Below are 115,343 nucleotides of genomic sequence, written 5' to 3'. Positions count from 1 at the left end.
GTCCCAGCATATTGACACCCATAGAAATTCTCAACAAAATGTAAGCGATATTTTGTAATGATAAATCTTTCATAGTATCTGATATTTATTTTTAATGATGTGTTTCTTCTGTCCTGAAAAATGGATAATCGATATAACCTTTGGCTCCGCCGCCGCCAAACAGGGTATGGGGATCTGAGATTTCATTCAGCGGTGCATTCACTTTTACGCGTTCCGGATAATCAGGATTGGTGAGGAATTTTCGTCCAAAACCGATAAGGTCTACCAGATTGTTTTCCAGGAGCTTTTCACCTTCTTCCGGGGTTTTATTTCCGGTTGCAATGATGGTATTTTTAAATTTTTTCCTCAATTCTGTACGGAAGTGCCCGGGAATTGCCGGGGCATCGTCCCAATCTGCCTCACACAGGTGAATATAAGCAATATCAAGACGGTTCAGCTGTTCTGCGGCCAGCATAATGGTGTCCAGGATCTCAGGATCATCCATGTCTTTAAATTTAATAAAAGGGGAGAGGCGTACTCCGGTTTTCTCTTTGCCTACCGCCTGGATGACAGCTTCCGTAAGTTCCAGTAAAAAGCGGATGCGGTTTTCCTTATTTCCACCGTATTCATCTGTCCGGATATTTGAATTGCTGCGAAGAAACTGATCAATCAGATAACCATTCGCTCCATGGATTTCAACACCGTCGAATCTTGCAGCAACAGCATTTTTAGCCCCTTCAGCAAATTCCCTGATCGCCTGTTTGATATCTGAAATGTCCATTGCTCTCGGCGTTTCTACCGGAACAAAGGTAGCATCCCCGTTAGCTGCTCCGTCAAAAATATAAACACTGGTATTGTTTGCAGTGAGAGCGGAGGGAGCCAGAGGCTGTAAACCATTTACTTTTGATGAAGAAACCCGGCCTACATGCCAAAGCTGCAAAAATATTTTTCCCTTTTTTTCATGAACTGCTTCTGTGACAAGCCGCCAGCCCTGAATCTGTTCCTCTGAATAAATTCCGGGCGTTCTTGCATAGCCCATACCCTGTAAAGATACCTGTGTAGCTTCAGTGATGATAAGTCCTGCGGAGGCACGCTGTCCATAGTATTCTGCCATTAAAGTATTGGGAATATCGCCCGGTTGTGAAGCCCGGCTTCGGGTCATAGGAGCCATTACGAAACGGTTTTTTAAATGATTTCCGGCTAATGTCCAAGTTTCAAAAAGTTTTTTCATTGGATTAATTCTAAAATTTTATAAATATTGTGATTATTGATTATACTGTTCTTCGCTGTTATCTACAGGTGTTTTGGGATCGTAGAGTACCATTTTGGCAATATCATCTTTCCGCATATACATCACATCGCTTTTCTTTTGGGTGTAATGGATAAACTCTTCCATAGCGTGTACCATCGCAGGTGTTCCGCCGATACGGTCGTGAAAGCTGATGCTCATCATTCTTCTTTTGGTGGCTCCTTCGGCATACAGCTGGTCGAATTCATGTTTTAACTGGGACAGGAACTGGTCCGGGCTCCAGTGGTTTCCGGCTACCTGTACAATATCATTATTTCGCAGCGTATAAGGCATGACCACGAATTTTTTTCCGTTGACATTGGTGACGAATGGTTCATCACGGCTCAGATCATCAATGTGATAAAGAAAACCCAGCTCCTGAAGTACTTTTAAAGTATTCGGGCTGCGTCTCAGCCAGTTGCAGTTGTAACCTATTGCTCTTTGTCCGGTAATTTTTTCAACCACATCCACGCCGTCTTTCACAAACGCCAGTTCATCAGCATAATTTTTATTCCATTGGTTATCCCAGGCAATGCCATGGGCCGCTATTTCGTGCCCGCCGTTCGCAATAGCTCTGGCTACTTCGGGGTATTTTTGAGCTGCAGTTCCTACGACATGAGAGGTCACTTTGATGTCATATTTTCTCCACAGGTCCAGCATTCTGTAAACGCCTTCATTGGCTCCATAGCGGTACCAGCTTTCCGCGGGAAGGTCAGGTTGTCCTTTAGGGAGAGGGCTGCTACTGAACGGGCTTTCGGCTCCTTCCGGCTGTCCCCCGGTTTCAAACTGCATGGAAACCGAAATCAACAGCTGTGCACCATTGGGCCAATGACTTTTAGTGGCTGCTTTTGTGGTATTGATATTTTTGCTTTCTTCTTTTGCAATAGAGTTGTTGCAGGAAAGTATCATCATTGCAAGGGAGAATATCGGTAATAAAGTGATGAATTTTTTCATATGATTGATAATTTAATAATGCAAAGTTTCTCCAATTTAGCCGGATAATTATTGTATGTAATTATGATATATTTGTAAAAATCAATTAAAATGAAACGTATTGTCAATTTCAGGGATTTTAACGTGTTCACCATTGAAAAGGAAATCTGGGACGTAGAGTATCACAACCACAATTTTTATGAACTGATTGTTATAGAATCCGGTAAAGGAAAGCACCGCCTGAATGACGTTACGTTCCCCTATAGAAAAGGAGATGTATTCCTGCTTCAGCCCAGTGACCATCATGAATTTATCATCAGTAAAAAGACCAGATTCATTTACATCAAATTTTCAGATCACTATATATCAACCTACCTGCTGCCCGGCAAAAGTAAAAATATAAAGGAAGCCATTCAGCTGTTGCTTACCGGCAGATCGGTACAGTATGAATCGGCAGTTCTCAACAGCGAAGACAGAAAACATTTTATCCGCCTGGCTCATCATATGCTGTACGAATTTTCAGCAAAAAAAATACATAGTGAAGACCTTGTTACCGGATTGTTTTCTGCTATGATCACTTTATTGTGCAGGAATTTAATCAATGATCCTGTTGCCAGGACCTGGAAGAACACGGAACTGAGTAAAATCGACAGGATTCTAGCCTACATCAGCATTTACGCACTGGATGAAACCAAAATGAGAATAGAGAATATGGCAGAAGAATTTTTACTCTCTCCCAATTACATCAGTATTTATGTAAAAAACAAGACCGGATTTTCTATCCAGCAGCATGTGATTCAGTATAAAATGAAAACAGCAGAAAAACTGCTCTCCCACAGTGATTATACCATTAGTGAAATTGCAGAAAAACTCAATTTTACAGATGCGAGCCACTTTAATAAACTGTTTACGAAATATAAAAACACATCACCTTCAAAATATAAAGCAGAACAGAAGGAATAGACAGCTTATAAAAACAAAAAAATTCCCCCGGATCTATCTGACAGGGGGGTAAAAATAAAAGAGCTGTTCCCAATCATTGAAACAGCTCTTCTGTACTTTAATTTTAAAAATTATTGAATTACAATACTTCTTTTTTGGACTGTATGTGCCGAAAAATAGCCTAATGCCCCATTATTGATATTACTCGGAGGATTCGTAGGCGTAAGGCCTCCGCCAGGTCCGCCGTCTCCTGAAATCTGCAGCAGAGCGGAATAATAGGTGAATATATTATTGTCAATGGACTGCATTTCCACATAAATAGTATCTCCAGGTGCTACCTTATGGTCCGTAGGATCATCCTCGTCATCCTCATTAGGAAGAAACAGAGGTCTTTGATTGACCAATCCATTGTTCACATTGTCCGAAAATACCTCAAAGGTTTTCTTAGTCATATTATTGACCGTGAAATTGAAAAGATAACGGTTTCCTAATACGGAAGGATCGGTGAAGACAGGTAAAAGAGTATACGTAGTCTCACCCCCGAAAGAAAAGGAATCCTGTGTAAGACCATCAAACGGGACTGCTTCAGGCATGGTGCTTTGAGCTGTGTACTGCTGTCCTTCCGCCTGTATTTTCAGCGTGTAGGTTCTGCCTGCAACACCCGTAAAAGTATTAGTCACGTATTTTCCGTCTCCCAGATATTGTAAAGTTTCTGTCTGGCCGGTGTTATCGCTTACAATCACCTGGGCGCCGGTAACGGCCGGATATTGATTGCTTGCTGTAAACGCCACAGATTTCGTGATTCTTACAACATAGGGTCCCGGCTGGTTTGTGATATTGCCTTCTATGACGATGGTTCCGCTTTTGTCATCCAGATCCAGATCGATTTCCTTTTCACAGGACATTACGGTAAACAGGGTTAATATGATAAAAATAATATTCTTCATGATCTAAAATTTGAAATTATACGTGATGTTCGGTACCCATCTGAACAGGGAAGTCTGCATGGCACGGGTTGTTCCCGGATTATTCGGATTGTCTTCAAACGTAATGGTGTAGGCATTTTCACGTCCGTAGATATTGTAAATACCAAATGACCATGAGCCTTTGAAGCGTCTGTTGGATTCCGGTTCGTAGGTGGCACTCAGATCCATTCTGTGGTATGCGGGCATACGGTCTGCATTCCGGCTGCTGTACTGGAATATGGTCTGCCCGTTCAGCTCGTATTTTCCGGTAGGGAAGGTTACCGCATTTCCTGTACTGTACAGGAATAATCCGGATAAAGACCATTTCTTATTCAGCTCGTAGGTCGCAACAATGGAAAGATCATGGGTCTTGTCCATTCTGGCATTGTACCAGTCATTATCATTGATGCCGTTTATTTTTCTTTCAGTTTTAGACAGGGTATAGGAGATCCATCCGGTCAGCCTTCCGCTTTTCTTTTTTGCGATCAGTTCAAGTCCGTACGCTCTTCCTTTACCGAAAAGCAGCTCGCTTTCAACATCTGCGGCCGTATCAAACGTGATCTGTGCCCCGTTTTTATAGTCGATCTGGTTTTTCATGGATTTGTAATAGATCTCAGCATTCAGCTCATAATTATTGTTGTTGAAATTCCTGCTGTATCCTGCGCTCACCTGGTCTGCAATTTCAGGTTTTATGCTGTAGCTGCTTCCGATCCACTGGTCCGTAGGATTTCCGCTGCTGCTGTTGCTCAGAAGATGGAGATTCTGTGTATTGCGGGAATATCCTGCCTTGATGCTGCTTACCTCATTGATACGATAGTTGGCGGTGATTCTCGGTTCCAGATTCACATAAGTCTTCCCGAATTCACCCTTTTCCAGAAAGCGGCTGTCTGTTAGAACACCATTTTCATAAGTATTATACGTATCACCTCCTAAAACGCTGAAAGAGGAAAGCCTCAAACCGTAATTCACGGTAAGCTTATCAGTCGCTTTGAAATCATCATTGATGTATACTGCATTTTCCCATGATTTCCTTGGATTTCTCGGAAAGCTGCTCACACTCGTGCCGGAAGCACTGCTCGGCGTAATCGTATGGTAAATAGACTGTAACCCGAAACGTACCGAATGTTTATTTCCTGCAAACCATGTAAAATCCTGCTTAAGATTCCAGTCCTCAATCTGTGAATCCAGACCAAAAGTGTTGTCATTGCTCTCAAGTTTGATCTTGTAATTATAATTGCTGTAAATTAAGGAAGTATTGGAGAATAATTTACTGCTGATAATGCTGTTCCATCGTAACGTAGCCGTTGTGTTTCCCCAGTCTGTAGAGAACGTATCACCCAGTCCCAGAACGTCTCTTCCGAAATATCCGGACAGGTAAAGACGGTTGCTTTCGTTAATCTGGTAATTGGCTTTTAAATTCAGGTCATAGAAGTAGAGCTTGCTGTCTTTAAAATCATCGCTTCCTTTCAGAAAAAGATCGGCGTAGGTTCTTCTTCCGGAAACTATAAATGATGATTTTTCCTTTTGGATAGGACCCTCCACGCTCAGCCTGCTGCTGATCAGCCCGATGCCTCCGTTTACATTGTAATCCTTGTTGTTCCCGTCTTTCATTTTTACATCCATTACCGAAGAAAGTCTTCCTCCGTATTGGGCCGGACTGTTTCCCTTGATAATGCTGGCATCTTTCAGGGCATCACTGTTGAAGGTACTGAAAAAGCCAAGAAGGTGAGAGGCGTTGTACACCGGAGCCTCATCCAGTAAGATCAGGTTCTGGTCGGTAGCACCACCTCTTACACTGAATCCGCTGCTTCCTTCACCGTTGCTTTTAATTCCGGGAAGAAGCTGGATGGTTTTCATCACATCCTTTTCCCCGAAAAGTACCGGAAGCTTTTCTATATTTTTAATGCTCAGGGTTTCAGTTCCCATCTGGGCAGTGGTAAGGTTTTTATCCTTTTTAACCCCTGAAATAACCACTTCATCTATTTTTCCTATTTTTTCATCCCCTTTTTCCTCCTGGTTCAGCGGCAGATCCAGCTTTGTATTCTGTTCCACTTTGATGGGATACTCAAAATCCTTGTAACCGGGATAGGAAACAATCAGCGTGTAATTTCCCTCAGGAAGTGACAGCGAGTAGAATCCGTATTCATTGGCAACGACAGCAATGGACGGGTCTTCGCTTACTTTTACGGTAACCCCGATCAGCAGTTCGCCGTTTTTGTGATCCTTCACAGTACCGCTTACCGAGTACTTTTGCTGCGCCAGGGCCATAGAGCTGAAACAGAGTACAGCAGCTGTGGCGGCAGCCTTAAAAAACAATTTTTGCATTCAGTTTAAATTTTAATGGAGTAGAAGTCTCTCAAATAGTCTATTGAATTGGATGGATGTTACAGGAAATTAGAAGAATGAAACTTTTCTTGTTAGATAAATGGTTTTTAGTTTACTGTGAAACGTAAAAAATCAAATGATATTACGGGATTGTAAAAAAATATTTTTAATATCCATTTAAAGAGTGACATAATTATTCAATCTCTGTAACCATGAAAGTTTCCTGGGTTTTTAATAGTTTGCATCCGGTGTTCTGGTTTATAGTTTAGTTTTGTTTATCCTGAAAAAGTAAAAAACTCCCTCATCAGGGATACAAAAGTAGCAAAATACTACAACCGGCATCAGGATTTAATGTAATCTTAACGTTAAATACCTAAAATCCGGTAGAAGATCGGTCTGTTTTTGTAACAAATAAGAAACATCGAGGTCATGAAGTTGGAAAAAGTATTCCAAAAATCAATTATATTTGTTTAATTATTCGTTCGTACGTACTGTACAATGATTTTCCGGTATATGTGTAAATAAATGACGAGCTAAAAAATGATTCCACTTCACGAACTCCTGTTTTTTGTTCTTGCTGCTCTTATTCTGGTAATAAGTCCGGGTCCCAATATGATTTATCTTATTTCAAAATCTATCACCCAGGGGAAAAAATCAGGCTTAATCTCGCTGGCAGGCGTAGTGTGCGGATTCATGTTTCATATTGTGATGGTATCCTTCGGTCTGACTGCCGTATTACTGGCGGTTCCGGTAGCTTACACTGTTCTGAAAACACTGGGAACGGTTTATCTTTTATATCTGGCCTATCAGGCGGTTAAACCTAAGAGCAGGAACCTGTTTGATGTAGATAAAAACAGTCCGCATGACGGACCGAGAAAGCTTTTCACTGTGGGTTTCTTAACGAATGTACTGAATCCAAAAGTGGCCGTGTTTTACCTGTCCTTTTTTCCACAATTCATTAAACCTGAGTACGGTTCTGTTTTGATCCAGAGTTTTGAATTGGGAATTATCCAGGTTTTGGTAAGCTTCAGTGTCAATTTTATCATAGTCCTTACGGCTGCAAAGGTCGCAGCATTTTTCGCAGGTAATCCGTTTTGGGTAAAGATCCAGAAATGGTTTATGGCAGGCGTACTCACGTATCTGGCTGTAAAAATGGCTTTTTCAAAAGCTAAGTAAATGAACTGCTAAAGGCTTCTTTATCCCGGTTTTTATGCTTCATTTAAAGGATAATGTTTTGGTTTGCGTCTGTTCTTATGAATATTTCTAATTTTACGCTACTATTTAAAGATGAAACAAAGCATTCCGACATATGATTTAAGCAGCATCACGCACCACGGCATTCTGATTGAAAGAATTGAAAAACGGACGATGAGCACGGAAGACAACCTTTTTGATAAAGGCGTTCACCGGGACAGTCATTATATTTTTACCTACCTGGAAAGCGGACATGCCAAAATGATGGTGGATTTTAAGACCATTGAAGCCCGGGATGCGGCGGTTTTCTTTCTGCTGCCCGGTCAGGTTCATGAAGGAATTTTAATGGATGAGGTAAGCGGATGGTTTATCGCGGTTAAGGCAGATCTGCTGCCGGATACGGTAAGAGCTGTGTTTGAGGAATCTTTGGTGGATATCCAGCCCATTTCTATTGATAAAATCCGTGCAGAAAGGCTCAGCGCCTGTGCAAAAATGCTCCAGATGGCCTATACGGAAGAGATGCTGGAAACGAACGACGGCTTTTTTGTGGTTCAGTCTTTGATGAATGCTTTTGCCGGTCTGTATGCCCTGATCTTTCTGGAGGAAAATAATCCTGAAATTGTCAGTGAAAGCCGTGCCGTTCAGCTGGCCCGGAAATTCAGGATTCTTGTAAGGAAAGAATTCAGAACGCTGAAAAATCCGTCAGGCTATGCAGCACTCCTGAATATTTCCCGGGGATATCTCACAGAAGTCATCCGGGAGGTGACCGGAAAACCAGCCCAGCACTGGATTCAGCAGGAGGTTTTAATAGAGGCCAAAAGACTCCTTTCCTTCACGCAGCTTACCGTAAAGGAAATTGCCTATGAACTGGGTTACAGCGATCACACCTATTTTTCACGGTTATTCTCCAAAACAGAAGGCTATCCACCGTCTGAGTTCCGGGACAAAAACCGGAAGAGATCCTAACCGCGAATAGTCCAATCATTTCCCTGAAACGGCTATCGACCGGTCTTTATTTTGAAGCTTCCTTTGTATTAAAATTTTTTATGCCAAGCTTACCAAAATGGATCAATGACACGTTAGAAAATGTCATGTCCTCCAAATTTCAGGAATGCACCGTTATCCATACCGAAACTGTTTCAGATGATCTTCGCCTTATCCGTTTTGCTGCCGATCTGCGGGATGTTCACTTTGAACCTGCCTATGCCATCGGGATCAGGGTTAATGAAAGGGATTACCGCAATTATTCTCCATTTAATTTCAATAAATATAAGGGAACTTTTGATGTAATGTTCCATCTGCATGATACCCGGGCCGTAGGAAGCAGCTTTGCAGAAAGCCTCACCGAAGGTGAATCTACCAAAGTTTTAATGCCGCGGGGAAAGCGCTTTTTTGAACCCAATGCGGAAATCCATTTCTCCATTGGTGATGAAACCTCACTGGGAACCTCCCTGTCCATCAAAGAAGAAGCAGAAGATGCGGACGCTTCATTTGTATGCCTTCATGAGCTGGAAGAGCCGGCAGTCCTGAAAAAACTGGAACTGTACGGCTATCATGCCCCCAAAAACGACATTCAGAACATTATGGAAGCCCTCAACGATTTTTTAAAAGAGGAAAAAGAAGCGGTTTACAACAATCAGGTGGTTTTCTACCTTACGGGAAACGGAAATACCATGTCGGTGATCCGGAAATTCCTTAAAGCAAAAGGAGTGGATGCGAAGTGTGTAAGGTCGCAGGCATATTGGATAGAGGGCAAAAAGGGACTTTAAAAGCTGTTTGTTAGTTCTTCATAGAGTAAGGTTTCCACCAAATAGGACCGTCATCATTTTATGTGACGGTTTTTTTATGCACTTAGTCTTCCTGTAGTGCTTTAGTAGAAGGTTTTTCCGAATCTAAATGGTTGAAAGCGAGATTTGGTCGCTTGTTTTTCACGAAAAAGGGAAATACCCTAATTTCTAAAAATCAGTACATTCCCTTAATCTGAATTTGTTTTTCTTTTGGAAATTTGTATCAGAAGAAAGAGGGAAACAGAAAATGAAGAGGAGGGAAGGCGTAGAACAGTAAACCGGGAGAAAAGTTCTTTAAAGATAATAAAAATGAACGGCGCTCCGAAATTGAATAACCATTAAAACCAAGTATATGTCAGATACAGTAAATAACAAGGTCACCGATGCGGTAACGCAGACCAATGTTACAGTGCTCGGCGAATCGCCGGCTCAGGCAATGAGTATGTTGTACCAGATGGCAATGCATGCCAGCGGGATTTCAATACAGAACTCAGTAACTAACCAGCAGAATCTTAACCAGCTGAATCCTGCCATTGTAGCGGATGCCATTAAGATTTTGAAAGGATAATCTAAAACTTTACAACCATGGGAACGCAAAATTCAGAAGGAGCCCAGCCTGCCAATGCGGCAGAGGAAGCGGTGGTTTTCATTAACAAAGAAGTATTGTCTCCACCGGCAGCTTCCCCAATGACCGGTGCGGGAAAAGTAATGATCGACCAGTCCACGGGGATGATGGTTCAGGATCTCCAGTCTTTTTTAAAAGGATTTGAACAGGTAGGTCTCATCGCATTAAGCAGATTGGCCAATAATTTTCTCACCTACGGAACACCCAGCGAAAATAAACCGCCTCCAAAGAAAAAACTGACGGAAGGAGCAGCTGAAGAAACAGGAAGTGATACGGGAAATGAAATGATGCGGGATCTTTTTAAAATGGTGAGCGATTATGCCGAAGTGAAAACGAAAATCTCTACTGCAATCTATGCTATTAACAGCAATCTGAATCCGCCAGCGGCTGCCATGCCGGTCCAGGATCTTCCCAAAGAAGATGCTGAAAAAAAAAACAATTGACATCAGCGCCTACCAATGACAAACCAGAAGAACAGGACAGCATGGGAAATAAAACTTTTGAAGCTGGAGGCGGAGACGGGAAATTGGTGCTGAAATCTATTAAGCTGGCCCAGCCACTCGTAAAACCTAAGATTGAAGAAGCGGTAATTCCTTCAGAAAAACCTGAGAGCGATAAGCCCGCAAAGACCATAACAATGCAAATCACAGACAAACTTAAAAAAATAGGAAATGGATTATTCAAAAGATCATAATCTCAAAAAAATAGATCCCGCAGTCTACGAGGAGGTGTCAGTTGATGATAGGGAAAATACAGGGGCAGATCAGGAACAGGAGGAAAATATTCCTGTTGTGGAAACGGAAAATAATGCTGTGGGAATTGATATCAGTGCCATGCCCGTTGTGCTGAGTCATGAAGACGAAATCATCAATTATATCAAAGATAAAGCGACTAAAGCAACGCTGAAATCGTTAGCACCACTGTTGGAAAAGCTGGAAGAAGCCGTAAAACAGCAGGAGGCATATCAATCACCCGCTACAGCCGCTCCTGTAACCATGAACTATGAAGACCAGCTAAAAAAACTGCAGGAAACTTCAGCAATGAAGATTAAAGAGAAAGAACTGAAGATTGCAGAAAGAATGAATAAGCTGCAGGTGAGGTTTGCAAATATGAAGAAGTAGGTGAGGGAAGAGGGAGGTTCCTGAAGCCAAAATCTGAGCTGCAGAGCAATCATATTAAATCTTTAAATCTTAAAATCTATTCTGTCTGCTGGAAGTCAGCCGGCTAACTTCCCTCTTCCAGCTTCCATCCCTCCTGACTCCTCACATTAAAATAACACATAACCAAAACAACAGATCATTATGAATGAAATCAATACAGCCGTTATGGGAATGTCCGCCTCTGTGCCCGCCGCTATTTCTGCGCAGGTCAGTGCCCATTCCACAGGATTAATGCATATCAATTCTGCACTGAATCAGCAACGGGATGCTATGGTCGGAATGAGTAATTACGTGATGGGACTCAGAAAAATGAGTTCCGGGACATTCAGGCTCAAAAGTTCAAAAATATCTGGGAGAAGACGCTTTTAACAAAACTACGGATGCGGTATATTCCTCTGTAAAAATAGAAAACGGTGCCCTCAGCATATACAATCCGTCCATATTTATTCCACACCGTTTTTCTGATGCTCAGCGTGCAAAACAGTTAAGTCATCCATCCCCGGAACAGTCCACGTTCAGTGTACACAGCAGGAATACATGATCAGGAAAAGCTCAGCCGCATCCTTTTATCAGTCAATAAGGGTCAGGAATGACCTAAGAGTACAGCATAAAATTTAACTCCTGCACATGGTACAGATCAGATATCAGCCATTGTATTGAGAATCATCCATACAGCGAAACCGACCACAGTCTGCAACAATGCCTTGAAAATCTGCTTCATGCTATTATTTGCGGGAGTTTAAATAACACGAAAACTAGTTTAAATCAAAATAATTATTAACAGAGATCAGATCTCAAAAAAAACAATTACAACTATGGCAACAGTAAACGAACAAATCACAGACGCAGTAACGCAGTCGAATGTAAAAGTAGTAGGTGAATCTCCTGCAATGGCTTTAAGTAACGTGTATCAGTCAGCCGCACACTCTACAGGAATCATGTTTGAAAATGCGGTGAATACGCAGAACCAGCAGAACATTTTAGGGCAGGCAGCCACTACTCAGGGTATTATGCAGATTTACAGCATGGATACCATAGCAGATGCGGTTTCTATTGCGAAGATTCTGAAGCCTTAATTTTCCGGCACCTTAACATCCGGGCTTTACAGATCCGGCAGATCCGGGCTTTTTAATCCAACCAAACAATCATCATTATTATGGCAACAGTAAACGAACAAATTACAGACGCAGTAACGCAGTCGAACGTAAAGGTTGTGGGAGAGTCTCCTGCAATGGCTTTAAGCAATGTGTATCAGACAGCCGCACATTCCACAGGAATTATGTTTGAAAACGCAGTGAATACGCAGAATCAGCAGAATCTTGTGACTCAGGCGGCCACTACACACGGCATTGGTCAGATTTACAGTAAAGATACCATTGCAGATGCAATTTCTATTGCGAACATCCTGAAACCTTAAACGTTTCATTTCATTTTACAATAATCACAGGCCGGAAGTCCCGGTTGCTTTTTAACCCAATAAACAATAATCATTATGGCAACAGTAAACCAACAAATCACAGACGCGGTAACGCAGTCGAACGTAAAAGTAGTGGCAGAATCTCCTGCAATGGCTTTAAGCAACGTGTATCAGACAGCAGCACATTCCACAGGAATCATGTTTGAAAATGCGGTAAATACCCAAAACCAACAAAACATCGTAACCCAGGCAGCCACTACACAGGGTGTTACACAGATTTACAGCCTGGATACCGTAGCAGATGCGGTTTCCATTGCTAAAATCCTGAATCCTTAAAAAGTTTCAGCGGACGGCAAACAATAATCCTGATAACCGGATGATCCGGTTGTCTTTTAACTCCAATAAACAATAACCATTATGGCAACAGTAAACGAACAAATCACAGACGCGGTAACGCAGTCGAACGTAAAAGTGGTGGCAGAATCTCCTGCAATGGCTTTAAGCAACGTGTATCAGACAGCAGCACATTCCACAGGAATCATGTTTGAAAATGCGGTAAATACCCAAAACCAGCAAAACATCGTAACCCAGGCAGCCACTACACAGGGTGTAACGCAGATCTACAGCCTTGACACCATTGCAGATGCTGTGTCAATTGCTAAGATCCTGAATCCCTAAGAGGTTCCGGTAACGGCAGAAAACCTTTACAGCCGGATCATCCGGCTGTTTTAAACCCCAATAAACAATAATTATCATGGCAACAGTAAACGAACAAATCACAGACGCAGTAACGCAGTCGAACGTGAAAGTAGTAGCAGAATCTCCTGCAGTGGCTTTAAGCAACGTCTATCAGTCCGCTGCCCATTCTACAGGTATTATGTTTGAGAATGCAGTGAATGCACAGAACCAGCAGAATATCCTCGGCCAGGCAGCCACCACACAGGGTGTGATCCAGATTTACAGCTTGGATACCATAGCAGATGCAGTGTCTATTGCTAAAATCTTAAATCCATAAGTAAAGCGTGTTTTTTAGATTCCAGTCAGGGAGTGCATATGGTGTACTTCCTGATTTTTTGTTTTAGGGAATAGGGAATAGGGAATAGGGAATAGGGAATAGGGCCGGAAGGATAACTTCTGACCTTTATATTAAATTTTGAACCAATTTATAATCCCAAAACCCAAAAACCAAGGCTCTCTGACCCTCAAACTCTCCCTAAAAGCTTCCACCCTCTAACTCTCAAACCTGTAACTACTTATCCAGCAAAACAATCTCATCTGCATTAATGATCCGGTTCTGTACGGCATAAATTACGAGACCGGCCATATTTTTTACGCAGGTTTTGATCATCAGGTTGGTTTTGTGGGTTTCCACGGTTTTGGGGGAGATAAACAGGGCATCTGCAATTTCTTTGGTGCTCATCTGCTGGCACACCAGCCTCAGCACGTCAATTTCCCTTTCTGTGAGGTCATCTTTGGAGAAGGCGTGAAATTCAGGAAGCTTATTGGAAAGCTGGTGCCTCATCACGTCTACCTGATCATTTGAAAAATAATGGCCGTTTTCATACACGGCATTAATTACAAAGGGAAGCTCACTCAGCTCAATTTCTTTGGAAAGAAAAGCATGGGCTCCCATTTTCAGCATCTGCCCCATAAAGGAGCGCCTGTAAAAGCTGGAAAGGACAATGATTTTCATTTCCGTATCCGTTTGGGATAATGCTGAAAGTACGTCCAGGCCGCTGCCGTCGGTCATTCTCAGGTCCAGGATCAGAATATCGGGGCTGTGGGTTTCTATTTCTGTCAGGAAGGCAGTGCCACCCGTGCAGGTGAGTATGGTCTGGTAGCGGTCATCTCGGTTGATGTACTCCTGTAAAAGCTGGACAAAAAGAAGATCGTCATCTACGATCCCGATTTTTATTTTCTTAGATTCTTTCATGGTTTAATTTGATTTAAATGCCGTAAGGATCATCCATTGCGTTCCTTTTTCCGGCCTGGTTTTTAGTTTATATACTGCGTTGATCTGTTGTGTCCTTGACTGGATATTCCTGAGGCCGATACCTCCGTACCGGGTTCCTGTTTTAAAGCCGCAGCCATTGTCTTTCACGGTCAGAACAAGATATTGTGTTGAGATTCTGAGCCGGATTTCGACTTTTGAAGCCCCGGCATGCTTAAGTACATTGCTGATGAGTTCCTGAACAATTCTGAATAGATTTAATTTTACCGAACTGCTGATTCCATATCCGCTTCCGGAATGATGAAAAATAACAGGAATATCTTCAATCTGCTCAAGATAATCTGCAATGAGATCCGGAAGCTCAATATCATTCAGATCCGGCGGCGTAAGGTTGTGGGAAAGCTCACGGATCAGCTGCATGGAAACCCTGATGTCCTGGCTGAGCTCATTCGCACTTTTACCGGCTCTGTTCAGACGGATGAGGTTCAGTCTGGAGATAATATTGTCATGAAGTTCCTCTGCCAGGCGTTCCCGGTCTTTTTCCTGGATGTAAAGGGTGTTTTCCCAGCATTCCGTCTGGGTATTTCTGACCATCTGCATTACTTTTCTTTTATTTTTTTTTATACTTTTCAGATACGTGGAGGTGAGTACGGTTATAAACAGAGTCATTAAAAAGAGCAGCCCGATCCCGATCCATATCCACAGGACTACTGCCAGATTCTGATTTTCACGGTACGGCATCCCAGATTAACAATAGCAAGATAAAAGCAGAGCAAAAGGACTCCTCTGAAGAGCCATACCGGCGCCACCCATTCCATATGATTGTTGATCAGGAAATTGAAAGTGGTGGAGATCACCGTTTCGATCGAAAAGAACAGGAATACAGCAACGTTTACCGTAAACAGGGTTTTATCTGTCTGGCCTCTTCTGATCACCTGAAGAAAATAAAATCCTCCAAAACTGCAGATCACCAGGTTCGGGATCATGGTTGAGTAAAAAGTAAGGGTTTCAATGCTCTGATGGTACGCCATATTAAAGGCCAGCAGGATCAATGCGGAAAGATAGATAGGAATCCTCACAAAAGGGGAAATCTTAAAGAAATAGGCATTGTAAATTTCCGTCAGCGCAATCAGGCTCAAAAACTGGCTTAAGGAATAGTTGTATACGTTGTAGGAAGTAAGCTTCATCAGTCTGCCGATAAGGTCGGAGAGCTCCAAAGCTGCTTCACCCAGGAAAAAAAGAAGCAGCACGAACTTTTCTTTTATTCCGGTTGTTAAAAACAGGATCAGGCCGGTGAGCAGCGTCACGTTGATCAGCACCTGAAGAAAAAGCGACAGACTGTTATAAAATGCCATCACTTTTGATCAGAAGTTGGAAATTTTGCGGATCAGATGCGGAGAACGGCGGCCTTGGCGTAGAGAAATCTTCAGCTTCCCTGCTCATTTCATTCACTTCAAGATGCTTTACGGTAATGAATTCGATATGATAATCTGAAAGGGAACTTTGGTCTTTTAGAAGCGTCGTCAGCCCAAGGAAGCTGATGCAAGACCGGTCATCCTCAAGCCCCAGTTTTTCGTAATCTGAAAAAGGAATGGAGATGAGCCTGAAAAACGGTTTTTCCCTGTTGAGTTCCAGCCATGTACTGCCGAACATATTCCATCGGAAATTCCGGTTGATGGCCGATTCCCAATCGATGGACGGAGCCACCAAAGCCTCACTGAAATACGGCTGCCACGGATCCACGGAATCGCGGGTGAATTCTTTCACCAGAATATGGCTGAAATCTGCTGCTGCATCACTTTTGGAATCAATCAGGAAAAACTTCAGACGGCCTTCATCCATACCCGCATAGGCATGAATGGCCTTGTCTTCTTCATGCTCCAGATTGGCTTTCCAGTCCTGAATTTCCTTTCCTGTCACACTGAAATGCGTCCCCTGGTTAAGCGCATTAAGGATCTCCTGTTCACTTGCTTTATTCCCGATCTGATACAGTTCCGCTAAAGTATTCCATTTCCGGATGGCATGGCAGATGTTCTCAATTTCCATAATGTTGAATATTTGTGAATGATATTTCTTTATGGTTGAAATTTACGAAAAAATTGGATTTAAATCACATAAGCTAGAGATAGCTGTGGTTGATATTTATAATATGTAGTTTGTTTACGCTGAGCCTGAAAAAAGAATCTACTTCCGTAAAGGTTTAGAAGCTCATTTGATTTTTTATTTATTAGAGAATTGATTTTCTATCCTGAAGTGAAAAGATACTATGTCTGTATCTGGAGAGTTCAAATTTTTATTTCTGATTTTAATGTCATTTGGATTAAAAATTACGTTTTCCCGTAAGTGAGAATTAAAGATTTTTCTTATTATTGAGAAAACTTATCCATGATCAAAATTCATTCTGCTCAGTATGGCAGAAACAATATGATTTTATCATTAGATAAAAATAATTATTCAAAATTTTAGCAATGAACACAGGTGTGAAACTGGAAGCTGTTGCGGAGCTTCTGGACAGGCAGTTTTTTATTCGGTCTTATCAGAGAGGTTACCGCTGGGACGAAGATCAGGTTAATGATCTTCTTAATGATTTTAACGGCTTTGTCGAACAGGAGAATAAGCATGAAGATGAATTTTACTGTCTGCAGCCGGTAGTAGTGCGAAAAATATCTTTACAGGAAAAAATAAAGCTGGAAAGGTTAAACTTTTCAGAAGAACCTGTTTATGAAGTAATAGATGGTCAGCAGAGGATCACTACTATTGTAATTCTTTTGCACTATCTTCTCTTTGAGTTGTCGGGAAGTATACGTCTCGGACTACCTTCTATTACCTATGAAGTCAGACCTAAAAGCAAAGAAATACTAATGGATTTTAATGCCTATATGAAGGATCAAACAAAGGAAAAAGAGCTTGAAGATGATATAGATTTTTTTCACATGAAAATAGTTTATGATACTATTGTAAAATGGTTTGATGGAAAGAAAGACAAGCATATGTCTTTTTTAAAACTCCTTACTTCCTATAAAATTAATAATGTAAAAGTGATCTGGTATGAGGTTGAGGAAAATGAAAATAGTATAGCGGTATTCAGAAGATTTAATATAGGTAAGATTCCCTTGTCTAATGCAGAACTTATCAAAGCACTGTTTCTTAAGGAAAATGCGAATATAAATATTTCAGTTATATATTCTATTGCAAAAGAATGGCAGAATATAGAAAATCAGCTCCAAGATCCTTATTTGTGGGGATTTCTGAATCCAGATAAAAATTATACCTCCAGAATAGAGTATATTTTCGACTTGCTTTTCAAAAAAGAAAGATTTAAGTATGAAGGGGTTTATCTTCAGAGGTTTGACGATAATTTTGGAACTGATAAAAGCGCAGTATTCAGATTTTTTCAAGAAAGGATCACAGAAGCAGGAAATGATATCCAATCAGTATGGGATGATATTGTTCTTATCTTTGAACAGATTGTTCAGTGGTATAATAGTCCGGAGCATTACCATTATATAGGTTACCTGAAGAACTGTGAAAGACAAAAGAAAACTGGAGATGTGGTTTTTGATATTATAAAACTTACCGGAAAGAATAACGAAGCCGCTTTTGAAACTAAAGATGATCTTACGGATTATCTTATCAATAGCATTAAAAATATAACAAAAACATGGTTTGCAGATCAGCGGATCATATTGAAGTATGATCCGAAAAACCTGGAGAAATTAAGAAACCTTTTTTTTCTGTTCAATGTGGAAACCTGTATTAAAATTTCTTTATCCGGAAATGGCGAAGAGATCTACAGACTGCCATTTAAACTTAATAAAGATAACAGCTACGATATAGAACACATAGATTCTAAAACTGAAAGAGAGATTTCAGAAATGAATGAAAATGAAAGAGTACAGTACTTGAAAGATCTTTATCTTGATTTTGAAGCTGAGCTTTATTACAAAATACAGGAATTACATCCGGAAGCTTTTGAAGACGCAAAATTTTCACATCAATGGCTTGAGGAAAATATTGTTCCGGAAATGCCAGGGTTGGAAGCTATATTAGAACAGATTCTAGTTGAATTAGATAGTAAGTTGGCGGGGGATGGTGATCAGCTGCTCGATAAAAATATAATTGGTAATTTGACTGCTTTGAATAGCACTATTAACCGGAGCTATGGTAACTCTTTTTACAAAACTAAAAGAAGACGTATCATAGAAGAAGATCAGGCTGGAACTTACATTCCGATTATCTCAAAAAATATTTTCCTGAAATATTATTCCAAATATCCACAAAAGCAATCAAGATGGACTGCATCAGACGCCAGGGAATACACAAGAGAACTGGAAAATTGCCTTAAAAAATTTATGTAAACATGAGAACATACAATTTAAAGAGCTTCCTCACAGGATCTGTTACATCAGTAATACATAATGAAAATGATTACTGTTATGAGGCTGTCTATAATACCACTCAAACAGATGGTGATAATGAAACTGGCGATATTCTTTCTGTGCTGAAAATTCCTTTAATACAAAGAGATTATGCTCAGGGAAGAGTTGCTAATAAAGATTTACGGGAAGAATTTATCATTAAATTATTTCAACATCTTGAGAGCGGAGAAATATTGAAGTTAGATTTTATATATGGCTCCTTAAATCGGAAAAACGGAACCGTATTTCTTCCTTTAGACGGGCAGCAAAGGCTTACAACATTGTTTCTTCTCCACTGGTATATAATAAAAAAAGAATGTGGTCCAGATTCTGATTATGATGAAATGCTTACAAAATTCTCTTACGAAACAAGAGATACATCAAGGAGATTCTTTGAGAAACTCGCTGGATTTACGCTTACAGATAACCCAAAAGAAGATATAAAAAATGCATATTGGTTCAGTGATTACTTTCGGCTTGATCCTACTATCGATGCTGTGCTGAACACTCTGGAGACTATTCATACAATATATACCGGTATTCAACCAGAAAATTTACTGCATGTTAATCTGGATAAAATTGTTTTTTATGTACTTCCCATGGATCAGTTTAAGCTAACGGATGACTTGTATATAAAATTGAATGCAAGAGGAAAACTGCTTTCTTCCTTTGAAAATTTTAAAGCAGATTTAATAGGTTGGGTTAAAAACTGTGGAGAATTTGATGATGAAATACAAAATGAAAACGGAGATATTCTTCTACACTGTGATAATATTGCCGTAAAATTTGACAACAAATGGTCCCGTTTCTTCTGGAAAAAAGCTAAAAACGAGCCCAAAGAAAAAAAGACGATAGATCCTTATTTTTTTAGGTTTATACATCGCATTTTGATTAATGACTACATTTTATCATATAAAGGGACTGCCTCGGATCTTTTGAATGACGCAGTTTACACATCACTCCTTTTCAGGGAAAAAGAAATGTATTTTTCTAATTTTGAATTTTACAGAGCACTCATTTCAAAGAAATTCATTTTGAAGCTGGAGAAACTTCTTGATTTCTATTCCAAACACGGCTTCGAAGTATTTGAAAATGTTCAGCCTACCTGGGAAATAGGATATTCATGGGATGTCTTTAAAAAAGATAAAGACAATAGATTTACAATGGATGACAGGATGCTTTTCGATGCTGTAAATGTTTACGCAGAAAATAATGAATTTTTTGAACTTATTGCATTTAAAGACTGGATCAGAATTGTATGGAATCTTATTGTTGATCCAGATATCAGAAGTATAGGAGCGAATAAAGCAGCGATGCAATTCATAAGAGAGATTGCAGGCTATTCTTCTGATATAATGGTGAAACTTGCAGGTGGCAACCTTGATTATTTACTAAACGATAACAGGAATATTCATAGCATACAGCTCAAAGAGGAAAAGCAGAAAGCTATACTTTTATCTGACGAAAAGAATAATTGGAAAGAAATTATCCTGAGCGCAGAAAGCTTTGGCATGTTACAGGGGAACATCTCAGTTCTTATGAACGAAGCTGATTCTCCTTCTATTCTGGAGGAAAGATTCATAAAATTTAAATACCTTTTTTCTGCAAACAGACCCAATGAAATTCTTAAAGATGAACATCATGGTATAATGAGGTACATTTTAGCATCTTTTACAGATTGGAATAAATTATTGACATTCAATTTTTCCAGTACAATAATTAACTGGAAGACCTATCTCCGAAGAAATACTGAAGTGATGGAAGCAATTCGTGGATTATTAAATCTGGACGAAAATTTAATAGCTGCACATATTCTTGATACAATAAAAAAGTGGTCAAAACTGGATACAGATGATGAAAAGCTTAGGGTTGCCCATACTAATCTTTATAAAGATAATCATTTTCATATCTGGATGCAGAATGATGGAGTTAATAAAGTCAAATGGTTATGGAAACACTTTTTTGTCATAAGACCGAGTGCATGGTACAGTAAGGTTATGATTGATAATTATCGTAATGAACTTATTGAGCAGTTGATACAGGAGTTTGGAATTAATTTGCTTCATAATCACAAATGTCAGGATTCAGCATATTTCTGGGGTGAAAACCTTGAAATAAATAAAGAAGCAGATGGTTATAATATTAGCTTTTATTTTGATAGTGAAAAGACACTTTATATAGGATTAAAAAAAGAGTTTAATAATAATCTGGCACTTACCGAAGAAGGAGATGAGGTCTGGATAGATAAATTGATTTTCGATTATTCCGAAATAAATAAAGTTTCGGAGGTAAAACCTTTCATCGAAAAAATCAAAGCAAGCGTAATCGAAAAGGACAGTACATTTTTCAAGATATTAGATGTATCTTACATATCTCCGAATCACAGAGAAATCGATTAAGATCTTTATGATCTTTGGAGATACAAGATTATTAACAAAAAACAGCCAAAGAGCTCCCTCTTCAGCCGTTTTTTGAAAAATATATATATCAAGAATCTAATCCTTAATAACCATTTTTTTAGAACCGGTTACCTTTCCGTCCGTAGTCATTTTGTAAATATAATGACCGGATGGCAGGTCGGAGCCGGACAGTGAGATGGTGCCGTTTCCTTTTTCACGAAGCGGAAGGGATTTTACCAGCTGGCCGGAAATATTGTAGACTTCAATACTTGCTGTTTTTGTATGGTTGGGAACGTAATAGCTGATGCTGGTTCCGTTTTGGGTAGGATTGGGAACATTCTGCGATAACCTTGCAACGTCTGATGAAGACAGTTCCGCAGACGCACCATTTTTATTCAGTAGCAGCTGCTTGAGTTCTTCTACTGTATTTTCCAGGTTTTTAATACGGTCTTCCAGTTCCTGAATGGTTTCATCGGCAGATCCCATTTTGCTGAGTGGAGTGGTGGAAACCATTACATTTCCGCTGGCGTCTACTACCAGGGCATTTCCGCTTCCTGTAGGCAGATTTTCGTGTCTTACTGTTCCTACCGTGTGGAAATTGGCTGTTGGTGCCAGAGTGAGGATTCCTACGCTTTTGTCTTTGATCAGCATGGTGGAAGTGGAAGACAGACCGAACATGATGGACAGTGGAATATTATTCGTCAGTTTTGCGCTTCCTATTCCGGCCCCGATTACGAAAGAGCGGTTTCCCGTTGCCATCAGATCAATCCCGAATCCTCCGGAATACACATCTTTAAGGTCGATCCCTACACCCAAAGCAAACTGGTTGTGGTTTCTGATAATGTTTTTCCAGCCCAGGGCAACAGACTTGCTTGAGCCATTCAGCACGGCATTGGCCTGTCCGCCTACCACATTAGCACCTCCGCCATTGCTTAGGTCGTTTTCCCAGCCGCTCACCAGCGAGCTTCCGGCCCCTCCGCCAAGAATATTCCCACTTCCGGTCACAATGCTTCCTTTTACTTTGGCGACATTGGAATTGTTTACGGCATCTACAATGAAAGAACCGGCTTCATTAAGGATAGCCTGTCCCGGATTCGCCGATGCTCCGTTAGTTCTAAGGAAAAAAGCCCGCGCATCTACGGTTCCGGCGTAATTGGCAGGGGTGATTCCTGCGTTTCCGGTAATTTGCCACTGCTGGGCACTTACGATGCCTGTTAAAAGGACCATAGCAGCTGCCAGGCCACTTTTCATGGATAATAATGGTGTTCTCATAAATTTTGAATTTGATGGTTTTAGTTGTCACTAATGTATGAAATATTATTATTGAAAATTGTTTTTAATCACGTTTATGTGATTTTATTTTGGCTATTGTAGTGTGTAATTCAATGATAAAGCTGTTTTGTTGAATTATTTTTAATTTCTATGGACTTTATTGTTTTAATCTAATAATTTGTAAACCCTTTTCAATAGGGGATTTTAAAGGAAAATGGTTTTTGATATATTTTTTTACAGTTCAGATAAAAAAATGCTTTACGGCTTCCCGTAATGTTTCCTTTAAGGTTGTTTGTAGTTTCGAACCATAAAAAAACGAAAAACAACAACTCAAACATTATGAATAAAAAAACGACTCCTGCAGATCTCTTTTTGGGGATTCTTGCACTCCTGCTAATCAGCGTAAGCTTCTATCAGACCTGGTTGGGGCTGCAGCAGATCTTTGGACCTGCCTCACTGGTTATTGCCCTGGTTTTATCCCTCCTGCTTCTGTTCCTTTGCTGGATGCTCCGCAATGCCAAGCTGGAAGGAAGACCTACCGGAAGCCTGGTGGGAATTTATGTATTTATAGCCTCCTTTTGCTTTATTGCCAACTTTAATGCCCTGTACACCCGATTTATGAAAACGGATATCTATACCGATGAACTCAGGGAAATCAATAAAAGCTTCATGGCTCTTGAAAATAATGTGGAATCAAAGCTGAGCTACAAATACAACAAGATCACCACCCAGAATATTGAGATCAAGAAAAAACAGCTGATGGAGCAAATCAAAGATCCCGGGAATAAAGGAATCGGAACCCGTGCCCAGGCGCTTATCAAGGACATTGAGAAACTTACGGATCAGAAAGTGGATCTTCTGACTCCTGTAGGAAACGACTATGCAGATCTTTCAGAAAGAATGGGCCACCAGATTGATAATATGATCTCTGACCTCTCACCGGAAGAAAGAGCCCTGAAAACAGACCTGAATAATGCAGCCCTGAAATGGAACAAAAAGATCCAGGATCTGTTACTGCTGTCCAAAAGAGAAAAAGATGAGCTATCACAGGGTGTTATAGATGAATCCCTTGCGGAATATAACAAATTGGGAAGCAGGGCCCAGAATGTTCTGGGAAATGATAAAATCCATTTTGAGCCTCTGGTTTCTCAGACCCAGGAAGTGGGCAAGATCGGTTTTGCCTTTGAACATGCCATTAAAAACTTCGGGATGTACCAGTTTGTGGTGCTGGCCGGATGTATTTTACTTGATTTTGTGATCGTGATTATCATTTTGCTGGTCACTAACCCGGACAATAACAGAAATAACCGGGGCAGTGTTTTTACGACTAAAAGAAGCGGTAATACTTTAATTCCGAATAAATAAAACATGGAAAATAACAGCGAAAAATTCAAACCCCTGTCCTTTGAAAATGAGGGGACCGGGGAAATGTTCAGGCCTTTGTCCTTCGAAAACGACCAGGAAAACCCTGAAGATTTTGTTCCCATTGCAAGAACCATTTCAAACGATATCAAAAATAAGGAAAGTAATTTCGTGTTTTTCTTCGGAACTGCGGATTCGGGGAAATCGGTGATTCTTTCTTCCATGCTTTATTATCTCAAATCCCATGCAGGTGTACTGAGACCAAAGCTTGGAACGCCCAATACCAAAGAAGCCAACGTTCTTCTGTCGGATTTTTTTGAAAACATCAGGCAGGGAATTTTGCCCAACCGTACCACACGGGATCAGGTGACGCGTCTTGACCTGGTTTTTGAGCCGAATAATAAATCAAAAAAGGTGGTTCCCATTGATCTTACATTCCTGGAAACCTCAGGGGAAAATCATAACCAGATCAGAAGGGGAGGCAGCTATCACAGCAGTATCGAGTCGTTTTTAAATGCCAATGTTCCGCTTACCTTTATCATTGTAACAAGCTATGATTCGGCCCACAAAGAAGACAGCCTGATCAATGAATTCCTTGATGAGCTCGAAAGAAAAGGGAAAAACCTGAAATCAGTCAATGCAGTCCTGGTGATTTCCAAATGGGACAAATCCGGAAGAATGGATGTGGAAAGTGCAGAAGAACTGGAAGGTTTTATTTCAGACCGGCTGCCAATGACCGCCCAGAGAATCAATACCTACGGGCTGAGCAAATCCTATTACACCATCGGGAGCGTCCAGAATTCCGTAGGGCAGGAAAGAGTAAACCTGCTCAACCTGTCTACCGCTGAAGTTTTGTCAAAGTGGCTCTACAGAAGCATTACCGGGTATGATCTGGATTATGAGGGAACATTTTGGGAACGGTTAAAATTTAGTTTCAGCAATTGATGGATACTACTTACTTTTTTTCCGCATTCGGGACCTTCGGAAATCCGAACGGGTTCCGCCAGTCTTACTTCCTGGGAGGAAATGCAGACATCGTGAGACACATCAGAACTTACGATTTAAAAACAGATGCCATCAAGCTTTTTCCCGGCAGCCGGATCTATGGAATGCGTAAGGAGGCGGCCGGAGCATCGTCTCTTATTTCCTATTCCGTGTATACCTTTGCCAAAGAACAGAATTCCCAGCGGGGAGGAACGTTTATCGGTTCAAGTCTTATTTTTGTCGATAAAACCGCTTCAGAAAGCATTATTGTAGATGTTTTGGATGAATTCCACCAATACCTGGAAAAGCATAATGTGACGGACGGAACTATTGCCATTAACCATTCCGATAAATTTTCCATCGATAAGCCCAAAGATTATGATAAAATAAGTCTGAACGCCCGCGAACCGGAAGATGGCGGAACCGCGCAAATGGGAAATAATTTTCTGGTGGTATACAGCGAAATCAATGCATCCCAGCTGCAGCAGCTTTTTACCAAAGGGATGGGACTGCTGAATTCGTACGATATGATCTATTTTACGGGAAACCATGAAGTGGCCGAATTTGTTCAGCAGAAAGGGATCTTTAAAATTGTAGACCTCGATGGTTTTGAACGTGAGATCCGGAAATCCGATGAAGAAAAATCAAGGCTGCTCAATGCTTACATCCAGGATCTGGAACAGGAAAAAAACAACCTGGAAGCAGACCGGAAAAAGATTCTCGATCAGCTCCATCATCAGATCGGCCAGAATGAAAGAAAGCATCAGGAAAATGAAGAGAAGATTCGGGAATCCAAAGAAGGAATCAATATCGTTAATAAGGAATTTGACGGCTATCATAAGCATATTGAAAACCTGATCAGTACATTAAAATCCGATGGGAAAGTGGAATCTGTCAAGAGGCAGCATCTGGAGAACAGGAAAGTATTTTCAGATACAATCAAACGGAGTAAAGAGGTGGTAACGATTAGTGCGGTGAGCACTTCATCTCCGTTAAATCAGAGGAATACAGCACCGGTTTTAAGAAACAGCATTGAAGGATTTAGTGGCGGAAGAAACCATGAGAAGAAAGAAGTCCAACTCAACGGTTATAAAATAGCTTTCTGGAGTCTTCTCCTTCTATTGACGGCGGGCGCTGCATCTTACATTATATTTTTTGACGGCGGTAAAATAATGGTGTTCCCCACAGAAGCACCTGTAGTCATTGAAAACAGCAATACAGATATGGTGGATGCTGCCAATACGGTTTCAGAAACTCCGGCAGCAGTTCAAACGGTCGGTTTAAATCCTTTCCCGAATGCAGAACTGAATGAAAACGACTGGCGGCTCGTCTCAAAAAAAACATCTCCCGGTGTAAAGATAGACAGCCTGATCAATGTGATTTATAAGGAAAATCCTTCAACCATCAAAGACTATTACAAGCATCAAAAAAAAGACTATAAAGCCCATCTTTATTTTTTAAATGAAAAAAACTTTACAATCAATGGCAGCGATACCATCCTGACTGATACCTTGAAGAAAATCCCCAATTACATAAAACAAGCATTAATACAGTAGCCGGTTTAATGTAAAAATATTAAGATAGAAGGTCACCCTGCTTAAAAAAATCTGCAGATTTTTTCTTAATGATTCTTAGCTCCTTAATCAAATCTTAATGTTTCAAAAAAAATACATTATCTAAATCAGGCTGCCCTTTAGGGCAGCCTGATTCTATTTTTTTCTCCCATACATAAGGATTCTTTTAAAAGCATAAATAGCCGGCAGTTTTGGAAAATGCACCGCAATCCGCCTTTTAAATTCTGCGGTGAATGATTTCTGCTGTTCCTCATCAAGTCTCTCCAGATACGGGATCAGTGCTGATCCGGAAATAAAGTTGAATAAAGTGTCATGATCCTCAGCGATAATAGGATATACTTTTTGTGAAAGATTCAGATCTTCAAGTCCGTTATCAAACAGGATTTGTGCATATTCATCAATGGTAAGAACGGAGGAAGGGCGGTTCCAGCCATTAAGCTGTGTGCGGAAAGGTTCAGCATCAGCCAGTTCAAAAAGTATTTTATTCAGTGTATTACCCGGCTGGTAGGGCATTTGCACAGCAAATTGGCCGCCGGACTTAAGTTTGGAAATGAGTTTGGGAAACAGCTCGTGATGGTGGTCAGACCATTGTAAAGCGGCATTGCTGAAGATCAGATCCCAGTTTTCGTCGCTATCCAGCATTTCTTCCGTGGTTGCCATTTTGAAATGTAAACGCTCGTTTTCCAGAGCTTTGGATTTTTCAAGCATTTCAGGAGAAGAGTCTATTCCGGTAAATTCAGCATTCTGAAATTTTTCCGTCAGGATGGCGGTTTGTTCACCTGTTCCGCAGCCAAGATCTACCGCTTTCATCTCTTTTTCTTCGGTAATCAGTTCCGCAAGATCATAAAATGGTTTGAAACGTATATTTTTAAATTGATTGTAGACTTCAGGATTCCAGGGCATAATCTGTAATTTTAAATGGGAATTCAATTTACTCAATCCCGAACAGAATGAAAAAAAATAAGTATTAAAAGATTCTTAAAAGAAGGGAAGAGGGAAGCTGGAAGATTGAAGTTACTGAAAGGAGAAAAAACAATTAATGCCCTTTTTAATGGAATTTCAAGGCTTTATGAAATTAGAAAGTTTATATAAACACACTGCCGGTAATTAACAGACGGGGATTAGCTCCCATCTTCCAGCTTCCCTCTTCCCATCTCTCTTTTCCTCTTCACAAAATCTGCCCGCTCTCCTTAATACTGTTCATCACGAAGATGCTTTTCGTCTGCCCGATTCCTTCAATTTCGGACAGCTTATTCACGAAAAATTCATGGAACTCATCCATATTCGGGGCCAGAATTTTCAGCATAAAGTCGAAATCCCCGCTTATATTGTAAAACTCAACCACCTCTTTCAGTTTCCCGACCTCTTCAATGAATCTCCCTGCTGTTTTTTTATTGTGTACATTCAGAGCGATCATACAGATCACCATCATGCCTTTATTCACTTTTTTGCGGTCCAGTACCGTAGTGTATTCCTTGATGATTCCCAGCTTTTCCATCCGTTTGATCCGTTCATGGGTAGGTGTTGGGCTTAAATTGATCCTTGCCGAAATATCACGCACACTCATTTTGGCATCTCTCTGAAGCAGGCGGAGGATGGAAAGGTCCTTTTCATCGGGGGTGTATTGTTCTGTGGTCATTTGTTCTGTTTTTAAAGCGGTAATTACTCGTATTAGTGTATTTGTTCTTTGTATTTTGTTTAAATAATTAATTTGTTCCAAATTTAGCACATAATTTTCACATATGTTCTTTTAAACTTAATTTTGCAGGAAATTTGAACAGATGGATACAAGGAAAAACTTAATATTAATTTTAGCATCGGTAGGAACTTTTGTAGAGGCTTTGGATATTGCCATCATTAATTTAACGATTCCTTCCATTCAGGAGCAGTTCCATATCGGAGCGGAGACCGTACAGTGGCTGCAGACTTTATATGTACTGTTTTTTGGAGGATTTCTTATTATTGGCGGAAAACTTTCGGACCAGATAGGAAGAAAAAAGATTTTCCTTATCGGAGCTTTGATTTTTATGCTGACTTCGTTAGGGGCCGGACTTTCACAAAGTTTTGAAGTGCTGGCCATCTTCCGCGCCCTGCAGGGATTGGGAGCAGCCCTGATTATGCCTTCCGCATTATCCATTGTAACGAATACCTTCAGAGGTGAGCAGGAACGTAACCGGGCCATCGGAATTTTCAGCTCGTTTGCTGCCATCGGTTCGGGAAGCGGGCTTTCGGTAGGAGGAATTATCAGTACTTATCTGAGCTGGCATTGGGTATTCCTGATCAACGTGCCTATTCTTCTCATCACCTTGGTTTTTGCATACCAATATCTGCCTGCTGATGAAAAAAGTGAAGCCGGGCAAAAAACAGATCTTGTTTCAGGAATGCTGCTGGTTTTAGGTCTTTTAAGTCTTACCTACGGAACACACGAATTGGTACATATCAAAGAAAATCCTCTGTTAATTGTGGGTTCTCTGGTACTTTCGGTATTGTTTTTAACGGTAGTATTCAGAAGATTAAAATCAATCTCCCAGCCACTGATTGACCTGAACTTGTTCAGACATCGTTCATTGATGATTTCCAATGCGGTGTTTTTCACTTTGGGAGCATTTTTCATAGGATTTTTGTTTTTGATTTCACTAATGCTTCAGAAAGATATGGGCCACACGGCGGCTTCAGCTGGGCTGATGCTGGTTCCTTTCAGTATCATGTCTGCACTGGCTGCCAAATTTGTACTGCCCCATGTCTCCAAAAGATTAAGTTCTTCCCAAATGGGTGTTTTCGGATGGAGTTTTATGCTTGCCGGTGCTTTATCATTACTGATTGCCGTTTATACAGGACATCCGGTAACGATGGTATTACTGGGCGCCGCCTGCATTTCAGGTATAGGAATGACATTCTGCTTTACGGCACTTTCCGTTATGGGAATCCAGGATGTAGAACCTTCCCACTATGGCGTGGCATCCAGTTTAAGTTCTACCAGTTATTTCCTGGGTGCAGGAATCGGATTATCATTCATGACGTTAATGGGCCAGATCTTTCCGTCAAAATATGCCGTTGGAGATTTAAGCATAATAATCCTGGTTGGATACGCGCTGATCGCTATCGGAATGCTCTTGTACTTTATTTTCAGAAGTTTAAAGAGCGGGCAGGTGGAAATAGTAGTTTCATAAGCTAATTGAGCAAAGAAAGCAAAGAAGGCTAAAGGGCAAAGAGGCAAAATCGCTAAAGGGCAAAAAGGCAAATTTGCAGATTAGCGAATTAACTTTTTCAGCCTCATTAGCCTTCTTTGCTTCCTTAGCCCTTTCGCTTTTCTCTATCTTAGCACTATGAAAATACAGATCATCAGCGACCTTCACCAGGAATTCGGATCTACAGATTTATCTTTTGATCATGCAGACGTTGTCGTATTGGCTGGAGATATCAACCTGGGTACAAAAGGAATTGACTGGGTCAAATCTAAAATAAAAGATAAGCCGGTCATCTATGTTCTGGGAAATCATGAATACTATAAAGGCTCTTATCCAAAAACGTTAAATAAAATCAGGCAAGCCTCCGAAGGATCAAATATCTCTGTCCTTGAAAATGAATCTGTGGATATAGACGGGATCCGTTTTCATGGAGCAACATTGTGGACGGACTTTTCCATATTTGGAAACCCGGTTAATTATGGGATGATCTGTCAGCCCAAAATGAATGATTATAAAATGATCAGACGGGATCCGTCCTATTCGAAAATGAGAACACTGGATACGTTTAAAATTCATCAGCTTTCAAAACTCTGGCTAAAAGAGAGTCTGGAAGAATCAGCAGGTTTAAAAAATATTGTTGTTACTCATCATGCACCAAGTATAAAGTCAGTACCTGAACAGTATAAAGAAGATCCTCTGACTTCTGCCTATGCATCTGACATGGAAGATTTCATTACAGAACATCAACCGCTGTACTGGATTCACGGACATATTCATACGCCTTGCCGGTATACGATCGGAAAAACCGAAATCATCTGCAATCCCCACGGCTATATTGATGAAAGGTATAATGGGTATGAAAAGGAGTTGATTGTTGAAATAGTCTAAAAGCGAAGAAAGCTAAGGAGGCAAATAAGCAAAATCGCAAAAAGGTGAAAGGGCAAATTTGCAAATCAGTGAATTTGCTTTCGCAACCATCTTAGCTTCCTGTACTTTCTCTGTTTCCTTAGCTTTCTTCGCGATTTAGCCATTTCGCCTTTTTACCTTTTCGCCCTTTCACCAAAAAAAACTACTTTCGTACCAAAATTCACTTCCCATGCGCAAGAAAACCACTGCTGAAACTCCGGAATTCGTCTCCATGTTTACTTTTGAAGAGCTTCTTCAGCAGGTGGAGTTTGATCTCCGGATCAAGGAATTTGTGGTCATGGAGATTGATAAGGCTACGTATGCTGTAAAACTCAACACGCCCTATCAGTCAGATTATTTCTGTATTTTTTTGGTGCAGGAAGGGGATATCCGTTTCAGGCTTGACGATAAAAGTTATGAGGTATCTCAGGGCGATGTTGTTTTTTGTCCGTTTGGGGAAACATTTTGGATAGAAGAGATTTCCGAAGACTACAGGTCAAAATATATTTTCTTTTCCCTTGAATTTATTTCCCAGGCAGGATTCAATTACAGATCTGTTGATGTAATGAAAAGCCTTTCTTCAGATCCCGCAGTAATCATCAGGAAAGAAATGGATTTGTTCAGAAGAATGAATTTCCATCTTGATGAATTAAAAGCGCTGAATAATACTGAGAAAGATAATTATTACTTTAACGAAATGATCTGGCATCACTTTTCCCTGGTGATCTATGAGATCGACAATTATTTTAAAAAAACCGAAAGGCCACATCAGGTAACCCATCGGGAAGATGAGCTTACCACAAGTTTTTTTATTCTGGTGCAAGAGCATTTCAAAAATGAACATAATGTACAGTTCTACGCAGATAAACTATGCATCAGCCGTAAATACCTGACCAAAGTGATCAATAAAACCACTTTCAAATCACCGCGCGACATCATTCATCAGGTTTTGGCTGTGGAAGCGCGGTTACTTCTTAAAAATCCCAATCTTAATGTCAATAATGTGGCGGTCCAATTGAACTTTTCTGATCAGGCGTCGTTCAGCAAATTCTTTAAAAAACACAGTGGAAGATCGCCTTTGGAATACAAAAAAGATGATTTATATTGATAATCAATGTTTTGTGTTTTTGTGGTATTGAGTATTGATGTCTTTTTGCTAAATATCTAGTGTTTTTTGATATAAAATTTTAAAATCTGTTATTTATATATTCTATAATTGGCTTATAGTGACATTTGTCATGTTTTAATGAATCAGGAGTCTTTTTGACAAAACAAGAAGTTTTTTGAATATTTTGCTTGAACTTTTTTCGAACGAATTTTGCCGGGTAAATTTAAAAGGAATATTGTTATGCAGAGATTTTTTATTCAAAAATCGACCCTACTTTTCCTCTCAATGATCGTTTTGGCGGCGTGTGGGAAAGGTAATCAAAACCAGGCTTATCAACAGCAGGCACCCGAACTTCCGACCGCGAAAGTACAGCAGGGGGATGCTTCTGTTTCAAGAGAATATGCAGCTTCTGTGGAAGGAGTTTCCAATGTGGAGATCAGACCGCAGGTTACCGGATATTTAAGTAAAATTTTCGTAGATGAAGGGGATTATGTAAACGCCGGACAGGCGCTGTTTAAAATAGAGGACCAGATCTTCCGTGAGCAGATGAAAAGTGCCCAGGCATCACTGATTACGGCGCAAGCCAACCTTTCAACCGCTAAGATAGACCTGGATAGGAAGAAAGAGCTTTTAAGAAATAAAATGGTTTCCGAGATCCAGGTGAAAGAAGCTGAAGCAACTTATAATGCGGCCAGAGGTGCGGTTAGTCAGGCTGTATCTTCCATAGAATCGGCAAAAATTAACCTTAATTTTTCCACCATCAAAGCGCCGGTAAGTGGTTTTATCGGAAGGTTCAATTACCGTCTGGGAAGTTTAATGACACCTTCCAACCAGCAGCCGATCACGCTTTTATCAGACATTCATGAGGTATACACCTATTTCAGCATGAGTGAAACTGATTTCAATAATTTCCAGAAAAAACAGGCAGGAAGCAGCATCGGTGAGATCATTAAAAATACTCCGGCGGTTTCTCTGTTGCTTTCAGGTGGAGAAAAGTACGCGCAGACCGGAAAAATTGATGCCGTGGAAGGGCAGTTCAATAAAACCACAGGCTCCATTACATTGAGGGCAAAATTCCCGAATCCCGGAAATATCTTAAGAAGCGGAAATACAGGGAAAGTGGTGCTGGATCAGTTTTACAGCAATGTGGTCCTGCTTCCGATAGCGTCTACCAGAACCATCCAGGATAAAATTTTCGTGTTCTCCATTAAAGGTGGGAAAGCCGCGATGCTGCCGGTGGAAGTAGCAGGAAAAGCAGGTGACAACTTTATCATTTCCAAAGGGCTTAAAGCCGGCGATGAGTACATCGTAACCGGTTTCGACAGGCTGCAGCCGGGAACTCCGGTCGTTGCTCAGAAAAAGAATGCTCAACAGAAAAAAGCGTAAGAAGAAATCATGTTAAAAACTATTATAAAAAGACCCGTACTGGCAACGGTAATTTCTGTGTTGCTTGTTATTCTGGGTATCGTCGGTATGGTCAACCTGCCGATTACAAAATTTCCGGACATTGCACCGCCTACTGTTATGGTTACTGCAGCTTATCCGGGAGCCAATGCTGAAACCATTGCAAGATCGGTGGCTCCGCCTTTGGAAAATGCCATCAACGGGGTGGAAAATATGGATTATATTACCTCCACAGCCAGTAATGACGGAACTTTAAGCATTACGGTAATCTTTAAACTGGGGACAGATCCCGATCAGGCTGCGATTAATGTTCAGAACAGGGTAGCCCAGGTGACGAACCAGCTTCCTGCCGAAGTAATCCAGGCCGGAATTACCACCCTGAAAAGACAGAACAGCATGATTGCCATGGTTTCATTAACCAGTAAAGATGGTAAAATGGACGATCTTTTCCTGGAAAATTATGCTAAAATAAATATCGTACCGGAACTGAAAAGGGTAAAAGGAGTAGGAGATGCCATGGTGTACGGAAACAAGGATTATTCCATGAGGGTATGGCTTGATCCGAATAAACTGACTTCCTACAACCTGACGCCATCTGATGTTTCAAGAGCGATTCAGACCCAGAACCTGGAGGCGGCACCCGGAAGATTCGGGGAAAGAAGTAAAGAAGCCATGGAATATGTGCTTCGCTACAAAGGAAAATTCACAGAACCTGAACAGTATGAAAATATTGTGATCAAAGCGCTGAGCGACGGTTCCGTTTTAAAGTTAAAAGATGTTGCCAAAGTAGAATTCGGGGCCTACAGCTACACGGTTTCTTCCAACTTCAATAAAAAAGCGTCCGTAACCATGGCGATCTTCCAAATGGCCGGATCTAATGCAAATGAAGTGCAGATCGCGCTTCAGGCAAGAATGAAAGAACTTGAGAAATCTTTTCCGGAAGGAATGGCATATGAAATTCCGTATGCTACAAAAGAGGCACTGGATCAGTCTATTGACCAGGTGATTCATACCCTGATCGAAGCATTTATCCTCGTATTCATCGTGGTGTATATTTTCCTGCAGGATTTCCGTTCAACCCTGATTCCGGCTATTGCAGTTCCGGTATCTATTGTGGGAACCTTCTTCTTTATGAATGTGTTTGGTTTTTCTATTAATATCCTGACGTTATTTGCCCTGGTACTGGCCATTGGTATTGTGGTGGATGACGCCATTGTCGTCGTGGAAGCAGTCCATGCTAAAATGGAACATAAAAAGCTTAACCCAAGGGCTGCGACCATGTCGGCGATGAGTGAAATTACAGGAGCAATTGTTTCCATTACGCTGATCATGTCGGCGGTATTCGTTCCGGTAGCATTTATGAGCGGATCTACAGGGTTGTTTTACCAGCAGTTTGCACTGACATTAGCCATTGCAATTGTCATTTCAGCGGTTAATGCTTTGACATTAAGTCCTGCTTTATGTGCGATATTCTTAAAGCAGCACCATCCTGAAACTCATGAGAAAATGAATTTCAAAGAAAGGTTTTTTGCCGGTTTTAATGCCAGTTTCAATAAGCTCACATTCCGGTATGGAAAAGCAGTACTGTTCCTTTTAAAAAGAAAATGGGTGGCACTCATTATTATTGTAGCATTCGGTGGTTTGTTTGCGTGGATGTCTATGACTACGCCAAAAGGATTTATTCCTGATGAAGACCAGAGTTTCATCATTGTAACCGCCAATCTTGCACCGGGAGCCTCAAAGGACAGAACGACCAAAGTGGTTTCTGATACGGAAGATCTTCTGATGAAGAATCCGGCGGTGGAAAAAGTAATTTCGGTAGACGGATTGAATCTGTTCAGCGGCTCTATGTCGTCTTCAGCAGCTTCTATTTTCGTTAAACTGAAAAAAACGGAGGAAAGAGGACAGGTAAGTAATATCAATGATATCATCGGACAGGTTCAGGGAATGCTTTCGCAGGATAAAAGGGCGAATTTCCTGGTGATCAACACGCCTACGGTAGACGGTTTCGGAAATACCAGCGGAATGGAGCTTGTGCTTCAGGACCGTACGAACGGAGATCTTCAGAATTTGGGAAATATTTCCTACGGAATGATGGGGGCACTGATGCAGAGACCGGAAGTAGCAGTGGCATTTACCACTTTTGATGTGACGTATCCGCAGTTTGAGGTTCTTGTGGATGAAGTGAAAGCCGCGCAGCTTGGGGTGAATGTTTCTGATGTATTAGGAGTAATGCAGGGATATTACGGAAGTATCCAGTCTTCGGATTTCAACAGATTCGGGAAATATTACAGGGTTTTGGTACAGTCTACTCCGGAAACACGACAGGATAAAGAATCTCTTAACGGGATCTTCGTTAAAAATAACTCAGGCGAAATGGTTCCTGTCAATACGTTGGTGACTTTGAAACAGGTGACCGGAGCAGAAGTGGTAGACCGTTTCAACCTGTTCAATTCATCGAACTTAACCGTAATGGCAGCTCCGGGATATAGCTCGGGACAGGCGATGGCAGCTGTTGAAGAAGTGAGTAAGCAGGTGCTTCCTCCGGGATATACCTATGATTATAAAGGGATGAGCCGTGAAGAGGTGACTGCCGGTTCACAGTCGGTGATGATCTTCGGACTGTGTATCATCTTCGTATTCTTCCTTTTATCGGCACAATATGAAAGCTATGTGCTTCCATTAGCTGTACTGATCGCGATTCCTGTAGGCTTGTCAGGAGTTTTCGTTGGAATTACCATGGCAGATCTTTCCAATAATATCTACGTTCAGATTGCATTGGTGATGTTGATTGGTCTTCTGGCGAAAAACGGGATCCTGATTGTGGAATTTGCCATACAGCGCCGAAGAGCAGGGAAAAGTCTTATTGCATCGGCAGTGGAAGGTGCAAAAGCCCGTCTGCGCCCGATTCTGATGACCTCCCTGGCATTTATCGCAGGACTGCTTCCGTTATTGTTTGTGGTTGGACCATCGGCATTAGGAAACCATTCCATTGGATTTGCTGCGGTTTCCGGAATGATCTTCGGAACGGTATTGGGAATTTTCGTGGTTCCGGTACTTTTTGTGGTCTTCCAGGCCCTGCATGAAAGAATGAGCGGAAAAACAGTAACCGAAGCCGACTGGCAGTATTAATCCAAATGAGTATTACAATGAATTCAATTAAAAATATAGCCTTTATCGCATTGATCTCAGGGACCGCTATTTCCTGCAAGGTTCAGAAATTTGAGCGTCCTGAAGTGAAAATGCCTGAAACTTTCAGAAGTGACAGCCTCCTCGCAGACACCCAGGAGAATATCGCAAAGACAAGCTACAAAGACTTTTTTAAAGACCCGGTTCTGGTAAAGCTGATTGATAAAGCAGTGGCGCAGAACAACGATTTTCTTGTCGCATTAAAGCAGATAGAATATGCCTCATTAGCCTATAACCAAAGCAAGTGGGGAAATGTTCCCACGATCAGTGCGACATTGGCGAATGCAAGTATCAGCCGTCCTTCGGATAACAGTATGAACGGAATGATGGCCGGGCAGTTTATGGGAAGAAAGTATACGGAAGATTATACCACATCTCTCAATTTTTCGTGGGAAGCAGATATCTGGGGAAAGATCAGAGGAAGAAAAGAACAGGCGTTGGCAGACTATCTTAAAACCCAGGAAGCAGCAAAAGCAGTGAAAACCCAGTTGGTAGCTTCCGTAGTGCAGGGATATTATAATCTGCTGATGCTGGATACGCAATTGCAGATCACAAAATCCAATCTGGAATATTCAGACAATACGTTGAAATTTTTAACCAAACAGCAGGAATTAGGCCTGACAACAGCACTAGCCGTACAGCAGCAGGAAATCCTGAAAGATCAGATCGTAAAATCTATTCCTGCGATTGAAAGCTCCATTGCCATTCAGGAAAATGCTTTGAGCCTGCTTACAGGTTCCATGCCGGATAAAATTGAAAGAAGCGGAAGTCTGAATAACGTACAGTCACCGGACAGGATTTCAACCGGAATCCCGTCAGAACTTTTAAGCTACAGACCTGACATTAAAAGTGCAGAACTGGAAGTAAGAAAAAGTGCTGCCGCCATCCACGTAGCAAAAGTAAGCATGTATCCTTCCCTGAATATTACAGCCCAGGGCGGTTTGAATGCGTTCCAGGCGAGTCACTGGTTCAGTGTGCCGGGTTCTCTTTTCGGAATGGCGGCAGGAATGATCGCACAGCCTATTCTGAACGGGAAACAGCTGAAAACACAGTACGAGCAATCTAAAGTAATGGCAGATCAGGCTGAAATTAATTTTAAACAATCGGTCCTGAAAGCCGTAGGAGAGGTTTCCGATGCGCTGGTACAGATCCAGAAGCTTGAAGAGCAGCAGAAAATTGCAGAAGGACTGGCTTTAAAATCAAATGAAGCCGTAAAAAAAGCTGATATTTTATTTAAGTATAATTCAGCGACTTATGTAGAGGTGATCATCGCCCAGAGCAATAAACTTCAGGCAGAGCTGGACCTGGCGTCCCTGAAAGCACAAAGGCTTAATGCCATCACTTCCCTGTACAGAGCAGTAGGAGGAGGCTGGCAGTAAAGTAAAATTGAACCTGCTTCGTCTATGATGGGGAAGCAGGTTTTTAAACTATAAACATTATGAAGAATACAAATATACATGCGGGTATCATTCTTATTCCTGATTTCAGCGGGTTTACAGAATTTGTGTTCAATACAAAACTTTATACAGGAGAATATATTGTAAGACAACTACTATCTACACTGATCGATATAAACGATGAGTATTTTGAAATCTCAGAAATTGAAGGCGATGCCATTTTATTTTACAGATATGATGACCAGCCGTCTTACCAGAACATTTCAACAATACTCTGGAAAATGCGGAACGCCTTTAACCGGAAAATCAAAGAGCTGAGGAAGGAGCTCAGCATTTCCATAGACATGTCCCTGAAATTCATTGTCCATTATGGAAAATTTTCCCAATACAAGATCGGAAACTTTAAGAAACTTTACGGTCAGACGATTGTGGAAGCCCATCAGATGCTTAAGAATGGTTTTGCAGAACAGCCGTCTTATGCGCTGTTCAGCAATTCATTTCTGGAAAACAGCATGAACCGGGGAACGGACTTTACCAGCCATAAATATGATCTGCCGGAAGTTGGTACGATCCATTATTTTGAAAACGTCAACTAGCATATCTATTTTTTAATCCTTGTAAATTTGCTATGCGCTGCCCGGAAAGATCCGGGCTTTTTTTTATTCTAAAATGCTGAATGCAGGATCAGTAAAGAATTTGAAAGAAATAATTTTCATTCTGTGGTATTAAATTTTCGATCTGTAAATACTACAAAAGTGTACTACCAGGACATTTTTTTATGCTCTAATTTTGATAGTGAAAACAATACTAAAATTTTTACAATGAAAATCTATTTTACATTAATGCTTTGCATTTTTGCCTTAATAATGGTACGTACACAGACGAAATTCTGCGATTGCTCTGGCCCGCTTGATAAGGATCTGAAAAAAGTTGTGAAAGACAGTGAATATAGCAACTTTAAAAACTGGCTTTATGAGTACTATCAAAAAGACGAAACTTCCAGAAGCTCTATGAAGAAGTCTGCAGAAAATTCATTTACAGGTAAAGTACAGGCTGTAGTTAAAAGCATTCCTACTACCGGAAGTGTAGATAAATCATCTTCAAAGTCTAAAAGTATAGATGTATTTTATAATCTTGAGGAATTCTTTTTAAGGAACAGGTATATAACTGATGAATCATTGAATGAACTTTTTGCTTCTGAAATGTCAGATGGACAATTATCAGCTTATAAAGCTTGCTTGAAATACTGTACAGAGTCATTGGGCTCAGGAATTTCGACTATTGCCGGGGGAGATCCATCCGATGTGTTTTATATCCAGATTAAATATGATGCACAGAAGTCCGGAGACTCGGTTACTTTGCTGGGAGATGCGCAGTATAATAATTTGGTCCCGGTAGGAAGTTTTCTTTTTAGAGATGGGGTTAAATTAAAAGACAGACAAACTAAAATCCAATATTTTAAAAGACTTGATCCGTATAAAGATGCCTCATTTTCTTTTAATCTGAAAGAATCAATAGCTGGTATTACTCCGGTAACCTTTGATGCGATAGAAAAGAAGCTTGGAAACATGGTACCTGTGGGTACCATTATAGCGTCCGTGTTAAATTATAATTCATTTTTGAAAGCAAACAATTATGATGTTGAACAATCCGGGAATATGCAGAAAATGATATGGGTTCCGTGTGATGGCCGGGATGTTATGGTTAGTGAATATGGCTTATATTCGGGAGGACGGGTACCAGACCTGAGAGGTGTTTTTTTACGGGGTATTAATGATTATGGCGTGGCTTTCCCAAGTACCAAGACGGTGAACAATATGCAAAAAAATCCTGAAAATAAGATTGCAGGTGAGTTTCAGGCTGATATTACAGGTCCGCACTCTCATGGATGGACAGGAACATATGGTAATGGTAATCCTGATGGTTCGGCAGACAGAATTGGCGGTCCTGTAAATAATCCTCTCGCTTACCCGGTGCAGTCCCTCGAAGGCCATGTTTTAAGCGGTGGCGGGCCGGAAACCAGACCTAAAAATATTACAGTATATTATTATATTAAAATAAACAATTGATAAAATTTACATATTTATCTACTTAATTTCTAGCCCGGAGAAATCCGGGTTTTTTATTTTTAGATTATTAATTCTGATAATATCAAATGATACTATCAGAATTAATGTGATTTATTAAACTAGTTAAATGTACAGGAATTTTTATCACCCTACATTTGCCTTATCAAATTAAACAAAAAGCTAAAGATATGGACCGGAAAGATTTTTTAAAGAAAGGTTTATTGGGAACAGGGATGTTTGTAGCCTCCGCGTCATTGGGGAATACCATGAAAAATGAGATCGATGAAATTGAGCCGCTGGAACCGATCGGATACAATCATTTACCCAATCCTGATTCTAAAGTTAAAGACAATTCAGTTATTCATAAAGCGGATTCCAGAGGAAAGGCAGACCACGGCTGGCTGCTGAGCCACCATACGTTCAGCTTTGCGAATTATCACAATCCGGAAAGAATGCATTTCGGTGTACTGAGAGTCCTCAATGATGATAAAGTGGAAGCTGGAAGAGGATTCGGGACCCATCCCCATGATAATATGGAAATCATCAGCATCCCTTTGGAAGGCGATCTGGAACACCAGGACAGCATGGGAAATACAGCCATCATCAGAAGCGGAGATATCCAGGTGATGAGTGCGGGAACAGGTATCATGCACAGTGAATTCAATAAAAACAAAGACAGCCTGGTGAAGTTTCTTCAGATCTGGGTCTATCCTAGAAAGAGAAATGTTGCTCCAAGATATGATCAGATCACGTTAGACAAAACAAAAAGCAAAAATAAATTCCAGCAAATTCTTTCTCCCAACGCAGATGATGAGGGAGTCTGGATTCATCAGGATGCCTGGTTCCATCTCGGAAACTTTGACAATGCTGTAGAAACTCAGTATCAAATCAAGAAAAAAGGAAATGGCGTGTATGCGTTTATTTTAAAGGGAACAGTAGAAATTGAAGGCCAGAAACTGGAAGAACGGGATGGTTTTGGAATCTGGGATATTGAAGAACTGAATATGAAAGCAATGGCGGATGGTACAGAAATCCTGCTGATGGACGTTCCGATGACGATGTAATTCAAAATAGATCATGAACCTTGTTTCATAATATTGTGAAAGGCTCTCTTTTTTAAGGGGGCTTTTTGGTATATTTAGGTTTTAATAAAATGGAATGGGATTAGGGCTTGAAATAAGTTTTGTATTTGATAAAGAAGAACCTTTACAGCAGTATCTGGCCCTGAGGGACCAATATCATTTTGATGGCAGGGACGGTTTAAACCTGGTGATGTCCGGTGACGGAACTGATGATGAAGACAGGCTGTTGTGGCAAATGGAACGAGCTTTGGCCACTGACATGAAGATCCTGAATTTCTGGGAGTTTTATGAAGAATATATTGATCTGAAACTGTTAAAATCTAACCTGATGCAAATACGGGAAGCATTGAAAATTAAGCCGGAATTTTATAAGAAAATAGCGTATGGACACGATGTTGAAGAAGGTTATCTTAAAGAGAAATTCGCGGAAGATGTCAGCTTCCTGATTGAAAGACTGAATCTGAATATGATGAATGGGGCAGAAAAAGTAATGTTTGTTACCTGGTAGTCTTTCTTTTCGCTGGCGCGAGCGTCCCGCTCGTGCCCCACATATATCATAAATTCACATCAATTTTCAAAATACTTCCATTATATTCATAGTAATTTTTTGCACTGCTGTATTTCCAATCATCCTTCGTGTTCTTATTTCAGCGTTAAACAATTTTATCGGAGATAAAATCCTTGCGCCTTAAAATAAAACAAAACAAAAAATTGCGTCCTTGCGATGTCCAACGAATAACACTACACGATATCAAATCTATTTTAAGCACAACAAACCCACAGCAACTAAATTAGCTTAATCCAAAAAAAATCCCGAATTTTGTCCCCCTTCAACAATTCCGAATATTCATGAAACTTTGTATTGCCGAAAAACCCAGTGTTGCCAGAGATATCGCCAAAGTATTGGGTGCTAATGTGCCTAAACAGGGTTATATGGAAGGAAACGGCTATTGCGTGACATGGACTTTCGGGCATCTTTGCACGTTGAAGGAACCGCATGACTATGGTCCTCAATATAAATCCTGGAACCTGTTCCTGTTACCTATTATTCCTCAGAGTTTTGGAATTAAGCTGATTCCAAACAAAGGCGTTGAAAATCAGTTTAAAGTCATAGAAAAGCTAGTGGAGGAGTGTGATGAGGTGATTAATTGCGGGGATGCCGGGCAGGAAGGGGAACTCATTCAGAGATGGGTATTGCAGAAAGCGAAATGCAACAAGCCGATTCAGCGTCTGTGGATTTCGTCCCTTACGGAAGAAGCCATCAAAGAAGGTTTTGCAAAATTAAAACCTGCGGAAGATTACAAAAATCTCTACCTGGCAGGAAATGCAAGAGCGATCGGGGACTGGCTGTTGGGAATCAATGCAACCAGGTTATTCACGAAAAAATTTGGTGGAAACAAAGCCGTTCTCTCCATCGGAAGGGTGCAAACCCCGACTTTAGCAATGCTGGTTCAGCGCCAGAAAGAAATCGACGCCTTTACAACAGAAGAATATTGGGAACTCAAAACAAAATATCGGGATGTGATTTTCAATGCGGCCATCGATCGTTTAAAAACACTTGAACGAGCGGAGAAAGGGCTGGAATATCTTAAGCTGAATCCTTTTGAGATCGTTTCTTTTGAAATCAAAGAAGGAAAAGAAAAAAATCCCAGACTTTTCGATTTAACGGGACTTCAGGTTGAAGCCAATAAAAAATATGGCTTTTCTGCAGACAACACACTGAGTTATATCCAAAGCCTGTACGAGAAAAAGCATGTGACCTATCCCCGTGTAGATACCACCTATCTATCCGAAAGTTTATACCCGAAAATAGAAGGGATTCTTCAGAGAATGAATTTCTATCAGGAATTGGTAGCACCCTTGCTGCAGGAACCTATTCCAAAATCCAAGGCTGTTTTTGATGATGCAAAAGTAACGGATCACCATGCAATTATTCCTACCGAGGTTCCGCCGTCACAGAACTTAAGCAGGGAAGAAAAGCTGATTTATGATCTCGTAGCGAAACGTTTCATTGCGGTGTTTTATCCGGAATGCAAAATTTCCAATACCCTGGTTGAAGGAAAAGTAGGAACTATTCCGTTTAAAACGAGTGGAAGACAGATTCTGGAACCGGGATGGAGAGCCGTTTATGCAAAAGAGCCAAAGGAGGAAGCAGCAGATAAAGAAAAAGAAAAGGAAGAAGAGCAGACCATTCCTGAATTTACCGTGGGAGAAAGCGGTCCGCACGATCCTATGATCCATCAGGGGAAAACATCGCCACCAAAACCGTATACGGAAGCAACCCTGCTGAGAGCAATGGAAACCGCTGGAAAACAGGTGGATGATGAAGAGCTGCGTGAAATGTTGAAAAACAACGGAATCGGAAGGCCATCTACCCGGGCCAACATCATTGAAACCCTTTTCAAGCGGAAATATATTGAGAAGAAAAGAAAGAATCTGATTGCCACCCAAACCGGGATCCAGCTTATTGATACCATTGAAGACGAACTGCTGAAAAGCCCGGAACTCACGGGAGAATGGGAACTGAAGCTCCGTAAAATTGAAAGCGGGGAATACGAAGCCAACCAGTTTAAAGAAGAGCTGATCCAGATGGTAACCGAACTCACCAAAAAAGTGGTTGACGGCAAGGGAAAAGTAATTATGCTGCAGGAAGAGGAAAAAGTGGAGGAGAAGAAAAAAAGAGAACCTGCACAGAAAAAAGAACTTCAGTCCTGGGAGGAAACGAAATGCCCGAAATGTAAGGAACACCATCTGATCAAAGGAAAAGCAGCGGTAGGATGCTCAGATTTCAAGAATTGCGGATTTAAAATCACCTTTGAAATATTTGGAAAAAAACTTTCCGATAAGCAACTTTTAGACCTTGTATTAAAAGGGAAAACCTCAAAGCTGAAAGGATTCAGTACACACTCTGATAGTTTGACAGAAGGAGTTTTAACCATCACAGAGGATTTTCAGGTACTGCTTTCCTGAGATTTAATGAAACAGCTTATCATACCATCCGCTGAGGTCTTTTTTGAATTTCATCAGTAGAAACGGGCTTTAGCCCGTTAAAAGCAATAATCATCACCTTAAATAAGGCTTTAGCCAAAACTTATATTCTGCATTATCCCCAATCATCTGTGTCAATCTGTGCCATCTGTGGTTGAAAAAAACAAAAACGATTTTACACACTCATCGTGACAGATTACAGGCTCCACAAAACAAATGTTCTTAAATCTTGCGGTCAAATTCAAAACTTATACTGAATTTTCTGGTATTTCTGCAAAACATTTGGGTACTTTGTATTTCCATTAATTTATTACTCATGACTCCAGAAAAAAAGAAGCTCATCACGGATAGTTTCGAACGCTCAGAAACCTTAAAATTTTACAACGCTGAATTATTAGAAGTAGAAACCGGTTTTGTATCCATTAAAATTCCCAAAATGGAAATGATGACCCGTAAAGCGGGCATGTTCAACGGCGCAATGATCGCCTCACTGGTGGATGTTTCTTCAGGCTATGCTTCCGTAAGTCACTATAAAGATGATTGCTACGTGGTCACCGTTGAGTTGAAGGTTAATTACCTGCGTCCTGCTTACGGAGATGCTTTAGTATCGAAGTCATATGTCATAAAGGGCGGAACACAGATCATTGTGGTAAGAACAGAGATTTATGTAGTTGATGAGAATAACGGTTCCGAAAGTCATGTTGCGACCTCACTCGTAACCATGATGAGGATAAAGTAAAAAACTGCAGAAGCTTAAATATTCTGTAAACTGTGATCCAGACTGGTTTTTTGCAGCCAAATGGAACAGGTTTTGCTCATTATACACCATAAACATTAAAAAATAATAATATGAACTTAATTATCAGGCTGTTGATTACAGCAATTGTTGCCTACCTTCTGACAAAGGTGCTTCCGGGTGTACATTTCGAGGGTTTTTCTTCAGCGATTATCTTCGCTATCGTGCTGGGAATCCTGAATATATTTGTAAAACCTATTCTGGGACTTTTGGGACTGCCACTTACGATTATTACATTAGGATTGTTTGCTTTGGTGATTAACGCGGTAATTATTCTTATCGCTGATTATTTTATAGACAGTATGGTGGTAGACGGTTTCTGGTGGGCACTGATCTTTAGTGTACTGCTGTCGTTTGTGACCTCGCTGGCCAGTTCCATGTTTTCAGATGGAGACTAAATAACAGATTATAACAAAATAGAATCGGCTGTTTCATTGAAACAGCCGATTTTTTCATTTAAGAATAATGATTATTGATCCATTCAAGACACTCCTCATAGGTTTGCACCTGTGCCGGCGTTTGGATATAAGGAGCATTGGTGGGTGCATTTTCGGCGATTTTGGCAAGAATTTTATCTAAAGTTCTGCCTTTGAAATCAACTCTTGTTGCCTGAATCGAACCATATTTCAAATGGTCTTTGTGGATGTGCCATAGGTTGGGGGAACCTGCATCTACCTGCGTGGCTTTAAAATTACCTGTGTCTAGTGTACTCATAATGTAAATTTTTAAATGGTTTTAATTAATATATCGGACGGTTTTTGTATTGCTGTTTTTATCATGATAAAGACAAAATTGTAATGACTTTGCTGATGTAAAAATCCGGTTTTTAAGGAAGCGGCAGAAGAGGGAAAATACCCATCTTTAGAAAATAGGAGTTTTCCTGTAAGCACGAATCTTGATTTGTGAATGGAATTTTATTACCAATTCGTTCGCTCATTTTTATTTTAAGTACTAACTTTGGAAATCTTTGAATTAAATAAAAGGAATTCATGAAATCGGCTTGATTCCATAGTTCCGTAAAAAATGAATATCAACATATGAAACTTAAGTACAGCCTGCTGGCTCTGGCAGCTCCGCTTTTAATGAATGCACAACAACTCATGACGCCTGAAATTCTCTGGACTTTAAAAAAAGTAGGAGTACAGGCTGTTTCACCGGATCAGTCTTCCCTGATTTACAAAGTAGGACAGGTAGACCTGAAAACAGAAAAGACAAAAAACGAGAGCTACTTTCTCAATGTGATCAATAACCAGTCTTCCAAAATAGATTTCGGTAAAAAAGCCCTTATCCAATGGGATAAAAACGGAATTTATGCCCAGGAAGGAGATAAAATCTATCTTTCGAAAGATAACGGAAAAACGTGGTCTGAATTTTATACCATCGGAGAAGCTGATAACATCGTGATCTCTCCGGACGGTAAAAAAATTGCTTTCAGCAAACAGGTTCTGGTAGAAAAGCTGATGGGGAAAGACAAATACAGCGATACCCCTAAAACAACAGCTCAGGTATACACAGACCTGAACCACAGACACTGGGATTATTTCAATGAAGGGAAATATAATCATGTATTTGTAGTCAATACCACAGACAAAGCAGAATCTGCAAAAGACCTTCTGGAGGGTAAAACATGGGATTCTCCCCAGCGACCTTTCGGTGGTGCGGAAGATTTCATATGGAGTCCGGATTCTTCACAGCTGTTATACGTAACAAAACCTAAAAGCGGAAAAGAATATTCCACAAGCACCAATACCGATATTTTTGCCTATGATCTGGCCTCAGGAACCACCAAAAATCTGACAGAAACCAATAAAGGCTATGACGTCAATCCAAAATTCAGTCCGGACGGGAAATCACTGCTTTGGCAAAGTATGGCCAGAGATGGTTATGAAGCCGATAAAAATGATGTAAAGATCATGGACTGGAAATCAGGAAAGACCACTAACCTTACAGCCGGTTGGGACGAAAGTGTTTCCGGAGATGTATTCTGGGGTGGTGATTCCAAAGCCATTTATTTTACGGCAGCCTTCAGAGGGACAAAACAGCTTTTCTCTATAGATCCTAAATCTGCGAAAGTACAGCAGATTACAAAAGGTGATTTTGATGTTAATGAAATCTTTACAGACAATAAAACCTCACTTTTAGTAGGAAGAACAGACATCAACCATGCTACGGAATTATTCTCTGTCAATTTGAAGAACGGAGAAATGAAGCAGGTTACAGAAGCGAACAAAGATACCTACGCTAAACTGGCACAGGGGAAATCTGAGCTGAAGATGGTAAAAACATCAGACGGCAAAGAAATGGGCGTATGGTTCCACTATCCACCTAACTTTGATCCAAACAAAAAATACCCGACACTGGTGTACTGCCAGGGAGGTCCACAGTCTGCGCTGACCCAGTATTTCAGCACAAGATGGAACTTCTCTTTAATGGCAGCCAATGGATATATCATCGTAGCGCCAAACAGAAGAGGAATGCCAGGATGGGGAACCCAATGGAACGAAGAAATTTCCAAAGACTGGGGCGGACAGCCGATGAGAGATTATCTGGCAGCAACAGACTTCGCAAAAACACTGCCTTACGTAGATGGGGAAAGAGTAGCTGCGGTGGGAGCCAGTTACGGAGGATACAGCGTATTTATGCTGGCAGGAATTCACGAAAACAGATTCAAAACATTCATCGCGCATGACGGATTATTCGATATGAAATCATGGTATCTTACTACAGAAGAGCTTTGGTTTGCGAATTGGGACCTTGGTTCTCCTTGGGAAAAACCGCTTCCAAAAGCCTATACAGAATTCAATCCAAGTAACTTTGTAGAAAAATGGAACAAACCGATTATGATCGTTCAGGGCGGAATCGATTTCCGTGTGCCATACGAACAAGGTCAGGAAGCTTTCCAGGCTGCAAAATTAAAAGGTTTGAAATCTAAATTAGTTTATTTCCCGAATGAAAACCACTGGGTACTTCATCCGCAAAACGGATTGGTATGGCAGAGAGAATTCTTCGACTGGCTGAAGGAAACCTTGTAATCTAAGCTCAAAATGAATGATTAAAATGAATTGAATTTCTTTTGATTATTCCTGAAAATATCAATAGGAGCGGGCTTTAGCCCGCTTTTATGCAATACAATCAAAGGCTTTAGCCAAAACCTATTCCGCACTTTCAATGTAAACATCTGTGAAAATCTGCGGAATCTGTGGTTAAAAAAAATGATATCATTAAGAAGAATGTTTTATCATCATCTATTATTAACATTCAATGTTTTCAAGAACGGTCTTTAGCCAAAATGTATATATTTGAAGATGCAAAAAAGAATCTCCTCCTTTCCTCCAATCATTGATAACCAATCTGAAATTCTGATTTTAGGTTCTATCCCAGGGGTAAAATCTTTGGAGAAACAGCAGTATTATGCCCATCCGCAAAACAAATTCTGGACGATTATTTTTCACTTATTCAACGAAGACTTAACTGATGATTATGCCAGGCGGCTTAATATTCTAAAGGAAAACCACATCGCTGTCTGGGACGTCATTGATTCCTGCGAAAGGAAAGGAAGTCTTGATTCGGAAATTAAGAACGAAGAAGCCAACCGGATCGCTGAACTTCTGGATGAGCATCCCAATATCAAGGCCATCTTCTGCAATGGAGGAAAATCCTACAAAAACCTTCAGAAGCTTTTAGGAAAAAACTACAGGTTGCCCATATTTCAGCTGCCTTCCACAAGTCCTCTTCATACAGTTTCATTTGAAACAAAATTAGAAGAATGGAAAAAGATTCAGGAATTCCTGACATGAGATTTTTAGGCGTGGTTCAATTTTTTATTTCTCGCAGATGAAACAGATGGAGCAGATTTAGGATGATGCATAAAAATCTTAGATTTTCAAACAACTTAATTGTACTTCTTTGCAGCAAGAGTTTAAACTTTAAATCAAACTAAAGTGTCAAAAAAACTTTTGCGCCTTTTGTGGTTTAAATCAAACTTATTCCGTGATCCTCAGATACGTTCTCAGACTCTTTAACAGTTCCAGCTGGTTTCTCGTCCTGTCCAGATTATGTTCCGGGTGTTTGGTTGCATAATATGTACTTCCGTTGAGATAATCAGTCAGGAAACGCACTGCCTGAATATAGATGACAGTCTGAGCGGCATAATCAAGATTTTCCAGTTCTTCATAAGTCAGTTTTTGCCTTAAATACAACAGAAATCCATCTTTTATCGTTCTGTAGATATGTGGATTAAAATTATCATCTGCATAGCCGTTATCTTCATCCAGCGTATTGGTGTAAGACCTTGCCATATCGCCAAAGTCATACAGGATCGTAGAAATCGTTACCGTATCCAGATCAATAACGGCCATAGGTTTTGAAGTAGCGTCGAAAAGAATATTTCTTACATTAGGATCTCCATGGATAATTCTTTTAGGCAGAATCCCTTGTTTTTCCATTTCAATCCATTTTTCGGGAAGGGAAAGCAGCTCATTCATCATTTCTATTTCGGGAGCGGCATTCTTCACCAGGTATTCGTCTGCATTTTGCAAAGCCGTATGATAATCCAGGATCCTTTTTTCAAAATTAATAAAATCCGGGATCGGGGTCTGAATATCAGGCAGATCTTCAGGATTGATTGTATTTAAAAAGCATCCCACTGCTTTTGCGGATTCATAGGCTGTTTTTATATCAGGAATTTTAAATAAAGTTCTGGCATCTGCTATATAGCCAAGCATCCTCCATGATCCGCCTTCTTCGTCTTTTACAATAAAGTTTCCGGATCTGTTTTCTTTTGGTTTTACCAGCTGCAGGGGATAATCTCCTTGTTCCAGCATGCTGTTGATTAAAAGATGGTTATGGGTGATAACCTCAGGAAACGGAAAAACCTGACCGTTGATTTTTTGAAGAATAAATTTCTCCTGAGAATCATGATCTTCCACCAGGTAGGTCGCATTAATAAGCCCGTCTGTAACAGGACTGATGCTGCAGTTTTCGGTTCCGGTAAATCCGCTAACGATTTGTTTTAATTCCATAGATCTTCGGGATATCTGTTTTTTTTGATTTCTGTGGTCAGAAAATCTTTAATACTGCTTTTGTCATTGGCATAGGTAACGCCCATCCATTGGGAAGGAGAGGCTTTTACCAGTACCTTTATCTTTTTTTTGTCAATCATTCTCTGTACAGCAGACGGGATATAAAATTCCTCCGATGGCTCCGGATCTGATTGTATAAAATCATTAAAATAGAGTTCGAGATACTCAAAAATGTTCGGATGAAAGATAAAAAAGTTCATAGAAACCAACGCGTTTGGCTCCATCTCTGTGTCTTTTCCGTTTTCAGTATATACAACTGAATCTCCTTCCTGCCGGATAGAAGTTTGTTCCACGATCCTGATCAGATAATTTTCATCATCCAGCGTACAGATTCCCCTTGCCACCTGACCATTTCCGCTTAGGGTAGAGCCTACTGGATAACCCGCCATCCCAAATTGTGAGCCAGAGATATGACGATCAATTTCTTCTGCCGCCAGCTGATAAGCTTCCTTTCCGTAAAAATCATCGGCATTGATCATAACAAAAGGTTCTTTTACCACGTTTTTTGCACAAAGAACCGCATGTCCGGTGCCCCAGGGTTTTTCCCTTTGTGAAAAATCATAATTTCCTTCAAGGAAGCTGTTAACTTCCTGATACACCCAGTGAAGTTCAAAATGAGCGTCCTTAGCTATAGCATTTAATCTTTCAATATAGCTTTGAGGAATAAGCCTGTTTACGATAATTACGATCTTGCTGAAACCCGCTTCCAGTGCATCATACACCGAATATTCCAGGATCGGCGAACCGTTATCCAGTATGCCGTCTATCTGTTTTAATCCTTTATAGCGGCTTCCCAGACCTCCGGCCAGTATAAGCAGTGTTTTTTTAGAATTCATCAGTCATTCCGAATACAGGTTTACGGGTTTTCCATTGTCCGTTCGTAAAATCAGGTATATCTACAGCCTGACCTCCTTTCGCAATAGATTCCTCGCTAAGCGGGGTAATGGAATACCATAATGCAAGATCATACACATCCATCGGGAATTCTATATTCCGTTTGATGCATTCAATAAAAGTATTCATAACGAAGAAGTCCATTCCGCCGTGTCCTGCGCCTGCAGCCGTATTTTCAAATTTTTTCCACATGGGATGATCGTGGTCATTCATCCATTTCTCTGTGTTTTCCCAACGGTGGCTGTGGTTCATTGTTTTTTCAAAGTAAATATGTCCCTGGCTAAAATCTCCCCATCCGAAATCCTGCCACAAACCTTCCGTGCCCTGCACTCTGAATCCAAGATCGTAAGGTCTCTGTAAACTTGTATCATGGGTCAGGAGAATCGTTTCACCATTGGCACACGCAATCTGGGTGGTAACCACATCTCCCTGGTTGAATTTCACTTTTGCACTGGGATGATTTTCTCCTCCTTTGGCATGCTCCACAACATATTTATGCAATCCTACAGACTTTGATGAGAATGAAGAAAGCCTGGTTAGTCGGTTTCCGCGGTTGATATCCATCATCACGGCTACCGGTCCTAATCCGTGGGTTGGATAAAGCTCTCCGTTGCGTTTTACATAATGTTCCGTTCTCCATTTAGCTTCACTGAAGCCTTTTTCTCCAAACTCAGCACCTGAATTGTATGGATTGATACCGTCATTGAAAAGAACGCCCCTCAGATCATGCTGATAGCCGCCTCTTCCATGAACCAGCTCCCCGAACATGCCCTTACGCACCATATTCAGAATGGCCATAATATCTCTTCGGTAACACACATTTTCCATCATGAAAATAGGAACTTTCGTTTCTTCATATACCTTCACGAATTCCCAGCAGTCCTGCAGTTTAATAGCCCCGGAAACTTCCATACCTACGATTTTTTTCGCCCGCATGGCCTCCGTTCCCTGGGGAAGATGCCATTCCCATGGAGTAGCGATCACTACGGCATCTATGGTTTTTAGCTTCAAAAGATTCCTGTAATCATAATCGCCGTTTGAAAATTCCTGGGCGGCAGATTTATTGTTGTCTTTCAGTATTTTCTGGGAAGCGGCCAGCATTCTTTTGTCCGGATCCGCAAAAGCTACGATTTCCACATCATTGCGTTTGGCGAGCAGTTTTACATGCTCCTGCCCCCGGAGACCTACACCGATAAAGCCCACACGGACTTTTTTATCTGATTTGAAATCACTGGAATAGGCAAATAGGGAATTAGGTAAAACCAAAGCACCAAAGCCGGCAAGAGCAGCTGTTTTTATGAAATTTCTGCGTGAAGAGGTGTTGTCCATGAAAATTTTTTCCCTAAATATATTAAAAACTTGCGAGGTATGGAGGGTGGGTGGAGAGTTTGAGGGTTTGAGAGTGGGAGAGTATTAGAGTGTAAGTGTAACCAAAATTGAAACCCGACATGCTACTACCTTCTACCTGCCACCTGAAATCTGCCACCTATTACCTGAAAAAACAGCTGCCCTCACCAGAGAACAGCCATTTCATAATCATCAATTTTTTAATGCATTATTTTTCTGTGTAATATACTTCTTCGTATGGCTGGATCAGAACCCATCCGCTTCCTGAGAATTTCATCTGGAACTCTTCACCGCTTCCTCTTCCGATCAGGCTTTTTAGCGAAACGTTGGTTTTCAGGTCCGGGCTTAGGTTACCGGACCATGCTACAGTCGCGTTAGGATCCGTGAATACAGGATTGTCAGGAGTAACCATCAGCGTCAGAGGTTCACCGTGCGTTGTGATTGCAATATGCCCGGTTCCGGAAAGTTTTACCTGGAAAAGACCGCCGGCCATCATCCCTGCTACACTTTTAAGCATGGTAATATCGCTTTTTACACTCTGCTCATGCGCCAGGACATCATTTCCGTTAACGCATACAGATTCATTGTTCAGATAAAGGATACGTACTTTCTTACCGGAATCTGCCACATACAGCTTGCCGCTGCCTTCAGCTTTCATCAGCTTTGTTCCTTCACCGCTGATGGCTTTCTTTAGCAAATTGCCGATACCTCCGGCCAGCATTCCCTGTCTTTCAAAGTTGATGCTTCCCACATAGCCTACCATACTTCCTCTTTTGGTCCATACTGCCTGATTGTTTAGATTAATTTCCAACAAATGCGGCGTTTCAAGTTCAAAGTAATCTCTTTGCTGTGGATTTTCTTTAGTTTCGTTTACAAAAGCTTCCAATGAATATTTGCTCATAAGTGTAAAAGTTTTAAAATATTTTCAAAAATAATCTTTTTTAACGTTATAAATTACCGTAAAATCACGGTTTTAAATTTGATTTTAAATATTACTTGACAAAGGGGTGTTCAATGTCGTATATTTGCACTCCGAAAATTACATAGGTAATTTGAATAATTTTTAAACCGTAATTTAAAAAAATGAAAACATCAGATTTTAATTTTGATCTTCCTGACGAATTATTGGCAGAACACCCATCTGAACACAGGGACGAAGCCAGACTAATGGTTCTTAACAGAAAGACAGAAACTATTGAGCATAAACTTTTTAAAGATGTAGTGGATTATTTTGATGAGAAAGATTTGTTTATTTTCAACAATACCAAAGTTTTCCCTGCACGTCTTTACGGAAATAAGGAAAAAACAGGCGCTAAAATTGAAGTTTTCCTTTTAAGAGAGCTTGATAAAGAAACCAGAGTATGGGACGTTCTTGTAGATCCTGCCAGAAAAATCAGAATTGGTAACAAATTATTCTTTACTGAAGACGAATCTTTAGTAGCTGAAGTGATAGACAATACCACTTCAAGAGGAAGAACATTAAGATTCCTTTTCGACGGATCTTATGAAGAATTCAGAACCAAGCTGAAAGAACTGGGAGAAACTCCGCTTCCAAAATATATCAAAAGAGCAGTAGAGCCGGAAGATGCGGAAAGATATCAGACGATCTATGCTAAAATAGAAGGAGCAGTAGCTGCCCCTACCGCAGGTCTTCACTTCTCAAAGCATCTGATGAAAAAACTGGAGATCAAAGGAATTGATTTTGCTGAAGTAACGCTTCACGTTGGTTTGGGAACATTCAACCCGATTGAGGTGGAAGATCTTTCCAAGCACAAAATGGAGTCTGAGGAAATCATCATCGATGAGAAAAATGCTGCCATCATCAACAATGCGGTAGAATCTCACAGAAGAGTATGTGCTGTAGGTACTACTACCATGAGAGCTTTGGAAACTTCTGTTTCCTCAAACAAAAAGATCTCTGCATTCAACGGCTGGACGAATAAATTCATTTATCCGCCTCACGATTTCGGAGTGGCCAACTCTATGATCACGAATTTCCACACGCCAAAATCTACATTATTGATGATGATTGCCGCGTTTGCCGGAAAAGATTTTATCATGCATGCGTATGAAGAAGCCGTAAAAGAAAAGTATAAATTCTATTCTTACGGTGACGCTATGCTAATCCTTTAATAAGAAAATAGGAATTAGGATTTAGGGCTTATTTGTTCCCTAAATCCTAAGCCCTAATACCTATACCCTATCATGAAAGATATCCGTACATTATCATTAGACCAGCTTAAAGACTACTTCGTCACTTTAGGGGAAAAACCTTTTCGTGCGAAGCAGGTTTATGATTGGTTGTGGAGTAAAAATCTCCATTCAATTGATGAAATGACGAATCTTTCGAAAAATCTCCGGGAAAAAATTTCCGAAGAGTATACCATCAACCCGGTTTCTGTAGACCTGCTTCAGAAAAGTACGGACGGAACCATTAAAAACGGAGTGAAACTTCACGACGGACTTTTGGTGGAATCTGTTCTTATTCCCACCGAAACAAGAACTACAGCCTGCGTTTCCTCACAGGTAGGATGTTCATTGAACTGCGAATTCTGCGCAACGGCAAGGCTGAAAAGAATGAGAAACCTTGAAGTGGCGGAAATCGTAGACCAGGTAGCCCTGATCGACAGCCAAAGCAAAATGTATTTCAACAGGCCGCTTTCCAATATTGTCTTTATGGGAATGGGGGAGCCGATGATGAATTACAAAAATGTGGTAGAAGCCATCAGGAAGATTACCCAGCCGGAAGGCCTTGGAATGTCTCCAAGAAGAATAACCGTTTCTACTTCCGGAATTCCGAAGATGATCAAAATGCTTGCAGATGATGAGCTTAGGGTAAAACTGGCCCTTTCACTTCACTCAGCCATAGAGTCCAAGCGTAATGAAATCATGCCTTTTTCTGATAAGTTTCCATTAACGGACATTATGGAGGCCCTTCAATACTGGTATCAGAAAACCGGCTCTGTGATTACCTTTGAATATTGTGTATGGAAAGGCATTAATGATGGGGATGAAGATATCAAAGCTTTAATTAAATACTGCAGACAGGTTCCTTCCAAAGTGAATCTTATCCAGTACAATCCTATCGGGGACGGTAAATATGATCAGTGCAATAAGCAGGCAGAAGACAATTATGTCCGCCAGCTGGAAAATGCCGGAATTACCGTTATGATCAGAAAAAGCCGTGGCGGGGATATAGATGCGGCATGCGGACAGCTTGCCAATAAAACCACCGATTAAAATTTCCTTAAAAAAATCCAAATTTTTTCTTAAACTTTTCCTAAACTCCTACCTTTACATAAAGAACAGTTATTATGGACTTCTTTATGAGCGAAGACGGGCTGGAAAACGTATATGCTTGGGCTATTCCTTTTCATGCAGCCGTTATTCTGGCAGAAATGATCTACAGTCATGTTTCAGAAGCTAAACTGTACAATGGGAAAGACGTGGCAACAAGTATTTATCTTGCCTTGATGAACTTTGGTCTGGATCTGATCATGAAGGCTTTTGCCATGGGAGTCATGTTCTTTTTTTACAATCACAGGCTTTTCAGCTGGGAATTTACAGTCTGGTATTGGCTGATCTGTTTTACCATTACAGATTTTGCCTACTATGTGCTTCATTATGTAGATCATCATTCCCGGGCGTTCTGGGCGGTTCATATTACCCATCATAATTCAGAATATTTCAATCTGACCACAGGTTTCAGAAGTCCCGTCCTGCAGCCGCTTTACCGGTATCTTTATTTTTCTCCGCTGGCATTTTTAGGATTTAATCCATGGCATATCATGGTAGTATATGCCATAGGACAGGTGTACGGAACATGGGTGCATACGCAAACCGTAAAAACAATGGGTATCCTGGAATATATCCTGGTAACGCCTTCACACCACAGGGTGCATCATGCCTGCAATATCAAGTATCTGGACCGGAACATGGGTATGTGTCTGATCATCTGGGATAAAATTTTCGGAACCTTTGAAAAAGAAGATCCCAATGTACCCGTGAAATACGGTATCTATCCCAAAATGCCCGACAATAAACCGGATACGGTTCTCCTTTACGAATGGAGAAAAATCTGGAAAGACATCAGGCAGCCGGGATTGAAATTTTCAGACCGGATTAATTATATCTTTAATTCTCCGGGATGGAGGCATGACGGAACCGGAAAAACAGTCAGGCAGTATCAGAAAGACTATGTAAAGAAACAGTCTGAAAAGGAAAATCTGTGAGAAACCTGAGAAATTTGCAGTAAAAATATTAACCACAAAAGTCACAAAAGTTCTTTAACACTTAAGTTTTTTTGACACTTTAGTTCAAATAAGATTAATTGATGATTCGAAAAAAGTACACTTGAGTTTTTTAAAATCAAAGATTTTCATTCATCATGTTAGAAATCTGCTCTATCTGTTTGATCTGCGAGAAATTAAAAATCAAACCATTAAGATCAATTTAAGTTGTTAAGAAATATTAAGCTTGAGCTTCGCCTTAGGAATTCGCTTAAAAAATCTTTAGATTTTCCTTAACTCTTCTTATCTCCTTAATTAAACTTAATATTTCAAAAAATATCCACAATCATCTGTGAAAACCTGTGAAATACGTGGGAGAAAAATTATTAAGCACAAAAGTCAAAAAAGTTACGTTATGCAGAAGAAGAGTAACTATAATCTTTCCCAACTCCCGTTAAACCCGTATTTTTACTTCATGAAAAAAATCCTTCTTCTCTTTGCTGTCATTATCTTTCAATCATCGTTTTCCCAGCAGACTGATTTTTTGAAGATCAGAAAATTCAGGGTAGGTTACCTGGATGACAAGGTTCAGGAAACATCCGGATTGAGTATTCTGAATGGGAAACTGTATACTTTCAACGACAGCGGAAATGCACCTGAGCTTTTCGAGATTGATGAAACTTCCGGTAACATCAAAGGTACATTTGCAGTTAACGCTAAAAACAAAGACTGGGAAGCACTTGCGAATGACGGACAGAATTTCTATATCGGGGACTTTGGAAATAACGGCGGAACCAGAAGGGATCTTGAAATTTATAAATTGCCGTTTCATAATGATAAGCTCCAGAATGATTCCATTTCTAAAATTTCCTTTTATTATCCGGAGCAGACGGAATTTATTCCAAAGTATACGGATAATGATTTTGATGCAGAAGCCATGATCTATCTCAACGGAAAGATCCATTTATTCACTAAAGAATGGAAATCAAAAGCAACAACCCATTATATCATAGACCCCAAGATAACAGAAAAGCAGAAGGCAGAGAAAACAGAAGCTTATAAAACAAACTATGTGGTTACGGATGCTGCTTACTTTGATCATCAACTCTATCTGATAGGCTACACAAAGAAAACGGAAGTCTTCCTGAATATTTTTAGGGAAACAGAACCGGGTGTGTTTTTTAAAGAAACGCCCAAGCATTACTATCTCGGGAGTTCTCTGGCAATCGGGCAGATTGAAGGGATCGTCGTCAATGAAGCCGGAATCTATATTTCAGGGGAAAAATTCAAGTCACGACTCGGAACTGCAAAACCTGCACTGTATTTTATTCCAAAAGAAGAACTCAGAGATTAATTTTGTATTAAAATTGCTTGAAAAAAATTATCTTTGTGAGAATTACTAATTATTTATTTTCATTCACAGATTTTGGCAAACATCGTAGAAGAAATTAAGCGACCGATCAATGAGGAAATGAAACTTTTCGAGCAGAAGTTTTATGAATCCATGCAGAGCAAAGTGCCTTTATTGGATAAAGTAACGCGTTTTATCGTTACTACCAAAGGAAAGCAGATGCGTCCTATGTTTGTATTCCTCTGTGCAAAGCTGATTGGTGACGTCAATGAAAAAACGTACCGCGGAGCTTCTATGATTGAGCTGATTCATACGGCCACACTGGTACATGATGATGTGGTGGATGAAAGTTTCAAACGACGTAATTTCTTTTCCATCAATGCATTGTGGAAGAATAAAATTGCAGTATTGGTTGGGGATTATCTTCTTTCAAAATCAGTATTGCTTTCTACAGATCACAAAGACTATGATCTTTTAGGGGTGATTTCCAGAACGATCCGTGAAATGTCTGAAGGGGAGCTTTTACAGCTGGAAAAAGCCAGAAAACTGGATATTACAGAAGATGTTTACTATGAAATAATCCGTCAGAAAACAGCCACGCTGATTGCTGCCTGCTGTGAAATAGGGGTTCTCTCCAATAATGCGGATGAAACCCTTGCAAAAAAGATGATGGATTTCGGAACCTATACCGGGATGGCTTTTCAGATCAAGGACGACCTTTTTGATTATCTGAGTTCAAATGTTATCGGTAAACCTGTAGGAATTGATATCAAGGAGCAGAAGATGACCCTTCCCCTGATCTATACGCTCAAAACAGCGAATGAAAAAGACAGAAAGTATTATTTCAATACCATAAAAAGGTATAACAACGATCAGAAAAGGGTAAAAGAGCTTATTGAATTTGTAAAAAGCTCCGGAGGAATGGATTATGCCATCAAAACGATGAAAGATTTTCAGCAGAAGGCAAAAGATATTCTGAATGAGTTTCCGGATTCTGAGCCCAGAAAATCATTACACCTGATGCTGGATTATGTAATCGAAAGAAAATTTTAAAATTAAAATCATAAAAAACCGGAATGCGGCGAGCGTTCCGGTTTTTTTATTTAACATTTGATATTGCAAAGTTTTTACACGGGAATGAGAAACCTTGGATGGAGCTTGAACTCACCGTGTCAAGGTTCTGAACCTTGACACGGTGAGCCTGCCATAAATCAAAATCACGGTTATTATGAATAATCAATATATTCTTTTAATGCATTTTATGAATATATTTTTGTTTATCGATCATTATACTGAAATGGCTTAAATGATTTTCACAGTCAGTATGATAACAGCTAGAACTATACAAAATAAAGCAGTTAAAAATAAATAATCCGCAATAGTCTCAAATTTTATTTCCCGCTTTTCATTCCTTGTTCTTATGGCCAGGAAAGAGAAGAAGCAGCTGCAGGCAAACAACAGGCAAGACAGGCCGGCAAATTCATCCAGATGTGTATTGCTGCTGATTTTAGTGATTTTTAGGGAAGTAATGATAATCAGGGAAAAACCTAAAAGGTTACTCGATGCATTCAGGATATGAGGTGATTTTTTTTCCATCATTTACAAATTTTTACAAGATAAAACATCATTTTTTTATTATCAAATTTTTAAAAAAAATTATTGAAAATTAAAATTAATTTAAAAATTGTATATTAGCGCCATACTTGAAGAATAAAAACTTTTATATCTAGCTATGCAGACAACCTATATTGAAACACAGCAAATCTCTTTCCAGGATTTTAAAAATCAGATAATTGAAGACTACAGGTTAGGAAGGATTTCACGCGAGATGTCTTATCTTGGAAGAAGAGAAGTACTTACAGGAAAAGCTAAATTTGGAATTTTTGGGGATGGTAAGGAGCTACCTCAGCTGGCCATGGCAAAAGTTTTCAGAAATGGGGACTTCCGTTCGGGATATTACAGGGATCAGACTTTTGCATTGGCAGTAGATGCATTATCGGTTGAAAGCTTTTTTGCACAGCTGTATGCAGATACAAGTGTAGAAAGAGAGCCTGCATCGGCCGGAAGACAGATGAACGGTCACTTTGCAACCAGAAGTTTAAATGAAGACGGAAGCTGGAAAGATCTTACGGCACAGAAAAATATTTCTTCTGATATTTCCCCTACAGCAGGACAGATGCCAAGATTATTGGGATTGGCTCAGGCTTCTAAAGTATATAAAAGTGTAAAATTTGAAGGGTCTGAAAAGTTTTCAAAAGACGGGAACGAAATAGCATTCGGAACTATTGGAGACGCTTCTACAGCAGAAGGACATTTTTGGGAAACTTTGAATGCAGCCTGTGCACTTCAGGTTCCTATGATTGTTTCCATCTGGGATGATGGTTACGGAATTTCAGTTCCTACAAAAAATCAGAGAGCAAAAGCTGATATTGCTGAAATGCTGAGCGGTTTCCAGCGAAAAGAAGGCGAAAATCAGGGCTGTGAAATTATCCAGGTAAAAGCATGGGATTATCCTTCACTATTGGATGCTTATGCAAGGGCTGAACATTTTGCAAGAACAGAAAGCATTCCTGTAGTGGTGCATGTAATTGAGGTGACACAGCCTCAGGGGCATTCTACATCAGGGTCTCACGAGAGATATAAAAATGAAGAGCGTCTTTCATGGGAAGCAGATTTTGACGGACTGCTGAAATTCAGAGAATGGATCCTGAACTATTCCATCGAAATTGAAGGAAAAGAAGAAGTAATTGCTTCTGCTGAAGAATTGGATGCAATAGATGAAGAGGCTAAAAAAGTAGTAAAAGCAGGCCAGAAAACAGCATGGGAAAGCTATCAGAAGACCATTACAGACCTGGTTCAGTCAGTTCTTCCATTAGTGGAAAACCTGAAAGGCCAGAACGCTGAAATTGAAGGGTATATTGCCCAGTTCAACAAACTGGTTTCCAAAGCCAAAAAAGATATTTTCCACCTGACCAGAAAAGCTTTACTGGCCACAAGAGGAACAAATTCTGCAGAAAGAAACCAACTGATGCAGAAATACAATGAAATTTTTGAAGTTGAAAAAGACAACTATTCTTCCCACCTATATTCACAATCCCAGTGGAAAGCTGAAAATGTGAAGGAGGTTCAGCCTGTATTTTCAGAGAATTCTGAAGAAGTGGACGGAAGAGTAGTGGTAAGAAATAATTTTGACAAAATCTTTGAAAAATATCCTGAAACTTTAGTGTTTGGTGAAGATGCCGGAAATATCGGTGATGTGAACCAGGGACTGGAAGGAATGCAGGAAAAATACGGTGACGTACGTGTAGCAGACACCGGAATCCGTGAAGCAACCATTCTTGGACAGGGAATCGGGATGGCTATGAGAGGTCTAAGACCTATCGCCGAGATCCAGTATCTTGACTATATTCTTTACTGTTTACAGGGAATGAGCGATGATCTTGCAACGGTTCAGTACAGAACAAAAGGCGGTCAGAAAGCACCGGTAATTATCAGAACAAGAGGTCACAGACTTGAAGGTGTATGGCATTCCGGTTCTCCAATGGCAGGGATCCTGAACCTTTCAAAAGGAATTCTGGTATTGGTGCCAAGAAACTTAACAAAAGCTGCCGGATTCTACAATACCATGCTTCAGAGCGATGATCCTGCGGTTATTGTTGAATGCCTGAACGGATACAGGTTGAAAGAAAAGCAGCCGGATAACTTAGGAGAATTCACCGTTCCTGTCGGAAAAATTGAAGTGACAAAAGAAGGGAAGGATGTTACCCTGGTAACCTACGGATCTACCTGGAGAATTGTGATGGATGCCGCAGAACAATTGGAAAAAATGGGAATTTCTGCAGAAGTTATTGACGTTCAGTCTTTAATTCCTTTCGATTTAACAAGCGAAATTGCTGAAAGCGTTAAGAAAACCAACAGATTGGTCGTAATTGACGAAGATGTGGAAGGAGGGACTTCAGCGTTTATCCTTCAGCAGATTTTAGAAAAACAAAAAGCATTCAGATACCTGGATTCAGATCCGCTAACGATTGCTGCCAATGATCACAGACCTGCTTATGCAAGTGACGGAGATTACTTCAGCAAGCCTTCTGCAGACGATATGGTAGAAAAGATCTACGCGATGTTCAATGAAACAAATCCTCAGAAATATCCTGCGATATTTTAATAAGGATTTCAGATAAAATTAAGCCGCTTTCTTTTAGGAAGCGGTTTTATTTTATTTATTTTTACATTTGAAAATTTTGGGTAACAAATGAAAAGTTTAGCACAGTTTTTTAGGACAAGAAAAACCGCATTGATCATTTCTTCAGTCTATGTGGGAGCAGGAACTTTGGCTGTTTATTCCCTTTATCCTGATGATCCAACATTTGGGGAATGGTCCTTGTATATCATAATAGGCACTTTTCCTGTTACCTTTATTAGCTTTATGTACAGATATATAGAAGCAGACGCTTTTTTTGGTGTTTTGATGATCCAGTTTATAATGTTTATTATAACATTTTTCGTGTTATCGCTATTTATAAGAAATAAGTATGAAAATTGATATAATATTATTCTACAGATAATTAAGCTTTAATCTGCTGTCTAATTTCCTTATCCAACATGTTACAATCCTTCTCCGGATACAATTCCTTATTCTGATATTTCGCTTCCCATTCCTCAAGCATATACAGAATTGGTAGCAAGGCCAGTCCTTTTTCCGTAAGGGAATATTCCACTCTAGGAGGGATTTCTTTAAACTCTTCCCGGATAATCAATCCATCTGTTTCCATTTCTCTGAGCTGATCGGTCAGGACCTTTCTGGAAATCACATGAATTCTTACCGCCAGCTCCCCAAAACGTAGTTTACGATCCTTGATAACCAGTGCAATGATAGGTTTCCATTTGCTTCCCAGGGCAGACATTGCCTTTCCCAAAGGGCAATTGTGCTTCATTAATTCACTCTTTTTCATAGCGTGTTGTATTTCTTAAAAGCGGTGCGGAATCAGAATTTATATCCGTTACTTTTATGTTACTAATGTAAGTTACTGCGAAGTTACCACTTTTTTCTGACAAAAGATACAAATGCAAACTATTATTAGTTACTTTGTGTAACAATTATAAAATACCAATTTAAAAATGAGTACAGAATCATTATTTAAACCGTTCACTTATAAAAATCTTGAGCTTAAAAATAGAATTGTAATGGCGCCCATGACCAGAGCTCAATCTGATAATGGAGTACCTACCCAAAATATAGCAGACTATTACGCAAGAAGAGCCGCAGCAGAAGTAGGATTGATTCTTTCGGAAGGAACTGTAATCAACAGAACAGCTTCCAAAAATATGCAGAACATCCCGGATTTTTATGGGAATGAAGCATTGGCAGGATGGAAAAACGTAATTGATGCCGTTCATCAGAACGGAGGCAAAATGGGACCACAGATCTGGCACGTAGGAGACACCAGAATGTCTGAAGATTATCCGCTGGCTCAGATGGAAAAGGCTTCTACAATGACTTTGGAAGATATTCAGGATACGATTAACCAGTTTGCGGCTTCTGCAAAAGCAGCTAAAGACTTAGGGTTTGATGTGGTTGAAGTTCATGGAGCACACGGATACCTTATTGACCAGTTTTTCTGGGAAGTGACCAATACCAGAACGGATGAGTATGGAGGAAAAACCATTAGAGAAAGAAACCGTTTTGCAGTAGATGTCATTAAAGCAATCAGGGCTGCAGTAGGAGAGGATTTCACCATAATTTTACGTCTTTCCCAGTGGAAACAGCAGGATTACAGCAGCAGGCTGGCCTCAACTCCGGCAGAAATGGAAGAGTGGCTGTTGCCTTTAAAAGAAGCAGGTGTAGATATTTTCCACTGTTCACAACGCCGTTTCTGGGAACCGGAATTTGAAGGTTCAGATTTGAATTTTGCAGGCTGGGCGAAAAAAATTACCGGACAGCCAACAATCACCGTAGGTTCTGTAGGTTTAAAAGGAGATTTTATGAGCGCTTTTGCAGGACATGGAACCGAAAAAACCGATCTTACAGACCTAACCAGAAGGCTTGATAATGAAGAATTTGACCTTGTTGCGGTGGGACGCGCACTTTTACAGGACCCGCAGTGGGTTAAAAAAATAAAAACCGGAAGTACGGAAGAACTTCTTGATTTCTCGGCAGAGAGCATGGGAAAACTGTATTAAGGTGAATTGTGAATTGTAAATCCGCTTCGCTGTCAATTTTTTGATTCTGGAATTACAAGGAATCATCATTCACTTGCGAAGCAAAATTGACCATTGACCATTCACAAATAATATTTTTCTTTATTTTTATATAAATTTTCACCTATTTATTAAAGAAACCCGCTTTCAGAACTTCTGAAAGCGGGTTTTGATTTTTAATCCGGACACTCCATAGTGTTTGGAATACATTTCCATCTGGATGGAAAACCATTTTTAGGCGGAACATAGCATGCTGTAGTTCCTTCCGGACACTCAGGAGCATTTCCTCCATTGATTTTCTTTAAATCCGCTTTAGCCAGTTTTTTTAGATTTTTCATATTTTATTTTTTAGAGTGATGAACATAAATGCTTTTACTGTTTAGGGCATCCCACACCAGGTTCACAAGTCCAGTAACTTGGAATTCCGTTTTGAGGACGGTGGTAGCAGGCTGTAGTTCCTTCCAGACATTCAGGAGCGCTTCCTCCATTAATTTTCTTTAAATCTATTTTCGTTAATTTTTTTAAATTTTTCATATGTAATAATTTGTTGATGATTAAAAGTATAATATTTTCAATAGATAGCGAAATATTTCATATGAAAATCCGGGATAAAAAAGCAACTGCGCCCCAGATGATCCGGAGCGCAGTTTTAACAGATTTAAATATCTAAAATTACCGTGATGAACGGTAACAGTGATTGATGGATTATAAACCGATATTTTTAGTAGGCTTCAGCTGCTTCACGATGCTTTTCGGAATAGCGTTCTTATGAATCAGGATGGCTGTGGATTTATATTCTACATAAGGCCTTGTTACGTAAAGATATCCTTCAAAATCATTCGTTACACCCCATGAATTTTTCACCATATAATATTCCTTACCGGTCTGGTCCTTGGCCAGTCCTACAATGTGCATCCCGTGATCATCAGTTGTAGAAAGGTTGTTAAGGCCTTTCTGACGCATATCTTCAGTGATGGTTTTATCTTTTTTAGGCTCAGTAAATAAAGTCTGCTTGTTGTCACCAGTGATCTGGTTCAGGTCCATATCCGGAACATAGGCAACCCCGTTTTTATAAGAAAAATAAGGTTCCGAAACATCTGTTGCCCATCCTACAGAGTAACCTTTGTTTACAGCATTGTCGATAATTGCCGTTAAATCTTTCATCGGAACATTCCAGTCGGAATCATGGCTCCAGTTATCAGGGATTGGAACTACAAACTTCTGATAGTATGGGTAATCTTTATAAGAAGAAATTTCTACGTAATCTTCAGGATTGATGCCTACTACTTCTTTCGCAAAAGTCTTTGGAGTGTAATTTTTTCCTTCATAAGTAAAGTTAGCCGGAACTTTTCCAAGGTATTCGTCAAGGATGGCATCTACTGCATCCATCCAGTTATCAGTAAGCTTTCCTTTGGAACCTGCCTGAACAAGACTGTCCAGAACCGGCTTTAGTTTTCCCTGCATTTCCTTAAAATTATTCAGGGTTTGACCTTGCTTCAGCCCTGTATACACATCCTGAGGCACGGCGCCGTATTTTTTGTACATATTGATCACGTCGTGAAGTTCACCTCCGTCACCCCAGCTGATGGCGCCACTGTTCAGTACATATAATTTGGCTTTATCGTGGTAAGAATTTCTTGCCGTAAAAATTTCAGCAAGGTCTACAGGTTTTTTACCCATTCTCTGCATTTCAGATTCCAGGAAAGAATTCCCCGAATAGCTCCAGCAGGTTCCGGATGAACCCTGGTTCTTCACAGAGGTTGCTCCTACATCTTTTAATGTAGTGAACTGGAAATTAGCATTTTGAGATTGGTTGTTTTTTAATTTGTTGATCAGATCATCCTGGGCAAACATCATACTTCCTGCAGACAAAACAAAAAGTAATGAGGTAATTTTGGTATTTTTCATTACTATAAAAAGATTATTTATATGAATAGTCGTTCGTTGTTGAGATTTGTTACAGAGGGAAAAGTTAAATTTGGAGAGGTGGAAAAGCGAAAAGGCTAAATCGCAAAACGGCAAAATCGCGAAACTGCTAAAGAGCATGGGAAGCAAAGGAAGCGAAGAATGAAGAGAAAGCTTAGATGGCAAATTTGCAAATCAGCTTATTTGCCCTTTTGCGATTTAGCCTTTTCGCCTTTTTGCAAAAAAAATAAAAACTTTTCCAACCCCTCTCAAAGTTTACGCATCTATAAGAATATAAAGCCTGACTATGGAAAGAGAATTACTAATAGAATGCCAGCGTGGCAGCCGCAGTGCACAGCGGAAGGTCTACGAGAAAATGGCGGGTAAACTGTTCGCGGTCTGCCGGCGCTATCTTAAAAATGATGAAGACATCGAAGAAGTGTTGGCCGATACTTTTTACAAAATCTTCACGAAAATTACCCAGCTTCAGGATCTGAATACTTTTGAAGGATGGGCGAGAAAAATTGCAGTCAATGAATGTCTTCAGAAATTAAGAGCAGCCAAAGCGCAATTCATTTCAATGGATGACCACTTTATTGAGACATCAGGAACGCTTTCGGAAAGTATTTCCTTTGAAAAAGATATCCTGAACCTGCTGAACTTCCTTCCCGAAGGATGCCGCGCAATATTCAATCTTTTCGCTATTGAAGGCTATCCTCATAAAGAAATTGCATCCATGCTTTCCATCAGTGAGGGCACTTCAAAATCTCAGCTCAATTTTGCAAGGAAAAAATTACAGGAACTTTTGGTGAATCAGAACATTTAAACTTTAGAGCAATGGAAAATAATCAAGATATAGATAAAAGATTCAATGATGCTTCTAAGCTTTCAGAAGAGCCGGCTGTTTTTCCGGGTTTTGATAAAGTTTGGGCTAAAGTTGAAGAAAAATTAGATAAAAAAGAAGATAAAAAGAGAATCGTTCCGGCCTGGTTCCCCTATGGAATTGCAGCCAGCCTGATCATCGGACTTGGGGTCCTGTATTTTTTAGATAAAAAAGAGATGAAAACTCCGGTTCAGCCGACTTTTGTTCAGAAAACGAAAGAAAGCCCTGCGAAAGATCATATCCAGGTGATAGACAGTACGGTGAAATCCAATATTGAAAAAGAAGCTGAACTTGTAACTCCTTCGGTTCTTGCCTATACGCCAACAAAGGTCGTTAAGGAAACTGTGTCCTCAGAGATGACTTCCGGCAGCATTCCGGAAACATTTCCTGAATATGCAGAGCGCAGCCAAAGGAATAAAGATACTCTAAGAGAAAAAAATATAGAAGAAGTCGTGGTATTGGGCATGGGATATAAAAAGGCAGTTGCCTCTGTAACATCATCAAGCTCTATGATTGCTTCCACGGAAATTGCGAAACCTTCAACGGTGGCTGCTTTAAGTGGGACAGTCCGTGGCATTACCGTATCCGGCAGCCGGAAAAATTCAGGTATTATGATCCGCGGAGCCAGCAGCATAGGTACGGAAAAACCATTGATTATAATAGATGGAGTTGTGTTTGATGGAGCATCCGGGATATTGAACCTTGTGGACTCTAAAAATATAAAAGAATTAAAGGTGATCAAAGGGCTTGAAGCCACAGCTTTATATGGCAGCAAAGCTAATAATGGAGTCATTCTATTGACCACGAAAGGATTGTCAAAAGAAGATATTGATAAACTTAAAGAAATTTCCTCCACTAAAAAAGAAGACCTGAAAGAACCGGAAATTGATTTACCAAAAGCAGGACAGTTAACCGCAGGGGAAGTCAATGATTTTTCAAAATGGGAATATTGGAAAGATATAGCAGTTCCTACGTTAGACGAGTATAAAAATACCTGGAAGTTTTTCCCTGACCGAAGGGTTTCCGTTCAGTTGGTCAATAAAAACAGAAAGCCTGTCATCGGGGAAAAGCTGAGACTGCTGAATGATAAAAAAGAAGTCATATGGGAAGCTGTTTCCAATAATCTTGGTAATGCGGAATTATGGATTGATCCTATGAAAGACAGCCATCCGGTTTCTGAAAAATACTATTTAGCGGATGGTTCAGGGCAGGTCATCAGCAGTAATATAAGGGATTTTAAAAATGGACAGAATCTTATTATCCTGGATAAAGCCTGCATTACAAAAAGAAATCTGGACCTCGCATTTGTGGTAGATGCAACGGGTTCCATGGGCGATGAAATTGCTTACCTGCAATCTGAACTGCTTGATGTTTTAAGAAGGGTAGAGAATAATCTGAAAAATACAACCGTAAGGTATGGCTCAGTTTTTTACAGGGATCATGGCGATGAATATGTAACCAGAAAATTTGATTTCTCCGACCACGCTGAAGAACTGGTGAATTTTATTCAGAAACAAAGAGCAGGGGGAGGCGGAGATACACCTGAAGCGGTGGTAGAAGCCATGCAGGTTTCCGTAGATGAATTGAAATGGAGTTCTGAAAACTCTGCAAAAATCATGTTTCTGATTCTTGATGCACCTCCACACCGTTCGGAGGAGAACATCAGTAAACTGTATGAAAAAATAAAATCCGCTGCCAAAAAAGGCATTACCATCATTCCTTTATCGGCAAGTGATGCAGACAAGCAGACGGAGTACCTGATGAGAACCTTCGCACTGATGACCAACGGAACCTATACTTTTCTGACTAATGACAGCGGAATCGGTAACAATCATATAAAACCGACCATTGATTCCTATGAGGTTGAGAAGCTGAATGCCATGCTGCTGAGACTGATTCTGCAGAGAGCCACACTTCCAGAATGTAATGACGGAATTTCAAATGACCATCTGAATAAAAAGCTTGAAACGGAAGTGAACAACCAGCCGGAATCCAAAACACTGATCTTCCCGAACCCTACAAAAGGAATTATCAACATAAAATCCAGAAATGCAATAGAGGAACTGTTTGTCTATGACCTCGCCGGAAAGATTATCATGAGAAAAGAACATTTAAATGAAGGTAAAAACACAATTGACATCACCTCATATCCCCAAAGTATTTATCTGATCAGATTGAGAATTAAGGATCACTGGGAAACCTTTAAGGTGATTAAAAATTAAGTCAGAGAAAAAAGAAATTTCCACGGAAATTTCTTTTTTTGTTTAAAGGATTTGAATAAGGAGTCACAAAGTGACGACTTAACTCAGGATAGGATAAAATCCTATCAAAATTAAAATGCATAAAAAACCATCCGGAACCAGTCATTGAATTAAGGATTTAATAAAAATGAAATTAATTTTCAAAAATTATTGAAAATTCAAAAAATATAATTACATTTGTCATAGAAATAAAACAGAAGACAAAATGAAACTTTCAGAAGCAAAAGAAAAATACATCCAGACATGGGGAACGTTTGCAACCAACTGGGGCATTAACCGGACAATGGCACAGGTTCATGCATTGCTTCTGGCGAGTGGAAAACCGCTTTCTACGGATGAGGTGATGGAGCAGCTGGAAATTTCCAGAGGAAATGCCAATATGAACCTCCGGGCCCTGATAGACTGGGGAATTGTAAGAAAAGAATTCATTAAAGGAGACCGGAAAGAATATTTTATAGCGGAGAAAGATGTCTGGTATCTGTTCAAACAGATCACCAAAGAGCGCAGAAAGAGAGAGATAGAACCTGTGATTTCCTTTCTGGAAGAACTGAAAAATATAGACGACAATGATTCTGAAGAAGCAAAAGAGTTTATCAAGCTGATGAGTGATTTCAGTTCTGTGACAGGGAAGATCAATAATATTATGGATCTGGCGATTAAAAGCGATGATCACTGGCTGGTAGGAAAAATTACCAACCTGCTGAAATAGAAGAGGATTAAATCCTTTTTTATTTGAATTAAATTTTCAAAAATTACTGAAAATATAATATTTATAAGATGTTTAATATTGTCTCATATATCATTTTCCTCACGGTGAGCTCTTACATCACGGTAGATGTCGGAAGGAGGTGCTTTCAGGCGGGCAAAACTTATCTGGAATACCTGATTCATGACAAGGATATGTGCCTTACGATCAACAGGATACTCCTCGGATGCTATTATCTTTTAAATCTTGGCTATATCGCTGTTAATCTTGCATTTTGGACCCGTGTAAATTCTATTGAAGAAGTAGTTGCGGTGTCTGCCGCCCGCATCGGGTTTATCACTCTAATCCTTTGTGCACTTCACTATGTCAATATAATTACGCTATACTTTTTAAGAAATAAACTAACCCTTAAATAATACAACGATGACTGCAACAGTTTTAACCGCCACGTACAATTTTTCAGCGTACATGATCTATCTGCCCATTGTAATAGCTCTTACCGTGTTGGTATCCCAGTTTCTGTTTAAAAATTCAAAAACATTTATGATTGATATTTTTCACCAGAAAAAAGATATTGCGATGGCCACCAATTCCCTCTTTAAGATTGGATTTTACCTTCTCAATATAGGATTTGCCCTTTGCATTATTGAGTTTTTCCAGATTGAAACCATAGAAAGGTTGGTAGTAGCACTGAGCAAAAAGATCGGAGGCTTCTCTATTTATCTTGGAATTATGATGCTTTTTAACCTCCTGCTATTCCTGAAAGGCCGTAAACATGCCATGAACAAAGAAAAATATATCGATAATGAAAACGCTCATTTTTAAAATCTGGATGTATCTCACTTTCAGATCCGGCCATAAAAGAACCAGAGGTGATTTTTTAACCTTTTAAAAATTGATAGCCATGATGTATCATTAGGATTGAAACAGGAACTAAAAAGCTTGCGAAAAAGATCATTATCAAATAGAAGATACACTTATATTATTCTTATGGATTCTTTGGATAGCCCTGATTTCAGGGCTATCCAATTTTATAGCAGCAAAAAATTGCAGGTTCATAAATGATTGTTAATTTAGCAAAAACGAACCTCCATGCTCATTAAACAGAAAACAAAAACCCTTTTTCTTTCATCACTTCTTATTTCCTCTGCATTCTTCTCACAGACACATAATGTATCAGCTGGATACCAAAAACCGGATGACCCGCTTGTTGTTAAGAATCTGGAAGAATGGCAGGACCTTAAATTTGGGTTGTTTATGCATTGGGGAACCTACAGCCAGTGGGGGATTGTAGAAAGCTGGAGCCTCTGCCCGGAAGATGAATCCTGGACTAAGAGAAAGCCTGAGCACGGAAAATCCTATAATGAATATGTAAAGAACTACGAAAATCTTCAGACCACTTTTAATCCCATAGCGTTTAACCCACAAAAATGGGCCGATGCTGCAAAAAAAGCAGGGATGAAGTATGTGGTCTTCACCACAAAGCATCATGACGGGTTCTCTATGTTTGATACCAAAGAATCAGATTATAAAATGACTTCACCCAAAACCCCTTTCTCAAAAAATCCGAAAGCGGATGTCACCAAAGAAATTTTTACAACATTCAGAAAAGACGGATTTAGGATCGGAGCCTACTTTTCCAAACCGGACTGGCATTCCGAAAACTACTGGTGGCCGTATTTTCCTCCGAAAGATAGAAATGTGAACTATGATCCGAAGAAATATCCGGAAAGATGGGAAGCCTTCAAAAAATTTACGTTCAATCAGCTTAATGAGATTACGTCCAATTATGGGAAAATCGATATCCTTTGGCTGGATGGTGGCTGGGTTCGTCCTTTCAAAACCATTGATCCTTCTGTAGAATGGCAGAGAACCATTAAAGTGGAACAGGATATTGAGATGGATAAAATTGGGACCATGGCCAGGAAAAACCAGCCGGGAATCATTATGGTAGACCGTACGGTACCTGGAAAATGGGAAAATTATGTGACACCTGAACAGGCCATCCCTGAACACGCCCTTTCCATCCCGTGGGAAAGCTGTATCACCATGGGAAATTCTTTTTCCTATGTTCCCAACGATCAGTATAAGTCCTCACAGAAAATCATAGAAACCCTGATCAAAATCATTTCAAGAGGCGGAAACTACCTGATGAATATTGCTCCCGGGCCCAATGGAGATTATGATGCAGTGGTTTACGACAGATTAAAAGAGATTTCCGGCTGGATGGATAAAAACCAGTCAGCGGTATTTGCCACAAGAAGTGCAGAACCTTACCATGACGGAAATTTTTACTACACCCGGTCGAAAGACAGCAAAACCCTCAACGTTTTCCATATTGATGATAAAGCCGTTTATCAGGCTCCGGCTGTTCTGAGTTTCTCAATTCCGGAAAATTTTAAACCGAAATCGTTGAAGATTCTTGGAACAGATTCAAAACTGCAGTGGAAGCAGACAGGAAATATAATAGAAGTAAAGCTTCCCGCAGACAGGACAAAAATAAAGTATGCATCGGTAATTCAAATGGCTAAGTAATGAATCTGAATTTGATTAAAGTCACGGTCATTACCCTTTCGCTGAGTTCGGTTTTCCTGTATGCGCAGAAAGAAAAAACTTTGTACAAGGACCCAAAACAGCCGGTTGAAGCACGGGTTCAGGATCTGTTGAAGAGAATGACACCCGAAGAAAAATTCTGGCAGTGTTTTATGATTCCCGGAGATCTGGATCATGTACCCAAAGACCAGTATAAACATGGAATTTTTGGGCTGCAGGTAAGTGCTTCAAATCAGGGAGGTGGCGCAGCCGGGCAACTGTTGACCTATAATGCCGGGGAGGATGCTGAAATGCTTGCCAAAAAGATCAATGCGATTCAGAAATATTTCATTGAAGAATCCCGGCTGGGAATTCCCATTATTCCGTTTGACGAGGCTTTACACGGCCTGATGCGTGAAGGAGCTACCGCTTTTCCGCAAGCTGTAGGGCTGGCAGCCACCTTTAATCCTGAACTTATGAAACAGGTGTCCTCCGCCATCGCAAAAGAATCGAGATTAAGAGGAATCCGGCAGATCCTGACGCCGGTAGTCAACCTGGCCAGTGATGTGAGGTGGGGCCGGACGGAAGAAACTTATGGGGAAGATCCTTTTTTAACCTCTGTAATGGGCATGAGTTTTGTAACCTCGTTCGAAAATATGGGAATCATCACCACCCCGAAACATTTTTTAGCCAATGTAGGAGAAGGCGGGCGGGATTCCTATCCCGTTCACTGGAGCAGAAGATATCTTGAAGAAACCCATCTTGTTCCTTTTCATAAAGCTTTTACCTCAGGAAAAAGCAGATCGGTAATGACATCCTATAATCTTTTGGACGGAAGGCCTTCTACGGCCAATCACTGGCTGCTCACGGAAAAGCTGAAAAAAGACTGGAATTTTAAAGGATTTGTGATCAGCGATGCAAGTGCGGTAGGTGGAGCGAATGTACTCCATTTTACGGCAAAAGATTATGATGACGCATCCGCACAGGCCATGAATGCAGGACTTGATGTGATATTCCAGACAGAATACAAGCATTATTCATTATTTATACCTCCTTTTCTGGATGGCCGGATTTCAAAAGAAAGAATAGATGATGCCGTGGCAAGGGTTTTAAGGGCAAAGTTTGAGCTTGGGCTTTTTGAAAACCCTTATGTTTCCGATCAGGAAATCCGGGAATTAAAAAAAATCAATCATAAACCTCTGGCGGAAAAATCAGCACTTGAATCCATTGTTTTATTACAGAATGAAAAGGAGACACTTCCTGTTTCCGTTCATGCTAAAAAAATCGCGGTGATCGGGACAGATGCTTTTGATGCAAGGCTTGGCGGGTATTCAGGACCGGGGAACCATAAGGTCAGCATTCTGGAAGGCATTAAAAATTTCACAAAAGATAAAAATATTGAAGTCTCTTATGCAAAGGGGATTACGTGGGACCTGAAAAATTTTAAAACAGTTCCCGCCGGACTCTTGTCTTTTGAAAATAGCAAAGGATTAAAAGGACAATATTTTTCAAATCCTGAATTAAAAGGAACCGCTGCTTTTGAAAGACAGGATGAGCAGATTAATTTTAAATGGACACTGTACTCACCCGATCCTGAAAAACTTCAGCCGGACCACTACAGCATCCGCTGGACGGGAAAACTGAGCGCTCCTGGCACCGGAAAGTATCATTTCGGACTGCGTGGGAATGATGGTTCCCGTTTGTATCTGGATGGAAAATTAATCATTGATCAATGGGAAAAATCCGGATATTCCACGAAAACTGCCGCCATAGATTTTGTTAAAGACCGGAAGTATGACATCGTCATAGAATTCCGTGAAAGCAGGGGAGAAGGGAATATTGACCTGATCTGGAATTATGGGATAGATGATTATCAGAAAGACTTTGATGACGCTCTAAAAACAGCAGAAAAAGCAGATCATATCATTATTACAGCAGGGATTCACGAAGGAGAGTTTCAGGACCGTTCTTCACTGGCACTGCCTGGAAATCAGGAAGAATTTATTCAGGAAGTTTCAAAGCTTAATAAACCCGTTACGGTAATTCTGATAGGGGGATCTGCTATTAAAACAACAGCCTGGAAAGATAAGGCAGGAGCTATCTTAGATGTCTGGTATCCCGGGGAAGAAGGGGGAAATGCAGTGGCGAAAATTCTTTTCGGGGCAGAAAATCCTTCCGGGAAATTACCTGTTACATTCCCGGCAGAAGAAGGACAGCTCCCACTGACTTACAACCACCACCCGACTGGAAGGGGAAATGATTATTATGACCTTAGCGGTGAACCGTTGTATCCTTTTGGATTTGGACTCAGCTATACCACCTTCGAACTTTCAGATCTGCATTTGAGCAAAATGAAATATTCGGAAAATGATACCATTATTGCTGATATTAAAATCAAAAACACAGGAACAAGAGCAGGCAGTGAAGTGGTTCAGCTCTATGTGAAAGATATTCTGGCATCCGTTGCAAGGCCTGTTATTGAGCTTAAAGGTTTTCAAAAAATCTATTTAAATCCCGGAGAATCCAGACAGCTGACCATTCAGGTTCCGGTCAGGGACCTGCAGTTTTTAGATGAAGATATGAAATGGACCGTAGAAAAAGGAACGTACAGGATTATGGTTGGGAATTCGTCCAGAAACCTTCCGTTAAAGCAGAATATTGAGATTGAATAACTTTTTTTGAGGCGTGGATAAAGCCTTTTCACAAGCGTGTTTACAGGAAATCATCCCCGGAATTATAAAAACTCTGGTACGATATATGTAATATTTACTGCAAAACCTGAATGAATTTAAATTTTCTAAAATCATTCAAAAAATAAAATGTCATGAGAAAGTTTCTTATATCATCCGTATTGTTATTAGGTTTATCAATGAGTGTAAATGCCCAGAAAAGACCGCCGGAACCTCCTTCCAAAAGTGAAATGATCGAAATGAAGTCAAAGGAACTGGATAAAAGATACAACGCAGAAAAAAAACTGATCTTAAATCATCCGCTTGCCACAAAAAAGATGAAGCGTGATCAGCTGAAAGCTTTGAATGAAAAATACCAGAGCCAGAAAAGACTCCTGAAAAAAATGTAAGGCCCTAAAAAGCTTGCAAAGAAAGCTTAAAAAGCAGAAAATAAATGAATAAAGCCGTTTCACACAGTATGAAACGGCTTTATTCATTCTCAACCTTAGCCTCAGCCTCAATCTCAACCTTAATATAACTTTCTCGCCAGCAACAGATTCAGAAGGAACGTTCCCGTCCAGTTACTGTTATTAGATCCGTTGCTTCCGATAAAATCAATACGGGAAACAGAAACGGTAAGTCTGGTTTTCCCTCCCACGTTGGCCAGGCTTACAAATGAAGCGGTGAAAACATCCGGAAAGCTGGAGTTATTCCCGGCCGTTATAATAGGGTACATATTGGTCACATTAAATGGAGCACCCTGATATTCATAGGTGAGGGTCATCCGGCTCGCGTTGGAATAAGCGGAAGTATGGGCATAGGTTGTTGATGCTTTACTGATCACCCACCATGCATCAGTTCCCGTTCCGGTATCATATGTTGCTACCGCATGATTAGTCCAGTCTGCAACCGGAGCTGTGCCCCCGGCATGCGGAGGTATTGAAAGCTGGACCCCATAAATTTCAACATTACTGGGCTTGGGAAGTACCGTAAAAGAAAGGTCCCAGGTGCCTCCCGTGGTATTGCTGTTATTCACTACTTCGGCATAAGCGCCTGTAGGAATTACAAAAGAATTTACAGGGGTATTGTCAATCCTCAATGTATTTCCACTGGACGCCTGAAGGGTAATCCCGGAAGTGGAGATATTTTTGATCTTATAAATTCTTCCAGTGTAGCTCGTAGTACCGGTTCCTATCACAGGAAGTGTGAAAGTGGCATTTCCCGTCCCGTTATAGGTGAGATAATGGTCTGTGGCAGTGATGGAGTAAGTGGTTGTAGAGATCTGCTTATAATCCGCACCGAAAGATCCGGCAACCGCTAATGTGCTGTTGGGTGTAGACGTTTTGATGCCAACCTGAGCATTAAAAGACAGGCTCAACAAGAGAAAGCTTGCGATAAAATTCTTGATTTTCATAGTATCCTAATTTTGTAGTTGTGTGTATAAAGATGATTTTATGATATTCATTTACAATTGATTATTTAGTAAGTTTTATATCAAAATCACTTATTTGTGATCTCTAAATTCGGATACAATAATTATGCTAATATTTTACGGTTTGGTTAAAAAATTTAATTTCAGTTTCGGATTTGGTCAAAGGCTGGTCAAATGAAGTTCGCGATCAGTGAAATATGGAATGCCGGATCATAAAACATCCAATATTTTTCCTTAAATTCGCATAAAAATTTTTAAAATAATGAACTACGATATCATTGTCATCGGAAGCGGGCCTGGCGGTTATGTTACAGCGATCAGAGCAGCACAATTGGGTTTCAAAACTGCAATTATCGAGAAAGAAAATTTAGGAGGTATCTGCCTGAACTGGGGATGTATTCCTACGAAAGCTTTATTGAAATCTGCTCAGGTTTTTCATTATATCAACCATGCTGAAGACTATGGTCTGAATAAAGTGGAAGCAAGCTTTGAATTTCCAAACGTGATCCAGAGAAGCCGTGGCGTGGCCGGCAAGATGAGCAAAGGAATTGAATTCCTGATGAAGAAGAACAAGATAGACGTTATTTTGGGTACGGCTACAGTACAGAAAGGTAAAAAAGTTTCTGTTACAGATAAAGACGGTAAAGTAACCGAATATACAGGAGAGAATATCATTATCGCCACAGGAGCACGTTCAAGAGAGCTTCCAAACCTTCCTCAGGATGGTAAGAAAGTAATCGGATACAGACAGGCATTATCTCTTCCCGAGCAGCCGAAATCTATGATTGTTGTAGGTTCAGGAGCTATCGGGGTAGAATTTGCAGATTTCTATAACACCATGGGAACTAAAGTAACCGTTGTGGAATTCATGCCGAACATTGTTCCTGTAGAAGATGAAGAAATTTCTAAACACTTGGAAAAGTCTCTTAAAAAGACAGGGATCGAGATCATGACCAATGCATCTGTAGAAAGCGTTGATACCAGCGGAGAAGGAGTGAAAGCGACTGTGAAAACAGCTAACGGAACCATTACCCTTGAAGCGGATATCTTACTTTCTGCCGTAGGTATCGCTGCCAATATAGAAAACATCGGATTGGAAGACGTAGGAATCCAGACGGATAAAGGAAGAGTTTTGGTAAACGAATGGTATGAAACGTCAGTACCGGGTTACTATGCGATCGGTGATATCATTCCTACCCAGGCTCTGGCGCACGTTGCTTCAGCAGAAGGAATCACTTGCGTAGAGAAGATCAAAGGAATGCATGTTGAGAAAATCGACTACGGCAATATCCCTGGATGTACGTATTGTCACCCTGAAGTTGCATCAGTAGGTCTTACTGAAAAGCAGGCCAAAGAAAAAGGATACGAGATCAAAGTTGGTAAATTCCCGCTTTCTGCAAGTGGTAAAGCTACCGCTAACGGAAATACCGACGGTTTCATCAAAGTAATTTTTGATGCTAAATACGGCGAATGGCTAGGATGCCACATGATCGGGGAAGGTGTTACGGACATGGTTGCAGAGGCCGTGGTTGCCAGAAAACTGGAAACTACAGGCCATGAGATCATTAAATCTATCCACCCTCACCCAACCGTTTCCGAAGCTATTATGGAAGCCGCTGCAGCAGCTTACGGTGAAGTGATCCACATTTAATATTCATTAACTGATCCATATAAAAGATGTTTAAAAAACTTGCCGCAGAAGCCTTAGGACTTGGAGATATCGGGAAAATTATTCCTGCTCACGATTATGACAAGGTAGATTCAGATGATTACATCCTGTCTGAAGACCGTGAGAAGATTTTCTTCCTGATTAAATCTAAAAGAGATGAATACTGCTTTACCAACAGAGCTTTGATTCATATCGACGGAGCCAGCGCTCTGGATAAAAAAAGGATTTTAAGAAGATACGAATATTATCAGTTTCCGTTTTCAAATATTGCCCTGCAAACTGCGGGAACCATAGACCTTGACGTGGAAATTTCATTCCATATAGGAAATGTTCCTCTGATGATCAGCGTAAGCAAGGGCCAGATTGATCAGTTAAAAGATCTTTACAAAGCTCTTCTGGCCATTCAGCAGGAAGTTCATCACAACCAGTCGCTTTTAGGGTTTTCTGTAGACAGCCTTCAGAAAGCGATCAGTACGGTAGCTTCCGGAAAACAGGAAAATGTATCCAAAAGCCAGGAACTGCAGAATGTGAATGAATATGTGTTCAACTGGTCAAAGAACAGCTACGAAAAGTACAATCAGAAAGACTTTTCAGCGATTTTTGAAAAGTATATTAATAACTAGAATATTAATACCTATATTTAAAGTCCGGATTCGTTCCGGGCTTTTTTTATGAAAATACTTATGAAAAAAACTATTGTATTACTGCTTTCCCTCTGTTTCAGTTTTCTATTTTCCCAGAAAGAAAAGATGTTTAAAGAAACCTATTTTCCTGCAAAATATGTTCTGAAAAACTCGAAGGATACCATAAAAACAAAAATCCTGAATATTGGCTTGTATGATAACGACGAGTTTTCTCCGGCCACTTATATCCGCCAGATCACCGTTCTGGATCCTTCAGATAAAAAAATAAAAGTGGAAGAAAATAATATTCAATATCTGGAAATGAAAGACCTGAAAAATGTCAGAAGAAGGTTTGTCAATGCCAGATCTGTTCTTTCCAAAGAATCAGGGCTGCTTCAGGTGATGTATAGCGGGCGTAAGACACAATGGTACAGAAAAAGCTTCTACACGGGTCCAATTTATACCTATGAAACCAAAAACAGGGACTATCTCATCATGCGGAAAGATAAAACCATCACCGAAATTTTTTTTAAGGCACCGGGAGTAAAACCGCAGCTGAAAGAATTGTTCGGAGCCTATTCCGATCTTTCATCAATGATAGATATTATGGCTGAGGATAGTGATTTAGTAAAGATCCTGGAACGATACGACAAAAAGTAATGATAGATAGGAAGCTGGAAGAAGGAAGAAGGGAGATATTGGGGTTTTTAAATAAAAGTGAGATTATTTTTAATTACCGATCTGATATTAACTTCCATCCTCCTTCTTCCAACTTCCAGCTTCTCCATTTCTATATTTTCAGTAAAATTAATACCATAGATTTCCTTCTGTGGTTTTTTTGTAAATTCAGTCAAAAATTGTAAACATGAAAAACAAATATACTGTTCTTGCTTTTTTACTGGCCGGAATGCTTTCTGCACAAGGGAAAAGTGAGGTGATCACTCCCAATGAAAATCTTATTGCAGAAAATATCCTGCCTATTCCCAAAAGCCTGAACCAGGCCCTTAAAAAGTATTCTGAAAGTAGGAATGCCGGCCTTGCAGGCGTCCACCCGAATGGTAAGGAAATCATTGCGGTTACCCGTTTTGCGTCTACCAATCAGCTTCACAAGATCTCTGTACCCATGGGTGCAAGAAAACAGATTACCTTTTTTGATGAACCTGTCAGCAATGCTTCTTATGAGCCGGTAAAAGGAGAATACCTGATCTACACGAAGGATACAGGAGGAAATGAATTCGGGCAGCTGTATAAGCTTGATCTGAAAACCCTTGAATCCAAACTTCTTACCGATGGAGGAAGGTCTCAGAATGGTGGAGTAACCTGGAAAAAAGACGGCTCAGGATTTTATTTTTCATCCACCAAAAGAAACGGAGGCGATAGGGATATATATTATATGAACCCCTTAAAGCCGGAAGATACACAGCTGATCCTGGAAGTGAAAGGCGGCGGCTGGGGGATCTCTGATCTTTCCGATGATGGTAAAAAGCTTCTGATCTCAGAATATGTTTCCGCCAATGATTCTTATCTGTACATCTATGATCTGGAAACCAAAAAGCTGGAACCCATCACAGACCGTAAAGAAAAAGGAGTGGTACAGGTTCACGCAGATTTCGGGAAAAATAATGATGAAATCTTCTACCTGACGGACCGGGATAATGAATTCACCAGACTGGCCGTTTTGAATATAAAAACAAAGAAAATAGAATACCTGACCTCTGCTATTCCGTGGAATGTGGAGGATTATGAAGTTTCCAAAGACCATTCCAGGCTGGCCTTTGTTACCAATGAAAGCGGAATCAACAAGATGTATATGATGGATACAGCCACAGGAAAATATACCCAGATAAGCCAGATCCCAACCGGACTGATTGGCGGAGTGAGTTTTTCGAATGATGGGAAATCCCTTTATTTTTCGAGTTCAGCGGCCAATTCAGGAGCAGATGTTTACAGAATGGATATGGCCAGCCACAATATCGAAAGATGGACAGAAAGCGAGCAGGGCGAAATGCAGCCGGCAGATATGGCTGTTCCCAAGCTGATAGCATGGAACAGTTTTGATAAAATGAAGATCACAGGATTCTACTATCCTGCTGCATCTAAGTTTACAGGAAAAAGACCGGTGATCATCTCTATTCACGGAGGTCCTGAAGGCCAGTCGATGGCATCTTCTATCGGCTCATCGAACTATTTTACCAATGAAATGGGAATTGCGATGATTTATCCCAATGTAAGAGGATCATCCGGCTTTGGAAAGACGTTTATTGCTGCCGATAACTGGGATCTGAGGATGAATTCCGTGAAAGATATCGGAGCTTTATTAGACTGGATCGCCAAACAGCCGGAACTGGATAAGGACAGGATTATGATCATGGGAGGAAGCTACGGCGGATTCATGACGCTGGCCACGGCGTATGAATATGCGGATAAGATCAGATGTTCCGTAGATATCGTGGGAATCTCAGATTTCAATACTTTCCTTAAAAATACGGAAGAATACCGGAGAGACCTGCGAAGAGTAGAGTATGGTGATGAAAGAATTCCTAAAATGGCTGAATTTTTCACGAAAATTGCCCCTCTGAATAATATAGACAAAATTAAAAAGCCAATGTTTATCATTCAGGGAACAAATGATCCGAGAGTTCCTGTTACGGAAGCTGTTCAGATGAGAGATAAGCTGAAAGCCCAGGGAAAAACAGTGTGGTATCTTGAAGCTAAAAATGAAGGCCACGGATTCAGAAAGAAAGAGAATGTAGACTTCCAGCGTTTGGCAACCATCAGGTTTATGCAGGAATATCTGCTTAAATAAAAACAAATTTGGACATCTGGCCCGAAGACTTTTTTAAGACATTAAACCCGGATCTGTCATAACGCAGGTCCAGGTTTTAAAACATAAAAATGCCATGTACAGGCAGAAAAGAACCACTGAAATTTGTGCCACCTTTCATTTTGGAACATTTGAACCTCATCTATTTCTCACTTTTGGGGAAACTTTAATGAGGTGACTTTATGAAAAATTTTCTTTTTGTGATCATTTGTGTATTGGCATTAATAATTGGTGCCTATCCCCTGATCTATGTTTTTGTTGAGCATAAAAATACTTTTCTGGGTACGAAGGTTCCGGAAGTGGTGCAAAACCTGATCTGGAGGATTTCATTCTTCCTGCATATTATTTTTGGAGGATTGGCATTGTTTATCGGATGGAGGCAATTCGGACCGAAATTCCGGAATAAATACCCTGCTGTTCACCGGGTAATAGGGAAGGTGTATGTTTTTTCTGTTCTGATCAGCTCAATATCCGGGATTTATATAGGTCTGTATGCCAACGGCGGGATTATTTCATCCTTAGGATTTATCTGTTTAAGCTGTATTTGGCTGATCACCACCGTTTCTTCTGTCCTGAATGTGAAAAAAGGGAATATTCAAAGGCATCAACACCTGATGGTGTACAGCTATGCCAGTACTTTTGCTGCCGTTACGCTGAGATTATGGTATCCGTTACTGAAATCCTGGACCGGGGATCCTGAAAATTCTTATCTGGCGGTAGCGTGGTTATGCTGGATTCCAAACCTTTTTGCAGCCTATTTTATCAATAAATATCTTAGTGTAGGGAGGAGTGAAGCTGGAAGAGGGAAGATATATTGATGTTTTAAATAAAACAGGACTGTTTTAATTATGATCTGATATTAACTTCCATCCATCTTCCATCCCCTTAATCTTAACTTTTTCAACCATACTCAGATTAAAATAAGTCTAAATTCGCTATATTTATGAAAATTAACCTTATTTTCTCGCCCTGTTTTCATACATTTATTCTATGAATTTTGAGAGAACAGGACTGGTTTTGTCAGGAGGCGGTACCAAAGGGATCGCCCATGCAGGAGTTTTAAAATTCTTGAACGAAAAAAAGATCGATGTAGAGGTTTTGTCCTGCTGCAGTGCGGGATCTATTGTAGGATGTCTTTATGCCGTTGGGAAAACACCGGATGAGATCCTGGAGTTTTTTAATTCGGTTTATTTTTTCAACTGGAAACATTTTACGTTCAATCAACCGGGTTTGGTTTCTTCCGTGATTTTCAGGAATTATCTGAAGCCTATTTTTCATGATATGAAACTGGGAGATCTGAACAAGGAGGTGAAAATTGTAGCAACAGAGCTTGTTTCCGGAACCCAGAAAATTTTTGACGAAAACTTTGAGGTGGTGGATGCCATTATTGCATCATGCTCCATTCCCGGAGTGACCACGCCATATATTATTGATGATGAAATGTATTGTGACGGGGGAGTTCTTAATAATTTCCCTGCAGACATTATACGGGAAGAATGCGATAAGCTGATCGGGGTTTTTGTTTCCCCGCCGCATGATATTGAAATTAAAGATCTCAAGACCATTAAAGCCATTGTTTCCCGCTCTTACGATCTTCTGTCATACAGGGTCGAAAAAGGAAAATTCGATTACTGTGACTGGTTTATATCATCTCAGAAGCTATCTTCTTACGGAACTTTTGAACGCAGGAAAGACCGTCTGGAAGAGATTTTCAATATTGGTTATAAAGCCGCGGAAGAAAGCTATGAAGCAAGCATTTTCCGTTCACAGCTGAAACAGCTTGGTTCATAAGACAAATTTTTCGGATGGTTTCTGGTTTTAAATAACGGTTTATCCCGGAATTCAGAGTACATCTCAATGCTGTTTTGCAGTTTATTTCTTCTTCTTATTTTTTCCAACTTGCTCTTTTACGATGTTAATATAACCGATCATAAACAATAAACAGCCTATGCTGATGTAGCTGTACATCCAGAATTTGCCTGAAAGTGATCCTGCATATAAGTATTCAAGGCGGATTTTCCAAAGAAATAAGTCGCCTTGGTGATGAGAAGAGGAATCAAGACATAAAAACCGGTGAATACAGCTGTAGCCTGAACTTTTTCAAGGCTTAAACCCAAAGCATGTTATTAAGACACATGTGTTTACTGATCGATTGTTTTTTCAATCGTTCTGTTTGTGCAAATAGAAAATACTAAGGTTGATTGGGTTACTGTTTCACCACAAATCCGTCCTGATTGACAATCTGTTTATCATTTTCATCCGTTACGCTCAAAGTATAAGGAGCCTTCGACGCTGAATCTGTAAGGTAATTCCTCCATACTTCATAGGTATAGCCGTTATTCAGGAATCGGAAATAATAATTTCCCCCTGAACCGTCCGGAACAAGCTCACCATCACTGATGATCATATTTGGTTTTGAAGTGATTTTAGTGTTGGCAGCCCAGGACTGGTACAGGTATTTTCCGTTAGGTTGCTTGTCAATTCTGATCTTGAATTTTTTGGTTTTGATGATTACTGTTTTGGGCACCTGCTGAAAAGGTTGAACTTCAACAGATGTAGTGATCACAGATGGTCTTTCAGCTGCAAAAGCAAAGGTAAACTGACTGATGCAGAATATAGCGGTTAAAGCCTTTTTGATCATTTTAATGAGTTTTTAGGTTGAATCTACAACATCAAATATAACGCCATTTGATAACACGTTAAGAAACAGCCGTATAACTTGCAAAAGCTTCCTCCAGACTGTTGAATCTGCCTTTAAACTCATCAATAAGGCAGTCCTGAAGAATATTTCCTTTGTGGATCAGGATAACACGTGAACACAAAGCTTCCACTTCCTGCATGATGTGGGTGGAAAGCAGCACCGTTTTCTGCTGACCGATTTCCTTCACCACATTTCTGATCTCAATAATCTGGTTAGGATCAAGCCCGTTGGTAGGTTCATCAAGGATTAACAGATCCGGTTGGTGAATAATGGCCTGTGCAAGTCCAACTCTTTGCTTATATCCTTTTGACAGCTGGCCGATCTTTTTCGATTTTTCGGGCGTGATGCCTACAAGCTCGATCACTTCATCCACTCGGGTAGACGGAATTTTATGGATGTTGGCCACAAACTGAAGATATTCCTTAATGTACATTTCCATGTACAGCGGATTGTTTTCAGGTAAGAAACCTATTTTCTTCTTGCTTTCAATTTCGTTTTCCGCAATATTCATCCCATTAAAAATAATTTCACCCTCATCAATTTTAAGTGCCCCGACAATAGATTTCATCAGCGTGGATTTCCCGGCACCGTTCGGTCCCAGAAGACCTATGATTTCATTTTTATCAATGGAAATATTGATTTGGTTTAAAGCAGTCTGTTCCCCAAATTTTTTGGTCAAATTGATGATCTGAAGCGGCATAATTCTTAATGTCTTTCTGCAAAAATAAAAATAAAAAACTCATCCGGATGAATGAGTTTTAATATTATTGAAAAATAATCGTATTATTTTCTTGATTTTTTATTCTTACCGGCGCCTCCGGAGGCTGGGGTAGTATTGTTAGCCTGTTTTGAAGTTGATTTGTTACCATTGATCTGCTGAATGGTGGATGGTTTCTCATACATTGCAGATTTTCCGTTGGTTTTTCCGAATATCTTTTCAACCTGTTTTTGATTCAGAAACTGGGATTTTCCTACGTATTTACGGTTTTTATTGATATACTGGATAAACTGCATCGTTGGCTGGCCATAGTTTTTCTCAAAATGAAGTTCAATGATATCATTAGGAAGCTCCAGGACTACATTCTCATCGGGCGTAGTTACAAAGCCGTCTGTAATCAGCTTGTACAGGCCGGAAACATCCCCGTCCAGGTTTTGAAATGAAAAAGATCGTATGGTATTCAGGTTACTTGTGTTAAGGTCCTGGTAGTTGATGGTAAATTTATCCTCTTTTTTATATAAACCTACAGAATTATCTTTGCCAATTTCCACCAGGCTTTCATTTTTCAACACTTTGATCTGTGAGAAAACTGAAATACCGAACATACATGTAATGAGTAGAATTATTTTTCTCATTGGAAGGGATTTTAATGTTTTACAAAATTGGTGTACTAAAATTAGTAATAAAAATGCTTGAAAACAATTTATTATTTCAAGCAAAAGTAATACTTTTTTTTAATATCCATAATGGCTGCCGGGCTGATGTTATGCATCTCACTGAATATACAAATGCTTGTAAATTAATTTTTTATATTCTTTTGGGAAATACATCGTTTTAAATTTCAGAAAAAACCCGGTGAATCGGATGAAATTTTCCATGAACGTAATGTATTAATTTACAGATGCTAATTTTTTTACCCGGATTATTTTTTAATATAAATTTAATGTCAGTCTTCGCGGTCAGAGTTTTCCGGACTCATGTGCTTTCTGATCATCTTCCTGCCGGAAATATAAACGGCTAATCCTGTTTTCTTATTGTTGCCCGGTACTAAAATTTGTATTTTTACTTCCTTTATGAACACCTTTAATATGAATATACTCCATCAGGACAACGACTTTATCATTCGTCGGTTTTCACCCGAAGAACAAAACCTTTTTTGTGATCTTTTTGAAGATCCGGAAGTAACGAAATATCTTCCTTACCAGTTCATCACTGGAAACATCAGATACTATCTGTCTGCTGATCTGTCTGGCAGCATGTCTTTTCACTGGGTTTTTCTATCGTTTTGTCATTGAAAAACCGTCTTCAAAGCTCAAGCAAAGAGTTTTAAACATGAAAAAATCAAAATAAACAACGGAGTGAAATTTTCTCTTATTTTTGTTAAGCACTAAATACAATTCATTATGATTGACGTAACAGAATTTAAAGAAAACTTAGCTTTGGAAACCATTCCCGTAGAATTGGAAAAACTGATCTATTTTCAGAACAATATTTCTTCGTTTGAAAATTATACCAAAGGTTTTGGTGTTTTCATCGATGATAAATCCGGTCTGAAGACCTGGAGTAATGATGAGAACTTTTTAAAACGCCTACATCCTTTTGCTCAGGCCAACGGTTCAGGGTCGTTTTATGTGATCTGGGATGATGGAACAGATAAAAATATTGATCAGATGCCAGTTGCGGTCTTCGGGGACGAAGGCGGCGTTCACATAGTAGCTGAGAATATGAAGCAGTTTCTGCACCTGCTTACCTACGATACCGAAATTTCCGTAGAGTTTGATCAGGCTTATTTTTATAAAGATGATGAGGAATATGGAGATGAATACTGGGAAAGCGAAGATCTCGGAGAATATCTGAAATGGATGGAAGGCGATTATGGCTTAGGCCCCATTGAAAATCCGGATGAAGTGATTAAAAATGCACAAAACAAATATAAAGAAAGCTTTGATCAATGGCTGAAGCAATATTATGAATGGTAATCCGCTGCAGAGAGGGTTGTCCCTTTGTTTTATATAAGACCTGTTTTGGCTAAGAAAAGGATAGATCCGGATAAGCCGGCTTTATGCAATATTCAGAATTTTACATCAACAAAAAATGTAATAAAATGAATATTGTTTTAACAGGTTCTATCGGGAACATAGGAAAGCTGCTTACACAGCAATTGGTTAAAAAAGGTCACTCCGTAACAGTCATCAGCAGCAATGCAGAAAGAAAATCCGCTATTGAAAATCTTGGTGCAAAAGCAGCGATCGGAAGTATGTTTGATGCTCCGTTTTTAACTGAAACGTTCAGGGGAGCGGATGTAGTTTATCTCATGGAAACCATGGAAGCCGCAGGAGATCTGTTCGATAAAAGTGTTGATTTTATAGAATCCATCCGTAAAATAGGCGAAAATTATAAAACTGCCGTTGAGCATTCAGGCGTAAAAAAAGTGGTGCACCTCAGCAGTATCGGGGCACATACAGATCAGGGAACAGGGATTATTGTTTTTCACCATTATGTAGAAAAGATCCTGAAACAGATGCCGGAAGATGTGGCGATCAGGTTTATCCGTCCTGTAGGTATTTATTTCAACCTGTTTTCATTCATAAGTACCATAAAAAATAAAGGGGCTATTATTTCAAACTGGGGAGGCGATAAAAAAGAACCCTGGGTTTCTCCGCTGGATATTGCAGAAGTGGTTGCGGAGGAAATAGAACAGCCATTTAAAGGACACAGCGTCCGGTATGTGGCCAGTGATGAGGTTTCACCGAATGAAATAGCAAAAGCTTTAGGTGCTGCTATCGGTCAACCGGATCTGAAATGGGAAATTGTTTCTGATGAAGAAATACTGAACAACTGGTTAAACATAGGATTTAATGAGCAGGTGGCGAAAGGATTTATAGAAACCCAGATCAGCCAGCGTACCGGTAAGTTATATGAAGATTATGAAAAGCACAAACCCGTTTTGGGTAAGGTGAAGCTTGCTGATTTTGCCAAAGAATTTGCTGAAGCCTATAGAAATGAATAACTGAAACTGGGAAGTAAACAGAAGAAACAATCGTAACTTTACAGGCATGGAACAGCGGATCACCAAAAGAATTAAAACCATCACTGAATTTCACCGTTCAAGGGGACTGCCTCCTCCTGAACATCCGCTGATCAGTGTCGTTGATTACAGCACGGTCCAACGTCCTGCTGATATCGGTGAGGCCAACTGGATCTTCGATTTTTATATGATTGCCCTGAAAACCGGGATCAATGGAAAGCTGAAATATGGCCAGCAGGAGTATGATTTTGATGAAGGAACCCTATTTTTCATTGCCCCAAACCAGGTGTTCAGAATAGAAACCCATCCATTTTCCCAAACCACACCATCTGGTTGGATGCTGCTGATTCATCCGGACTTCTTGTGGAATATGCCTCTTGCCAGGACCATTAAACAATACGACTTCTTTGATTACTCCGTGAATGAAGCCCTGTTCCTGTCAAAAAAAGAAGAAGCAACCATCAACGGGATCATGGAAAGCATTAAGGAGGAATATCATGCTCACATTGACATGTTCAGCCAGAACATAATGAGTTCACACCTTGAAACCCTGCTCAATTACTCAGAAAGGTTTTATGAAAGGCAGTTTATCACCAGAAAGATCACGCATCATGAAATCCTTAACCGCCTGGAAAATTTACTGAACGATTATTTTGAAGGTAGTGACCTTGTTTCAAAAGGCCTGCCGACAGTACAGTTTGTGGCAGATCAGCTTTATATGTCCCCCAATTATCTCAGTCGTTTGCTGAAAACGCTTACCGGCCAAAGCACACAGCAGTTTATTCATGACCAGCTGATTAATAAAGCCAAAGAAAAGCTTTCCACCACAGAATTGTCCGTAAGTGAAATTGCGTATGAACTGGGGTTTGAACATCCACAGTCCTTTACCAAACTCTTTAAAAACAAGACCAAGCTCTCTCCCTCGGAATTCAGGGCTTCTTTTCTTTAATGGAATTTCATTTCAGTTGGTTTTAACAGAAATAGTTGATGCCTATTCAGTTTTTTAATGGGGAGAAGCTGTTTTTTCAGAAAAAATAGTTATATTTTTGATGATAATTCTTTTGATACCAGGGACTGTTTAAAATAACCGTTAAACATAACTGCTGTACAAATTGAATTTCAATATTATGACGTTATGATGAAAAAATATCTTGCCTGCCTATTGTTTTTTGGATTTCCTTTAACCGGATGCCTGAATAATGTGGCTGCACAATCCACGTATGAACAAAACTGGAAATTGCTGGATCAGGAGAATAGAGCACTGGCTTTTGATGCAGATATACAACTTTCTGATGCCGAAACGGCATTGGATAAAAAGCTCTTTCAGCTACGGAAGCAATTCGTAACTGATACAGACAAGCAGAAGATCTCTTTATTCAACAGTTCATTTGGTGAAATAAAACCGCTGATAGAAAAAAGCAGACTCTTTGAGGTCATTCAGTCTATGCCGAAAGGCGGCCTCCTGCATACCCACAGCGGAGGTTTTACAGATGTTCAATGGGTGATTTCCACTGCCAGAAAATATAAAGAATGTTATGTTTACGATCAGAAAGATAATGCTCAGTTCATTTTCGGACAGCTGGCTTTTTTTGCTAAAGATAAGGTTCCGGCAGGATTTGTGAGCCTTGACAAAAAACTGCTTGCAGATCCTGGTTTTGAATCTAAATTAAAGGAACTTCTGATCCTGAAACGGGACAATTTATGCAGTTACACAGATTACTGGATCGAGTTTGAGAAACGTTTTCAGAGAATTAATCTGTTGCTCCCTTATCGTCCGTTTTTCAAAGAATATTATTTAAAAGGGTTTCAGGATCTGGCAAAGGATAATGTTCAGCATGTGGAGATCAGGTTTATATTTGATCAACTCTACGATTTTGAGCATGGAAAATATCCTTTAAAAACTTCCATTACAGACTTGCAGGACGTTCTGAAACAAGTACATCAGTCAAATCCTCAGTTTACGTTGAAGCTGATTTATTCCAGCTTTAAATTTTTAGATCCCGACAATGTTGAAAAACAGCTTGAAACGGCTTTCGGGCTCAAAAAAGAATTTCCGGATATGATCTCCGGTTTTGACCTTGTTGCAGACGAGGCTGCCGGAAACAGCATTTATTCTTTCCAGAGCAATTGGACAAAACTTAATGATCTTTCCAAAAAATACGGAACGGATATGCCGCTTTTCCTTCATGCGGGAGAAAGCAATTCCATTCTCAATAAAAACGTTCTTGACATCTCATTACTGAATAACCAGAGAATTGGCCATGGCCTGAATCTGATTTATTTTCCAAAATCTATGGAATTGATCAAGAAGCAAGGCAAATTGGTTGAGATAAGCCCGATCAGCAACCAGATCCTTGGCTATGTCAGTGATTTCCGGAATCATCCTGCGAGGGTTTTATTAAGCAATGGCGTACAGTGTTCCATTAACAGTGATGATCCTTCCGTGTATGGCTATGATGGTCTCAGTTACGATTTCTGGGTAGCCTTTGTCTACTGGGAACTGGATGTGAAAGCGCTTAAAAAACTGGTTTTTAACTCCATCAATTATTCTTCCCTGAATAAAAATCAGAAAAAAGAAGCTGTTGTCTATTTGAATAAGGAATGGAATGATTTTGTACTGAAAGCCGGTCAGAAGCTGTAATAGAGCTCGGATATCATATAAAACCAAAATAGCATCATTGTTCCAGTGATGCTATTTTATATCGAATAAATAATTTCCTTTAAAGAATATCTTCCCGCTTTTTCATTTACTTTTGTCTGGGCTGCAGACTGTCTGACATTGCCGCATTCACATTGCCGGTACCATTACCGGTGTTGTTGTTACTTGTTTTCCTGCCGCCTGTATGGGTTTTAGTATTGATACTGTCATGGCTTGTTAGCGTGTCTTTTGAGCTTTGGGACGTATCATAAGGAGTAGACTGTACATTAACTGTATCGGCAGATACTGTTTTTTCAGCTCCGTTTTTTTTACAGGCTACAACAGCAAAACTTATAGCAATGACGGATAAAAATAGATTTTTCATAATTTTTTATTTAATAAATGTTAGTGGTGTTCTGATGTGAATTCTCAAAATTAGATATTACTTCACAGTATTTATATGAGCAGGATCATAATGCGCGGATGATAGATCGTATTACAGGTATTGAAAAAGAGAGCGGATTAAAATTTAAAAATTTTAATCCGCTCCCGGGACCTCAACGAATCATCTTTTTATATTTCATATTACCCATTGATATCTGTAATATTTTTATAATATAATATCACATTCTTGAGCTCTATCAATGGCAGTTTACTTTCACTTAGAGACGAGAAAACAGCGATGTCGATCTGGAACCAGGCCCCGTTGCTGACCGGCTTGTGCTGGCTGTACCATGTTTTAAGGGTGTTGGCCAGACGGCAAACGAATGGATCGGAGTCACTGAAAGTAGGCTGGCATCCTCCGGCAGGAATCTCATAATCACCAGGTATTTCAAAGGTGAACGGAGCTGCAAGAAGCACCGGCAATTCTATGGCAGGCATCAGATCTCCTGATGTTGCCAGCAGAGGATAATTCCATGATACACTGAGTTTCACCAGTTGCTCTGCGAGTTCGTCATAGGTGAAGAACGTGCTGAAGAAATTGGCTAATTGCTGTGCAAGCGGCAGGTTCAGTCCTGTATCATTATTAATCCTTGCAATATCAAAGCTATCATCGTTGCTGAGTAATGGGATCAGTTTATTGGAGAACCTGACTAAAGGAGTACGGTAAATAAAGTCGTTTACCGTAGGATTATCAGGTACGAGATCTTCGTTACGGATAACGGACAGGCCTGCCCATGCATACTGGAACTGTAACACGTTCAGCGCATCTACATTGACGTTTCGGGACGGAATGTTGAAAGATTCTTCCCATGACAGATAGGTGTTGTCAGCAGCCTGATACCAATACGCATCAGGAATAGGCGTACCTTTCTTATCGGTGGCATTCACTTTTGTGTAGTTATCAATGGTCACGTAAGGTGTTTGCGGCAGTTCCACTTCCAGCACAGGTCTGGTGCCCCGGTGTAAGAGCAGTTCATTGGAAGACAAATCCACGGCAGGTACAATGGTCACCAGCAGACGGTTGTCGAAATCGGTATCATCGGTCTGGCGAATAATGAAATCATAAGCACGGGCAGTCGCATTACTGCTTGGGTTGCCGAAAAGCAGACTGTTAAATTCGCTCCAGGCAATCGAAAGGTTATTGGTCAGCGTTACCATGGTTTGTAGTGCGTAATAAGCATTGGCCAGATTAGGATCGCTGCTGTCTGATTGAGCATTAATCAGTTTCAGATAACGGTTGAAGTCATCCAGTACCTGTGGCCACACAGTTACAAATTGCGCCAGGTCGCTGAAAAGGTCGCGGGAAGGTGCTCCGGACATTTTTGCGGAAGGATTCGGAATCATGTTGAACTCAATATCAGAGAATATCTTATCCTGTGCAGCCTGGTCTTCGGTATATGAATAAGTAAAATCCCATTCAGATGCTTTGGCCAGACGTATTTTTGTGGTATCGCCTTCCACAGATACACCTTTGCCGGTTTGTGTAGTCAGCGTTGGCGGGGTAGGATAGTTACGCAATACTACCGGTATATCTACGTTGCCTAGGCTTTGTTGCAGGGATGAGACAGCAGGCGCTGCATTAGACGTGCTGCTGCTATTGTTGCTTACATCAGCAGGAATAATAAAGGTAAGCCAGTTCGAACCCTGATAGCCGTTGATTCCTGCTACTTCACTGATGTCACATTCCACATGCGTTATCACATAGGTCATATCCAGGTCTACGCTGGTAAATTCCTTCGCATTTTTAGTGGTAAAGCTGAAGGTAAGGAAAGAATTGGTATCAACCGCATCCTTTTCATTCAGCTGTATCTTGGAGGTGGAAATGCTATATTCTTTCGCTTCTCCATCTGTTTTGTTACCGATCACCGGTGTACCGTACAGACGTGGCGGTGTCTGATAGCTGCCGGATGCGGTAAAGTCTGATTCAGCGGTTACTTCAAATTGTACCAAAGCGTTTACGGTGTAGGCATTGCCCAGCTGGTTGAGCAATTGCTGCTCGAATTTCTCTTTCGCATTACCCAGGCTGGTATTGTCGCCTGATGCAGATGAAACATAGGGGGCCGTAAGGATAGGCTCTACCTCGGAAGCAATGGCTCCGGCCAGAGTGGTTTTTGCATTGGTAATGGCCTGCAGGTAAGTTGTGGCATCAATGCCCTGTGCTTCCAGCCATGCTTTTTCGTCATCTGATTTCAACTGATCTACGAGGAAAGCAGGGATGGCATAGTCTGCACTCAGGAATACATCAATGGCATTCAGTGACTGGGCACCCCAATTATCCATATCTATACTGGTAAAGGTTTGTACTTCACCCTGGCTGCAATCCAGACCCTGGCCGGTGATATACCTGCACATAGGCACACCACTTTTGGAAATAAGACTTGTCGCAAGTGGCTTAGGGGCATAGAATACGGCATTCAGTAAGCTGTACGTATAGATATTGATTCGATACAGGTTAAACTGTTCTGTTGTCAATTGTTGCTGCAATGCAGTGTCAAACAGATCTCTGCTGTCATAGAAGGTATCAACCAAAGTATTGATTGCAGTGGTAACATCAGTCGGTACACTGTCTGCTGTCAGTTGTGCAATAGAGTCAGCCGTCAGCTGGTAAGTACCCGCCTGGTTGACCTGCCAGTAAATACCCTGGCCGGATTTTAAGCCCATGCGTACAACAAATACAGCTTGATTATTGACACCTCCTGCTGTTGCTGCATTCGTACCGATGGCAATCTTAAGTTCATAATTATCAACGCTTAAGAAGGCGGCTTCAAACAAGGCCGCAAATTCATTCAGGCTGTATTGCGGATCAGTACCGTCCTGTGCTGTTGTGGACATTGTTTTAGGTTTCACCTGCATAAGAGCTTGTGTCACCAAAGTGCTGTCTTTAAAATCCGTGTTCACATAGTTCAGGTCCCGGTAAAAATCAAGGTTTACAGTGAGCTGTAATATGGAATGGGTGTCAATATCTGCTACATTAACTGGGCTGGTAAGTGGATTCATTACCGGAGCAGTAGCCTGATTGCCCTGGCTGCGTGCAGATAAATAGGTATAAATATCTTTTACAAACTGCAGTAACTGGTTGAACTGGTCACCCGACAGATCGGAGGCTTTTCCAGGCGTAAGCGATGTACTCAGGGTAACGGTCAGGGTATTCTTACCGTCTACCGGATTTAACTGGGTCAGTTGATAATAAATATTGGTGTAGGTCAGCAGGTCATTGGCAGCATTTTGCTTCCAGTCTTGCTGCTGATCCGCCGGTACATCCGGTAGCTCGTTATAGCGTTGTGTATTGAAGTTGAATTCCAGTTTCAGTTCCGGCTGATTATCGGTACCGAGGTCAAATAAATAGCTCAGTTCCACACTTGGCCATTTACCCAATCCTTTCAGTTCATCCACATAACCTGTCTGGATAGGAGGATTGTTGACCGGTGCAGAAGGATCCAGTTGCGGATCACTGAATGGAGTAACGGTTACATTGCCGTAATAGTCCACCCAGTCAAAATGAACCTGTACCGGATGACCGATACCACGGTAAGGGTTGTCGTCTTCCTGCGGATAGCCGGCCGGATAGCTCATAAAAGGATTAGATTTGGCAAATTTGGCAATAGGAACTACCTGGTTGTAATACCAGATCAGGTCGTCTTCTCCGCTGCCGTCTGTTTTACCCAGCACATCATCCTGCGTCTGTGGTTTGGCTGGTCCTGCAGGCAGGCCAACGATACTTTCTGTGAACCAGGTATTTTCTACAAGCTGGTAGCTGAGCAGGTTATACATATTGTTGAGGTATACTTCGGCATAATCAGGATCCGTTACTTTAGGCTGTTGGTCAGGATCAGGATTAGGATTTGTACGGTTTAAGTCAAAGCCTGCGGTGCCTTGCTGTACGGCCGTCACTTTATGCAGGATCTGATCATTAATGGTAAGAGTGGTAGGGTTCACAAAGATGTTCACGACATCCCTTGCAGCCCATGCCATGGCAGCCATATCTATAAAGTAATAGGATGCAATGGTTTCGAAGGTAATACCTGCTTTACCGCCGATGGTATATTGTACCTGAGGTAACAATATGAGTTGCCAAAGCGGAAGGTTATTCCAATCGCTGATGCCGGAGTTGAGCTGCTGTATGGCCGCTGCATCCACTCCATAATATTCTGCAATAGAAGCCAGCGTGTTACCAGGTACCGCAATTCCTACTTCATATATCAATCCGTTAAAGGTGATAACAGGTGCAGGATATTGTGAAGGATCAGTTGCATCGGCTTTGGTATTAAGGGTTAATTTTTTATTCAGCTCCACCAGTTCAGCCGGCAGTATGTTAAAGCGGGTGGTAATAGCATCGATGGTATCATCCGGAGTGCTCACAATGTATGATAATCCCTGCTGCATTTCACTTTGTGCATAAACTACGCAGGAGTTGGCATCAATCTTATCACCGGTTACCGCACAGGTCATATAATCCGTTGGCTTGTTATCATACTGGCTGCTGTAGGTTACCAGCAGGCGTACATTGGCTGTATCGCCTTTACCAAACACACTGGAAGGGAAACCGTTGTTGCCTTCGGTTTCGTTGTACATCAGGTAATAACCACCGGAGCGTGTAATACTGCATTCCCATAGCAAACGTATGAAATCGTAGATACTGTTCAGTACACCAGTGGCGGGCGCTGCTTCAGCTTCTCCTCGTGCTGCCATTTTCAGCGTAGCAGTATCAGGATTGGTTTCAGTAGACAGGTTGGCTTGTACAATAAATGTTTTCATGTGCTCCATTCCAACAGACAATAATCCGTCTGAGCCTTCATACAGCCATTGTATATCAACAATCTTATCTGTGTTATTGTTGGCTGATTTTGGATCTAATGCCAGCAACAGTCTTTGCAGGATCGTTGCATCTGCTTCGCTTGCCCCCAGAAGTTCATAGCTGTAGGCGTTTACTGCGGATGTAGAATCAGTATCGAGAAGTTTAAGCTCTATATCTACCATCGTACTCCATCCGTAGTAAGAGGATGGCCAATAATCCATCACTCCTTTAGCTGCATCATATTGCCCTATCTGGATACTGAACGCAGAACCCTCTTCCTTAGGCAATGCCAGCTGGTTGAGCAATCCTGAAGGGAACTGCCAGATCAGTGGAGAGACATTGCTTTGATCACCAACAGAACCATAAGGTAGATTCAGCGCTCCGGATGTCTGCCATTTCGTGGTAGTCTGGAAAGTATACTGTACTGCCTGCAGATTGAAAGGCTGCATAGGGGCAAGCTCCAGAATATCTGGCGTTATACCTTTTTCCTGTGCATAGGTAAGCAGGGTATTGACCTGGCTAATATCATCCGTAGTCAGTTGCACATCAAGCGTGTTACCACCTTCTTCCTTCATTGTTTTTCCATTGAACTGCAGCCAGCTTAATGAATTGTTGATAAGCTGTATCGAGAAGTCGGCAGGTATCGTAGCCGGAAGCGCAAATTCCTGGCCGGTCAATGCATAGAGTGCACAATTGGATCCGGTACAAGGCGAACCGGCGGAAAGGGTAAGACCCGGCAGGGTAGTAGGCAGGCGCATACCGTGTAATTGGTAACGTGATACCATACCGGATAACTGTCCATAAGACTTATTATCTGCGAAGTATTCCAGAATGCTGCCTACGGTAAGGTATTGCAGACCCGGAATATTGGCATTGGTATATCCTTCGCCGTCGTAGAAGAATTTGTCCTGCTGCTGGTTGGCATAATTGGTTGCCAGGATGGCAGCTGTGGTATTGTATTGCTGTGCCAGCGTATCCAGCGTGTCAGCCTGAGCTGCATCCGTAAACGTAGCGGTAGTGTGTACAAAAGGCTGAACCAGTACCTGACCCAGCGGCTGCACCTGTTGCGCCTGTACCTGTGCATTGTCTGCAAGGTTCTGCGGGGTAACTACAGTACCTGTTAATGTCGAAATAGCTGTGGCCATGCTTGTAAGCGTATCGCCCGGTACAATGGTGTATTGGATATTGTTGTATTCGAAGCTGTTACCGGCGATAAACAAACCTGGTGTTATCTGGTTCTGCATCAACAAGGCGCTGACATCAATATTTTTATACACATCCGTGCTTATGCTGTTAAACGTATCTTCGTTTTTGGCCGTATAAATAGCCGCACCAATAATCAGCCAGCTGCCCGCTGCAAGTACAGCTGTATCCTGGAAGCTGGTATCAGCGGCAAGATCGTTTACCGTTGTATTTAATCCGGCAGCTACGGAATTGATGGTGTCGGTGGCCTGTACATTGTAGGAATTTCCTTTATAGGTAACGGTTTGTGGTGCCAGTAATCCCGGTATAGCTGCATTTTCTGTAATCAGCATGGTTGCTGTGATGGCATATAGTGCAGCCACAGAAGTGAAGGTATCACCTTCTGCAATATCGTACATGACACCGGTGATCATTACCGGATTATTACCGGTGAGCGGATGGGTCTGATTTGCCGTAGCGATGTCCTGCACATTAACCTTATTAGCTGTTCCGTCTACACTGATTCCATTCGCCCAGTTGACCATAGCAGACAAGCTGTTGCCATTGCTGAGACGGTACGTGAAATTATCCATGGCATCAGATGCATAACGTGCCAGTTGCTTGCCTAACAGAACAAAATAATCTTCAAATACAAAAGTAGACATGCTCCATTGCTGCGGATCAGCCGCCGTTGCAAATCTGGCTGCTGTAGCTGTTTCTTCCTGAACTTTTACGGCAAGTTCATTGAACCATTCTTTTACAGCCGACAGGTATTCCTGCGTAGCCATATTATAGTTATTGAACTGAATATCCAATGCAATATCAGGCACTTTCAGTTCAAGGTCAAAGAACATAGGGAAGATAGCCGCTGCAGGCAGGTTGTCCTGTAAAAGCTGAACATTGACTGCCTGGAAGCTGTTTTGAAGGAAGCTGAGCAGATCGTCGGTAGGTATAGGGAAAGGATTATTTTCGCTGGACAGGAAGGCGATCAGCGCATCCAGGTCCGCTTTTGAAATACCTTCCGTATCCACTTCTGCACGGGCCGATTGTGACGGAGTATGATCAATATAGTTCAATACTAACCAACGGAAGAAATCAGAGCATAAATATTCAAAAGAAGTGGTAGTCCCACTGCCATCGCCCGAAGGGTCAGGTGCATCAATGAACAGGGTGGCTACATACTGTGCGGTCTGGTCTTTCAGGTTACCGTTTTCAGGTCCGGCTACAGTTAAATGCGGCACAAAATACATATTCAGTGTAGGCAGAGTGTCTTCAGAAGTTGCATTCAATACAGAACTGTAGTTCAAAGGCATGTGTGGCGAACGGCGCATTACCATTTGGTCCGGCCAGATTTTCTCTGTTGCTTCAAATGTGTCAATGGTTGCAAATTCAACAGGCATAGCACCATCAAGCGGTGTTGCTCTACGGGCCGGTGCAATCCGTACAGTGGCCGCAGGTACAGATAACCGGGCTGCAGCATGTGGAGCTCCAAGATTGTTGTTCCACGGTGCTTTGGCGGTCTGGTCTGTACCAATCGTGAGATCAAAGCGGATTTTGGCGGTAAACGTAAAGTGGATGGTAATAGAGAAGATCCCCAGGTTCAGTTTAGCCGAAACCCTGACATCCACTGAAGCTACAATAGCCAGCGGTATTTTATTATAGGCTTCAAACGTGGCCTGTGCATATACCATAACAGTAATATTAACACTTGCCGATATAATTCCGAAGTCTATAGAACCATAGAGCTTACCAATGATCCCGATGGTACCCTGCAGATAATAATAATAGGAAGTTTCTACCTGTTCTTTATTGCTTTCCTGTAAGGCGCCACTGTAAGGATAGTAGGCGGCTATCACCCCTTCGATGATCCCAAACATGGTCACACTGAAGCCGGCATTGAGGATACCGTAATTCACGCTATAACCCACACCCACCTGCAGCCCGATACCAAATACAATTACCGGATTAAAGTTTCCGTAATTGGTTTTAGGGACTTTATTGGTCGTAGCACTGCTAAGTTTCCCGAAATAGAAACCGCCCGAACCCATAGCCGGAATACCGGGAGGCACAATAGCCTGCACCGTGAACGAACGGGAGAAATCCATATTATAAGGGAAACCGATATCCACTATGAAATCACCATTCGTATAGATTTCAATACCAATGGACGGAAGGGTAATATTAACAGCCCCAAACTGCAGATAGCGCAGGGCATTAGGAAGAGTAAGATCCATTTGATAGACCCCGATGGAGTCTGAGATCTTTTTATACATGATCTCAAAATCCAGGCCTTCAAATATTTTGGCTTTGCCGCCTGCCATGGCAATGCGGAGGCCATACAGGTTAGGATCATTAAATACAGCCTGCATATCCAAAGTCCATACCGGCTTATCTTTAGTCCCTGCATTCAGTATACCAAAGTTGGTAGCGATGAGCCAGTTACTGTCTTCGTTGAATTTCAGCAAGCTGTTACCTGAACCCGGTCCTATAGGAACAGTACCAGGTTTAGGCTCGGTAAAGGCTTCCTGCATGGCTTTTGTTACGTCTTTGATGGAATTATATTGCGCAGGATTCACCAATTCTACATGCTGACCCATGGCCAGCAGACGCAGGTCGAAATATTGGTTGCCTTGTCCCGGTACCTCCGGCATTTTCTGAATATCCTGTCCGCCGGTTGAAGGTTTGAACAGGTTACTGTCATTGATAGCTGGCACAACGGAATTACCATCAAAAGTGATGAATACCCCTTTTTCGGTTTTGGTAAGGTTGATGCCGTTGATATTAATAAAGACAAGGTTAAGGGTTTTAGGAAGTTTGTAAGTAACCTTAATGTCTTTGGTATCGAGGTTGTAAGTAACCGAGAAACCGTCCAGACTTATTTTGTTAAGGATATCCCATGGAGCATCGAGTTCGAATGTCGGGTTGAACAGCATTTTCATGAAAGAAGTGATCAGTCCGCCCAAGGTCCAGTTTTTAATGGAGAAAACAATGGTACGGCTTTGTCCGCTTACATCATACATGGCGGTAAAACCTTCCCATGTAATGGCGAGCTGCTGGTTGTTTTCTGAGAAATTATAGCTGATGCCTACCGTGGCATTGAAGTAGTCCAGGGTTACGCTGCCCAATACACCGCCGGAATATTTTCCGGTGGCAGCATCATTGCTTGCGGCTTCATATTTCAGCCAGAGATTGGCAATGATATTGATTTTCTGGTCGATAATAGGGAAGGTGAATATCCATTGCAGCCCTCCTTTTACTTCGTAACTGCTTTTGCCTGTTCCACTTGGAATCGTAGCATTCAGTGAAAATTGGGTGATGTTTAAGCTGTCAGGCAGGAAGCTGGTGGGCAGGCTGATGGTCTGAAATAATTGCTTGATAAGTTCACCCAGATTCAAATTACTGCCTTCAGGCATAGCCAGGCTTAGGTCCCATCCGTCAGATGAATTGTAATTCACATCCGTATTGAGCTGCAGGCTGCCAATGGCAAATAATCCCGATACCTGGGCTGTAAATATACTCGGACCGGAACCGCTTGCGGGTGAAGAAGAAGTAAGGCGTAAAGTACCATCAGTTACCGAAACATTGGTGATGAAATTGATGTCAATATTGGCATTGGCATAAAACTCATAGTATTTGCTGTTGATGTCCATATTGATACCGAAAGCGGTAAATTCAACCAGCAATAAATTTTGCGGGATATTAATAGCTCCTCCCGTAATAGCCGATAATAAATTGTTAAATGTAACCGATCCGGTAAAGGCAGCAGAAAGCGTAAGATCTGAAGTGATTTCCACATCGAAACCACCCACAAATATAGTGGGGAAGAAGTTGACTCTGGCACTGAAGTATAAACTTTGAGAATTGGTAGTTCCAGGGCCAACGATGACCCAGTTCACATCGAACTGTTCAATGACGAAATTGTCGAAAAGCGTCCATGCGCCGTTCGACCCTACATAAGCTGATACGCTGGTTATGCTTAGTCCGTTGCTGAAATCCAGAGAGGTATTAAAACCTTTAAAAGCAATACTGTTGAGGTATTGCTGTAAAGTAGGCGGGATAGTCTGAAACCAGTTCTGCCCGGCCATCAGCCCAAATAAGCTGAGTGGGGTAAGTGGTTTATCCGGTTCGGCAGCTACATTCAGCAGAAAGGAGGAAGAACCTGATTCTACGGCTGCACTGAAATTCAGTACAATAGCATCGCCGGCGGCCAGTAACAGGCGGAAGTAGAGTATAGGTGTCTGTACTTTTTCCGTCTCACCTGCTGTTGGCATCAGTCCGTCATCTTCTTCATACTCCAGACGTAATGCATCTCCTTCGTCTTCCGGTTCTGTGGGAATGGTTTCTTCTTCTGTTTTGATCTGAAATCCAACGCCGGGATTGCTGACTTTCAGAAATCCTAATGATATAAGGGTAGCATCTACATTGACAAAAAGATCCATATCAGGATAAACGATATCTTCATTGTTAACCTGCGAAGGATCTATACTTCCTGCAAGGGCCAGCTGTGTGGATGAAGTCCAGGAAGTAAAGAAATTCACAACAGGCTGCAGCCATTTGGTCAGGGTAATAAGCGCTGCAAAGTTCTGGCCTTCTGTTAAGGAAATATTTTTCTGCCATTTGAAAGCAGTTACTTCCTGCGTACTGAAAATAAAGGAAGGTGAAGTGTAAGGAAGATTGTCAAATACCCCGCCTGTCATATACTGCCAGCTTGTGGCAAATGTCCAGTTGGAGAGATTGATCTGTATGGTAAACTGAACTTCATCCGCATCATTCGCTGTAACGGTCAGGGTGACGGAAGTATTGCTCTTTTCTACATTGAGTACGGCAGCCGTTGCGTTAGTGATCGTTAATGTATTTCCTACAGGCTCAGGTATAGAAGTACCTGAGACGTCGATCAACAGAAACGTATCGGCAGGCAGCTTGTAGCTTTTGGACAAAAGGTCGTCCAGCCCAGCCTGAGGGATCAGGTCCGAATCGGTAAAAGATGCTGCATTAATAGTAATGTTGTTATTATTGGCAGCGGCCTGGCTCCTGAAGGTAGCAGCTAATTTGGATAAGCTCATGATAAAATAATATTCGGTTAAACATCTACAATTAATCCCATATGGTCACTGGTACTCCTCACTCTGCGGTAATTGTTCCAGCCCACAAAAGTGGTCATAGCACCTATATTGCCTCTCACATAACCTCCATGCCCTGTAGGACCTGCAGGTGGAAGTGCTAAAGCAGAAGGTAAGCCTGCCGCAGGCATTCCTGCATTCAAAGCCATAGCAGAGTTGTATACCAGACTGCCGGTCGGTGCACCAACTATTGGCGGTGCATCCCGGTTGTACGTCGTGCCGGTCACCCTGTTCACGATGGTGATATTCGCAGCGGGGCCAACAGCTGTTCCTCCGCCGTAACGGGTCAGTACATTATCCACACTCGAAAAAGTATCCTGGATCACGTACTCGTAACCGGGATATCCATTGGTTTGCCATGGCCTTGCACTGTTGTGGGATCTGATCATGGTGCATACATAGCCTTTGTCCGGCCATATATTCTGGGTGGGGTTGATCTGGCGTGTATAACCACCGCCTCCGGGAAGATTTCCCAGCAGCCGGTCGTAAGCAATAGGCTCAAAATGGGTATTAAAAATATCCACGTTAAAGTCCCCGACTATGACTCCCACCTCATTGATAGCTAGATTTGTCGTCATTTCCTGGATATAGGAAAGCTGGTTGGTGCCATCGGCTGACTGCTGTTTTTTTGGAGAAGCATGAAAGGAAAGTAATTTAATGGTCTTTCCGCCTGCGGGGTCCCAGAATGTTGTTAAAAACGGAGTTCTGTTAAAAGCATTCGGAAAGCCAAGTACCGGAGCTACACCGCCAGCTGCAGGTCCGTGAAACTGCCATTGGCCGGCCAGATGACGATAGGGCACACCCGGATTAATAGTATTATTACCTGCAGGAGCATTACCCGGAGGTAACGCATTGATCCAGTCAATTCCATAATTAACCAGATTTCCTGCTCCTATATTGGCCACCGAATCGGAAGGATTGGCTCCGCCCTGCCAGCCCCAGGGACCAGTGAACTGTACATTGGCATGGTTATAAAATACAGAAATACCTTCCTGCACATTCCCTTGTCCCAATCTGAGCGGAGGAACAAGCCGCCAGTCATTCGGCGCGGGAAACCATGCTCTTAACTGCTGAAGGAGGAACAGGCTGCCTGCCTCGCCGCCTGCTGTGATCAGCGTGCCGGGAGTACCTGTACCTGTAGATGTTTCTACCACCACAAAAATATCGGGGGTATTCTGGATCAGTGTTGTACGGATAACTTCTCTTCTGTAACCGGCCTGTGGTGGAGGGATCGTAAAAGTTCCATCCCGTTTCCGTTTGGCTCTGGGTTCATTTATTTTATTGATTCCGAATTTTTCAATATTCCAATATAAGATGCGGGCCATAAGACATAGTTTTTAGGTTTATAGCAACAGGTTTATACATTTTTGTTATAGGCGGCATACCACCCCAGACTTTTAGCTGTAGCTCCCGGATCAGGATTACCGAACAATAAAAAGTCGGTATTACCACCCGGTGGCAGTTTCAATATACCCAGCAGTTTCAACGCTATATTGGACAAAGTGAGCAGATAGGATTGCTGGTCTGTTACATATTGCAGGCTCAGTTTGTCTATGGTAAGTTTCAATACTCCCTGTATGCTCAGCAGCTTGGCGTTGCTGGAAGTACCGGGAAGCTTGATGCCTACAAAGGCGTTATAGCCGGGAGAAGCGCTTTTAGAACCGGGACTCCATGCGATGAGCAGACTGGCATTAAAACCGGCACTGCTGGCTAACTCACCGGGCGAACCCATATTAAGGGTCATCTGTAATCCATACCAGTCACCTGCAAGTCCGGTAGCATTAATGCCTGGCAAGGCAAGCTTTAAATAACCCTGGCCTGACGGTGCCGAATCATCGTTTCCACTCAGCAGTTTATTGATCTGCAAAGCAAAATTGGGATAAAGACTGTTCGTTCTGGCATTGCTTTGTGATGAGTTGAATGCGATCTGCGAGGCATCAAAAGCATAGGTAGTTACCGTTGGCGTATTGAGATTAAAGGCCATGTTTACATACAGATTACTGTAATTAAGCCCCTGCTGAAGAGTATCATCCTTCAATGGGAGACCAAATGAAAAGGCATCCAGGGAATAAGCTGTACCGTCTTCAGTGGTTGCCTGAGTTATCATGGTATCGAAGTTGAGGTAGCCCCACATCGTAAACCTTGATTGTATGTCGAGTGCTGCGGGATCTGTAGTGAGTGTGTTGAACTGTATTTTGGTGATTTCTACATTGGTCAGCAGGTTACTGTCAAAGTAAAAAAGATTATCGTCCTTATTATCGAATACATAGACCGGGGTACCGTTGTGGTCCTGATAAGTACCGTTCAGTACTACCGTGTTCAAACTGTTTGAACCATACGGATTGTTGGTACCGGTCACTTTATCGGAGAACAGATTGTTCATGGTCAGCTGCAGCTTGCTGGCAAAGTCCTTGATGGCCGTATTTTCAAACAATACCTGTAGGAACAGTACTTTAAAGTCATAAGTAGCTCCTGCAGCAGGCTGTACGGGTTTATTCGGATTCAGCCCCTGGGCTATCTGCTGGGCATAAGCGGGATCCACATAATTGATCAGTCCAAACAGTGAGCTTACTGGATCCATGGTGATCACATCACTGGCATCTACCCGGTTTACTTCTATACCAAAGTGATGGGCATAGAAATTTTTGAGATTAATGCCACTGATCAGCCCTTTTAACTGCTGCGGGAATTCCTGTAAGTCGATTGTCGCTTTCAAAGCCAGGATTCCGTTCCAGTTGGGATCATTGATAATGTTGTGAAATTTCTGATAATATTCCAGCTGGCCGGAAGCGGGGTCTGCAACTGCTTTATTGTAAGCATCTTCAGCCTCTTCCAGGTAGGTCTGCAACCAGGATGACACTGCGACCAGCTGATTATAAGCAGCGGCAGGATCGGTATTGTTCTGATCAATATTAAATGCATTGGCCTGGGTCCATTCTTTGGGATTCTTCACCCTGTCGATAATGGTGCCTTTGCAGAATTTAAAGATCAATATATTATTATAATCAGCGTAGGTATTGTTGACGCCTACGTTCAAGTCAAATGGCCAGTCTTCAATAGACATTTTATTGTTGAATACAGGTTGACTGCTGGAACCGCCGCCGGGGGTATTCATAGTTGAAAACAGTTCGCCCAGATACTGATTGTTGGTCACTACCAGAAATTGCTGGTTGGTAAGAAAGGCGCTCTGCATTTGAGGCATCAGATTAATAAAGCTGAGCTGGTATTGCGGAGGTGTTGCCGGAACCTGTGATTCCGGGTTGAGGTATTCAGGCGGGCCGCTGTTTACAGTATTCTGTGCCAGGTTCAGCAGACTCCAGCCACCGTTGTTGTTCACATTGGCCACCAGACCCTGAGGGGTTGCCGAAGCGGTATACTCTGAAGCTCCTGCTTTGGCCATTGTTCTTCTGGCCTGGCTTTTACTGGCACGAGGTGTAGTGAAAGCTGCGGTTATCAATCCTTTTCTTTCGGCGCTGAGTACTTTGGATTCAAAGGTTCCGATGCCCTCGGCACTGGGTGGCGGTACAGGATTTACTCCGAGATAAGGTGCCATGGGCACTGCAAAACCATTGGTCTGCGGCATATCTACCGAAGGCTCATAAAAGCCGAGAAATCCTGTGATATTGTTGTCAGGTGATGCGATGCCGTGACCTTTGGCGAATAGAGATGCGCCTTGAGGCTGAGAGGCATATTGTACATTACCCGGTGTTGAGGCTATAATATTGGCCCATGCCGTCAGATAGGTACTGTCCAGCACCGGTTTATCGGTGCCGGGATTGGCCAGGGATACTTCCTGACCTGGAAAATTGGCTGCAAAAGCGGCCTGCTTTGAGGTAAAGCGTATGGTATCACCGGTAATGGAACCGGCGTTGTTTTCGTAGGGAGTAAATGAAATGACCTCTGTACCGGAGAGGCCGGGCAGTAAGCTGTACTGTCCGTTTTCATCGGCAAAGGCAGCCTGTGAGGCGCCGGGGTCAAGATAGAAATCACCCTCAGGCGACAGGTAATAGGGCTGGGTTCCAGCGGAATCGCGTGGAGATATGACAAAGCGTGCACTATGGTCTGTCGGAAATAAATTATTGACCGGTGCTCCGGAATCTACCATATCCACTGCAGGCCATAAGGTAAGGGGATAGCCGGTATTGATGGCATAATAACTGGGCAGGCTGGCTACTTTTGTCTGGCCGGTATTTGTATTGTAGATCTGGCCGGTAATGGCGAAATAGGTATTAAGTCCGTCGCTGTTGGCTATATCAAGAAGATCTATCTCAGTCTGGGTAATCAGAAAATCATTGGTACTGCCTGCTTTCAGTATGGGATAGGCAAAATAAGAAGGATTTGTGCTGTCACCATAGTAATAGTTGTTTTGCAGGCCGTATCCCTTAAAATCCAGGTTCATATTAAGACCCAGCAGGAAACGGAAGGAGCCCGTACCCGGGCCGCTGAAAGGAATGGTAATATCGCTTCTGAAAATAGAATTGGTACCCAGTGTCTTGTTCGCAAAGCTCATGTTGGGGTTTCCGGGTACCCAGATGAGGCGTAAGGCGTTTGGGGTATCATTATCGGGTTGGAGCTGCATCACCGTATTGTTTGTGATGGTAAGGGTGCCGAAGCCTTTACCGATGGTTACGCTGAACGGCTGTCCTACTACAAAAGGAGAGGTGGCCCCGAATTGTGCAAAATTAAGGACGGTTGTATTACCGGTGGAAGGTATCTGATCCGGATTGCTTAGCCATGCGGTCGTAAGGTTGGCAGTCACATTCTGCCGGAACTTGAGCAGGTAAGGCCGGTATTGTTCAACAAAGCCTTTTGCATCTGCGGGGGCTTTCGTAGCAAACACGAAGTACACCTGTTGTTTTGCAGCTACCTGCAGGCTGATGGTAGGGTCGGTATAGGTAGATCCATCCGGAAGCAATAAAGCGGTCCAATGTGGTCCTGCCTGATCATATACATAGAGCGCAGGATTTCCGGAATTTTCATTGCTGAATATGATCTCTGTTTCAGATTGTTCCATAAGAATAGTTATCGGTTCTCAAATGAGATAAAGTGAATGCTTAATCAGGGCAGAACAGCATAACAATAATGATAACATTCATAAGAGACAGATTCAGGGCTGTAATTTTCCTGCCGGCAAAGTTGCCTACTGCAACTACCTGTTGTCCCGGTTTCAGAGAATGTATACCATTGAAGGTTTCCGTGTTGTCCAGCCGGATAGTGTCGGTATCAGGTGCGCCGGTCAACACAATCATTGCTAAATTCGCCTGACTGGTATTGGTGATCGAACAGATACAGTCACTTCCGTTATTGGTTACTTTTTGGGTGTATTGATAGCGGGAAAGCGATACGGTATCAGCCTTAGACTTAGTCAAGCCCTGGCCCATTGCCAGGGTATGACCAAGAATAAGTAATAGAAAATTCAGAAAATGAAGTTTACTGCTGCACTTAGCTGGTTTGGCACTGAATAGAAGCCTCAGCATCATTTTGTACATTAGTGATGTTTGTAATTGTGACTGTTGAGCCTCCAAAATCACCAAAAGCAGTAACTACAATATTAGGAGAATTAGGTTTTAAAGAGTAAACTCCATCGAACGCTGGTCTTGAATTACCTGCGTCGTCTACAATAATACCGCTTCCTGGTGCGCCTGAAATAGCGAATTTCAGTACGTTGCTTCTGCTGGCGTTAGCAATGGTAATAGTAGAGTTTGTACCGTTTGCTGTGTTCCAGGTGCAAAATTGACCTGATTTAATGCTTGCCGTTCCGTTTTGGTTGATTACCGGGTTTTGTGATGACATAATTACTAGTTTTAAGGTTATAAAAAATATGTTTTGAAAAATGTAACATGAGTACAGAAAAGATATTTAATGATCTATACAGTACGGTTAAGGATTATTCTCCTTCATTTCCAAACCTGATTTTCCCTTATTTATGTTTCTGTAAAGACACAATAAGCCATGGTTTCTCGCCCTCTTTTATTTTTTCCACTGTTCATCTATGTAAAAAGCTTCATTAGAGGACAATTCAAAGTAAAGAAAATATAATAATACCCTGCTAAGTGAAAATACCGGAATTATGAATTAGGTATTTATACGTAGGTGGGAAATTGCAATGAAATTTTGAAGGATGGAGACTGTAACATGGTTGCTTATTATGTAAATTCTTACGTTACATTAACTATTTTCAGCAGGATAAAAAATAGAAAATAGAAAAACCGAAGCACAACAGGCTACGGCTGATAATATTTAAATTAAAACGCTGAAGTTCAAACTTCAGCGTTTTAATCAGATAATTTTCAGGGATTGAATATATCCATCAGTCAATTCAAAATGATATTTCAAAAAAACAGGACTGCCGGGAAATGTTCCTGAGATTTCTGCGGATAAAATATTTTCGTTTTCGTTGTATTCCAATAGTTTCATAACAGTTTTAAATTCATTATTGGCTTTGTCAATCCAGTTTTCGATTTCTTTTTTTCCGTTATGGGTTTTGCCTTCGTCAAATACTACGGCGTTTTCAGTGAAACAATCCGCATAAGCCTGGCTGTCAAATTCACTTTGTGCTTTCACTAATTTTGAGATGATGTCTGGTAAGTTCATTATACTATATTTAATGTTGATTATATGGTAGGTATAGTTCCGCCATCAATGACGAATTCTGTTCCTGTGAGATAGCCTGCCCTTGGAGATACAAGAAATCCTACAAGCTCCGCAACCTCTCTCGGTTGTGCAGGTCTTCCGGAAGGAATTCCTCCCAAAGCATCCATTACACTTTTTGCTGCCTGTTCTTTTGTGCTGTTGCTGCTTTCTGCAATCCTTTCCATCATTTTTTCAGACGCGGAAGTCATGATCCAGCCTGGTGAAACGGTTAAGACCCGAATGCCTTTCGGGGCAACTTCATTGGATAAACTTTTACTGTAATTTAAAAGTCCGGCTTTAGCAGCAGCATAAGGGAGGGTGCTGTCATACAAAGGTAATTTTGCCTGAATGGACGCAATGTGAATAATAACCCCGGTTTTTCTTTCAATCATTTGCGGTAAAAAACCTCGGTCCAAACGCACGGGAGATAACAAATTGGTTTGCAGAGACTGTATCCAGTCTTCATCGGTCAAAACTGTAAAACCACCACCCTTAGTTTCTGAACCTCCAAGATTATTAATTAAAATATCAAGTTTTCCAAATTTTTGCAGTGTTTTATCTATTACTTTCCGTGTTCCTTCTACTGTGCTAAGGTCAGCGGAAATAAAAACCTGATCAGGCTTTTCTTCGGCAGGCGGATTTCTGGCTGTAATGATAACGGTGGCTCCTGCTTCGGCTAAACGATCTGCAATTGCTTTTCCTGTCCCTTTCGTTCCTCCGGTTACCAGGGCAATTTTACCTTGCAGTTCGTTACTGAAATTAAATATATTTTCCATTGTTAGAATTCTTTGATACAAATTTCTGAAGTATCACGATTCTAAGCAATAACGGAAAATCGAATTGCATAGGGATAATTTTTTCCCCTATTGTACATTTTGGTGCATTGGGCTAAATTTGTTTTATGCATGAAAGAAAAATCCCTTTAAACTTAAACTGCGGCCTTGATCTTATTGGCGAAGTGCTTTACGGCAAATGGAAAATCCGCTTGCTATGGTTTATCAATGAAGGTCATCTGCGTCCAAGTGAATTGCAGCGGAAAATTCCTGATGCTTCGAGACGTGTTTTAAATATCCAGTTGAAAGAGCTGGAAGAGCACGAGCTGGTTTCAAAAAAGATCTATGCTCAGGTTCCTCCAAAAGTAGAATATGATCTCACAGATTTTGGTAAGACTTTGATTCCCTTGATTTCCGCTCTGGGGTATTGGGGTGATGAGCACGAAGAGAGGCTTAAAAGAGTAATATTAAAACGCATGGGAAAAGATCAATAGAAATAGAATGAACAGCATTGTTTTAATTTGTTTTCCTGTAATTGAAAATAGCCATTCCGTTCAGTAAAAATGCAAAACCGATCAGCCAGAATAATTCTGTTTTAACCTGACTAAATCCGCTTCCTTTTAAAACAATTAATCTTACCACGCTTATAAAGTGGGTAACGGGCGTGAAATTCGAAATAGTTTTCGCCCAATCCGGCATACTGTCGGTGCTCGTGAAAAATCCGCTCATCAGCATAAAAACCATCATAAAGAAAAAAGCAATAAACATGGCCTGCAGCTGCGTGTCCGCAAAAGTGGAAATCAAGAGACCCAAACCTAGCAATGCGACAAGATAAACCCCTGCAAACGCGTATAAAAGTAAAATACTTCCCTGAGGGTAAATCCCGTATACCACATACATCACGATCAATCCTACGGTAAAAACAATTATTCCGACAATCCAGAACGGAATAAGCTTACCCAGAATAAACTGCCATTTTTTAATAGGCGTTACATTGATCTGTTCAATGGTCCCGATTTCTTTTTCCTTAACGATATTCAGGGCCGTGATGAAACCGCCGATCAGTGTCAGCAGCAAGACCAGAATGCCCGGAACCATATAATATTTGTATTCTGCCCTCGGATTATACCAGTTGGAGGGTTCTACGGAAATAGCTGCTTTTGAAGGAGATGCACTACTTTTTACAGTTTTAAAATTAATATCCAGACTGCTGTTGAAATCTGCAATCACCGAAACCAGATAGCTGCTTCCCAGTGAAGATTTTGTCCCGTTAATAGCATCCACAGAAAGATTGAGCTTCTGGCTGCCTTCGCGGACCAGATTTTTTTCAAAGCCGGGAGGAATTTCCAAAACGAGATCCGCATCGGCGTCTTCAATCATTTTTAATCCTTTTTGGTAAGAATCGGGATTCCCGGTAATGATAAAGTATTCTGAAGAGGCGATCTTATGCATGAGCTGCCGTGAATAGGAGCTGTGATCATGATCCAGATAAGCGATATTGATGTTTTTTACTTCAAAATTAGCGGCCAGCGGCATAATAATCAGCTGGATGGTAGGCATGATGAACATCATCGCCAGGATGGTTTTGTCCCGGAAGATCTGGCGGAATTCTTTCTGTAAAATAAAGCCTAATGTTTTCATGATAACCTGATTTTAAATCTTTTCAATGCGATGGTCAGCAGCAGGGCAGACATTCCGGCCAGTACCAGTGTTTCTTTCCAGACATAGCTGAAACCAAGTCCTTTCAACATAATTGCTTTTACGATGGCATAATAATACCGGGAGGGTATCACATGAGACACCACACGGAAGATCCATGGCATATTTTCCAGCGGAAACATAAACCCGGTAAGCAGAAGGGTAGGCAGCATCATTCCCATCATGGATACCAGCATGGCAGTCTGCTGGGAATCTGTAGTATTGGAAATAAGCAATCCCAGTGAAAGACAGGTAATGATAAACAGGATGCTTTCTGCAAACAGTAAAATGAGGCTTCCTTTAATTTCCACATCCAGAAGGTATACGGACAGTAAAAGGATGATGATAAAATCAATCAGTGACAGAACCAGGTAAGGAATAGCCTTGGCGATTAATACCATAATAGGTTTGAACGGAGATACCAGAAGAATTTCCATGGTTCCTAGCTCTTTTTCCCGTACCACCGCTACGGATGTTAAGGCGGTACTGACGATCATAAATATCAGGGCAATAACACCGGGAATAAAATTAAGAGATCCGTTCTGCTCTTCATTATAAAGCTGCCGCAGCTCGGGAACAATCTGATAGGAAAACGGAGTATCCGGATTAAGCTCCTGCTGATATCGATTGATGATTGACGTTAAGTAACCGGTAGCAATCGTGGCTGTATTGGGATCGGAAGCATCGGCAATGATCTGGATTTTTGCTCCTCCCGGACGATACAGGTCCTCACCAAAGTTAGCCGGAAAAATGACCGCACATTTTATGCTTCCCCGTTTGAAACGGGTTTCAATGTCTTTGTAATTCAGAATAGATTTTTCAAGTTTAAAATAGGAGCTGGTGGATATTTTGTCTGTAATCTGCCGGGAATTGACATCATTGGAATTGTCCTGTATGGCAATCCCGATGTTTTTAACTTCACTGCTCAGGGCAAAGCCAAACAGGATAATCTGCACCACCGGAAGCCCGAACAGGATCAGCAAGGTCCTTCTGTCACGGAACACATGATAAAATTCTTTACGGATAAATGCCAGTAACTGTTTCATTGTTAATCGGATTGACGTTTTGCTTCTCTTGCTAACTGATAAAATACCTGATCCATGGAGCCGGCATTGAATTGTGCCTTTAAAGCTGCGGGAGTATCCATGGCTTCCACACGGCCGTCTACCATAATGCTGATACGGTTGCAGTATTCCGCTTCATCCATATAATGGGTCGTGACAAAAACGGTGATGCCCCCTGCGGCTGCTTCATAGATCATATCCCAGAACTGGCGCCTTGTCACCGGATCCACGCCACCTGTGGGTTCATCCAGAAAAACAATTTTCGGACGGTGAAAAACAGCCACTGAAAAAGCCAGTTTCTGTTTCCAGCCCAAAGGCAGTGAGCCCACCATTTTTTTTGCTTCTTTTTCCAGTCCAAGGCTTGAAACAAGCTCTGCACTTCTTGTTTTTATGTCAGACCGGGAAACTCCATACACCCCACCATAGAATTTAATGTTTTCCAAAACAGAAAGATTATCGTACAGAGAAAATTTCTGGCTCATATACCCGATGTTTTTCTTGATCTGTTCCTGCTGTTTATACACATTAAAGCCCGCAACAGAAGCTTCTCCCGATGTCGGATAGGAAAGCCCGCACAGGATTCTCATGGCCGTTGTTTTGCCCGCTCCGTTTGCTCCCAGGAACCCGAATATTTCACCCTGATCAACATCGAAGGTAATTTTGTCTACCGCTTTAAAATCACCAAACTGTTTGGTGAGGTCTTTACAGATGATCGCTTTATTTTCCATCGGTTGAATTATTTATTTGACTGGTACTATGCTGTTCCTGCATCAGGCGGATAAAAACATCCTCAATACCAGGGGTAATCCTATGAACTTCTAAATCCAGGGGATGGTATTTTTCTGCCATTCCCTTTACCTGGTCTTCCTGATTATCGTCTGAATTAAGGGTTAAATGGATAAATTCTCCAAAGGCATAGCAGCTTTCTGTTGCCGGATCGGTGCGTAAGTTTTGCAGCAACTGGTAGAGGTTTTGTGCTTTTACGGCAAACAGCGGCTTTGGAAATCGTTTTAAAATCTCATCAGGGGTATCAATCGACATTATTCTGCCATTCTGAATCAATGCGATCCGGTCACAGAGTTTGGCTTCATCCATATAAGGAGTAGAAACAATGATGGTGATCTGCTGCTGTTTCAGCTTATCCAGCATTTCCCAGAATTCTTTACGGGAAACCACATCCACGCCCGTTGTAGGTTCATCAAGGAATAATACATCCGGTTTGTGGATCAATGCACAACAAAGGGCAAGCTTTTGTTTCATCCCTCCGGAAAGTTTTCCTGCCCGGCGGTTGTTGAAAGGCTTGATCTGGTCATAAATATCTTTGATCAGATCATAATTCTCCTCAATGGTAGTCCCGAAAATAGTGGCAAAAAAATGAAGGTTTTCCTGTACGGTCAGATCCTGGTATAGAGAAAACTTTCCGGGCATATATCCCACTTTGTTGCGGATGGCCTGATACTCTTTAACAATATCATGCCCTTCAACGGTGGCGGTTCCCTGATCGGCAAGAAGCAGGGTAGTAAGGATCCGGAAAACAGAGGTTTTCCCGGCACCGTCCGGCCCGATCAATCCAAACAATTCGCCTTTCATTACTTCAAAAGAAACATCATCGACAGCTTTTACACCGTCATAAGTTTTGGTTATATTTTTTACGCTGACTGAGTTCATAAGGCAGTTTATTTGGACCAGATGGCTTCACCATACATTCCTATTTTCAGATAACCGTCATTTTTTACCTTGATTTTAACAGCATAAACGAGATTAGCTCTTTCATCTTTGGTCTGGATGGTTTTAGGTGAAAATTCCGATTTACCGGAAATCCATGTGATGGTTCCCGTATAGTTCCTGTACTGTTTCTCTCCCTGATCAATGCGTACTTTTACCTGTTGCCCCAGCCTGATCTGTGAAAGCTGGGTTCCGGTAATATACGCTTTCAGATCCAGCGTGCTGATATCTGCTATCTTATACAGCGGTTTTCCTATAACCTGCATTTCGCCCTGTAAGGCATAATTGACCAAAACAGTGCCTGGGACCGGGTTAACAATTTTTCCTTTATTGATCTGTTCCTGTATCTGTGCTGCATTTTTTTCCAGCGGACTTTTCTCACTTAAAATACTTCTGTTTTGGGTATTGATGGTATAAGTGTTTAGTTTCAGTTGCTGCCTGGTGACTTCGATCTGTTTTTTCTGCTGATCTATTGCCGCATTGATGTCGTCCAGCTGCTTCCGGGTGGCTGCATCTGCTTTGACCATATTTTGTGTTCTGGTACGCTCTCTCAGCTGCTGGGCCAGTTGTGATTCCTGTACTGCCAATTGACGGCGAACCAATTCTGACTGGTCATCTGAATCAACTGTTTTTTCTTTTAATGTAGCGATGCTGGCTTCTACCTGTTCTTTCTGCAATTCTACGGAACGGACATCCACTTGGCCGACCTGGGCTCCCGCCTTTAAATTTTGACCTTCCTGAACCGAATATGAAATGAGTTCACCGTTTTGTTGAGCTGAAACAATCACTTCATCTGCTTCAAAATTGCCGGAAGCATCAAAATCATCTTTTTGGGTGCAGGCGGTAAGCAGTAAAATCACAGTTAAAAATCCTATTGTTTTTTTCATTTTGTTTCTTTTTATAATTTAATTGCCCGATATAAATTTCTGATTGTACTGTGCCTGAAGCAACTGGATTTCGTGGAGAATCTTTGTCTGTCTGGACAAATGTTCTGCATTGACTTTCTGGATATATTCGTGGATGGTGATGACCCCGTTCTGCAATTGAGCATCAGCAGACCGGGTAACGGAAGATCTTGATGCTATGGCTTCGTCGTCCTGATGCATTAATTGGCTGTATTTCATAACCTCCTCATTCTGCCGGGCCAGATCCAGTTTTGAATTGAATAAAAATGTTTCCTTATCCGTATCTGCAATCTGCCGGTTCATATTCAGGATCGATTTTTTGTTTGAACGGGTGTAAAGGCTGTTTAATGACCAGGTAAATCGTATTCCTGTTATAAACCATGGACCGAATTTATTTTCAATAATATTCAGGGTAGGTCTCCCATATGCTCCCTGGAAAAAAGCATTTACCTGTGGTAGGTATTCAGATTTCAACTGTTTTTCCTGGACGTCATAGATCGATTTCTGCAGATCAAAAGATTTTATTTCCGGCCTGTTGATGGTATTTTCCACCGGTTCTGCTGCGGGAGTCTGCAGTTCCGTTGCATCAGATAATTCCTGACCAATGAACAGG

Annotated in this window: 101 protein-coding genes (2 of these 101 cut by a window edge); 61 read left to right on the top strand and 40 right to left on the bottom strand. The window is 41.0% G+C overall.

The window, feature by feature from the left end; genetic code table 11:
• The 3 genes in view from B7E04_RS17735 to B7E04_RS17725 are tightly spaced (at most 33 nt apart) and all read right to left on the bottom strand, a layout consistent with a single transcriptional unit that may run on beyond the window.
• Positions 1-73, bottom strand: the 5' end (the start) of a protein-coding gene (locus tag B7E04_RS17735; protein ID WP_080779899.1) for a DoxX family protein. It extends 314 nt beyond the left edge of the window; only the first 73 of its 387 coding nucleotides appear in the window; the start codon lies at positions 71-73; its stop codon lies off the left edge, out of view.
• Positions 74-91: 18 nt separating this feature from the next.
• On the bottom strand, positions 92-1,210 hold the full coding sequence (locus tag B7E04_RS17730) for an alkene reductase (RefSeq protein ID WP_080779898.1): 1,119 nt from the start codon (positions 1,208-1,210) through the stop codon (positions 92-94).
• Between the two features lie 33 nt (positions 1,211-1,243).
• Positions 1,244-2,221 carry a polysaccharide deacetylase family protein gene (locus B7E04_RS17725; RefSeq protein ID WP_228439978.1) on the bottom strand — a complete coding sequence of 326 codons (978 nt, stop codon included), beginning with the start codon at positions 2,219-2,221 and terminating at the stop codon, positions 1,244-1,246.
• Between the two features lie 90 nt (positions 2,222-2,311).
• Here B7E04_RS17725 and B7E04_RS17720 point away from each other — a divergent pair, with 90 nt between their 5' ends.
• Entirely contained in the window at positions 2,312-3,163 is an 852-nt protein-coding gene (locus B7E04_RS17720; RefSeq protein WP_080779897.1) for an AraC family transcriptional regulator, read from the top strand.
• Positions 3,164-3,273: 110 nt separating this feature from the next.
• Here the strand turns inward: B7E04_RS17720 and B7E04_RS17715 are convergent, their stop codons facing one another.
• Complete coding sequence (locus B7E04_RS17715) at positions 3,274-4,089, bottom strand: DUF4249 domain-containing protein (RefSeq protein WP_080779896.1); 816 nt, start codon at positions 4,087-4,089, stop codon at positions 3,274-3,276.
• Between the two features lie 3 nt (positions 4,090-4,092).
• Positions 4,093-6,432: a TonB-dependent receptor gene (locus tag B7E04_RS17710; RefSeq protein ID WP_080779895.1), complete on the bottom strand. Its 2,340-nt coding sequence runs from the start codon at positions 6,430-6,432 to the stop codon at positions 4,093-4,095.
• 540 nt (positions 6,433-6,972) lie between these two features.
• On the opposite strand from B7E04_RS17710, the gene B7E04_RS17705 reads away from it, so the two are divergent.
• From B7E04_RS17705 to B7E04_RS17645, 13 genes are all read left to right on the top strand, one after another.
• A complete protein-coding gene (locus B7E04_RS17705; protein WP_080779894.1) occupies positions 6,973-7,608 on the top strand; it encodes a LysE family translocator in 636 nt (211 codons plus the stop codon).
• Between the two features lie 111 nt (positions 7,609-7,719).
• Entirely contained in the window at positions 7,720-8,592 is an 873-nt protein-coding gene (locus B7E04_RS17700) for a helix-turn-helix domain-containing protein (protein ID WP_080779893.1), read from the top strand.
• Between the two features lie 80 nt (positions 8,593-8,672).
• Positions 8,673-9,395 (top strand): siderophore-interacting protein, encoded by a 723-nt coding sequence (locus B7E04_RS17695; protein WP_080779892.1) that lies wholly within the window; start codon positions 8,673-8,675, stop codon positions 9,393-9,395.
• A gap of 370 nt (positions 9,396-9,765) precedes the next feature.
• On the top strand, positions 9,766-9,981 hold the full coding sequence (locus tag B7E04_RS17690) for a RebB family R body protein (protein WP_034728290.1): 216 nt from the start codon (positions 9,766-9,768) through the stop codon (positions 9,979-9,981).
• A gap of 17 nt (positions 9,982-9,998) precedes the next feature.
• A complete protein-coding gene (locus B7E04_RS17685; RefSeq protein WP_080779891.1) occupies positions 9,999-10,481 on the top strand; it encodes a hypothetical protein in 483 nt (160 codons plus the stop codon).
• On the top strand, positions 10,478-10,732 hold the full coding sequence (locus B7E04_RS17680; RefSeq protein ID WP_080779890.1) for a hypothetical protein: 255 nt from the start codon (positions 10,478-10,480) through the stop codon (positions 10,730-10,732). Before B7E04_RS17685 ends, B7E04_RS17680 begins: the two co-directional genes overlap by 4 nt.
• On the top strand, positions 10,710-11,159 hold the full coding sequence (locus tag B7E04_RS17675) for a hypothetical protein (protein ID WP_080779889.1): 450 nt from the start codon (positions 10,710-10,712) through the stop codon (positions 11,157-11,159). The genes B7E04_RS17680 and B7E04_RS17675 overlap by 23 nt, the downstream gene beginning before the upstream one ends.
• 180 nt (positions 11,160-11,339) lie before the next feature.
• Positions 11,340-11,567: a RebB family R body protein gene (locus B7E04_RS17670; protein ID WP_080779888.1), complete on the top strand. Its 228-nt coding sequence runs from the start codon at positions 11,340-11,342 to the stop codon at positions 11,565-11,567.
• A gap of 446 nt (positions 11,568-12,013) precedes the next feature.
• Positions 12,014-12,274 (top strand): RebB family R body protein, encoded by a 261-nt coding sequence (locus B7E04_RS17665; RefSeq protein ID WP_080779887.1) that lies wholly within the window; start codon positions 12,014-12,016, stop codon positions 12,272-12,274.
• A gap of 80 nt (positions 12,275-12,354) precedes the next feature.
• On the top strand, positions 12,355-12,615 hold the full coding sequence (locus tag B7E04_RS17660) for a RebB family R body protein (RefSeq protein ID WP_080779886.1): 261 nt from the start codon (positions 12,355-12,357) through the stop codon (positions 12,613-12,615).
• Positions 12,616-12,690: 75 nt separating this feature from the next.
• Positions 12,691-12,951, top strand: a complete 261-nt coding sequence (locus tag B7E04_RS17655; protein WP_034728083.1) for a RebB family R body protein — start codon at positions 12,691-12,693, stop codon at positions 12,949-12,951.
• Between the two features lie 81 nt (positions 12,952-13,032).
• The gene (locus tag B7E04_RS17650; protein WP_080779885.1) at positions 13,033-13,293 is read left to right on the top strand and encodes a RebB family R body protein; all 261 of its coding nucleotides are present in this window, start codon (positions 13,033-13,035) and stop codon (positions 13,291-13,293) included.
• 76 nt (positions 13,294-13,369) lie between these two features.
• Entirely contained in the window at positions 13,370-13,630 is a 261-nt protein-coding gene (locus tag B7E04_RS17645) for a RebB family R body protein (protein ID WP_080779883.1), read from the top strand.
• A 234-nt stretch (positions 13,631-13,864) separates the two neighbouring features.
• Here the strand turns inward: B7E04_RS17645 and B7E04_RS17640 are convergent, their stop codons facing one another.
• Genes B7E04_RS17640 through B7E04_RS17625 form a run of 4 tightly spaced genes read right to left on the bottom strand, consistent with a single transcriptional unit; the run spans position 13,865 to position 16,612 of the window.
• Entirely contained in the window at positions 13,865-14,548 is a 684-nt protein-coding gene (locus B7E04_RS17640) for a response regulator transcription factor (protein ID WP_080779882.1), read from the bottom strand.
• Positions 14,549-14,551: 3 nt separating this feature from the next.
• A complete protein-coding gene (locus B7E04_RS17635; protein WP_080779880.1) occupies positions 14,552-15,307 on the bottom strand; it encodes a sensor histidine kinase in 756 nt (251 codons plus the stop codon).
• Positions 15,274-15,921, bottom strand: coding sequence for a hypothetical protein (locus B7E04_RS17630; RefSeq protein ID WP_080779878.1), 648 nt, complete (start codon positions 15,919-15,921; stop codon positions 15,274-15,276). The genes B7E04_RS17635 and B7E04_RS17630 overlap by 34 nt, the downstream gene beginning before the upstream one ends.
• Positions 15,908-16,612, bottom strand: a complete 705-nt coding sequence (locus tag B7E04_RS17625) for a hypothetical protein (protein ID WP_080779876.1) — start codon at positions 16,610-16,612, stop codon at positions 15,908-15,910. The genes B7E04_RS17630 and B7E04_RS17625 overlap by 14 nt, the downstream gene beginning before the upstream one ends.
• Before the next feature lie 422 nt (positions 16,613-17,034).
• Here B7E04_RS17625 and B7E04_RS17620 point away from each other — a divergent pair, with 422 nt between their 5' ends.
• Together B7E04_RS17620 and B7E04_RS17615 are read left to right on the top strand one after the other, a co-directional pair.
• The gene (locus tag B7E04_RS17620; RefSeq protein WP_080779875.1) at positions 17,035-18,924 is read left to right on the top strand and encodes a DUF262 domain-containing protein; all 1,890 of its coding nucleotides are present in this window, start codon (positions 17,035-17,037) and stop codon (positions 18,922-18,924) included.
• A 2-nt stretch (positions 18,925-18,926) separates the two neighbouring features.
• On the top strand, positions 18,927-21,383 hold the full coding sequence (locus tag B7E04_RS17615; protein WP_080779873.1) for a DUF262 domain-containing protein: 2,457 nt from the start codon (positions 18,927-18,929) through the stop codon (positions 21,381-21,383).
• Positions 21,384-21,479: 96 nt separating this feature from the next.
• Here B7E04_RS17615 and B7E04_RS17610 read toward each other — a convergent pair whose 3' ends face one another.
• The gene (locus tag B7E04_RS17610; RefSeq protein WP_080779870.1) at positions 21,480-22,655 is read right to left on the bottom strand and encodes a T9SS type A sorting domain-containing protein; all 1,176 of its coding nucleotides are present in this window, start codon (positions 22,653-22,655) and stop codon (positions 21,480-21,482) included.
• Positions 22,656-22,994: 339 nt separating this feature from the next.
• Here B7E04_RS17610 and B7E04_RS17605 point away from each other — a divergent pair, with 339 nt between their 5' ends.
• From B7E04_RS17605 to B7E04_RS17595, 3 genes are read left to right on the top strand one after another with little or no spacing between them, the layout of a single operon-like run.
• Positions 22,995-24,020: a hypothetical protein gene (locus B7E04_RS17605; RefSeq protein ID WP_139785434.1), complete on the top strand. Its 1,026-nt coding sequence runs from the start codon at positions 22,995-22,997 to the stop codon at positions 24,018-24,020.
• Between the two features lie 3 nt (positions 24,021-24,023).
• Positions 24,024-24,962 carry a hypothetical protein gene (locus tag B7E04_RS17600; RefSeq protein ID WP_080779867.1) on the top strand — a complete coding sequence of 313 codons (939 nt, stop codon included), beginning with the start codon at positions 24,024-24,026 and terminating at the stop codon, positions 24,960-24,962.
• Positions 24,962-26,557 (top strand): coiled-coil domain-containing protein, encoded by a 1,596-nt coding sequence (locus B7E04_RS17595; RefSeq protein WP_080779866.1) that lies wholly within the window; start codon positions 24,962-24,964, stop codon positions 26,555-26,557. Before B7E04_RS17600 ends, B7E04_RS17595 begins: the two co-directional genes overlap by 1 nt.
• Positions 26,558-26,710: 153 nt before the next feature.
• Here the strand turns inward: B7E04_RS17595 and B7E04_RS17590 are convergent, their stop codons facing one another.
• Positions 26,711-27,478: a methyltransferase domain-containing protein gene (locus B7E04_RS17590; RefSeq protein WP_080779864.1), complete on the bottom strand. Its 768-nt coding sequence runs from the start codon at positions 27,476-27,478 to the stop codon at positions 26,711-26,713.
• 265 nt (positions 27,479-27,743) lie between these two features.
• Positions 27,744-28,214: an Lrp/AsnC family transcriptional regulator gene (locus tag B7E04_RS17585; RefSeq protein ID WP_080779861.1), complete on the bottom strand. Its 471-nt coding sequence runs from the start codon at positions 28,212-28,214 to the stop codon at positions 27,744-27,746.
• 142 nt (positions 28,215-28,356) lie between these two features.
• Between B7E04_RS17585 and B7E04_RS17580 the strand changes: the two genes are divergently transcribed.
• The 13 genes from B7E04_RS17580 (at position 28,357) to B7E04_RS17520 (ending at position 45,100) form a co-directional block, all read left to right on the top strand.
• Entirely contained in the window at positions 28,357-29,745 is a 1,389-nt protein-coding gene (locus B7E04_RS17580; protein ID WP_080779860.1) for an MFS transporter, read from the top strand.
• Between the two features lie 156 nt (positions 29,746-29,901).
• The gene (locus tag B7E04_RS17575) at positions 29,902-30,651 is read left to right on the top strand and encodes a metallophosphoesterase (protein ID WP_080779858.1); all 750 of its coding nucleotides are present in this window, start codon (positions 29,902-29,904) and stop codon (positions 30,649-30,651) included.
• 208 nt (positions 30,652-30,859) lie between these two features.
• Positions 30,860-31,777, top strand: coding sequence for a helix-turn-helix domain-containing protein (locus B7E04_RS17570; protein ID WP_080779855.1), 918 nt, complete (start codon positions 30,860-30,862; stop codon positions 31,775-31,777).
• 240 nt (positions 31,778-32,017) lie between these two features.
• Positions 32,018-33,163 (top strand): efflux RND transporter periplasmic adaptor subunit, encoded by a 1,146-nt coding sequence (locus tag B7E04_RS17565; protein WP_080779850.1) that lies wholly within the window; start codon positions 32,018-32,020, stop codon positions 33,161-33,163.
• A gap of 9 nt (positions 33,164-33,172) precedes the next feature.
• Complete coding sequence (locus tag B7E04_RS17560; RefSeq protein WP_080779848.1) at positions 33,173-36,313, top strand: efflux RND transporter permease subunit; 3,141 nt, start codon at positions 33,173-33,175, stop codon at positions 36,311-36,313.
• A gap of 17 nt (positions 36,314-36,330) precedes the next feature.
• Positions 36,331-37,749, top strand: a complete 1,419-nt coding sequence (locus tag B7E04_RS17555) for an efflux transporter outer membrane subunit (RefSeq protein WP_080779845.1) — start codon at positions 36,331-36,333, stop codon at positions 37,747-37,749.
• 59 nt (positions 37,750-37,808) lie between these two features.
• Positions 37,809-38,363 (top strand): DUF2652 domain-containing protein, encoded by a 555-nt coding sequence (locus tag B7E04_RS17550; RefSeq protein ID WP_080779843.1) that lies wholly within the window; start codon positions 37,809-37,811, stop codon positions 38,361-38,363.
• A 225-nt stretch (positions 38,364-38,588) separates the two neighbouring features.
• The gene (locus B7E04_RS17545; protein WP_139785433.1) at positions 38,589-39,836 is read left to right on the top strand and encodes a hypothetical protein; all 1,248 of its coding nucleotides are present in this window, start codon (positions 38,589-38,591) and stop codon (positions 39,834-39,836) included.
• 188 nt (positions 39,837-40,024) lie between these two features.
• On the top strand, positions 40,025-40,900 hold the full coding sequence (locus B7E04_RS17540) for a pirin family protein (RefSeq protein ID WP_080779841.1): 876 nt from the start codon (positions 40,025-40,027) through the stop codon (positions 40,898-40,900).
• Positions 40,901-40,994: 94 nt separating this feature from the next.
• On the top strand, positions 40,995-41,426 hold the full coding sequence (locus tag B7E04_RS17535; RefSeq protein ID WP_080779839.1) for a hypothetical protein: 432 nt from the start codon (positions 40,995-40,997) through the stop codon (positions 41,424-41,426).
• Positions 41,427-41,767: 341 nt separating this feature from the next.
• Positions 41,768-43,888, top strand: coding sequence for a type IA DNA topoisomerase (locus B7E04_RS17530; RefSeq protein WP_080779837.1), 2,121 nt, complete (start codon positions 41,768-41,770; stop codon positions 43,886-43,888).
• 334 nt (positions 43,889-44,222) lie between these two features.
• A complete protein-coding gene (locus B7E04_RS17525) occupies positions 44,223-44,645 on the top strand; it encodes a PaaI family thioesterase (protein WP_080779835.1) in 423 nt (140 codons plus the stop codon).
• Positions 44,646-44,755: 110 nt separating this feature from the next.
• Positions 44,756-45,100, top strand: a complete 345-nt coding sequence (locus tag B7E04_RS17520; protein WP_080779833.1) for a phage holin family protein — start codon at positions 44,756-44,758, stop codon at positions 45,098-45,100.
• Between the two features lie 58 nt (positions 45,101-45,158).
• Here B7E04_RS17520 and B7E04_RS17515 read toward each other — a convergent pair whose 3' ends face one another.
• Entirely contained in the window at positions 45,159-45,416 is a 258-nt protein-coding gene (locus B7E04_RS17515; protein ID WP_080779831.1) for a hypothetical protein, read from the bottom strand.
• A gap of 323 nt (positions 45,417-45,739) precedes the next feature.
• Here B7E04_RS17515 and B7E04_RS17510 point away from each other — a divergent pair, with 323 nt between their 5' ends.
• Both B7E04_RS17510 and B7E04_RS17505 read left to right on the top strand, forming a co-directional pair.
• A complete protein-coding gene (locus B7E04_RS17510; RefSeq protein ID WP_080779829.1) occupies positions 45,740-47,734 on the top strand; it encodes a S9 family peptidase in 1,995 nt (664 codons plus the stop codon).
• Positions 47,735-48,007: 273 nt separating this feature from the next.
• The gene (locus tag B7E04_RS17505) at positions 48,008-48,499 is read left to right on the top strand and encodes a DNA-deoxyinosine glycosylase (RefSeq protein WP_080779827.1); all 492 of its coding nucleotides are present in this window, start codon (positions 48,008-48,010) and stop codon (positions 48,497-48,499) included.
• Positions 48,500-48,685: 186 nt separating this feature from the next.
• Here the strand turns inward: B7E04_RS17505 and B7E04_RS17500 are convergent, their stop codons facing one another.
• From B7E04_RS17500 to B7E04_RS17485, 4 genes are all read right to left on the bottom strand, one after another.
• Positions 48,686-49,723 carry a phosphotransferase enzyme family protein gene (locus B7E04_RS17500; protein ID WP_080779826.1) on the bottom strand — a complete coding sequence of 346 codons (1,038 nt, stop codon included), beginning with the start codon at positions 49,721-49,723 and terminating at the stop codon, positions 48,686-48,688.
• Positions 49,714-50,619, bottom strand: a complete 906-nt coding sequence (locus tag B7E04_RS17495) for a sugar phosphate nucleotidyltransferase (RefSeq protein WP_080779824.1) — start codon at positions 50,617-50,619, stop codon at positions 49,714-49,716. The genes B7E04_RS17500 and B7E04_RS17495 overlap by 10 nt, the downstream gene beginning before the upstream one ends.
• A complete protein-coding gene (locus B7E04_RS17490) occupies positions 50,609-52,006 on the bottom strand; it encodes a Gfo/Idh/MocA family protein (RefSeq protein ID WP_080779822.1) in 1,398 nt (465 codons plus the stop codon). The genes B7E04_RS17495 and B7E04_RS17490 overlap by 11 nt, the downstream gene beginning before the upstream one ends.
• A 226-nt stretch (positions 52,007-52,232) precedes the next feature.
• Positions 52,233-52,925 carry an AIM24 family protein gene (locus B7E04_RS17485; RefSeq protein WP_080779820.1) on the bottom strand — a complete coding sequence of 231 codons (693 nt, stop codon included), beginning with the start codon at positions 52,923-52,925 and terminating at the stop codon, positions 52,233-52,235.
• Between the two features lie 182 nt (positions 52,926-53,107).
• Here B7E04_RS17485 and queA point away from each other — a divergent pair, with 182 nt between their 5' ends.
• The 5 genes from queA to B7E04_RS17460 all read left to right on the top strand — a co-directional run bounded on the left by queA (position 53,108) and on the right by B7E04_RS17460 (position 58,657).
• On the top strand, positions 53,108-54,157 hold the full coding sequence (gene queA / locus B7E04_RS17480; RefSeq protein ID WP_080779818.1) for a tRNA preQ1(34) S-adenosylmethionine ribosyltransferase-isomerase QueA: 1,050 nt from the start codon (positions 53,108-53,110) through the stop codon (positions 54,155-54,157).
• Between the two features lie 72 nt (positions 54,158-54,229).
• Positions 54,230-55,264, top strand: coding sequence for a dual-specificity RNA methyltransferase RlmN (gene rlmN / locus B7E04_RS17475; protein WP_062648482.1), 1,035 nt, complete (start codon positions 54,230-54,232; stop codon positions 55,262-55,264).
• A gap of 74 nt (positions 55,265-55,338) precedes the next feature.
• Entirely contained in the window at positions 55,339-56,256 is a 918-nt protein-coding gene (locus tag B7E04_RS17470) for a sterol desaturase family protein (protein ID WP_139785432.1), read from the top strand.
• Between the two features lie 412 nt (positions 56,257-56,668).
• Positions 56,669-57,607, top strand: a complete 939-nt coding sequence (locus B7E04_RS17465; RefSeq protein WP_317043802.1) for a hypothetical protein — start codon at positions 56,669-56,671, stop codon at positions 57,605-57,607.
• A 72-nt stretch (positions 57,608-57,679) separates the two neighbouring features.
• The gene (locus B7E04_RS17460; RefSeq protein WP_080779812.1) at positions 57,680-58,657 is read left to right on the top strand and encodes a polyprenyl synthetase family protein; all 978 of its coding nucleotides are present in this window, start codon (positions 57,680-57,682) and stop codon (positions 58,655-58,657) included.
• 249 nt (positions 58,658-58,906) lie between these two features.
• Here B7E04_RS17460 and B7E04_RS17455 read toward each other — a convergent pair whose 3' ends face one another.
• Positions 58,907-59,203 carry a hypothetical protein gene (locus B7E04_RS17455; RefSeq protein ID WP_228439976.1) on the bottom strand — a complete coding sequence of 99 codons (297 nt, stop codon included), beginning with the start codon at positions 59,201-59,203 and terminating at the stop codon, positions 58,907-58,909.
• Between the two features lie 133 nt (positions 59,204-59,336).
• Between B7E04_RS17455 and B7E04_RS17450 the strand changes: the two genes are divergently transcribed.
• Entirely contained in the window at positions 59,337-61,769 is a 2,433-nt protein-coding gene (locus tag B7E04_RS17450; protein WP_080779810.1) for an alpha-ketoacid dehydrogenase subunit alpha/beta, read from the top strand.
• Between the two features lie 400 nt (positions 61,770-62,169).
• Here the strand turns inward: B7E04_RS17450 and B7E04_RS17440 are convergent, their stop codons facing one another.
• Entirely contained in the window at positions 62,170-62,556 is a 387-nt protein-coding gene (locus B7E04_RS17440) for a winged helix-turn-helix transcriptional regulator (RefSeq protein WP_080779806.1), read from the bottom strand.
• 166 nt (positions 62,557-62,722) lie between these two features.
• On the opposite strand from B7E04_RS17440, the gene B7E04_RS17435 reads away from it, so the two are divergent.
• The gene (locus B7E04_RS17435) at positions 62,723-63,784 is read left to right on the top strand and encodes an NADH:flavin oxidoreductase (protein ID WP_080779804.1); all 1,062 of its coding nucleotides are present in this window, start codon (positions 62,723-62,725) and stop codon (positions 63,782-63,784) included.
• Positions 63,785-63,978: 194 nt separating this feature from the next.
• On the opposite strand, the gene B7E04_RS22235 is transcribed toward B7E04_RS17435, so the two are convergent.
• From B7E04_RS22235 to B7E04_RS17430, 3 genes are all read right to left on the bottom strand, one after another.
• Positions 63,979-64,140 (bottom strand): bacteriocin-like protein, encoded by a 162-nt coding sequence (locus B7E04_RS22235; RefSeq protein ID WP_165439466.1) that lies wholly within the window; start codon positions 64,138-64,140, stop codon positions 63,979-63,981.
• A 34-nt stretch (positions 64,141-64,174) separates the two neighbouring features.
• A complete protein-coding gene (locus tag B7E04_RS22230) occupies positions 64,175-64,336 on the bottom strand; it encodes a bacteriocin-like protein (protein ID WP_165439465.1) in 162 nt (53 codons plus the stop codon).
• A gap of 171 nt (positions 64,337-64,507) precedes the next feature.
• Entirely contained in the window at positions 64,508-65,710 is a 1,203-nt protein-coding gene (locus B7E04_RS17430; protein WP_080779802.1) for a C1 family peptidase, read from the bottom strand.
• 304 nt (positions 65,711-66,014) lie between these two features.
• On the opposite strand from B7E04_RS17430, the gene B7E04_RS17425 reads away from it, so the two are divergent.
• The 8 genes from B7E04_RS17425 (at position 66,015) to B7E04_RS17390 (ending at position 75,168) form a co-directional block, all read left to right on the top strand.
• Positions 66,015-66,533, top strand: a complete 519-nt coding sequence (locus tag B7E04_RS17425) for an RNA polymerase sigma factor (RefSeq protein WP_080779801.1) — start codon at positions 66,015-66,017, stop codon at positions 66,531-66,533.
• 11 nt (positions 66,534-66,544) lie between these two features.
• Complete coding sequence (locus B7E04_RS17420; protein ID WP_080779799.1) at positions 66,545-68,812, top strand: VWA domain-containing protein; 2,268 nt, start codon at positions 66,545-66,547, stop codon at positions 68,810-68,812.
• Between the two features lie 244 nt (positions 68,813-69,056).
• Positions 69,057-69,560, top strand: coding sequence for a GbsR/MarR family transcriptional regulator (locus tag B7E04_RS17415; protein ID WP_062648461.1), 504 nt, complete (start codon positions 69,057-69,059; stop codon positions 69,558-69,560).
• 68 nt (positions 69,561-69,628) lie between these two features.
• The gene (locus tag B7E04_RS17410) at positions 69,629-69,973 is read left to right on the top strand and encodes a hypothetical protein (protein ID WP_080779797.1); all 345 of its coding nucleotides are present in this window, start codon (positions 69,629-69,631) and stop codon (positions 69,971-69,973) included.
• A gap of 7 nt (positions 69,974-69,980) precedes the next feature.
• Positions 69,981-70,382, top strand: a complete 402-nt coding sequence (locus B7E04_RS17405; RefSeq protein ID WP_080779795.1) for a hypothetical protein — start codon at positions 69,981-69,983, stop codon at positions 70,380-70,382.
• 267 nt (positions 70,383-70,649) lie between these two features.
• Positions 70,650-72,092 (top strand): alpha-L-fucosidase, encoded by a 1,443-nt coding sequence (locus B7E04_RS17400; RefSeq protein ID WP_080779793.1) that lies wholly within the window; start codon positions 70,650-70,652, stop codon positions 72,090-72,092.
• Entirely contained in the window at positions 72,092-74,761 is a 2,670-nt protein-coding gene (locus tag B7E04_RS17395) for a beta-glucosidase (RefSeq protein WP_080779790.1), read from the top strand. Before B7E04_RS17400 ends, B7E04_RS17395 begins: the two co-directional genes overlap by 1 nt.
• Before the next feature lie 152 nt (positions 74,762-74,913).
• Positions 74,914-75,168 (top strand): hypothetical protein, encoded by a 255-nt coding sequence (locus B7E04_RS17390; RefSeq protein ID WP_080779788.1) that lies wholly within the window; start codon positions 74,914-74,916, stop codon positions 75,166-75,168.
• A 119-nt stretch (positions 75,169-75,287) separates the two neighbouring features.
• On the opposite strand, the gene B7E04_RS17385 is transcribed toward B7E04_RS17390, so the two are convergent.
• The gene (locus B7E04_RS17385; RefSeq protein ID WP_080779787.1) at positions 75,288-76,172 is read right to left on the bottom strand and encodes a hypothetical protein; all 885 of its coding nucleotides are present in this window, start codon (positions 76,170-76,172) and stop codon (positions 75,288-75,290) included.
• 280 nt (positions 76,173-76,452) lie between these two features.
• On the opposite strand from B7E04_RS17385, the gene lpdA reads away from it, so the two are divergent.
• The 6 genes from lpdA to B7E04_RS17350 all read left to right on the top strand — a co-directional run bounded on the left by lpdA (position 76,453) and on the right by B7E04_RS17350 (position 83,097).
• Positions 76,453-77,841 (top strand): dihydrolipoyl dehydrogenase, encoded by a 1,389-nt coding sequence (lpdA, locus tag B7E04_RS17380; protein ID WP_080779785.1) that lies wholly within the window; start codon positions 76,453-76,455, stop codon positions 77,839-77,841.
• A gap of 26 nt (positions 77,842-77,867) precedes the next feature.
• Positions 77,868-78,482 (top strand): PH domain-containing protein, encoded by a 615-nt coding sequence (locus B7E04_RS17375; RefSeq protein WP_062648436.1) that lies wholly within the window; start codon positions 77,868-77,870, stop codon positions 78,480-78,482.
• Between the two features lie 60 nt (positions 78,483-78,542).
• Positions 78,543-79,142 (top strand): hypothetical protein, encoded by a 600-nt coding sequence (locus B7E04_RS17370; RefSeq protein WP_139785431.1) that lies wholly within the window; start codon positions 78,543-78,545, stop codon positions 79,140-79,142.
• Positions 79,143-79,347: 205 nt separating this feature from the next.
• Positions 79,348-81,288, top strand: a complete 1,941-nt coding sequence (locus B7E04_RS17360) for a S9 family peptidase (protein WP_080779779.1) — start codon at positions 79,348-79,350, stop codon at positions 81,286-81,288.
• Positions 81,289-81,488: 200 nt separating this feature from the next.
• Entirely contained in the window at positions 81,489-82,124 is a 636-nt protein-coding gene (locus B7E04_RS17355) for a DUF2306 domain-containing protein (protein ID WP_080779777.1), read from the top strand.
• Between the two features lie 172 nt (positions 82,125-82,296).
• The gene (locus tag B7E04_RS17350; protein ID WP_080779775.1) at positions 82,297-83,097 is read left to right on the top strand and encodes a patatin-like phospholipase family protein; all 801 of its coding nucleotides are present in this window, start codon (positions 82,297-82,299) and stop codon (positions 83,095-83,097) included.
• Between the two features lie 415 nt (positions 83,098-83,512).
• On the opposite strand, the gene B7E04_RS17345 is transcribed toward B7E04_RS17350, so the two are convergent.
• The 3 genes from B7E04_RS17345 to B7E04_RS17335 all read right to left on the bottom strand — a co-directional run bounded on the left by B7E04_RS17345 (position 83,513) and on the right by B7E04_RS17335 (position 85,360).
• A complete protein-coding gene (locus tag B7E04_RS17345; RefSeq protein ID WP_080779773.1) occupies positions 83,513-83,947 on the bottom strand; it encodes a hypothetical protein in 435 nt (144 codons plus the stop codon).
• Positions 83,948-84,005: 58 nt separating this feature from the next.
• On the bottom strand, positions 84,006-84,707 hold the full coding sequence (locus B7E04_RS17340; RefSeq protein WP_080779770.1) for an ABC transporter ATP-binding protein: 702 nt from the start codon (positions 84,705-84,707) through the stop codon (positions 84,006-84,008).
• A gap of 83 nt (positions 84,708-84,790) precedes the next feature.
• A complete protein-coding gene (locus tag B7E04_RS17335) occupies positions 84,791-85,360 on the bottom strand; it encodes a hypothetical protein (RefSeq protein WP_080779768.1) in 570 nt (189 codons plus the stop codon).
• Between the two features lie 453 nt (positions 85,361-85,813).
• Here B7E04_RS17335 and B7E04_RS22010 point away from each other — a divergent pair, with 453 nt between their 5' ends.
• The 5 genes from B7E04_RS22010 (at position 85,814) to B7E04_RS17310 (ending at position 90,394) form a co-directional block, all read left to right on the top strand.
• Positions 85,814-86,020: a hypothetical protein gene (locus B7E04_RS22010; protein WP_139785430.1), complete on the top strand. Its 207-nt coding sequence runs from the start codon at positions 85,814-85,816 to the stop codon at positions 86,018-86,020.
• Between the two features lie 108 nt (positions 86,021-86,128).
• Positions 86,129-86,704, top strand: a complete 576-nt coding sequence (locus B7E04_RS17325; protein WP_080779764.1) for a hypothetical protein — start codon at positions 86,129-86,131, stop codon at positions 86,702-86,704.
• 125 nt (positions 86,705-86,829) lie between these two features.
• Positions 86,830-87,735, top strand: a complete 906-nt coding sequence (locus B7E04_RS17320) for an NmrA family NAD(P)-binding protein (protein ID WP_080780733.1) — start codon at positions 86,830-86,832, stop codon at positions 87,733-87,735.
• A 46-nt stretch (positions 87,736-87,781) separates the two neighbouring features.
• Positions 87,782-88,702, top strand: coding sequence for an AraC family transcriptional regulator (locus B7E04_RS17315; RefSeq protein ID WP_080779762.1), 921 nt, complete (start codon positions 87,782-87,784; stop codon positions 88,700-88,702).
• 186 nt (positions 88,703-88,888) lie between these two features.
• Positions 88,889-90,394, top strand: coding sequence for an amidohydrolase family protein (locus B7E04_RS17310; protein ID WP_080779760.1), 1,506 nt, complete (start codon positions 88,889-88,891; stop codon positions 90,392-90,394).
• Positions 90,395-90,500: 106 nt separating this feature from the next.
• Here B7E04_RS17310 and B7E04_RS17305 read toward each other — a convergent pair whose 3' ends face one another.
• From B7E04_RS17305 to B7E04_RS17270, 8 genes are all read right to left on the bottom strand, one after another.
• Positions 90,501-90,776 carry a hypothetical protein gene (locus B7E04_RS17305; RefSeq protein WP_080779758.1) on the bottom strand — a complete coding sequence of 92 codons (276 nt, stop codon included), beginning with the start codon at positions 90,774-90,776 and terminating at the stop codon, positions 90,501-90,503.
• 200 nt (positions 90,777-90,976) lie between these two features.
• A complete protein-coding gene (locus tag B7E04_RS17300; protein ID WP_080779756.1) occupies positions 90,977-101,875 on the bottom strand; it encodes a LysM peptidoglycan-binding domain-containing protein in 10,899 nt (3,632 codons plus the stop codon).
• Positions 101,876-101,892: 17 nt separating this feature from the next.
• On the bottom strand, positions 101,893-103,257 hold the full coding sequence (locus B7E04_RS17295; RefSeq protein ID WP_080779754.1) for an exonuclease/endonuclease/phosphatase family protein: 1,365 nt from the start codon (positions 103,255-103,257) through the stop codon (positions 101,893-101,895).
• Positions 103,258-103,289: 32 nt separating this feature from the next.
• The gene (locus B7E04_RS17290; protein WP_080779753.1) at positions 103,290-106,946 is read right to left on the bottom strand and encodes a hypothetical protein; all 3,657 of its coding nucleotides are present in this window, start codon (positions 106,944-106,946) and stop codon (positions 103,290-103,292) included.
• Positions 106,947-106,986: 40 nt separating this feature from the next.
• A complete protein-coding gene (locus tag B7E04_RS17285) occupies positions 106,987-107,412 on the bottom strand; it encodes a hypothetical protein (RefSeq protein ID WP_131797246.1) in 426 nt (141 codons plus the stop codon).
• Positions 107,375-107,725 (bottom strand): hypothetical protein, encoded by a 351-nt coding sequence (locus B7E04_RS17280; protein ID WP_080779751.1) that lies wholly within the window; start codon positions 107,723-107,725, stop codon positions 107,375-107,377. The genes B7E04_RS17285 and B7E04_RS17280 overlap by 38 nt, the downstream gene beginning before the upstream one ends.
• A 486-nt stretch (positions 107,726-108,211) precedes the next feature.
• A complete protein-coding gene (locus tag B7E04_RS17275) occupies positions 108,212-108,526 on the bottom strand; it encodes a hypothetical protein (protein ID WP_080779748.1) in 315 nt (104 codons plus the stop codon).
• Between the two features lie 20 nt (positions 108,527-108,546).
• Positions 108,547-109,341: an SDR family oxidoreductase gene (locus B7E04_RS17270; RefSeq protein ID WP_080779746.1), complete on the bottom strand. Its 795-nt coding sequence runs from the start codon at positions 109,339-109,341 to the stop codon at positions 108,547-108,549.
• A gap of 125 nt (positions 109,342-109,466) precedes the next feature.
• Between B7E04_RS17270 and B7E04_RS17265 the strand changes: the two genes are divergently transcribed.
• Entirely contained in the window at positions 109,467-109,832 is a 366-nt protein-coding gene (locus B7E04_RS17265; RefSeq protein WP_080779744.1) for a winged helix-turn-helix transcriptional regulator, read from the top strand.
• 22 nt (positions 109,833-109,854) lie between these two features.
• Here the strand turns inward: B7E04_RS17265 and B7E04_RS17260 are convergent, their stop codons facing one another.
• The 6 genes in view from B7E04_RS17260 to B7E04_RS17235 are tightly spaced (at most 18 nt apart) and all read right to left on the bottom strand, a layout consistent with a single transcriptional unit that may run on beyond the window.
• Positions 109,855-110,979, bottom strand: coding sequence for an ABC transporter permease (locus tag B7E04_RS17260; protein ID WP_080779742.1), 1,125 nt, complete (start codon positions 110,977-110,979; stop codon positions 109,855-109,857).
• Positions 110,976-112,082, bottom strand: a complete 1,107-nt coding sequence (locus B7E04_RS17255; protein ID WP_080779740.1) for an ABC transporter permease — start codon at positions 112,080-112,082, stop codon at positions 110,976-110,978. Before B7E04_RS17255 ends, B7E04_RS17260 begins: the two co-directional genes overlap by 4 nt.
• A 2-nt stretch (positions 112,083-112,084) precedes the next feature.
• Entirely contained in the window at positions 112,085-112,828 is a 744-nt protein-coding gene (locus tag B7E04_RS17250) for an ABC transporter ATP-binding protein (protein ID WP_080779739.1), read from the bottom strand.
• Positions 112,818-113,768 carry an ABC transporter ATP-binding protein gene (locus B7E04_RS17245; protein WP_080779737.1) on the bottom strand — a complete coding sequence of 317 codons (951 nt, stop codon included), beginning with the start codon at positions 113,766-113,768 and terminating at the stop codon, positions 112,818-112,820. Before B7E04_RS17245 ends, B7E04_RS17250 begins: the two co-directional genes overlap by 11 nt.
• Before the next feature lie 8 nt (positions 113,769-113,776).
• The gene (locus tag B7E04_RS17240) at positions 113,777-114,712 is read right to left on the bottom strand and encodes an HlyD family secretion protein (protein ID WP_080779735.1); all 936 of its coding nucleotides are present in this window, start codon (positions 114,710-114,712) and stop codon (positions 113,777-113,779) included.
• 18 nt (positions 114,713-114,730) lie between these two features.
• Positions 114,731-115,343 carry the final stretch of a TolC family protein gene (locus tag B7E04_RS17235; RefSeq protein ID WP_139785429.1) on the bottom strand. The gene runs 656 nt beyond the window's last position, so 613 of the gene's 1,269 nt are visible here — the last part of the coding sequence; its start codon lies beyond the right edge, outside the window; it ends in the stop codon at positions 114,731-114,733.

The organism is Chryseobacterium phocaeense, from assembly GCF_900169075.1.
In the GTDB taxonomy this organism is placed as follows: Bacteria; Bacteroidota; Bacteroidia; order Flavobacteriales; family Weeksellaceae; genus Chryseobacterium; species Chryseobacterium phocaeense.
Note: the sequence above shows the minus strand (reverse complement) of the source record. Positions and strands in the feature narration are given on the sequence as shown.

Bases quoted from the DNA above. Each gene is read 5' to 3' on its own strand.
- B7E04_RS17645 (WP_080779883.1), top strand. From the start codon at position 13,370: ATGGCAACAGTAAACGAACAAATCACAGACGCAGTAACGCAGTCGAAC.
- B7E04_RS17540 (WP_080779841.1), top strand. From the start codon at position 40,025: ATGGACCGGAAAGATTTTTTAAAGAAAGGTTTATTGGGAACAGGGATG.
- B7E04_RS17345 (WP_080779773.1), bottom strand. From the start codon at position 83,947: ATGATCAAAAAGGCTTTAACCGCTATATTCTGCATCAGTCAGTTTACC.
- B7E04_RS17470 (WP_139785432.1), top strand. From the start codon at position 55,339: ATGGACTTCTTTATGAGCGAAGACGGGCTGGAAAACGTATATGCTTGG.
- B7E04_RS17245 (WP_080779737.1), bottom strand. From the start codon at position 113,768: ATGAACTCAGTCAGCGTAAAAAATATAACCAAAACTTATGACGGTGTA.
- B7E04_RS17650 (WP_080779885.1), top strand. From the start codon at position 13,033: ATGGCAACAGTAAACGAACAAATCACAGACGCGGTAACGCAGTCGAAC.
- B7E04_RS17495 (WP_080779824.1), bottom strand. From the start codon at position 50,619: ATGAATTCTAAAAAAACACTGCTTATACTGGCCGGAGGTCTGGGAAGC.
- B7E04_RS22010 (WP_139785430.1), top strand. From the start codon at position 85,814: ATGAATATACTCCATCAGGACAACGACTTTATCATTCGTCGGTTTTCA.
- B7E04_RS17355 (WP_080779777.1), top strand. From the start codon at position 81,489: ATGAAAAATTTTCTTTTTGTGATCATTTGTGTATTGGCATTAATAATT.
- B7E04_RS17510 (WP_080779829.1), top strand. From the start codon at position 45,740: ATGAAACTTAAGTACAGCCTGCTGGCTCTGGCAGCTCCGCTTTTAATG.
- B7E04_RS17620 (WP_080779875.1), top strand. From the start codon at position 17,035: ATGAACACAGGTGTGAAACTGGAAGCTGTTGCGGAGCTTCTGGACAGG.
- B7E04_RS17670 (WP_080779888.1), top strand. From the start codon at position 11,340: ATGAATGAAATCAATACAGCCGTTATGGGAATGTCCGCCTCTGTGCCC.
- B7E04_RS17375 (WP_062648436.1), top strand. From the start codon at position 77,868: ATGTTTAAAAAACTTGCCGCAGAAGCCTTAGGACTTGGAGATATCGGG.
- B7E04_RS17625 (WP_080779876.1), bottom strand. From the start codon at position 16,612: ATGGAAATTGAGAACATCTGCCATGCCATCCGGAAATGGAATACTTTA.
- queA (WP_080779818.1), top strand. From the start codon at position 53,108: ATGAAAACATCAGATTTTAATTTTGATCTTCCTGACGAATTATTGGCA.
- B7E04_RS17515 (WP_080779831.1), bottom strand. From the start codon at position 45,416: ATGAGTACACTAGACACAGGTAATTTTAAAGCCACGCAGGTAGATGCA.
- B7E04_RS17545 (WP_139785433.1), top strand. From the start codon at position 38,589: ATGAAAATCTATTTTACATTAATGCTTTGCATTTTTGCCTTAATAATG.
- B7E04_RS17585 (WP_080779861.1), bottom strand. From the start codon at position 28,214: ATGACCACAGAACAATACACCCCCGATGAAAAGGACCTTTCCATCCTC.
- B7E04_RS17415 (WP_062648461.1), top strand. From the start codon at position 69,057: ATGAAACTTTCAGAAGCAAAAGAAAAATACATCCAGACATGGGGAACG.
- B7E04_RS17440 (WP_080779806.1), bottom strand. From the start codon at position 62,556: ATGAAAAAGAGTGAATTAATGAAGCACAATTGCCCTTTGGGAAAGGCA.
- B7E04_RS17640 (WP_080779882.1), bottom strand. From the start codon at position 14,548: ATGAAAGAATCTAAGAAAATAAAAATCGGGATCGTAGATGACGATCTT.
- B7E04_RS17315 (WP_080779762.1), top strand. From the start codon at position 87,782: ATGGAACAGCGGATCACCAAAAGAATTAAAACCATCACTGAATTTCAC.
- B7E04_RS17275 (WP_080779748.1), bottom strand. From the start codon at position 108,526: ATGAACTTACCAGACATCATCTCAAAATTAGTGAAAGCACAAAGTGAA.
- B7E04_RS17325 (WP_080779764.1), top strand. From the start codon at position 86,129: ATGATTGACGTAACAGAATTTAAAGAAAACTTAGCTTTGGAAACCATT.
- B7E04_RS17255 (WP_080779740.1), bottom strand. From the start codon at position 112,082: ATGAAACAGTTACTGGCATTTATCCGTAAAGAATTTTATCATGTGTTC.
- B7E04_RS17570 (WP_080779855.1), top strand. From the start codon at position 30,860: ATGCGCAAGAAAACCACTGCTGAAACTCCGGAATTCGTCTCCATGTTT.
- B7E04_RS17530 (WP_080779837.1), top strand. From the start codon at position 41,768: ATGAAACTTTGTATTGCCGAAAAACCCAGTGTTGCCAGAGATATCGCC.
- B7E04_RS17685 (WP_080779891.1), top strand. From the start codon at position 9,999: ATGGGAACGCAAAATTCAGAAGGAGCCCAGCCTGCCAATGCGGCAGAG.
- B7E04_RS17310 (WP_080779760.1), top strand. From the start codon at position 88,889: ATGATGAAAAAATATCTTGCCTGCCTATTGTTTTTTGGATTTCCTTTA.
- B7E04_RS17450 (WP_080779810.1), top strand. From the start codon at position 59,337: ATGCAGACAACCTATATTGAAACACAGCAAATCTCTTTCCAGGATTTT.
- B7E04_RS17715 (WP_080779896.1), bottom strand. From the start codon at position 4,089: ATGAAGAATATTATTTTTATCATATTAACCCTGTTTACCGTAATGTCC.
- B7E04_RS17615 (WP_080779873.1), top strand. From the start codon at position 18,927: ATGAGAACATACAATTTAAAGAGCTTCCTCACAGGATCTGTTACATCA.
- B7E04_RS17370 (WP_139785431.1), top strand. From the start codon at position 78,543: ATGAAAAAAACTATTGTATTACTGCTTTCCCTCTGTTTCAGTTTTCTA.
- B7E04_RS17305 (WP_080779758.1), bottom strand. From the start codon at position 90,776: ATGAAAAATCTATTTTTATCCGTCATTGCTATAAGTTTTGCTGTTGTA.
- B7E04_RS17350 (WP_080779775.1), top strand. From the start codon at position 82,297: ATGAATTTTGAGAGAACAGGACTGGTTTTGTCAGGAGGCGGTACCAAA.
- B7E04_RS17290 (WP_080779753.1), bottom strand. From the start codon at position 106,946: ATGGAACAATCTGAAACAGAGATCATATTCAGCAATGAAAATTCCGGA.
- B7E04_RS17690 (WP_034728290.1), top strand. From the start codon at position 9,766: ATGTCAGATACAGTAAATAACAAGGTCACCGATGCGGTAACGCAGACC.
- B7E04_RS17655 (WP_034728083.1), top strand. From the start codon at position 12,691: ATGGCAACAGTAAACCAACAAATCACAGACGCGGTAACGCAGTCGAAC.
- B7E04_RS17500 (WP_080779826.1), bottom strand. From the start codon at position 49,723: ATGGAATTAAAACAAATCGTTAGCGGATTTACCGGAACCGAAAACTGC.
- B7E04_RS17565 (WP_080779850.1), top strand. From the start codon at position 32,018: ATGCAGAGATTTTTTATTCAAAAATCGACCCTACTTTTCCTCTCAATG.
- B7E04_RS17580 (WP_080779860.1), top strand. From the start codon at position 28,357: ATGGATACAAGGAAAAACTTAATATTAATTTTAGCATCGGTAGGAACT.
- B7E04_RS17725 (WP_228439978.1), bottom strand. From the start codon at position 2,221: ATGAAAAAATTCATCACTTTATTACCGATATTCTCCCTTGCAATGATG.
- B7E04_RS17595 (WP_080779866.1), top strand. From the start codon at position 24,962: ATGGATACTACTTACTTTTTTTCCGCATTCGGGACCTTCGGAAATCCG.
- B7E04_RS17320 (WP_080780733.1), top strand. From the start codon at position 86,830: ATGAATATTGTTTTAACAGGTTCTATCGGGAACATAGGAAAGCTGCTT.
- B7E04_RS17360 (WP_080779779.1), top strand. From the start codon at position 79,348: ATGAAAAACAAATATACTGTTCTTGCTTTTTTACTGGCCGGAATGCTT.
- B7E04_RS17720 (WP_080779897.1), top strand. From the start codon at position 2,312: ATGAAACGTATTGTCAATTTCAGGGATTTTAACGTGTTCACCATTGAA.
- B7E04_RS17535 (WP_080779839.1), top strand. From the start codon at position 40,995: ATGGGATTAGGGCTTGAAATAAGTTTTGTATTTGATAAAGAAGAACCT.
- B7E04_RS17395 (WP_080779790.1), top strand. From the start codon at position 72,092: ATGAATCTGAATTTGATTAAAGTCACGGTCATTACCCTTTCGCTGAGT.
- B7E04_RS17425 (WP_080779801.1), top strand. From the start codon at position 66,015: ATGGAAAGAGAATTACTAATAGAATGCCAGCGTGGCAGCCGCAGTGCA.
- B7E04_RS17590 (WP_080779864.1), bottom strand. From the start codon at position 27,478: ATGCCCTGGAATCCTGAAGTCTACAATCAATTTAAAAATATACGTTTC.
- lpdA (WP_080779785.1), top strand. From the start codon at position 76,453: ATGAACTACGATATCATTGTCATCGGAAGCGGGCCTGGCGGTTATGTT.
- B7E04_RS17400 (WP_080779793.1), top strand. From the start codon at position 70,650: ATGCTCATTAAACAGAAAACAAAAACCCTTTTTCTTTCATCACTTCTT.
- B7E04_RS17505 (WP_080779827.1), top strand. From the start codon at position 48,008: ATGCAAAAAAGAATCTCCTCCTTTCCTCCAATCATTGATAACCAATCT.
- B7E04_RS17385 (WP_080779787.1), bottom strand. From the start codon at position 76,172: ATGAAAATCAAGAATTTTATCGCAAGCTTTCTCTTGTTGAGCCTGTCT.
- B7E04_RS17575 (WP_080779858.1), top strand. From the start codon at position 29,902: ATGAAAATACAGATCATCAGCGACCTTCACCAGGAATTCGGATCTACA.
- B7E04_RS17405 (WP_080779795.1), top strand. From the start codon at position 69,981: ATGACTGCAACAGTTTTAACCGCCACGTACAATTTTTCAGCGTACATG.
- B7E04_RS17465 (WP_317043802.1), top strand. From the start codon at position 56,669: ATGCAGAAGAAGAGTAACTATAATCTTTCCCAACTCCCGTTAAACCCG.
- B7E04_RS17490 (WP_080779822.1), bottom strand. From the start codon at position 52,006: ATGGACAACACCTCTTCACGCAGAAATTTCATAAAAACAGCTGCTCTT.
- B7E04_RS17435 (WP_080779804.1), top strand. From the start codon at position 62,723: ATGAGTACAGAATCATTATTTAAACCGTTCACTTATAAAAATCTTGAG.
- B7E04_RS17555 (WP_080779845.1), top strand. From the start codon at position 36,331: ATGAATTCAATTAAAAATATAGCCTTTATCGCATTGATCTCAGGGACC.
- B7E04_RS17695 (WP_080779892.1), top strand. From the start codon at position 8,673: ATGCCAAGCTTACCAAAATGGATCAATGACACGTTAGAAAATGTCATG.
- B7E04_RS17250 (WP_080779739.1), bottom strand. From the start codon at position 112,828: ATGGAAAATAAAGCGATCATCTGTAAAGACCTCACCAAACAGTTTGGT.
- B7E04_RS17730 (WP_080779898.1), bottom strand. From the start codon at position 1,210: ATGAAAAAACTTTTTGAAACTTGGACATTAGCCGGAAATCATTTAAAA.
- B7E04_RS17390 (WP_080779788.1), top strand. From the start codon at position 74,914: ATGAGAAAGTTTCTTATATCATCCGTATTGTTATTAGGTTTATCAATG.
- B7E04_RS17485 (WP_080779820.1), bottom strand. From the start codon at position 52,925: ATGAGCAAATATTCATTGGAAGCTTTTGTAAACGAAACTAAAGAAAAT.
- B7E04_RS17280 (WP_080779751.1), bottom strand. From the start codon at position 107,725: ATGTCATCACAAAACCCGGTAATCAACCAAAACGGAACGGCAAGCATT.
- B7E04_RS17525 (WP_080779835.1), top strand. From the start codon at position 44,223: ATGACTCCAGAAAAAAAGAAGCTCATCACGGATAGTTTCGAACGCTCA.
- B7E04_RS17300 (WP_080779756.1), bottom strand. From the start codon at position 101,875: ATGAGCTTATCCAAATTAGCTGCTACCTTCAGGAGCCAGGCCGCTGCC.
- B7E04_RS22235 (WP_165439466.1), bottom strand. From the start codon at position 64,140: ATGAAAAATCTAAAAAAACTGGCTAAAGCGGATTTAAAGAAAATCAAT.
- B7E04_RS17605 (WP_139785434.1), top strand. From the start codon at position 22,995: ATGAATAAAAAAACGACTCCTGCAGATCTCTTTTTGGGGATTCTTGCA.
- B7E04_RS17560 (WP_080779848.1), top strand. From the start codon at position 33,173: ATGTTAAAAACTATTATAAAAAGACCCGTACTGGCAACGGTAATTTCT.
- B7E04_RS17630 (WP_080779878.1), bottom strand. From the start codon at position 15,921: ATGGCATTTTATAACAGTCTGTCGCTTTTTCTTCAGGTGCTGATCAAC.
- B7E04_RS17420 (WP_080779799.1), top strand. From the start codon at position 66,545: ATGGAAAATAATCAAGATATAGATAAAAGATTCAATGATGCTTCTAAG.
- B7E04_RS17665 (WP_080779887.1), top strand. From the start codon at position 12,014: ATGGCAACAGTAAACGAACAAATCACAGACGCAGTAACGCAGTCGAAT.
- B7E04_RS17520 (WP_080779833.1), top strand. From the start codon at position 44,756: ATGAACTTAATTATCAGGCTGTTGATTACAGCAATTGTTGCCTACCTT.
- B7E04_RS17335 (WP_080779768.1), bottom strand. From the start codon at position 85,360: ATGAGAAAAATAATTCTACTCATTACATGTATGTTCGGTATTTCAGTT.
- B7E04_RS17675 (WP_080779889.1), top strand. From the start codon at position 10,710: ATGGATTATTCAAAAGATCATAATCTCAAAAAAATAGATCCCGCAGTC.
- B7E04_RS17340 (WP_080779770.1), bottom strand. From the start codon at position 84,707: ATGCCGCTTCAGATCATCAATTTGACCAAAAAATTTGGGGAACAGACT.
- B7E04_RS17260 (WP_080779742.1), bottom strand. From the start codon at position 110,979: ATGAAAACATTAGGCTTTATTTTACAGAAAGAATTCCGCCAGATCTTC.
- B7E04_RS17455 (WP_228439976.1), bottom strand. From the start codon at position 59,203: ATGATGGAAAAAAAATCACCTCATATCCTGAATGCATCGAGTAACCTT.
- B7E04_RS17410 (WP_080779797.1), top strand. From the start codon at position 69,629: ATGTTTAATATTGTCTCATATATCATTTTCCTCACGGTGAGCTCTTAC.
- B7E04_RS17270 (WP_080779746.1), bottom strand. From the start codon at position 109,341: ATGGAAAATATATTTAATTTCAGTAACGAACTGCAAGGTAAAATTGCC.
- B7E04_RS17700 (WP_080779893.1), top strand. From the start codon at position 7,720: ATGAAACAAAGCATTCCGACATATGATTTAAGCAGCATCACGCACCAC.
- B7E04_RS17265 (WP_080779744.1), top strand. From the start codon at position 109,467: ATGCATGAAAGAAAAATCCCTTTAAACTTAAACTGCGGCCTTGATCTT.
- B7E04_RS17710 (WP_080779895.1), bottom strand. From the start codon at position 6,432: ATGCAAAAATTGTTTTTTAAGGCTGCCGCCACAGCTGCTGTACTCTGT.
- B7E04_RS17610 (WP_080779870.1), bottom strand. From the start codon at position 22,655: ATGAGAACACCATTATTATCCATGAAAAGTGGCCTGGCAGCTGCTATG.
- B7E04_RS17285 (WP_131797246.1), bottom strand. From the start codon at position 107,412: ATGATGCTGAGGCTTCTATTCAGTGCCAAACCAGCTAAGTGCAGCAGT.
- B7E04_RS17240 (WP_080779735.1), bottom strand. From the start codon at position 114,712: ATGAAAAAAACAATAGGATTTTTAACTGTGATTTTACTGCTTACCGCC.
- B7E04_RS17295 (WP_080779754.1), bottom strand. From the start codon at position 103,257: ATGGCCCGCATCTTATATTGGAATATTGAAAAATTCGGAATCAATAAA.
- B7E04_RS22230 (WP_165439465.1), bottom strand. From the start codon at position 64,336: ATGAAAAATTTAAAAAAATTAACGAAAATAGATTTAAAGAAAATTAAT.
- B7E04_RS17635 (WP_080779880.1), bottom strand. From the start codon at position 15,307: ATGCCGTACCGTGAAAATCAGAATCTGGCAGTAGTCCTGTGGATATGG.
- B7E04_RS17430 (WP_080779802.1), bottom strand. From the start codon at position 65,710: ATGAAAAATACCAAAATTACCTCATTACTTTTTGTTTTGTCTGCAGGA.
- B7E04_RS17600 (WP_080779867.1), top strand. From the start codon at position 24,024: ATGGAAAATAACAGCGAAAAATTCAAACCCCTGTCCTTTGAAAATGAG.
- B7E04_RS17660 (WP_080779886.1), top strand. From the start codon at position 12,355: ATGGCAACAGTAAACGAACAAATTACAGACGCAGTAACGCAGTCGAAC.
- B7E04_RS17705 (WP_080779894.1), top strand. From the start codon at position 6,973: ATGATTCCACTTCACGAACTCCTGTTTTTTGTTCTTGCTGCTCTTATT.
- B7E04_RS17550 (WP_080779843.1), top strand. From the start codon at position 37,809: ATGAAGAATACAAATATACATGCGGGTATCATTCTTATTCCTGATTTC.
- rlmN (WP_062648482.1), top strand. From the start codon at position 54,230: ATGAAAGATATCCGTACATTATCATTAGACCAGCTTAAAGACTACTTC.